This is a genomic window from Achromobacter sp. JD-1 (assembly GCF_038594925.1).
Taxonomy (GTDB): Bacteria; Pseudomonadota; Gammaproteobacteria; order Burkholderiales; family Burkholderiaceae_B; genus Achromobacter; species Achromobacter spanius_C.
Genome location: NZ_JBCGCS010000009.1, coordinates 111,893 through 227,235 on the forward strand (window position 1 = coordinate 111,893; position 115,343 = coordinate 227,235).

General features: G+C 64.5%; 95 protein-coding genes (2 of these 95 running past the window's edge). 62 read left to right on the plus strand and 33 right to left on the minus strand.

The window, feature by feature from the left end:
* Positions 1-948, plus strand: partial view of a glycosyltransferase family 4 protein gene (locus tag WBR68_RS15955; RefSeq protein WP_230694706.1) — the 3' portion only. The gene continues 111 nt to the left of window position 1, outside the view; the window shows 948 of its 1,059 coding nt (coding positions 112-1,059); its start codon lies off the left edge, out of view; it ends in the stop codon at positions 946-948.
* 30 nt (positions 949-978) lie between these two features.
* On the opposite strand, the gene WBR68_RS15960 is transcribed toward WBR68_RS15955, so the two are convergent.
* From WBR68_RS15960 to WBR68_RS15970, 3 genes are all read right to left on the minus strand, one after another.
* Positions 979-1,707 (minus strand): nucleotidyl transferase AbiEii/AbiGii toxin family protein, encoded by a 729-nt coding sequence (locus WBR68_RS15960; RefSeq protein WP_230694707.1) that lies wholly within the window; start codon positions 1,705-1,707, stop codon positions 979-981.
* Positions 1,704-2,018, minus strand: a complete 315-nt coding sequence (locus WBR68_RS15965) for a hypothetical protein (protein ID WP_050448170.1) — start codon at positions 2,016-2,018, stop codon at positions 1,704-1,706. The genes WBR68_RS15960 and WBR68_RS15965 overlap by 4 nt, the downstream gene beginning before the upstream one ends.
* 89 nt (positions 2,019-2,107) lie before the next feature.
* Entirely contained in the window at positions 2,108-2,596 is a 489-nt protein-coding gene (locus WBR68_RS15970; RefSeq protein WP_050448169.1) for an Lrp/AsnC family transcriptional regulator, read from the minus strand.
* A 150-nt stretch (positions 2,597-2,746) separates the two neighbouring features.
* Here WBR68_RS15970 and glmS point away from each other — a divergent pair, with 150 nt between their 5' ends.
* Positions 2,747-4,579 carry a glutamine--fructose-6-phosphate transaminase (isomerizing) gene (gene glmS, locus WBR68_RS15975; protein WP_050448168.1) on the plus strand — a complete coding sequence of 611 codons (1,833 nt, stop codon included), beginning with the start codon at positions 2,747-2,749 and terminating at the stop codon, positions 4,577-4,579.
* A gap of 75 nt (positions 4,580-4,654) precedes the next feature.
* Positions 4,655-4,945 (plus strand): hypothetical protein, encoded by a 291-nt coding sequence (locus tag WBR68_RS15980; protein WP_050448157.1) that lies wholly within the window; start codon positions 4,655-4,657, stop codon positions 4,943-4,945.
* Positions 4,946-5,057: 112 nt separating this feature from the next.
* Here WBR68_RS15980 and WBR68_RS15985 read toward each other — a convergent pair whose 3' ends face one another.
* Both WBR68_RS15985 and argH read right to left on the minus strand, forming a co-directional pair.
* Entirely contained in the window at positions 5,058-6,023 is a 966-nt protein-coding gene (locus WBR68_RS15985; protein WP_230694708.1) for a Bug family tripartite tricarboxylate transporter substrate binding protein, read from the minus strand.
* Between the two features lie 53 nt (positions 6,024-6,076).
* Positions 6,077-7,588, minus strand: coding sequence for an argininosuccinate lyase (gene argH / locus WBR68_RS15990; RefSeq protein WP_230694709.1), 1,512 nt, complete (start codon positions 7,586-7,588; stop codon positions 6,077-6,079).
* Positions 7,589-7,734: 146 nt separating this feature from the next.
* Here argH and WBR68_RS15995 point away from each other — a divergent pair, with 146 nt between their 5' ends.
* Complete coding sequence (locus tag WBR68_RS15995; RefSeq protein ID WP_050448154.1) at positions 7,735-8,601, plus strand: LysR family transcriptional regulator; 867 nt, start codon at positions 7,735-7,737, stop codon at positions 8,599-8,601.
* A gap of 85 nt (positions 8,602-8,686) precedes the next feature.
* Here the strand turns inward: WBR68_RS15995 and WBR68_RS16000 are convergent, their stop codons facing one another.
* The 14 genes from WBR68_RS16000 to WBR68_RS16065 form a co-directional block, all read right to left on the minus strand.
* Positions 8,687-9,178, minus strand: a complete 492-nt coding sequence (locus WBR68_RS16000) for an outer membrane lipoprotein (RefSeq protein WP_050448153.1) — start codon at positions 9,176-9,178, stop codon at positions 8,687-8,689.
* 48 nt (positions 9,179-9,226) lie between these two features.
* Positions 9,227-9,673, minus strand: coding sequence for a hypothetical protein (locus WBR68_RS16005; RefSeq protein WP_050448152.1), 447 nt, complete (start codon positions 9,671-9,673; stop codon positions 9,227-9,229).
* 124 nt (positions 9,674-9,797) lie between these two features.
* A complete protein-coding gene (locus tag WBR68_RS16010; RefSeq protein ID WP_230694710.1) occupies positions 9,798-11,621 on the minus strand; it encodes an SLC13 family permease in 1,824 nt (607 codons plus the stop codon).
* Between the two features lie 17 nt (positions 11,622-11,638).
* Complete coding sequence (locus WBR68_RS16015; RefSeq protein ID WP_050448150.1) at positions 11,639-13,066, minus strand: basic amino acid/polyamine antiporter; 1,428 nt, start codon at positions 13,064-13,066, stop codon at positions 11,639-11,641.
* Between the two features lie 37 nt (positions 13,067-13,103).
* On the minus strand, positions 13,104-14,345 hold the full coding sequence (arcA, locus tag WBR68_RS16020; protein WP_050448149.1) for an arginine deiminase: 1,242 nt from the start codon (positions 14,343-14,345) through the stop codon (positions 13,104-13,106).
* A gap of 18 nt (positions 14,346-14,363) precedes the next feature.
* Positions 14,364-15,785, minus strand: a complete 1,422-nt coding sequence (locus WBR68_RS16025) for a basic amino acid/polyamine antiporter (protein ID WP_127183169.1) — start codon at positions 15,783-15,785, stop codon at positions 14,364-14,366.
* Positions 15,782-16,873 (minus strand): AI-2E family transporter, encoded by a 1,092-nt coding sequence (locus WBR68_RS16030; RefSeq protein WP_230694711.1) that lies wholly within the window; start codon positions 16,871-16,873, stop codon positions 15,782-15,784. Before WBR68_RS16030 ends, WBR68_RS16025 begins: the two co-directional genes overlap by 4 nt.
* Positions 16,870-18,333 (minus strand): alpha/beta hydrolase, encoded by a 1,464-nt coding sequence (locus WBR68_RS16035; RefSeq protein WP_230694712.1) that lies wholly within the window; start codon positions 18,331-18,333, stop codon positions 16,870-16,872. The genes WBR68_RS16030 and WBR68_RS16035 overlap by 4 nt, the downstream gene beginning before the upstream one ends.
* Positions 18,330-19,769, minus strand: a complete 1,440-nt coding sequence (locus WBR68_RS16040; protein ID WP_230694713.1) for an efflux transporter outer membrane subunit — start codon at positions 19,767-19,769, stop codon at positions 18,330-18,332. Before WBR68_RS16040 ends, WBR68_RS16035 begins: the two co-directional genes overlap by 4 nt.
* The gene (locus WBR68_RS16045; protein ID WP_230694714.1) at positions 19,766-22,900 is read right to left on the minus strand and encodes a multidrug efflux RND transporter permease subunit; all 3,135 of its coding nucleotides are present in this window, start codon (positions 22,898-22,900) and stop codon (positions 19,766-19,768) included. The genes WBR68_RS16040 and WBR68_RS16045 overlap by 4 nt, the downstream gene beginning before the upstream one ends.
* Positions 22,897-24,054 carry an efflux RND transporter periplasmic adaptor subunit gene (locus tag WBR68_RS16050; protein ID WP_230694715.1) on the minus strand — a complete coding sequence of 386 codons (1,158 nt, stop codon included), beginning with the start codon at positions 24,052-24,054 and terminating at the stop codon, positions 22,897-22,899. Before WBR68_RS16050 ends, WBR68_RS16045 begins: the two co-directional genes overlap by 4 nt.
* Before the next feature lie 174 nt (positions 24,055-24,228).
* The gene (locus tag WBR68_RS16055; protein ID WP_127183174.1) at positions 24,229-25,776 is read right to left on the minus strand and encodes a hypothetical protein; all 1,548 of its coding nucleotides are present in this window, start codon (positions 25,774-25,776) and stop codon (positions 24,229-24,231) included.
* Positions 25,777-25,913: 137 nt separating this feature from the next.
* The gene (locus WBR68_RS16060) at positions 25,914-27,236 is read right to left on the minus strand and encodes a tetratricopeptide repeat protein (RefSeq protein ID WP_230694716.1); all 1,323 of its coding nucleotides are present in this window, start codon (positions 27,234-27,236) and stop codon (positions 25,914-25,916) included.
* Between the two features lie 221 nt (positions 27,237-27,457).
* On the minus strand, positions 27,458-27,628 hold the full coding sequence (locus WBR68_RS16065; protein WP_164741195.1) for a hypothetical protein: 171 nt from the start codon (positions 27,626-27,628) through the stop codon (positions 27,458-27,460).
* Between the two features lie 209 nt (positions 27,629-27,837).
* Between WBR68_RS16065 and WBR68_RS16070 the strand changes: the two genes are divergently transcribed.
* The gene (locus tag WBR68_RS16070; protein WP_230694717.1) at positions 27,838-29,247 is read left to right on the plus strand and encodes an aminotransferase-like domain-containing protein; all 1,410 of its coding nucleotides are present in this window, start codon (positions 27,838-27,840) and stop codon (positions 29,245-29,247) included.
* A 67-nt stretch (positions 29,248-29,314) separates the two neighbouring features.
* Here WBR68_RS16070 and WBR68_RS16075 read toward each other — a convergent pair whose 3' ends face one another.
* Together WBR68_RS16075 and WBR68_RS16080 are read right to left on the minus strand one after the other, a co-directional pair.
* Positions 29,315-30,223: a response regulator transcription factor gene (locus tag WBR68_RS16075; protein ID WP_230694718.1), complete on the minus strand. Its 909-nt coding sequence runs from the start codon at positions 30,221-30,223 to the stop codon at positions 29,315-29,317.
* Positions 30,192-33,584: a hybrid sensor histidine kinase/response regulator gene (locus WBR68_RS16080; RefSeq protein WP_230694719.1), complete on the minus strand. Its 3,393-nt coding sequence runs from the start codon at positions 33,582-33,584 to the stop codon at positions 30,192-30,194. The genes WBR68_RS16075 and WBR68_RS16080 overlap by 32 nt, the downstream gene beginning before the upstream one ends.
* Positions 33,585-33,779: 195 nt before the next feature.
* On the opposite strand from WBR68_RS16080, the gene urtA reads away from it, so the two are divergent.
* Genes urtA through WBR68_RS16115 form a run of 7 tightly spaced genes read left to right on the plus strand, consistent with a single transcriptional unit; the run spans position 33,780 to position 40,194 of the window.
* The gene (urtA, locus tag WBR68_RS16085) at positions 33,780-35,042 is read left to right on the plus strand and encodes an urea ABC transporter substrate-binding protein (protein WP_127183178.1); all 1,263 of its coding nucleotides are present in this window, start codon (positions 33,780-33,782) and stop codon (positions 35,040-35,042) included.
* Positions 35,043-35,096: 54 nt separating this feature from the next.
* Positions 35,097-36,014: an urea ABC transporter permease subunit UrtB gene (gene urtB, locus WBR68_RS16090; RefSeq protein WP_050448139.1), complete on the plus strand. Its 918-nt coding sequence runs from the start codon at positions 35,097-35,099 to the stop codon at positions 36,012-36,014.
* A 10-nt stretch (positions 36,015-36,024) separates the two neighbouring features.
* Positions 36,025-37,146 (plus strand): urea ABC transporter permease subunit UrtC, encoded by a 1,122-nt coding sequence (urtC, locus tag WBR68_RS16095; protein WP_230694720.1) that lies wholly within the window; start codon positions 36,025-36,027, stop codon positions 37,144-37,146.
* A complete protein-coding gene (gene urtD, locus WBR68_RS16100; protein ID WP_050448137.1) occupies positions 37,143-37,886 on the plus strand; it encodes an urea ABC transporter ATP-binding protein UrtD in 744 nt (247 codons plus the stop codon). Before urtC ends, urtD begins: the two co-directional genes overlap by 4 nt.
* A gap of 14 nt (positions 37,887-37,900) precedes the next feature.
* Positions 37,901-38,593 (plus strand): urea ABC transporter ATP-binding subunit UrtE, encoded by a 693-nt coding sequence (gene urtE, locus WBR68_RS16105; protein WP_230694721.1) that lies wholly within the window; start codon positions 37,901-37,903, stop codon positions 38,591-38,593.
* Positions 38,594-38,622: 29 nt separating this feature from the next.
* The gene (fmdA, locus tag WBR68_RS16110) at positions 38,623-39,852 is read left to right on the plus strand and encodes a formamidase (RefSeq protein WP_105559005.1); all 1,230 of its coding nucleotides are present in this window, start codon (positions 38,623-38,625) and stop codon (positions 39,850-39,852) included.
* 9 nt (positions 39,853-39,861) lie between these two features.
* Positions 39,862-40,194 (plus strand): zinc ribbon domain-containing protein, encoded by a 333-nt coding sequence (locus WBR68_RS16115; RefSeq protein ID WP_083447447.1) that lies wholly within the window; start codon positions 39,862-39,864, stop codon positions 40,192-40,194.
* Here the strand turns inward: WBR68_RS16115 and WBR68_RS16120 are convergent.
* Positions 40,184-41,071, minus strand: coding sequence for an AraC family transcriptional regulator (locus WBR68_RS16120; protein WP_255696099.1), 888 nt, complete (start codon positions 41,069-41,071; stop codon positions 40,184-40,186). The genes WBR68_RS16115 and WBR68_RS16120 overlap by 11 nt on opposite strands.
* 284 nt (positions 41,072-41,355) lie before the next feature.
* On the opposite strand from WBR68_RS16120, the gene WBR68_RS16125 reads away from it, so the two are divergent.
* Positions 41,356-42,096, plus strand: coding sequence for an SDR family oxidoreductase (locus tag WBR68_RS16125; protein WP_230694723.1), 741 nt, complete (start codon positions 41,356-41,358; stop codon positions 42,094-42,096).
* A gap of 38 nt (positions 42,097-42,134) precedes the next feature.
* Positions 42,135-43,004: an SDR family oxidoreductase gene (locus WBR68_RS16130; RefSeq protein ID WP_230694724.1), complete on the plus strand. Its 870-nt coding sequence runs from the start codon at positions 42,135-42,137 to the stop codon at positions 43,002-43,004.
* Between the two features lie 64 nt (positions 43,005-43,068).
* Here the strand turns inward: WBR68_RS16130 and WBR68_RS16135 are convergent, their stop codons facing one another.
* Positions 43,069-43,959 carry a LysR substrate-binding domain-containing protein gene (locus tag WBR68_RS16135; protein ID WP_230694725.1) on the minus strand — a complete coding sequence of 297 codons (891 nt, stop codon included), beginning with the start codon at positions 43,957-43,959 and terminating at the stop codon, positions 43,069-43,071.
* Positions 43,960-44,118: 159 nt separating this feature from the next.
* Between WBR68_RS16135 and WBR68_RS16140 the strand changes: the two genes are divergently transcribed.
* Both WBR68_RS16140 and WBR68_RS16145 read left to right on the plus strand, forming a co-directional pair.
* Complete coding sequence (locus WBR68_RS16140; protein WP_127183183.1) at positions 44,119-44,514, plus strand: RidA family protein; 396 nt, start codon at positions 44,119-44,121, stop codon at positions 44,512-44,514.
* Between the two features lies 1 nt (position 44,515).
* A complete protein-coding gene (locus tag WBR68_RS16145) occupies positions 44,516-45,691 on the plus strand; it encodes an NADH:flavin oxidoreductase (RefSeq protein ID WP_230694726.1) in 1,176 nt (391 codons plus the stop codon).
* Here WBR68_RS16145 and WBR68_RS16150 read toward each other — a convergent pair.
* The 3 genes from WBR68_RS16150 to WBR68_RS16160 all read right to left on the minus strand — a co-directional run bounded on the left by WBR68_RS16150 (position 45,630) and on the right by WBR68_RS16160 (position 47,506).
* Entirely contained in the window at positions 45,630-46,217 is a 588-nt protein-coding gene (locus tag WBR68_RS16150) for a hypothetical protein (RefSeq protein ID WP_230694727.1), read from the minus strand. The two genes, WBR68_RS16145 and WBR68_RS16150, sit on opposite strands and share 62 nt — an antisense overlap.
* A gap of 86 nt (positions 46,218-46,303) precedes the next feature.
* Positions 46,304-46,819, minus strand: coding sequence for a hypothetical protein (locus WBR68_RS16155; RefSeq protein WP_230694728.1), 516 nt, complete (start codon positions 46,817-46,819; stop codon positions 46,304-46,306).
* A 99-nt stretch (positions 46,820-46,918) separates the two neighbouring features.
* A complete protein-coding gene (locus tag WBR68_RS16160) occupies positions 46,919-47,506 on the minus strand; it encodes a TetR/AcrR family transcriptional regulator (RefSeq protein WP_230694729.1) in 588 nt (195 codons plus the stop codon).
* A gap of 644 nt (positions 47,507-48,150) precedes the next feature.
* Between WBR68_RS16160 and WBR68_RS16165 the strand changes: the two genes are divergently transcribed.
* The 18 genes from WBR68_RS16165 to WBR68_RS16250 all read left to right on the plus strand — a co-directional run bounded on the left by WBR68_RS16165 (position 48,151) and on the right by WBR68_RS16250 (position 71,042).
* On the plus strand, positions 48,151-49,410 hold the full coding sequence (locus tag WBR68_RS16165) for a nucleotide sugar dehydrogenase (RefSeq protein ID WP_083447446.1): 1,260 nt from the start codon (positions 48,151-48,153) through the stop codon (positions 49,408-49,410).
* A gap of 39 nt (positions 49,411-49,449) precedes the next feature.
* Positions 49,450-51,939: a hypothetical protein gene (locus WBR68_RS16170; protein ID WP_050448126.1), complete on the plus strand. Its 2,490-nt coding sequence runs from the start codon at positions 49,450-49,452 to the stop codon at positions 51,937-51,939.
* Positions 51,936-54,011, plus strand: coding sequence for a glycosyltransferase (locus tag WBR68_RS16175; RefSeq protein ID WP_127183187.1), 2,076 nt, complete (start codon positions 51,936-51,938; stop codon positions 54,009-54,011). The genes WBR68_RS16170 and WBR68_RS16175 overlap by 4 nt, the downstream gene beginning before the upstream one ends.
* Positions 54,012-54,090: 79 nt before the next feature.
* Positions 54,091-55,248, plus strand: coding sequence for a polysaccharide biosynthesis/export family protein (locus WBR68_RS16180; protein WP_050448124.1), 1,158 nt, complete (start codon positions 54,091-54,093; stop codon positions 55,246-55,248).
* 7 nt (positions 55,249-55,255) lie between these two features.
* A complete protein-coding gene (locus WBR68_RS16185) occupies positions 55,256-56,593 on the plus strand; it encodes an ABC transporter permease (protein ID WP_230694730.1) in 1,338 nt (445 codons plus the stop codon).
* A gap of 9 nt (positions 56,594-56,602) precedes the next feature.
* Positions 56,603-57,319 carry an ATPase gene (locus tag WBR68_RS16190; RefSeq protein WP_050448122.1) on the plus strand — a complete coding sequence of 239 codons (717 nt, stop codon included), beginning with the start codon at positions 56,603-56,605 and terminating at the stop codon, positions 57,317-57,319.
* On the plus strand, positions 57,255-58,472 hold the full coding sequence (locus WBR68_RS16195; RefSeq protein WP_127183189.1) for a sugar ABC transporter: 1,218 nt from the start codon (positions 57,255-57,257) through the stop codon (positions 58,470-58,472). Before WBR68_RS16190 ends, WBR68_RS16195 begins: the two co-directional genes overlap by 65 nt.
* Complete coding sequence (locus WBR68_RS16200; protein WP_230694731.1) at positions 58,465-60,450, plus strand: tetratricopeptide repeat protein; 1,986 nt, start codon at positions 58,465-58,467, stop codon at positions 60,448-60,450. The genes WBR68_RS16195 and WBR68_RS16200 overlap by 8 nt, the downstream gene beginning before the upstream one ends.
* 71 nt (positions 60,451-60,521) lie before the next feature.
* Entirely contained in the window at positions 60,522-61,727 is a 1,206-nt protein-coding gene (locus WBR68_RS16205) for a pectate lyase family protein (RefSeq protein WP_431189317.1), read from the plus strand.
* A 321-nt stretch (positions 61,728-62,048) separates the two neighbouring features.
* Complete coding sequence (locus tag WBR68_RS16210; protein WP_230694733.1) at positions 62,049-63,290, plus strand: urea ABC transporter substrate-binding protein; 1,242 nt, start codon at positions 62,049-62,051, stop codon at positions 63,288-63,290.
* Positions 63,291-63,297: 7 nt separating this feature from the next.
* Positions 63,298-64,167: an ABC transporter permease subunit gene (locus tag WBR68_RS16215; RefSeq protein WP_127183192.1), complete on the plus strand. Its 870-nt coding sequence runs from the start codon at positions 63,298-63,300 to the stop codon at positions 64,165-64,167.
* Positions 64,167-65,183 (plus strand): ABC transporter permease subunit, encoded by a 1,017-nt coding sequence (locus tag WBR68_RS16220; protein WP_050448117.1) that lies wholly within the window; start codon positions 64,167-64,169, stop codon positions 65,181-65,183. Before WBR68_RS16215 ends, WBR68_RS16220 begins: the two co-directional genes overlap by 1 nt.
* On the plus strand, positions 65,180-65,914 hold the full coding sequence (locus tag WBR68_RS16225; protein ID WP_050448116.1) for an ATP-binding cassette domain-containing protein: 735 nt from the start codon (positions 65,180-65,182) through the stop codon (positions 65,912-65,914). The genes WBR68_RS16220 and WBR68_RS16225 overlap by 4 nt, the downstream gene beginning before the upstream one ends.
* Positions 65,898-66,602 carry an ABC transporter ATP-binding protein gene (locus WBR68_RS16230; RefSeq protein WP_230694734.1) on the plus strand — a complete coding sequence of 235 codons (705 nt, stop codon included), beginning with the start codon at positions 65,898-65,900 and terminating at the stop codon, positions 66,600-66,602. Before WBR68_RS16225 ends, WBR68_RS16230 begins: the two co-directional genes overlap by 17 nt.
* A 13-nt stretch (positions 66,603-66,615) precedes the next feature.
* Complete coding sequence (locus tag WBR68_RS16235; RefSeq protein WP_230694735.1) at positions 66,616-68,142, plus strand: amidase; 1,527 nt, start codon at positions 66,616-66,618, stop codon at positions 68,140-68,142.
* The gene (locus WBR68_RS16240; protein ID WP_050449952.1) at positions 68,139-69,278 is read left to right on the plus strand and encodes a transporter substrate-binding domain-containing protein; all 1,140 of its coding nucleotides are present in this window, start codon (positions 68,139-68,141) and stop codon (positions 69,276-69,278) included. Before WBR68_RS16235 ends, WBR68_RS16240 begins: the two co-directional genes overlap by 4 nt.
* Positions 69,275-69,883: an ANTAR domain-containing response regulator gene (locus WBR68_RS16245; RefSeq protein WP_230694736.1), complete on the plus strand. Its 609-nt coding sequence runs from the start codon at positions 69,275-69,277 to the stop codon at positions 69,881-69,883. Before WBR68_RS16240 ends, WBR68_RS16245 begins: the two co-directional genes overlap by 4 nt.
* A gap of 4 nt (positions 69,884-69,887) precedes the next feature.
* Positions 69,888-71,042: an iron-containing alcohol dehydrogenase gene (locus WBR68_RS16250; RefSeq protein ID WP_230694737.1), complete on the plus strand. Its 1,155-nt coding sequence runs from the start codon at positions 69,888-69,890 to the stop codon at positions 71,040-71,042.
* Between the two features lie 15 nt (positions 71,043-71,057).
* Here WBR68_RS16250 and WBR68_RS16255 read toward each other — a convergent pair whose 3' ends face one another.
* Positions 71,058-71,948, minus strand: coding sequence for a LysR family transcriptional regulator (locus tag WBR68_RS16255; RefSeq protein ID WP_050449949.1), 891 nt, complete (start codon positions 71,946-71,948; stop codon positions 71,058-71,060).
* Between the two features lie 85 nt (positions 71,949-72,033).
* Here WBR68_RS16255 and WBR68_RS16260 point away from each other — a divergent pair, with 85 nt between their 5' ends.
* The 10 genes from WBR68_RS16260 (at position 72,034) to WBR68_RS16305 (ending at position 82,814) form a co-directional block, all read left to right on the plus strand.
* Positions 72,034-72,879, plus strand: a complete 846-nt coding sequence (locus WBR68_RS16260) for an HpcH/HpaI aldolase/citrate lyase family protein (RefSeq protein ID WP_050449948.1) — start codon at positions 72,034-72,036, stop codon at positions 72,877-72,879.
* A 44-nt stretch (positions 72,880-72,923) separates the two neighbouring features.
* Complete coding sequence (locus tag WBR68_RS16265; protein WP_127183197.1) at positions 72,924-74,207, plus strand: CaiB/BaiF CoA transferase family protein; 1,284 nt, start codon at positions 72,924-72,926, stop codon at positions 74,205-74,207.
* Positions 74,208-74,262: 55 nt separating this feature from the next.
* The gene (locus WBR68_RS16270) at positions 74,263-75,267 is read left to right on the plus strand and encodes a cyclase family protein (protein ID WP_230694738.1); all 1,005 of its coding nucleotides are present in this window, start codon (positions 74,263-74,265) and stop codon (positions 75,265-75,267) included.
* Positions 75,268-75,340: 73 nt separating this feature from the next.
* Positions 75,341-76,309, plus strand: coding sequence for a tripartite tricarboxylate transporter substrate binding protein (locus WBR68_RS16275; RefSeq protein WP_050449946.1), 969 nt, complete (start codon positions 75,341-75,343; stop codon positions 76,307-76,309).
* A gap of 69 nt (positions 76,310-76,378) precedes the next feature.
* Entirely contained in the window at positions 76,379-76,837 is a 459-nt protein-coding gene (locus WBR68_RS16280) for a carboxymuconolactone decarboxylase family protein (protein WP_127183199.1), read from the plus strand.
* A gap of 100 nt (positions 76,838-76,937) precedes the next feature.
* Complete coding sequence (locus WBR68_RS16285) at positions 76,938-77,855, plus strand: GAF domain-containing DNA-binding protein (RefSeq protein WP_230694739.1); 918 nt, start codon at positions 76,938-76,940, stop codon at positions 77,853-77,855.
* A gap of 159 nt (positions 77,856-78,014) precedes the next feature.
* A complete protein-coding gene (gene ampH / locus WBR68_RS16290; RefSeq protein ID WP_230694740.1) occupies positions 78,015-79,160 on the plus strand; it encodes a D-alanyl-D-alanine-carboxypeptidase/endopeptidase AmpH in 1,146 nt (381 codons plus the stop codon).
* 65 nt (positions 79,161-79,225) lie between these two features.
* The gene (locus WBR68_RS16295) at positions 79,226-80,353 is read left to right on the plus strand and encodes a hypothetical protein (RefSeq protein WP_230694741.1); all 1,128 of its coding nucleotides are present in this window, start codon (positions 79,226-79,228) and stop codon (positions 80,351-80,353) included.
* A gap of 7 nt (positions 80,354-80,360) precedes the next feature.
* Positions 80,361-81,938 (plus strand): serine hydrolase, encoded by a 1,578-nt coding sequence (locus WBR68_RS16300; RefSeq protein ID WP_050449942.1) that lies wholly within the window; start codon positions 80,361-80,363, stop codon positions 81,936-81,938.
* Positions 81,939-82,022: 84 nt separating this feature from the next.
* Entirely contained in the window at positions 82,023-82,814 is a 792-nt protein-coding gene (locus WBR68_RS16305; RefSeq protein ID WP_050449941.1) for a fused MFS/spermidine synthase, read from the plus strand.
* Here the strand turns inward: WBR68_RS16305 and WBR68_RS16310 are convergent, their stop codons facing one another.
* The 3 genes from WBR68_RS16310 to WBR68_RS16320 all read right to left on the minus strand — a co-directional run bounded on the left by WBR68_RS16310 (position 82,815) and on the right by WBR68_RS16320 (position 87,911).
* Positions 82,815-85,118 (minus strand): FdhF/YdeP family oxidoreductase, encoded by a 2,304-nt coding sequence (locus WBR68_RS16310; protein WP_230694742.1) that lies wholly within the window; start codon positions 85,116-85,118, stop codon positions 82,815-82,817.
* A gap of 71 nt (positions 85,119-85,189) precedes the next feature.
* Complete coding sequence (locus WBR68_RS16315) at positions 85,190-86,632, minus strand: M81 family metallopeptidase (protein ID WP_230694743.1); 1,443 nt, start codon at positions 86,630-86,632, stop codon at positions 85,190-85,192.
* Between the two features lie 31 nt (positions 86,633-86,663).
* Positions 86,664-87,911: a D-amino acid dehydrogenase gene (locus WBR68_RS16320; RefSeq protein WP_127183206.1), complete on the minus strand. Its 1,248-nt coding sequence runs from the start codon at positions 87,909-87,911 to the stop codon at positions 86,664-86,666.
* Between the two features lie 415 nt (positions 87,912-88,326).
* Between WBR68_RS16320 and WBR68_RS16325 the strand changes: the two genes are divergently transcribed.
* Genes WBR68_RS16325 through WBR68_RS16355 form a run of 7 tightly spaced genes read left to right on the plus strand, consistent with a single transcriptional unit; the run spans position 88,327 to position 96,846 of the window.
* Positions 88,327-89,766, plus strand: a complete 1,440-nt coding sequence (locus WBR68_RS16325) for a M81 family metallopeptidase (RefSeq protein ID WP_050449937.1) — start codon at positions 88,327-88,329, stop codon at positions 89,764-89,766.
* A gap of 57 nt (positions 89,767-89,823) precedes the next feature.
* Complete coding sequence (locus tag WBR68_RS16330; RefSeq protein ID WP_230694744.1) at positions 89,824-91,410, plus strand: ABC transporter substrate-binding protein; 1,587 nt, start codon at positions 89,824-89,826, stop codon at positions 91,408-91,410.
* 34 nt (positions 91,411-91,444) lie between these two features.
* On the plus strand, positions 91,445-92,380 hold the full coding sequence (locus WBR68_RS16335; RefSeq protein ID WP_050449935.1) for an ABC transporter permease: 936 nt from the start codon (positions 91,445-91,447) through the stop codon (positions 92,378-92,380).
* A 19-nt stretch (positions 92,381-92,399) separates the two neighbouring features.
* The gene (locus tag WBR68_RS16340; protein WP_050449934.1) at positions 92,400-93,302 is read left to right on the plus strand and encodes an ABC transporter permease; all 903 of its coding nucleotides are present in this window, start codon (positions 92,400-92,402) and stop codon (positions 93,300-93,302) included.
* A gap of 9 nt (positions 93,303-93,311) precedes the next feature.
* A complete protein-coding gene (locus WBR68_RS16345) occupies positions 93,312-94,385 on the plus strand; it encodes an ABC transporter ATP-binding protein (protein WP_050449933.1) in 1,074 nt (357 codons plus the stop codon).
* Positions 94,382-95,395, plus strand: coding sequence for an ABC transporter ATP-binding protein (locus WBR68_RS16350; protein WP_050449932.1), 1,014 nt, complete (start codon positions 94,382-94,384; stop codon positions 95,393-95,395). Before WBR68_RS16345 ends, WBR68_RS16350 begins: the two co-directional genes overlap by 4 nt.
* Positions 95,392-96,846 carry an amidase gene (locus tag WBR68_RS16355; RefSeq protein ID WP_230694745.1) on the plus strand — a complete coding sequence of 485 codons (1,455 nt, stop codon included), beginning with the start codon at positions 95,392-95,394 and terminating at the stop codon, positions 96,844-96,846. Before WBR68_RS16350 ends, WBR68_RS16355 begins: the two co-directional genes overlap by 4 nt.
* Here the strand turns inward: WBR68_RS16355 and dkgB are convergent.
* Entirely contained in the window at positions 96,812-97,615 is an 804-nt protein-coding gene (gene dkgB / locus WBR68_RS16360) for a 2,5-didehydrogluconate reductase DkgB (RefSeq protein WP_230694746.1), read from the minus strand. The two genes, WBR68_RS16355 and dkgB, sit on opposite strands and share 35 nt — an antisense overlap.
* Before the next feature lie 124 nt (positions 97,616-97,739).
* On the opposite strand from dkgB, the gene WBR68_RS16365 reads away from it, so the two are divergent.
* Positions 97,740-98,654, plus strand: a complete 915-nt coding sequence (locus tag WBR68_RS16365; protein WP_050449928.1) for a LysR substrate-binding domain-containing protein — start codon at positions 97,740-97,742, stop codon at positions 98,652-98,654.
* 88 nt (positions 98,655-98,742) lie between these two features.
* Positions 98,743-99,636, plus strand: coding sequence for a DUF4261 domain-containing protein (locus WBR68_RS16370; RefSeq protein ID WP_050449927.1), 894 nt, complete (start codon positions 98,743-98,745; stop codon positions 99,634-99,636).
* Here the strand turns inward: WBR68_RS16370 and WBR68_RS16375 are convergent.
* Complete coding sequence (locus tag WBR68_RS16375) at positions 99,620-100,834, minus strand: MFS transporter (RefSeq protein WP_230694747.1); 1,215 nt, start codon at positions 100,832-100,834, stop codon at positions 99,620-99,622. The genes WBR68_RS16370 and WBR68_RS16375 overlap by 17 nt on opposite strands.
* A gap of 98 nt (positions 100,835-100,932) precedes the next feature.
* Here WBR68_RS16375 and WBR68_RS16380 point away from each other — a divergent pair, with 98 nt between their 5' ends.
* On the plus strand, positions 100,933-101,895 hold the full coding sequence (locus WBR68_RS16380; RefSeq protein WP_050446854.1) for a LysR family transcriptional regulator: 963 nt from the start codon (positions 100,933-100,935) through the stop codon (positions 101,893-101,895).
* Between the two features lie 30 nt (positions 101,896-101,925).
* Here the strand turns inward: WBR68_RS16380 and WBR68_RS16385 are convergent, their stop codons facing one another.
* Positions 101,926-103,011 (minus strand): EAL domain-containing protein, encoded by a 1,086-nt coding sequence (locus WBR68_RS16385; RefSeq protein ID WP_198158166.1) that lies wholly within the window; start codon positions 103,009-103,011, stop codon positions 101,926-101,928.
* Between the two features lie 350 nt (positions 103,012-103,361).
* Between WBR68_RS16385 and WBR68_RS16390 the strand changes: the two genes are divergently transcribed.
* The 8 genes from WBR68_RS16390 to WBR68_RS16425 form a co-directional block, all read left to right on the plus strand.
* Complete coding sequence (locus WBR68_RS16390) at positions 103,362-103,931, plus strand: sigma-70 family RNA polymerase sigma factor (RefSeq protein WP_230694748.1); 570 nt, start codon at positions 103,362-103,364, stop codon at positions 103,929-103,931.
* Positions 103,931-104,563 carry a DUF1109 domain-containing protein gene (locus WBR68_RS16395; RefSeq protein ID WP_230694749.1) on the plus strand — a complete coding sequence of 211 codons (633 nt, stop codon included), beginning with the start codon at positions 103,931-103,933 and terminating at the stop codon, positions 104,561-104,563. The genes WBR68_RS16390 and WBR68_RS16395 overlap by 1 nt, the downstream gene beginning before the upstream one ends.
* A 156-nt stretch (positions 104,564-104,719) precedes the next feature.
* Positions 104,720-106,234, plus strand: a complete 1,515-nt coding sequence (locus WBR68_RS16400; protein WP_230694750.1) for an AMP-binding protein — start codon at positions 104,720-104,722, stop codon at positions 106,232-106,234.
* Between the two features lie 403 nt (positions 106,235-106,637).
* Positions 106,638-108,239 carry a TolC family protein gene (locus WBR68_RS16405; protein ID WP_230694751.1) on the plus strand — a complete coding sequence of 534 codons (1,602 nt, stop codon included), beginning with the start codon at positions 106,638-106,640 and terminating at the stop codon, positions 108,237-108,239.
* A gap of 21 nt (positions 108,240-108,260) precedes the next feature.
* The gene (locus WBR68_RS16410; protein ID WP_230694752.1) at positions 108,261-109,289 is read left to right on the plus strand and encodes an efflux RND transporter periplasmic adaptor subunit; all 1,029 of its coding nucleotides are present in this window, start codon (positions 108,261-108,263) and stop codon (positions 109,287-109,289) included.
* Between the two features lie 12 nt (positions 109,290-109,301).
* Positions 109,302-110,756: an efflux RND transporter periplasmic adaptor subunit gene (locus WBR68_RS16415; protein WP_083447364.1), complete on the plus strand. Its 1,455-nt coding sequence runs from the start codon at positions 109,302-109,304 to the stop codon at positions 110,754-110,756.
* Between the two features lie 536 nt (positions 110,757-111,292).
* Positions 111,293-112,927 carry an HlyD family efflux transporter periplasmic adaptor subunit gene (locus WBR68_RS16420; RefSeq protein WP_230694753.1) on the plus strand — a complete coding sequence of 545 codons (1,635 nt, stop codon included), beginning with the start codon at positions 111,293-111,295 and terminating at the stop codon, positions 112,925-112,927.
* A gap of 97 nt (positions 112,928-113,024) precedes the next feature.
* Positions 113,025-115,343: the 5' portion of a DUF4347 domain-containing protein gene (locus WBR68_RS16425; RefSeq protein ID WP_230694754.1), read on the plus strand. Its footprint extends 3,972 nt past the window's final position; the window shows 2,319 of its 6,291 coding nt (coding positions 1-2,319); its start codon is at positions 113,025-113,027; its stop codon lies beyond the right edge, outside the window.

The following is a 115,343-nucleotide window of genomic DNA, read 5'->3' on the forward strand; positions in this document are numbered from 1 at the left end:
CGGGAAGGCGCGCCGCTGGCCGAGCGCGCGCGCCAGGAAGGGTTTGTTGCCCACACCTGCCGCAACGTGCCGGGGCAATTGGCTTTTTTGGCGGGGGCGGGCCGCTACGACATCATCCACGCGCAAACGGCCAACACCATCACCTGGGCCGTGCTGACCAAATGGCTGCATCGCCGGCCGGTGGTGTTCTCGCGCCGCACCTCGTTTGTAGTGAAGCCTGGCGACGAATGGAAGACCGGTTTCAAGTGGCGCCATGCCAACCTGTTCGTGGCCATCAGCGAGATGGCGGCCGGTGAACCGCGCCGCCTGGGCATTGAACCCGTCATCATCCGCAGCGCGGTGGAGCCCCACACCATCGACGTTGAAAACGTCGCCAAGCTGGTGCAGGAATTCGACCTGGCCGGCAAGAAGGTCATGGCCACGTCTGCCGCGTTGATTCGCGACAAAGATCCCGTGACGCTGGTACGCGCCGTGGGCGAACTGGCCAAGACGCGGCGCGATTTCATCTTCCTGCACTTCGGCGCGGCCGGTGACCGCGAGCAGCAAGCCAAGGACGAAGCGCGCCGCCTGGGTATCGAAGACGTCTACCGCTTCGCGGGCTTTCGCAAAGGCGTCGAAGACTTCTACAGCATCCTTGACGTATTTGTGATGAGTTCAGAAGAAGAAGCGCTGGGCAGCAGCGTGCTGGACGCTTTCTTGCAGCATGTGCCCGTGGTCTCCACCGACGCAGGCGGCCTGAAGGAAAGCTTGGCCGATGGCCGAGGCGTGCTGGTGGCCGTGGGCGACCATCAAGCCATGGCAGCCGGCATGGCCCGCTGCCTGGACGACGCGGCATTCCGTAAAGACGTCACCGAACGCGCGTATGAATACGTGAAGAACGAACACGACGTGCAGAAGATGGGGAACCGGTATCTGGCGCAGTTCGAGCGGTTGTTGGGGCGGGCTTAGGCAAGGGCGCGGTCTTTTAGCGCCTGTGGGTTAAGCCGACGGAGGGAGTCTGGGTGGGTGTTCCAGCTGAGACCATTGCGTCAAACGCGCCTTGGCCCATTGCGTAGCCCAGTCAAAATCCGGCAAATGATGCGTACGAATCCGCTCCCAAGCCAGACGCTGCGATTGCCGCTGCGCCATGTGCGACAGCGCGGTATCTATCCCTTCCAGCTTGGCGTTTAGCAACGTCGCCAGCGCTTTTTCAGGGACGGCGCCCGCTGGCCCTTCTGTTTGAAGGATCACCCAATCGAACAAGTCGCGTGCGGTAAGCGCCCATCCACGGAAGAATAGTTTCTTGGCTAGGACTTCCGCGGGAGACTCCATCGGAAAGCTCGTTTCGTCGGCAGGCGGATTCCACGTGTTTGTCGAGGCGGGAAGCAGGGGGGCGGCGACGACAAAGTCGATTTCGCCTTCGGCAAAACGCAATTTCACGTGCGCGTTGTCTTCGTTGTATCCGGCAAGCTCGCTTTCAAACATATCGTTCAGGCGTGGCGAAATGTAGGGAAGCCAAGCGGGCGAATCAACGAAAAGATCGACGTCGTCGCTGATTCGATGGTCTAGCGCCAGCATCAGGCGTGTGCCGCCGCCCAATACGGGCTTAAACGATTCGCCCCCATGATGGCGGGCGTCGTCAACGAGCCTTTGCGCACGCGCTTCAAGTGTTCTCCACGGGCCGGCCTCGCGATGCTTTTGGATATCGGCAAGCGTGGTCTTGGTCACAGGACCCCCTCGAGCGCTTGCTCCCATTGTTCTACCCGGGGTAGTCCGAATTGCTCGCGAGCCCGTTGATAGAGTGCGTGCGCCTCTTCTAGCCGGACGCCAGCTTCAAAGCTGGCCCTGCCAATAAATTCGGGTTCGAGTTCAATGAACATGTTGGCCAGGAGTTCTTGTACAAGTTCGTCGCCCGAGGCCGAGGAGAGATCGCCGCCGCGCAATGCGGCAGCAACGTCGCGGGGTTCCACCACGCGCCCGTATGGGGCGTTGAGGTGAGTCGCGATCATCTCAAGGTACTTGGTGGAATGCGTATACACGGAATGCTCCTGTGCGGGGCGTTTTGGCGCCTGTCGCCGAGTCGTTTCGTATTATCCACTGGCCAGGCGCCCTTTGTGCCATTCTCAATTCACCCCCGCACATCAATCCTGGTTTCGAACTTGGCGCGGTGTACTGAAAAGAACGTGCGCACGTTGCGCACGTTGGCCTGGGCGGTGAACGCGCGGTGCACCAGCGCGTGGTAGGCGGGCATGTCTTTTACCTGGGCGATCACCACGAAATCCGGTCCTGGCGACACGCGGTAGCACTGCAGCACCGCCGGTTCGGTCAGCATGCTTTGTTCGAACGCATCCAGGCTCTCGGCCGCTTGCACGTCCAGCGTGATCTCGACGATCGCCGTCAAGGTGCTGCCCAGTTTTTCAGCGGCAAGTATCGCGACCTGCCTTTCGATGACCCCTTCGTCCACCAGGCGCCGAACGCGGCGCAGGCAGGTGGGGGGCGACGCATGCACGCGTGCCGCCAGATCCTGGTTGGTCAGCGAGTTGTCGGCTTGCAGCTGCTCGAGGATGCGCAGATCCAAATCGTCCAGTTCAGGCGGGGAAATCGACGTGTTGTGCATGATTAATTCAAAAATGACGATTTGAAGAAAGATTATTTAATCACAAATCTGTAAGTGAATTAACTTTCAAATTCGTCAACATTAAGAAATCATATTTCTTTCCGCCTCGCGCACAATGCGTCGGTACACGAACTTAAGCGGAGTCTTCCTATGTGCGGCATTGTTGGCGCCGTCGCCCAGCGCGACATCACCCCTATCCTGGTTGAAGGTCTGAAGCGGCTGGAATATCGCGGCTACGACTCTTGCGGCGTCGCCGTGTACGCCGACGGCAATCTGCGCCGTACGCGCAGCACGCAGCGCGTGGCCGAGTTGGCGGACCAGGTGGCCCAGGACAAGGTCCAGGGTTTCACGGGCATCGCCCACACGCGTTGGGCCACCCACGGCGTGCCCGCCACGCACAACGCCCACCCGCATTTTTCGCACCTGGGCAACGACGAACCGCGCATCGCGCTGGTGCACAACGGCATCATCGAAAACCACGACGAACTGCGCGCTGAGCTGCAGGCCGTGGGTTACGTCTTTGAAAGCCAGACCGACACCGAAGTCATCGCGCACCTGGTGAACCACCTGTACGCGGGCGACCTGTTCGAAGCGGTGCAGAACGCCGTGCGCCGCCTGCATGGCGCGTACGCCATTGCCGTGTTCTGCCGCGACGAGCCGCATCGCGTGGTGGGCGCGCGCCAAGGTTCGCCGCTGGTGGTGGGCGTGGGTCAGAACGAGAACTTCCTGGCGTCCGACGCGCTGGCGCTGGCCGGCACGACCGATCAGATCATCTACCTGGAAGACGGCGACGTCGTCGACCTGCAGCTCTCGCGCGTGTGGATCGTGGACGCCAACGGCAAGAACGTGGACCGTGAAGTGCACACCGTGCACGTGCACACGGGTGCCGCCGAACTCGGCCCGTATCGCCACTACATGCAAAAGGAAATCTTCGAGCAGCCGCGCGCCGTTGGTGACACGCTGCAAGACATCGAATCGATTTCGCCCGAGCTGTTCGGCGACGAGGCCTACAAGATCTTCAAGGACATCGATTCGCTGTTGATCCTGGCCTGCGGCACGAGCTACTACGCCGGCCTGACCGCCAAGTACTGGATTGAATCGCTTGCGAAGATTCCGGTGGCCGTTGAAATCGCCAGCGAATACCGCTACCGCGACAGCGTGCCCAACCCGCGTTCGCTGGTCGTCACGATCTCGCAGTCCGGCGAAACCGCCGACACGCTGGCGGCGCTGAAGCACGCGCGTTCGCTGGGCATGGACAAGACGCTGACCATCTGCAACGTGTCCACCAGCGCCATGGTGCGCGAGTGCAAGCTGTCGTACATCACGCGCGCCGGCGTTGAAATCGGCGTGGCGTCGACCAAGGCTTTCACCACGCAGTTGACCGCGCTGTTCCTGCTGACGCTGGCGTTGGCGCAAGTGCGCGGCCACCTCAACGACGAGCAGGAAGCCGAGCACCTGAAGGCGCTGCGCCACCTGCCCGTGGCCATTGGTTCGGTGCTGGCGCTGGAGCCACAGATCATGGCCTGGGCCGACCGCTTCGCGTCCAAGGAAAACGCCCTGTTCCTGGGCCGTGGCATGCACTACCCGATCGCGCTGGAAGGCGCGCTGAAGCTGAAGGAAATCAGCTACATCCACGCCGAAGCCTACCCGGCCGGCGAACTCAAGCACGGCCCGCTGGCGCTGGTGACGGAACACATGCCCGTCGTGACCATCGCGCCCAAGGACGAGCTGCTGGAAAAGCTGAAGTCCAACATGCAGGAAGTGCGCGCGCGCGGCGGCGAGCTTTATGTGTTCGCCGATGCCGACAGCAAGATCCAAAGCGCCGAAGGCATGCACGTGATCCGCATGCCGGAAAACTACGGCAAGCTGTCGCCGATTCTGCACACGATCCCGCTGCAACTGCTGTCGTATCACACGGCCTGCGCCCGGGGTACGGATGTGGACAAGCCGCGGAATCTGGCGAAGAGCGTGACGGTGGAGTGAGGGAAAGGGGGCTAACGCCTGACTGACGCTAAGCAACGTAAAATGTCAGGCTTCCAGCCTCTACCTGCTTCTCTTATGAATCTTGAACGACTACGTCGCGAATTTCCCGACTTCGACATAACCACCCTGCCGCCCCTTCCCGAAGGGTATTTCGACACGTCGAGCTATATCGATGCGGCTCCTTCATTCGAGAACAAGGAGCGCGGTTTGAAGGTGTATGTCGACTACGCCAACTATGCCGACCGCGAATCGGGCAGGAGCCAGCGCTTCTGTGTTTCGCGCTACGACGAGGAAGCTGGCGACTTCGAGGACGTCGCCCTGTCGACTAACGATTGGGCCGAAGTCACGCGCTTCCTGACCGCCTGAACGGCCTCGTCAGGGGCGATCGGTTTCCGTCCCGATCGTCGATGATTGATCCCGCGCTCCGCGCAGCGGCAAGGTCGGCTAGCGGTCCGCCAGCGCCCACGCCGCTGCGGACTCAATCGATGGTCGCGCCGGACTGCGCCACGATCGGCGCCCATTTTTCGCGCGCGCTACGGATCTGCTGGCCGAACTCGGATGGCGTGGACGTCAAGGGCGTTGCGCCGATATTCAGGATCTTCGCTGTCGTGGCCGGCTCCTGCGAGATTTCGGTGATCGTCTTGGACAGGATCGCAAGCGTCTGCGTGGGCAGGCCTTTGGGCGCCGCCACGCCGAACCACACCTCGACGTCATAACCTGGCACGCCGGCCTCGGCCATGGTCGGCACGTCGGGCAGCAAAGGCGAGCGCCTGGCGCTGGTTACGGCCAGGGCGCGCAGGCCGCCGGCCTTCACCTGCGGCAAGGAACCCGGCAGGTTGTCGAACATCAACTGGATCTGGTTGGCCAGCAGATCAACCATCGCCGGGCCGCTGCCCTTGTAGGGGACGTGCGTGAACGACGTGCCGGTCATTGCCTGGAACAGTTCACCCGAAAGATGGTTGGTTGTGCCGTTGCCGGCCGAGCCCATGTTCAGGCTTGCGGGCTTGCCCTTGGCATAGGCCACCAGTTCCTCCACGCTCTTGGTCTGGACCTTGGGATTGACGACCAGGATGTTGGGTACGCTGGCGAACAGCGCGATGGGGGTGAAGTCCTTGTCCGGGTCGAATGGCAGCCGCTTGTAGAGGGAAGGGTTGATGCCCAAGGTGCCTTCGGTGGCGAACAGCAGCGTGTACCCATCGGCGGGCGCCTTGGCAACGAGGTCCGTGCCGATGTTGCCGCCGGCGCCGGGTCGATTGTCCGCCACGACTTGCTGGCCAAGTTTCTCCGAAAGGCGCGCGGCCAACACCCGGCCCAGGTTGTCGGTGCTGCCTCCCACGGCGAATGGGATGATCAGGCGAATCGGCTTCGTCGGGTAGTTATCCGCGGCCGCGATGGATGAAAATGCCAGCGCCGAGGCGGCGGCAAGCGTGTTGGCAAGCTTCATGAGGGAACCCCTTGTGTCGTTGTGTATTAGGAATGGAGGCGTAGGGATACGCCTTAGTGCAGCGGCGCCGAAGCCAGTGCCGCTATCTCTTGTTTGAGCGTGGCGCGCGCGGCGGCGACGGAAGCGCGGCGCGCCGCCGCCAGCGTCCTGGCCGCCTCCAGGGCGTCACGCAGTTCGGCAATACGTTGGGCCGACAGGATCGGTGCGGGGCCGCCTTGGGCCGAACGGGCCTGCACGCTGGCCAGCGGATCCAGGCATCGCTGCACCGATGCCGCGCCCAGGCGGATGTCGCGTCCGGTCTGTTGCGAGGCGGCGGCGTTGACCATTTCCGCCGTGATTTCGTCAGCCGCCAGGTCGGCATCAAGGGCCTGGCGCACCACCGCGCCCACCACATGATGGGCCTCGCGAAACGACAGACCCGACTCGCGCACCAGGGCGTCGGCCAGGTCGGTCGCGGTCGAGAAATCGGTTCTGGCCTTGCGCAGCATGGTTTGTTCGACAGGTTCCGCGGCATCCAATACCAGGCGGAACAGCGTCAGGCAGCGGATACACTCGTCGGCGCTTTCCCAGAAGCTGCGCATGCTCTCCCTGTTGCCGTCGCCGCTATGCGTGAAGTGGGTGCCTTTCACCGCCGTCATCGAGCCGGTGAACAGCGCGATCAGGTGGCTGGTCTTGCCTTTCAAATACTCGACCACCACGGGGTTCTTCTTCTGCGGCATGATGCTTGACGTCCCCGCGACGCGATCGGGAAAGTGGATGAGCCCGAACTCGGGGGTGGCCCATACATAGAAGTCCTGGGCAATCCTTCCCCAGGTCAAGGACGCGATGGTCATGGCCGACATCAGTTCCCAGGCGAAATCCCGCGACGCCACGGCGTCGAGCGAATTGGCCACGCAATGGCCAAAGCCCAGGAGTCGCGCGGTGTCGTCGCGCCGGATGGGGAAGGTCGTGCCCGCAAGCGCGCCAGCGCCTAGCGGACAGGCATCAATGTGAGTCAGCGCCTGCTCGATGCGGGCGGCATCGCGGGCAATGGCGTCCGCGGCCGCGATCAGGTAATGGCCGTAAGTGATCGGCTGCGCCGATTGCAGGTGCGTGTAGCCCGGCATGACCACATCGGCGTACTGCTGCGCGCGGGATATCGCCACTTCCCGAACGTTGTTCAGCGCGTCGAGCACGTCTAGACCAGCATCGCGCGCCCGCAACCGGTCGTGGGTGGCAAGGATGTCATTGCGGCTGCGCGCCACATGCAGACGGCCCCCTGCCTCCGCGCCCGCAAGGCGCATCAACTGCGCTTCGTAGTTGAAATAGGCGTCTTCACGCTGTGGGTCCAGCGGCACCGCCGCGGGGCCATCCCGTTCCATTTGCTGCAGCGCCTGCGCCAGGCCAATCGCCGATTCCCGAGGCATCAGGCCAGCGTGCGCCAGCATGAGCAAGTGCGCCTGGTTGATGTCGGAAAGATAGACGAAGCCGCTGTTGAACTCGCGGTTCAAGCGCGGCAGGTAGATGTGGTCGCAGACTTCCTGGGCGGTGGCTTGCTGCAAGCGGCGACTGACCTTCGATTCCATGCTTTTTCTGCTCCTTTTGCGCGCGCTGACTGCTCGCTGAGATTGGAATGAAGTATGGAAATCGAACATCATTACGTCAAATGACAGTATTCCGCCTGCGCATGCAATTTTGATATGCTGTGTCGCCCAGGCAGGAGAACCCACGGATGAAGTTCAAGCACATCGAGACCTTTCGCGTTGTGATGCTGACGCGATCCATGACGCTGGCGGCCAGTCAGCTCCACACGTCTCAATCGAACGTCAGCCGCGTCATCGGCCAACTGGAAAGCGCAACGGGATTTCGTCTTTTCGAACGTCGTGCGGGCGGCCTCGTTCCCACCCCTGAAGCCGAGGCGTTCTACCAGGAAGTGCAACGCGCGTTTCTCGGTATGGATGCGCTGTCCGACGCGGCCCGCCTGATCCGCCAGGTCGGGCCCGGCACGTTGCGCATCGGCGCGGTGCCGTCGATTGCCATGTGTGTCATGCCCAAGGTCATGCGGACGTTCCGCCAACGCTACCCGGACGTGCCGGTGTCGATACACACAGGCGACTCACCGATGGTCGCGAAGTGGACCGCGACGCGCTACTGCGACGTGGGCCTGGTGTCCTATCTTGCCGACACGCCAGGCGTTACCGCGAGCCTCTGGGCACAGGAGGAGGGAGTGTGCATCGTGCCGAGCGGGCACCGCCTGTCGCGCAGGCGCAAGGTCAATGCCCGCGACCTGGATGGAGAGCCCTTTGTGTCATTGACGCAGGGCGACGGCACCCGGGCGGCAATCGATGCCGCTTTTGAGCCGGATCGCCGCAAGCTCATCCTGGACACGCCCTACGCAGCGACTATCTGCCGCATGGTGGCGATGGGGTTGGGCGTGAGCGTGATCAATCCCCTGGTGATGCGACATTTGAAGATCCCGGGCGTGGTCAGCCTGCCCTTTGCGCCGACGGTTGTATTCTCCCGCCACATCCTGGCGGCGCAACAGCAGGCCACGTCGAACTTGACCGCCGCATTCCTAGACTGTCTTCGCGGCGAGTAAGGTTGCCCGGGGCCTGCTTCGTGGGTTCAAGTCGCTTTGCCTGTCACCAGGGGCCAGAAGGTAGCGAGATGTCTGCATCAAGCGGTCAAATCACCCCGACACGGCTGGTGCCTCCTTGGGTCACGATTTGCACCCGCTGCCCCACTGAGATGGGCACATCGGCCTCCTGGGCGATGACGCGTACTTCGCCGTTGTCCAACTGCACCGTTATTTCCAGCCCCGCGCGGCGCGCTGAGGCATTCTCGATGGCGTTGCCGGCTGCCGCGCCTCCGATCAAGCCTCCGACCGTGGTCAAGCGTCTGCCGGATCCGCCGCCGATTGCGTTACCGGCCACCGCGCCAAGCGCGCCGCCCGCAATCAATCCCGCGCCGGAACTGCCGGACGACTGGATGGTGATGCCTCGTACGGCGACCACCGTGCCCAACACAACAGTCTGAGCGCGTTGGGCCTGGTCGAAGGTGTAGACGCGCGACGATGCGCTTTGCTGGGCGCAGCCTCCCAGGGCCATCGCCGCCGCGCCGACTAGCAGCGCGAATCGCAGGCGTCGACCGCGCGTCAGATTAATGCATAGGTTCATGATCAGTCCTCGAAAGATACGGAATTGAGACGAGTGTGCGGAAGAGGCTCAGGGCGTCTTGCCTGGGGCCTGCGTCGACGCAGGTGCCGGTGGCGCCGCGCTGTCTGGGAGGGTGGGCGCACGGTGCAGCCGTCCTTGCGCGTCGATCACGCCGATTGGGCGTCCGTTGAAGAACAGCGCGCGGTAAGGCGTCCAGCGCATGGGTTTGCCGTCCACGGCGTCGTAGCCCGATGCTTCAAAATCGTATTCCCAGCCCGCAATCTGCTGGCCATCCGCGTCCGCCACCGAGGTTTGCTTGAGCGACGCCGCATAGCCCGCATCCCGGTAGCTGATATACCGCGTGGGTGGCAGGCTGTCGCGCAGCACGGACAGGTATTGATATAGGTCTTCCTCGCTGGGCGGTGTGCCGTAGCGGGCTTGGTCGCCACGGTCAGTGGGCTGGTTGACGCATCCGGCAAGCATGCCGAACGCGCAGGCAAGCGCAAATCGTTTCATGAACAGTCCTCCTCAAGAACAAAAGGCCATCCCGGCTAACAAGGCCGCCGGAACGCCAGTCACCGCCAACCACGACGTAGCGGTCGCGCGAGTGCGCAGGGATGTGCGGTCGCCACTTGGCGGCTCACATCGAAAACAGAAAAGGAATCATCACGACGCTGACGCATAAGGTCACCAGCATCAGCGGCGTACCCACCTTCAAATAGTCGACAAATCGGAAGCCGCCGGCCACGCTGACCAGCGCGTTGGCGGGCGTGGAGACGGGTGACATGAACGCCGCCGAACAGGCGATCGCAACCGCCATGACATAGGGATGGGGCTCGGCATGAATGGCTTCGGCCAAGCTGATCGCGACCGGTCCCATCAACACCGCCGTGGCGGTTCCCGAGATCACCGTGCCGAGCGCGATCGTTGCGCCGAACAGCAAAGCGATCTGGCCGTGCGCGCCCCAGGTTTGAGACAAGCGCAGCAGGTTCTCGGCGGCCAGATCAACCCCGCCGGTGTGGTCCAGCGCAATCGCGAACGGCAGCATGCCGATGATGAGGATGAGCGCGCGCCAGTTGATGGACCGATAGGCAATGTCCAGTGTGATGCAGCCGAATAGCCCCATCAACAGACAGCCGATCAGGCCGGCAATGACGATAGGCACCCAGCCGGTGAGCATCAGCGCAATCGTAAGCACCATGACCAGTACAGCAGCGGGCGCACGTCCCGGCACGGCCACCACCGCATCGGTTTCCACTGGCAGCGCAAGGCTCACGAGATCATGCTCGACAGACTGCAACGCGAAAATTCCCTTCCACGGCCCGACCACCAACGCCGTGTCGCCCGCGCGCAGGGCGAGTGTGTGTACAGGGGCCTGCGATTGTCCATGGCGCCACACGCCGACCACGAACAGCCCATGTCGGCGCAGCAACGCTGACTTGCGGGCCGAGGCACCCACCAGGCGAGAGTCCGGCGGGATGATCACCTCGACCATGCCCACGTCGCGCGATTGGTCAGAGAAATAGTCGCCGGTCATGGGCAAGATGCGCAGTTCGTGGCGCCGGCAATATTCGCCGATCGGAAATGCCTCGTCGTCGATGTCCAGGAGCAAGACATCCTCGGCCTCCAGCAGCGCGTCATCGGTGGCCTCGAGCACCGCGCGGCCGAACCGGGCGCTACGTTCGATTGCGACCACGCATGCCCGCGCGCCCAGTTCCTCGTGGCAGACCTCAAGCCGCATGCCTACCAAGTCGGAGCGGGGATCAACGTGCAAGCGGTAGGCGCGTTTGCGCAAGGTATATTTCTCGACCCAGCCCGACAGACTTGGGCGCCGCGAATGCGAGCTGCGCGGAGGCTCCGTGGGCAGAAAGCGCCGCGCCACCAATAGATACGGGATCGCCACAGCAAGCACCGCCAGGCCGATCGGCGTGAAAGCGAAGAAGCCGAAACCCGTGTGCCCAGCGTAGACCAGCGCACTGTTGAGCACCAGATTCGGCGTGGTTGCCACCAGCGTCATCATGCCGCTGATGGCCGCCGCCGCGCCCATCGGGAACAGCACCTGGCGGCTCGATACCGCGGTCTGTTGCGCGATCCGCAGGATGATAGGGATGAAGATGGCGACCACTGCCGTCGAACTCATCACCGATCCCATCGTCGCCACGGCGCCCATGATGAGTACGATGAGCCGCTGCTCGCGTGTTCCCCCCTTGTGCAGCAGCCAATCGCCCACGGCCTGGGCCACGCCGGTGCGCACCAGCCCCTCACCGATCACGAACAGGCAGGCGATCAGGATCAGGTTGGGGTTGGCGAAGCCTGCGATCGCCTCTCGATAGCTGATCGTTCCGCTCAACGGCAGCACCACGATCACCATCAGCGCGACCGCGTCCGCACGGGGCCGGCCGATCAGGAAGAGCACGATCGCCACGCCGAGCAGCGCAAGAACGAGAGCGAGATCGGGCGTCATGGTGAAGGCCCCCGGGCTCAGGGCGCGATGGCGCCGGCAGTGAGCGTCCAGACGCCGTAGACGCAGCCGGCCAGCACTGCCGCGAACACCGGCCATTCGCGTGCGGAGAACACGGCGCCAGCCTGCTCTCGCCGCACGCGCAAGAACAGCAGCGTGCCAGGCGCGTACACCAGCGTCGACAAGGCGAAGTATTGCAGCCCACCCGCATACATCATGCCGACGGCGTAGATGCAGGCAATGCCGCCCAGCGCGATCTCATAGCCGCTGCGCCGGCTCCAGCGCGGGCGGGTCTGCCTGTCGCGCCAGGCGGTCAGCAGCCCAAAGCCGGCCACGAACAGGTATGGCATCAGGCTCATCGAACTGGCCATGTGTTTGATGAGCACGAAGGTGTCGTCGGTGAACAAGGTCACGATGAGGAACACCTGCACGAATCCGTTGCTTAACCAGAGTGCCGCGGCCGGCACGCCATGGCGGTTCTGACGGCCCAGGATGGCCGGCATCGTGTCGGCCTTGGCGGCCGCGTGCAACACCTCGGCGGCCAGCAGGACCCACGACAGGTAGGCCCCACCAACCGAGATCATGAGGCCGATGCTGACCATCACACTTCCCCATGGCCCCACCACTTCACGCAGCACGCCCGCCATCGATGGGTTGCGCAGCGCCGCCAGTTCAGCGCGCGGCAAGATGCCATAGGACAGCAGCGTCACCGCCACCAGCAATGTCAATACCAACAGAAAGCCGATGATGGTGGCGGCGGCCACATCTTCGCGCCGCCGCGCGTAGCGCGAATAGACGCTGGCCCCTTCCACGCCCAGAAAGACGAACACCGTCACCAACATCGTGCCCCGGACCTGTTCGAGCAAGCTGCCGCCCACCGACGCGCCCTCTTGGATGTTGGCGAGCAGCACGTCGGTATCCAGCGCGACCGCCACACACGCGACGAAGATCAGGATCGGCACGATCTTGGCGATGGTGACCGCCAGGTTCATGCCGGCCGCCTGACGAATGCCGCGCAGGATGGCGAAGTGCACGCTCCAGAGCAACAGCGACGACACGAGTACCGCGGCGACGGTGTCGCCGTCGCCGAACCCTGGAACCACCGCGCCTAGCGTGGCCTTGAAGACGACGAAGTAGCTGACATTGCCCAGGCACGCCGCCGTCCAATAGCCCAGCGCCGCCAGGAAGCCGATATAGCGGCCAAAACCGGCCTTGGCGTAGGCGAAGATGCCGGCGTCAAGATCGGGGCGCCGGCGTGCCAGGTACTGGAACACCAGCGCGAGCGTCAGCATGCCAGTGCCGGAGATGGCCCAGGCGAGCAGCCCTCCCACCGGCCCCGTATAGCGCGCGAACAGGGCCGGCAGCGAAAAGATGCCGGCGCCGACCATGGAGCCGACCACCATGGCGACCAGCGCCAGCCGTGAGAGTTTTGCCGTCTCGTTGCTCATCCCATGCTCCCCCTGCGGCGTCAGATGACCGGGTGCGTCAGACCGGGTCGCGGATAATCGGGCACGTCATGCAATGCCCGCCGCCCCGGCCGCGTCCAAGCTCGGCGCCCACGATGGACACAACTTCGATGCCGGCTTTGCGCAGCAGCGTGTTGGTGTAGACGTTGCGGTCATAGGCCATCACGACGCCGGGCGACAGGCAAACGAGGTTGGCGCCGCTGTCCCACTGCGTGCGTTCGCGCACGTAGGCATTGCCGCCCGTCTGCACCACCCGCATCTTCTTCACGCCCAGCGCCTCGCCGATCACCTCCACCAGCGAGCCCTTGTCTTTGTGCAGTTCAAGCGTGCCGGGCTTGCTGCCTGGCCGATACGAGAAGGCTTGAATCTTGTCGACGATGTCGGGATACATCAGCAGGCAATCCCGATCGGCGAAGGTCAGTACCGTGTCCAGGTGCATCGCGGCCCGCAGCTTGGGCATGGCGGCGACGATCACCCGGTCGGCGGCGTCCTGTTCGAACAATGCCGCGGCGAGCTGGCTGATCGCCTGGCGCGAGGTCCGCTCGCTCATGCCGATCAGCACGGTGCGGTTGCCGATCGGCATCACGTCGCCACCCTCCAGCGTGGACAGCCCATGGTCGTGCACCGGGTCACCCCACCAGACGTTGACGCGGCCGGCAAAGTCGGGATGGAAGCGATAGATGGCGGTCGTGAGGATGGTTTCCTCATGGCGCGCAGGCCAATACAGGGGGTTGAGCGTGACCCCGCCATAGATCCAGCATGTGGTGTCACGCGTGTAGAGCGTGTTGGGCAATGGCGGCAGCAGGTATTCGGTGACGCCGGCCGCCTCTTTGATGAGCGCCAGCTGTTCACCACCAATGTCTTCGGGAAACTCTTCGGTGGAAAGCCCCCCGATAAGCGTCTCGGCCAGCTTGCGCGGCGGCAGGGATTCCAGATAGCCGCGTATCTCGTCCAGCAGGCCCAAGCCAAGCTGATTGGCCACGATCTGGTTGTCGAGAATCCATGTGCGCGCTTCGGGCAACGCCACCGTCTCGGCCAGCAGATTGTGCATCTCCACGACATCGACGCCACGGTCGCGCATCTTGTTCATGAAATCGAAGTGATCGCGCTTGGCGTTATCGACCCACAGCACGTCGTCAAACAGCAGCGCGTCGCAGTTTGACGGCGTCAGCCGCTCATGCGCGCGGCCTGGTGCGCAAACCATGACTTTACGCAGCACGCCGACTTCAGAGTGCACGCCAAATTGTTGATTTTCCGACATGACCTTCTCCCTTAAAGGTTAAATAACGATCCAGCCGCGGATCAGGCCATCGATGGCCGCTCCACAACCGACCGCAGCGATCACGAAGACCACCAGTTCCACCTGCGTAAAGAGTCGTTGCCCCTGCTCCCGGCGGGCCCAGTAATAAAGAATGGTGCCGGGCGCATACAGCAAGGCGGCCAGCAGCACGTACTTCAGGCCGCCCGCGTAGATCATGAAAGCGCTGTAGAACGCAGCGATGCCTGCCAGCACCAGGTCGCGCGTGCGGGCACTGTCGCCCTCGTATGTCTCGCCTCGATGCGCGAGCATGAAGCCGAACGCCGCCACCAGCAGATAGGGAATCAGCGACATCGCGCTGGTAAGGTTGAGCATCAGCGAGAAGGCGTCGGTGGACCAATACGTGCTGATCACGAACAACTGGATGATGATGTTGGTCAACCACAGCGCGGTTGCCGGAACGCCGTTCTTGTTTTCGCGAGCGAAGATCCGCGGCATGTCTTTGTTCTTTGACGCGGCGAACAACACCTCGGCGCAGATCAGTGACCACGCCAGGTACGCGCCCAACACCGAAATCAACAGACCCACACTCACGAACACGGCGCCCCATGGGCCAACCACGGAGGCAAGCACGCCGGCCATTGACGGCTGACGCAGGCCGGCGATTTCGCCCTGTGGCAGCGCGGCGTACGGCAGCAAGGTCACCAGCACCATCAGGCTCAGGGCGGTGACGAAGCCGATCAGCGTTGCCACGCCTACGTGCGAACGCTTTGTCGCGAAGCGCGAATACACGCTGGCGCCCTCAATGCCCAGAAACACGAACACGGTCACCAGCATGGTGCGCCGCACTTGGTCAAACAGGCTGGCGCCGCTGCCGTCACCCCAGAGGTTGGCGCGAAACAGGTCCAGCTTGAAAGCGATGGCGAGCATCACGATGAAGACCAGGATGGGAATGATCTTGGCTACCGTGACGACCGCGTTGATGATGGCGGCCTGCTGCACGCCGCGCAGGATCACGAAATGGAACGTCCAGATTCCTGCTGATGCCGCCAGGATCGCGATCACCGTGTTGCCGTCACCAAACACCGGAAAGAACGCGCCGAGCGTGGATTTGATCAGCACCCAGTACGACACGTTGCCTATGCAACTGCCGATCCAGTAACCGAAGGCGGAGAGGAACCCGAGGTAGTCGCCGAACCCCGCCTTGGCATAGGCAAACACGCCGGCGTCCAGATCTGGCTTGCGCTCTGCCAGGGTCTGGAACACGCGGGCAAGCGTAAACATCCCGGCCCCCGCGATCAGCCAAGCGATGACCGCGCCGATGATGCCCGTGGCGCCGCCAAAGGTGCGCGGCAGGGAAAAAATGCCCGCGCCGATCATCGACCCCACGACCATACCGGTCAGGGCAAGCAAACCAAGCTTCTTTTCAGCACTGCTGTTCATGGTTCATCTCCGGTAGGCTCCAAGGCCGTTCGTGGGTGGGATGCATGCGGCCGGATCCCAGGTCGGTCTCTGACGGGCGAACCCGTTGACCGGCTTGCGCTCCAGCATGAGGTGGCGGCAATGAGCATGGGCACGCCGATGAACGTGCCCGGGATGCCCCAGACCAGCCCCCAGAAGAACACCGCCAGCATCACCAACAGCGGCGAAAGCGAGAAAGCGTTGCCGGCCAGTCGGGGCTCGAGATAGCAGCCGTAGCCGATCTGGATCACGTTCAGAATCAGGAATACCGCCAGCGCGCCTTGCAGCGATTCAAACTGCACAAACGCGAAGAACGACGGAAAGAGCGTCGCCAGCAGGGGGCCAAGGAAAGGGATGTAGTTCAACAGGAACGCCAGCCCGCCCCATGCCGTGGCCAGCTCCAGCCCCGCGTAGATCGCGAACAGCCAGACCGTCACGCCCGTAAGCACGCTGGCGATCGTTCGGATCAGCATGTAGCGGCGCAGCTTGCGCGCGACGCTGCCCGCCACGGCGATCCAGTGGTCGGCACGCGGCAGCAACTGACGCAGGCGCGCTGGCGCGTCGTGCAGTTCGTACACGCCAAGCGTGATGAACAGGAACGACAGAAAAACCAGCCCGGCCATGCTGTTGAGCCGCGACAGCACTTCCTGGATTGCGCGAAGCAGCAGCGAGGCGTTGAAGTTGTCCAGGAACAGCGTCACCATGATTGCCAGCCGCGGATGCATGTCGGCCGTTTCCATGCTGAACAAGCGCTGAAGCCGCGCCGCGTTGGCGATGATCCACTGCGCCACCAGGGTGAAGCCCCACGCCGCCAACGACAGAAACAGCAGCGCCGCGGCCAGCGTCAGCACAAGCGTCAGGGTCGCGGCAAGCACCGCGCCCATCCGGGGCCGCAGCACAGCCTGCAAAGGCGCCACCAGCGCCAGGATGAAGATGGCGAACGCCAGTGGCACGAACACCGGGCTGGCCAGGTACAAAAGGCCTAGCGTGAGGAGCAGGGCGCTCCAGCGCGCCGCCGCGCTGGATAGCGGTGGGGCAGTGAAACGCGCACGGGCTGGTGGTCTCTTCATCTTGGAATCACCTCGTCCACACGGTGGATCAGATACGCATAAAACGGGTTCGACGTCAGTCGCGCCAGGGAGTCCATGCCTCCGATCAGCGCGCCTACCTCGCCCCGAATCGACAGTGCGCCGAGGCTGATTCCATACTCCTCGATGTTGTCGGGATGCTGCCCGTAGAGGCTGTCGTCGGTGGGAAACGGCAACGCGACATGCGACAGGGAATAGATATCTCGTGGATAGCGCATGCCGATCGGGAGTTCGGTCACGCGGGTCTCGCAGCGTTCGCTGATGCGCTCGACCATCTCGCTGGATTCGGCAGAGGCGTTGGTCACGATGGTGAGGCGATAGTTGCAAGGCTCGCCGGGCAGGCTTCGCGCCAGTGACCAGTCCACCCCACGGCGGAACAAGGGCCCAAGCTTGGTGGCGCGGTTCAGGTCGAACAGCACCAGGTCGCTGCCATTGGGCGGAAGACGGGCATACAGCGCATTGACGAGCGCGCGCGTACTGACCGTGAAATCCAGGACCGAATGGAAGGTCAGTATTGGCGGTAAGGCTGTCAGCGTGCCCTGCCGCTGGCGCAGGGCGATGTTTTCCTGCAAGACGTTCGTTAGTTCATACGACTGCCGCGCCGCGTTCACCGGGAACGAGTTGTACTTGAACGGGTTGAATTCAGGCACGATGTTCAGCCACGCCGCCTTGGCGAAAGCAGGCAGGATCGCCGGCAGCCCCGCAAGGCCGGCGAAGCGGGCGAACTGCGTGATGCCGATCATCGGCGAGATCAGGATCAGCCGGTCGGGACGCGCCAGCGACGGGTCGTCGATCGCTTCCATCGCGGTCATCAGCGCAAGCGCTCCGCCGTTGGAGAACCCGACGATATGCAGGGGCAACGGCGCCGGCACCAGCCGCCGCCCTTCGCGCACGGCCAGGCGCGTGGCGGCCAGCCAATCTTCCCAGCCCGCAGCGGTCAACGCGGCAGGCACGGTTCCATGACCCGGCAACCGGATTGCCACCACGGCATAACCTGCCTGGCGATAATGCACCGCCAGGTGGCGCAGGCTGTACGGCGAGTCGGTCAGCCCGTGCAGCAGCACCGCCACGCCGGCGGGCGTGCCCTCGGGCTTCAGCACATACGAGCGGTTCCAGTCATGGGCGAAATTCGCGGGATGCACGGCGGCGCCGCTGAAGTAACGGTTGCTCTCGACGCGATCCTGCCGCTCTAGCTGCTCGCTCACATGTTCGCGGACCTGCTCGAATATCTTCTGCTCGCGAGCCAGATAATCTTGCCAGGTGCTATGCGCGAGGGTCTCGCGGTCGAGCTCGTCGGGCACGTAGGTGTGCCACACGGCCAGGGGCGGGCTCTGCTGAATGTCATACAGCCGCAGGCCGATCACGGTCACGACGCACACAAGCAGGACCAGCGCCAGGATGCGCAGCGCGCGGCTCAGGCGCGGCCAACGGCGCCCGCTCATTGTCCGCTCCGTGCGGCTTGCGTGACGACAGGGTCGTCGAGCCCCCCGCCCAGCGCCACGTACAACGACACCCCATTCTGCAGGGCGGCCGCGCGCAACATCAGCAATTGCAGTTCGGCGCTGAACAGATTGCGCAGCGCATCCATCACTTCCAGATAAATCGAGATGCCGTTTTCGTAGCGCAATTTCGCGGTCTCAGCCAGCCGGGTCTGGGCCTGGATCGCCGCTTCCTGCACGGCCAGTTGCTCGCGTAACTGCTGGCGTCGGACCAGGCCGGTTGCGACCTCGCTGAAGGCAGTCTGTACCGTCTTCTCGTACAGCGCGACGCGCTCCTCGCGCTGCGCGAGCGATAGGTCGACCGCCGCGCGGCGCTGGCCGAAGTCGAACAGCGGCAAGGCAGCGCCGGCGCCGAAGGTCCACACTTTGTTGGGCCCCTCGAAAAGCCCCGAAAGCTCGCCCGAGGCATAGCCGAACGAGGCGGTCAGCGCGATGCGGGGAAACAACGCTGCCCGCGCGACGCCGATATTGGCGTCGGCGGCGGCCAGCGCGGCTTCTGCCTGGCGCACATCGGGCCGCAACAAGAGCACTTCAGATGGCAGGCCCGGGCTCAGCGCCTCGAACTGACCGGCGTTGGCGATGGGATTGGCCGGCGTTGCGGTCAGGTCGGGCCGCGAGCCCACCAGCACCCAGAGCCGATTCCAGCTTTCGGCCGTGGTGCGGCGCAATTCTGCCAACTGCCCCTCGGCTTGGGTCAGCAAAATGGCCGCCTGATCGAAATCGACGGAAGACGTCACCCCCGCGTCGAGCCGGTCGCGCGCCACCGACAGGGCATAGCGCCTTACCAGCACCGTGCGCAGCGCAAGCGCAATCCCTTCTTCGCCGGCGCGGGCGTCGTAATAGCTTGCCGCCACGTTCGCGATCAAGCTCAGGCGGAAGGCCCGCTGGCCTTCCACCGTGGCGAAGTAGTGTTGCAATGCGGCCGCGCTAAGGTTGCGCATTCTGCCCCAGAGGTCGAGCTCGAACGCGCTCACGCCGATCTGCGCGCCGAACTGACTGAATTCGATAGTGCGCGTACTGCCCGCCAGCGCGGGATCCAGGCTCGAGAGCGGCGCCTGGTTGCGGCTGGCGCTGACCCCGACATCAATGTGCGGCACCTGGTTGGCGCGCTCGATCCGATAAAAGGCGCGCGCCTGTTCGATACGCGCCGCCGCGGCCGCCAGATCACGGTTGTGGACCAGGGCCTCGCCGATCAGCATGCGCAACTGCATATCGCCGAAGAATTGCTGCCAGGCCACGTCTTGCGCGCTCGTGCCGGCCGCGGTGTAGTCGTCCGAGAACCGTTCGGGCAGCGCCACGACGGGGGCCGGCTCACGCGGCGCGAAGTTGCAAGCGCTCAACATCAGGGCAATCGCCAGCAGCAGTGTCAGGCGCGTCATGGCGCCTCCTTGGGCGCTGCGCCGGCCGGGCTGCGGCGGCCGAGCCATTTGCGCGTTGCAACGTAAAACAACGGCGTGAAGAAAACACCGAAGATCGTGGCGGTGAGCATGCTGCCCATCACGCTGGTTCCCACCGCCTGACGGCTGGCGGCGCCAGCGCCGGTGGCGAACACCAGCGGCAGCATGCCCAGCACGAAGGTGACGCTGGTCATGATGATGGGCCGCAGGCGCTGGCGCGCCGCATCCAGCACGGCCTCCTCGCGTGGCCGCCCGGCCTGCTCCTCCTGGAGCGCGAACTCGACGATCAGGATGCCGTTTTTCGCCGCCAGGCCGATGATGGTCACCAGACCGATGTTGAAGTAGATATCGGCCGACATGCCGCGTGCCAGCGTGAACGCGGCTGCGCCCAGCACACCGAAAGGCAGCACCAGCAGCACCGAGATCGGCACCGACCAGCTCTCATACAAAGCGGAAAGCAAGAGGAACACGACAACCAGCGACAGCGCCAGCAGCAGCGCCACCTGGTTGCCGGCTTGCCGTTCCTCGAACGCGGTGCCGGTCCATTCATAGGTCATGCCGGGGGGCAATACGGCGTCGGCGATGGTCTCCATTGCTTGCAGCGCATTGCCGCTGGACTGCCCGGGCGCACCTTGGCCGGATAGGGTGATGGCGGGAAATCCGTTGTAGCGTTCAAGCTGCTGTGGTCCGCTGATCCAGCGGCTGCGGGCAAAGGCAGACATCGGCACCAGCTCGCCACGATCGTTGAGCACCTGCATGTCCATCACGTCCTGCGGACTCATGCGCTGTGCCGCGTCGGCCTGCATGAACACGCGCAGCACGCTGCCGTCATGCAAAAAATCGTTCACATAGTTCGCGCCGAAGGCCAACGCAAGCGCCTGGTTGACCTGCCCAAGTTGCACGCCGAGCGCGCGGGCATGGATACGATCGACCTCAACATAGAGTTGCGGCGCGGGCGGCATGCCATCCAGCCGGATGCCGGCCAGCACCGGACTTTGCGCAGCCGCCGCCATCATGGCGCTGGCCGCCGCGCTCAGGCCCGCGCCGCCCTGGCCCGTGCGGTCCTGCACCTTGAGCGAAAAGCCGGCGGCGTTACCCATCGAGGGAATCGGCGGCGGATTAAGCGCGAAGATCTGCGCCTGCGGGATCGTGAAAAAGGCGGCATTGCTGCGCGACACCAAGGCATCGACCGACCTTTCGCGTTCCGCCCAGGGGTACAGGTCGACGAAGGACAGCGCCGCCGTCTGGCCCTGGCCGAAGAAACTGAAGCCGACGACTGACGCCACGTTACGCACTTCCGGCTGGCGCCTCAGGTACGCCTCGGCTTGCGCGACCGCCACCTCGGTGCGGTCCGCGGTCGCCCCTGGGGCGCCCGTGTACGACACGAAGAAGTAGCCTTGGTCTTCGCTCGGCAGATAGCCACCGGGAATGCGCGAAAACAGCAGGATGGTCAGCCCGCATACTGCAAGGAACGCCAGCAGCCATCGCACGGGATACTTGAGCATGCGCGCCAGCGCCCGCGCATAGCTGGCCGTCAAGCTGTCGAAACCCTGGTTGAACCGGTCGAACACCCAATATTTAGCGCGTGCCAGCCTGCCATGCGTGCGAGGCGGGGCAGGCCGGAACAAGGTCGCGCACAGCGCGCCGCCGAGCGACAGAGCCAGCACGGTCGATATCACGATGGAAACGGCCAGCGTGATCGAAAACTGGCGGTAGATGGCGCCGCTCGAGCCGGGAAACATCGCCATCGGCACGAACACCGCGACCAGCACCAGCGTACTGGCCACCACGGGCCCCCAGACCTGCCCGACCGCCTTACTCGTTGCGGCGCGCGCGTCGAGCTGGTCTTCGTTCATGATGCGCGACACGTTCTCCGACACCACGATCGCGTCATCATTGAGAATGCCGATGGCCACCACCATTCCAAATAGCGACAGCAGGTTGATGGATGCTCCGAACAGGTAGAGCCCGGCGCAGGTGCCGATCAGCGCCACCGGCACAATGACCGTCGGCACCAAGGTCGCACGCCAACTCTGTAGAAAGAGGAACACCATGACGGTCACGAGCAGCAAGGCCTCGACCATCGTGCCCATCACCGAGCGCACCGAGGTCACGATGAAGGGCGTCGTGTCGAAGGGGACGCTCCAGCTCACTCCCTGCGGAAACACCGATTCAAGCTCTGCCATGCGTTCGCGCACTTGCTGCGCCACGGCCAGGGCATTGGCGTCGTTGGCAAGCTGAATCGCGATCCCGGCGGCTGGCTTGCCATTGACGCTAAGTCGGAAGCCATAGTTTTCGTTTCCAAGCTCCACATGCGCTACATCGCCCACCGTGACGGTGGAGCCGTCCGGGTTGACGCGCAGGATGATGCGGCGGAATTCGGCCGGCGTGGAAAGCTGGCTCTGGGTAATGATGGGCGCGTTGAACTCCACGCCATCGGCCAGCGGCTGATCGCCCAGCGCGCCGCTAGCGGTCTGGGCATTCTGTTCCTGCACCGCGCGCATCACGTCGCCGCTACTCAAGCGGAAACTATCGAGCTTGCGCTGATCGACCCAGATGCGCATGGCGTACGACGAACCGAACAACTGCACGTCGCCCACCCCCGGGATGCGGCGCAGTTCATCAAGAACATTATTGGAGATGAAGTTACCCATCGCGACGGCGCTGACCCCGTCGCTATTGGATTGAAGCGCGATCAGCATCAGGAAGCCGCTGGACGCCTTGGTCACGGTTACGCCCAGTTGTCTTACCTCGGCCGGCAGTCGTGGCTCGACCCGGCTCAGGCGGTCCTGCACCTGGCCGCGCGCAACATCGAGATCCGTGCCAGGCAGCAGGGTCACGGTAATCTGCGCCGTGCCGTTGGCCCGGCTGACCGAAGACAGGTAGAGCAAGTCGTCGACCCCATTCATCTCCGACTCGATCACCGACGTGACGGTGCGATCGATGGTCGTCGTGTCCGCGCCGTGATAGTTCGCGTTGACGGTGATCGACGGCGGCGCGATGTTGGGATACTGCTCCACCGGCAACAGCCAAAGCGCAATGCCGCCGAACAGCAGGACGAACAGCGCCACCACCCACGCGAAAACCGGCCGGTCGACAAAGAACGCATTCATCGGGCGCCTCCGGCCCCGGCCGCGGCCGCCTGCTGCACACGCTGCCCCGGCGCAACCTTGTGCCAGCCTTCCACGATGATGCGATCCCCGGCATGCAGCCCTTCGCGTATCTCCCAACGGCCGTTGAGCTGCGCGCCGACCGCGACGCGGCGCAACTGTGCAACGTCGTCGGTCCCCACCACGTACAACGAAGCGCTCTCGGCATTGAGCTGCACGGCGCCCAGCGGCACCCAGATCGTGTTGCCGCGCGCGCCTACCCGCACCCGCCCAGTCACGAACTGACCTGGCAGCAGCACGCGTCCGGCGTTCTCGAAACGCGCGCGGACGGTTTGCGCGCCCGTGCTGGCATCCACCGTCAGGTCGGTGAAGTCGACCCGGCCCACTTCGTCATAGGGCCTGCCGTTGGCGAGTGTCAGGTGCACCGGGAAGCGGTCGCCGTCATCGAGTTGCAGCGCCCCGTGCTGCAACTCGTCAACCAGATCAAGGATCGCGGTGTTGGACTTGGGAAAGGTAGCGCTGATCGGCGAGAGCTGATTCACCTCTGCCAGCAGCGTGGCCGATGCGGCGCTTACCAGGGCGCCCTCGCTGACGAGCCCGCGCCCGACCCGGCCCGCGATCGGAGCGCGCACGACGCAACGCTCCAGCCGCAGCGTAGCGAGCGTGACCGCGGCCTGGGCGTCGGTCACGCCGGCCTGGGCCTGGCCAAGCGCAGCCACGGCGGCCTCGAATTCCTGTGCACTCACGGCCTGGCGCTTTACCAATGGACGGAAGCGGTTCACCACCGATTGCGCATTCTGCTGCACGGCTTCGGCGCGCTGTAGCATGGCCCGCGCCTGCGCCAACTGCGCGCGGTAGTCGCTGTCATCAATCTGGAATAGCGGAGCGCCTTCCTCCACGTCGCTGCCTTCGGTGTACAGCAGCTTCTGCACGATGCCATCAACGCGGGCACGCACCTCGGCGCTTCGGATCGGCACGATACGACCGGGTAACTCGATGTCTACGCTCGCCGACTCGGCCTGCACGGTGGCAAGCGTAACGAATGCGGGTGGCGGCCCACCACCCATGTTTGCGTCGCGGTCGCCACACCCCATCAGTACGACCAGCAGCAGCGGCGCGACACGGCGCACGGACCTAAGCTTGCCCTTCAGACGCATCAGTTCCTACTCCCCACTGGGCAGGTTGATCGACAGTGCTGAATAGCCGGCCCGTCGAGGCGCAGGCCTGGGTCTTACGTCAGAACGACCACTTGCCGAACACGAACAGCACGTTGCCCGTACCCTCCGTGCCCGGTATGCAGGGGCATTCCGCAAGCATTGCGGGGCGCTTTTTTATGTTGCCCTTTCAAAACCGATATCGTCGCCAATAACCGTAGTGGGGCCGATCGGAAGAGGTTCCGGATTGGCGATGTTGAGTTTCTTGAACGTGATCTTGTCCTTCCAGACTTTGCGTAGAAAGTCCTCGAACGCCATGATCGTCAACTGTTCGCCGGGGCAGCGACGATAGCCGAATCCAAATGGGGCAAAGCCCGCGTAATCGCAGACGGGAAGCGCCTTGCCGTCGGCCTCGCCAAAGACGGTACCGAAGCCGCTGTTGCGCAGCGACGCCTTGCGCCCGTCCTTGACCTCAAACGAAGTCAGGTCGAACGGACACTTGGCGAAGCCTATCTGTTTGGCCTTGGCCTCGTCGATATCGGCGCTTGTCGGTACCGCTGCGTATCGTGATGGATCGAACTTGTCGGGGTTGGTCCAATGCACGGGGTCGAGGCTCGTCGAGGTGTGTGGGCTGACGATATAGCCGTGGCGGTCGAACCGAGGTGTCTGCGTTTCGCCCAGTGCGGAAATGCTGCCGCCGTTCGGTGAAATCAGCCGGAAAAGCTCCATGACGTACGCTTCCAGCGGCGTATAAGGCGCACCCCGCGCGTTATCGGGTTCGCTTTCCATCGTTTGTTTGAAAGCGCTTCTGATCGTTGGGTCTCCGACGTCAGAGGCCAACCGGCGCATGATGTTGTAGATGGTGTTGCCCCATTGGCTGAAGGCAACGAAGTTGTGGAAGCACTCGAACACCACATCCTTGTGATTGAAGTACGCGCTGTCTTCGCCATTCTTCATCCAATACCAGGCGAAGGTCTTTTCGGGGGCCTTCGTCTTTCCGGATGCGATGTCGGCAAGTCTTTCATCGATCCATGACTTCAGGAAGTCCAGGTGGGATCGAACGATCATGTAGTTTTCGTACACGATGCGCTGCGTGGGGTCACGATAGGCCAGAACCGTATTGAAGCTCTCGCCGATCTGGCGAACGCGCTTGGGGATCTGGTCAGGTGACACGCCCAGGTGCAGGTCCCAGTACAGGTCCCAGAATGAATCCAGGTATTTGCGCATCAATGGCTGCCCGGCATTGGCGTCGGACAGGAAGCCGTCGAAGAATTTCATCACCTTCCCACCGTATTGTTCACGGTAGAGATCCGGCGTTACGGCCGACATGTAGATGCGCTTGCGGCGGTTGTCCGGGCCTCGCTTTTCCAGCCCCTGAAGGAAGACCGTCACGCCATCGGCCGGGTCGGGCCGCCAGGTTTCGCTAAGCAGACCCCATAGATCATTGGGCAGCGCATTCTCTTTGGTCAGCGCAAGGTCAATCATCGGAAGAAACGACCGTTCGCCCTCGAAAACGCTGACCAGAAAATGCGGGAGGATCACGTTTTCCACGTAGGCGGGTTCGAAGTCCTTCATGAATTGCGCACGCAGGCGAGCGGCGGTCGCCGCCAATTCGCCGGGCGCTGGCGGCGCATTGAGCGGGGGCTCGTAATGCGCCAGGACCGGCTGTGCCGATAACGCGGCAATTGAAGTGGCGCTGCCAGAGAGGAAAGTTCTACGTTTCACCGCACTTCTCCTTGTTGGAGGCAGTCGTCATTTGGTTGTTGTTTCGCCGTGCCGATCAAGTGCGAGCGTGGTCTTCATCTCCGTTGCCAGCCATACTCAAAAGTGAGTATGGCGCAGTCGCGAGGTTTGCCCTCCCGCTACAGCGCCGCCGCTCGCGAGGCCAGCTTGCGGTTGCCTTCGCTGGCGGGTTTCAAGGCCATGCGTTCTGCTGTCAGCACCTTGGCCAGGCTGCGAGCGCCATCGCGCAAGGCGGCCTCCACCAGGGTCAGCGCCAGCACATCACGCTGGGCGTGGCTGCCGCCAAAGCGGTGCGCGATCAGGCGCACGTCCCGCAGCAGGTCGGCGCTTAGCGCATAGTCCTGGCGGGCGAAGGCCACCAGCGCATGCGCCACGGGCAGGCCGACGTCACGGGTCATCATGGCATTGGTGCCGCTGCCTTGCGCCGCGGTCTCCATGGCCGCGATCAATTGCTGCGCGGCCGCACCATCGCCCGCGCCCAGGTAGGCCATCAAGGCATGCACGTCATTGAACGCGTAATAGCCCGTGCCCCCGCGCTCCTGCCATACGTCGGCCAACTGTCGCCAGCGCGGTCCTACGTCCACGTTGCGCAGCAGCAGGCGCCACAGCATGGCGGACGCATCGATCAGATCCAGGACCTGCCCGGTGGACGATTCGCGCAGCCGCTTGTCGTACAGGGCCAGCACCTCGTCGATCTCGTCGCGGTCCAGATGAAACAGCGCCAGATGCCACCAGTTGTGGATGGACAGCATGTTGTCGGTGGACCAGTCTTCGCGGCGTCCGTCCAACCATGCGATGCCTTCTTCCACCCGCCCCTGCATCTCCAGCACATGGGCCACCGCGTGCACGGCCCAGGGATCGCGGGGATTCAACTCCAGCGCTCGCCGGCCCTGGGCCTCGGCCTGGGTGTACAAGTTGGTTTCTTCCAGGCCGAAGGCATGCATGCCCAGCACGTAGCCATAGTGCGGCATCTGGCTGTTCCAGTCCGGAAGAATGCCGGCCACGCGGTCGCGCAGCATGGCCGAACGGCCAAGCAGGAAGTCGCCGATATGGCCCACCTGAAGGGCCAGCGTGTCGTGTGGGTAGTCGATGAGAATGTCGGCGTAGCGCCGCAAGGCATTGGAGAATTCGCCATTCAGCCAAGCGCGCGCGGCGGCGGTGTGGCGCCGTTCGCGCGTGTTGGCGATGTCGTGCAGGCCCTCGGCGGCCTCCACGCTTTCGCGCAACAGCGGCTCCACGCACTGGTCGCTGGCCGTGATCATCATCCCGGCGCGCAGCAAATGACCCATGACGAACACGGGGTTGTCGGCCAATGCCCGGTCAATAATCCCTACCGGATCGCCGTAATAGCCAAGAAACAGGGATTGCGCCTGTTCGTAGGTGGCCAGGGATGTTTGATCATCCGTGGAAACGGGATTGCCCCGCTCATCGGTCTGCGCCATGGTGGTCTCCTCGGATACCGCCCCGCGACGGGTTCCGACGATGTAAGCACGGATGCCGCGCGACGGCAAAGCGCAACTGCTTTAGTGCACCTGTACCGCTTGCCGTCCGGTTGACCGGTATCGAGACGCCGCGAAAACCATCCGCGCCAGCGCGGTGCGTCAACCTCGGCAAGATGACAACGCACTTCCGAGCATCACCGCAGGCATGCCTTGCCCAGCCACTAGGGGCGTTCCATCTCCTTCTTTTTCTCCTTGTCCTTTTTTTCTCCGTCGTAATGAGACTTGATGGCGAGAAACATGCCCGTGCCCAACACGAGAAGCTTGAACGTACCGAAGACTACAGGGACCCAAAAATTCATCATTTCCTCTGGACGCTGCTTCAGCAGCTTCATTTACTAGATCACGCTGCTCGATTCCAACTTGCGTTCTGGCTGGAAGAGCATGGACTCCCCGCATCCGGACAAACTCCGTGCGGCCAGCGCTATACTCCGTACAAACCTCAAAATTCTACCGCTAAAATCCATACAAACTGTTGAATTCCTCAGCTTGTATGTTTTTTGTCTCTGCGGAAGTGGCAAAAATCCATACATAAAGATAAGACATGGCTCTTTCACGTCGCCTTAAAAAAGCAAACATGTCTTGGGTGCGTCCCCTCACCGCAGGGTCCGGCTCTCGGTACCAGCAGATCGCCACGCAAATCCTGACCGCGGTGGAAGACGGTGTGCTTCGCCCGGGCGACCGCCTGCCCCCGCAGCGTGAACTCGCCCAGACATTAGGCGTTGATCTCACGACCGTCACGCGTGCGTACACGGAAGTTCGAAACAAAGGGATTTTGGAAGCTCAGGGAGCGGGTGGGACCTATGTGGCCTATTCCGGGTTGGACGCCGGAGGGACGATCGATCTGGGGATGAATATCCCGCCTTTGCTCAGCAGTGCCGAGTTTTCGCACATGCTCACGCAGGCCAGTGGCACCACGCAGGTGACGGCAAGCTCGATGGATCTGATGAGCTATCACGTGGGTGCAGGGGCCAATCGGCATCGTGCCGCAGCGGCGAAATGGCTGCAGCCGATGATTGGCAACCCGGACATTGAGCGCATCGTGATTTGCCCTGGCGCTCAAACCGCTATCGCGGCATTGCTTCTGGCCAGAAGCCAGTCCGGAGATGTCATAGCTTGCGATGCGTTGACGTACCCAGGCTTCTTGGCCGCGGCCCGCTTGCTTCAGCGCTTGGCCGTAGGGGTGAAGTCAGATGAGTTCGGCATGGATCCCGCGGACCTCGAGCGCGTGTGCGAACAACATCGTCCCGCCATGCTGTACTTGAATCCGACGATTCAGAACCCAACCGCGCTGACGCTATCCGCCGAGCGACGAATGGAGCTGCTGCGTGTCGCAGAGAAATACGCGCTGCCGGTGATTGAAGATGACCCCTACTGGCTGTTGGCCGAGCGTCCGCCAAGCACAATGTTTTCAATGGCCGCCAACACGTCTTCGACGCCGGTTTACTACGTCTCGACGCTCTCCAAATGCCTGGCGCCAGGCCTGCGAACCGCCTATTTGGTCGTGCCTTTGGGTGAGCCGTTAAGCCCGATTCTTGATGCCCTGCGTTCGCTGGCGCTGATGCCCATTCCCTGGATGACGGAAATGGCGTCGGCCTGGATAGAATCGGGCGCTGCCGTTCAATGGCTGGCACAGGTCAAGAGCGAGCTGCGGCATCGACAAGCCATCGCGGCATCGATCCTTCCGGGAAATATTCAGGCCGACCCGAATGGGCTGCACCTCTGGCTACAGTTGCCGCGTCATATCGACTTCTACCGCCTTACACAAACGGCGCTACAACAAGGCGTGAGCGTCACTGACTCGGGCTCGTTTTCCACGGGGGCCTTCAGCCCCGCAGCGCTTCGTGTGTCATTGGGCGGCGCGATCGATCGGCATCGCCTGGCGCACGGTCTGACCCGGTTGGCGGAGTTGCTTCAGGGCGATCTGGCCCAACGGGTTTCAAGCGTGGTCTGATTTGCCAAGGCGTACGGTCTTACCGCTTGGCTTCGAGTCGCCAAGCGATGCAGTGGCGCGAAGCGCTTTAAAAGGATTCCCCCTGCCGCACCGCCAGCGCCGCCGCCGCCGCGCGTGTTTCCACGCCCAGTTTGATGTAGATGTGTTCCAGGTGCTTGTTTACCGTGCGCGGCGCCATGCCCAGGATCTCGGCGATATCCCGATTGGTTTTTCCCTTGGCCAGCCAGCGCAGCACATCGGCCTCACGTGGAGTCAGACCGTAGACCGGCGCCAACGTCGCCGCCTCTTGCAACAGCAGCAAGGTCTCGCCGCTACGCCGTGATGCCGACAGACTCAAGGTCAAACGCCCTCGCGCACCGACGATCACCAAGGGTTCCGCCGCAGGTCCCGCCGCCAGATTGCCCGCCACCCAATCCGCCAAGGGCGCCGGCAGTTCCGCCGCATCTTCCGCGCAACCAAAATACGCCGCCAACCAGATCCGCGCCTTGCCCGTCTTCCAGATCGGCTGCCCGCGCGCATCCAGCGCCACCACGGCTCGCGCGGCCGCATCGATCGCATCAAAAGCCGCCGACAGGCTGCGCGCATTGCGCAAATGCGTACGCAGCCGGGCCACCACCACATCCGGGTCCAGCGGCTTGGTCACATAATCCACGCCGCCCACCCGAAACCCCTTCAACACGTGCTCGGGCTCGGTCAGGCCCGTCATGAACACCACCGGCACATTTCCCGCCGCCGGATGCGCTTTCAGGCGCGCGCAGGTTTCGAAGCCATCCATTCCCGGCATCACCGCATCGAGCAGCACGATATCCGGCACCACGAAATCCACCCGCTCTATCGCCGATTGGCCATCAATTGCCACCAGCACCTGATAGCCCGCTGCGTCCAATGCCGTGGAGAGCATTTTCAAGTTGTCTGGCGCGTCATCGACCAGCATGACGAGGTTTTTATCGGGCGTGGGCATGGTGACGCTGTACATGGTGTTTAAGCACTTGGTTGAATTCATGCAGTTGAAACTCGCCCGCCAGCGCCCGCAGATGCGTCGTCAATTCGCGCGCTTCGGCCCGGCGGCCCTGTATTTCTTCCAGCTTGGCCTGTATGCCCTTGATATAGCCCATGGCCCCCAGTTCCAGCAGCGCCTCGGCATCCTCGCGCTCCAGCGCCACCTGATGCAGATCCCCCGCCGGCAGCGCCGCTTCCACCTGCGCCACCTGCCAGTCCAGCTTGAGCAGACGGCCAAGTTGACTCAGCAAATCTTCAACCATCACGGGCTTGGCAATGAACGCGTCATGCCCGCTCTGCGCCGGGTCTTTCGGATCCAGGCCCAGGATATTGGCCGACAGCATCACGATGGGCACGGCCACGCCGTCATCACGCAAGCGCCGCAAGACTTCCCATCCCGTCATGTCGGGCATCGAGACGTCCATCAATATCAGGGCCGGCCGCAGCGTATGCACGCAGGCCAGGCAAGCCGCGCCATGCGGCGCTTCGTGTACTTCGAAGCCCAGCGGCTCCAGCAGGTCGCGAACCAGGCGGCGTTGCGAAGGCTGGTCATCCACCGTCAGGATCCGCAGCCGCTCGCCGCGATAGCCCACCACCAGTCCCGACGGCCGGGCATCGCTGCGCGGCGAGCGCACCTCCGGCAAGAACAGCTTCAGCGTGAACACGCTGCCACGGCCGACGGCGCTGCGCACCGTTAATTCGCCGCCCATGATGCCGGTCAGCATCTGGCAGATGGTCAGGCCCAGGCCCGTGCCGGAATCGGCCTGCTCGAGCGCCGCCCAACTGCGTTCAAAGGGCAGAAAGATGCGTTCCAGATCTTCGGCCGGTATGCCTCGGCCGCTATCCTCCACTTCGAACAACACCATATCCGCCGCCGACTTCACGCGCATCGACACTTGCCCTTCCGAGGTGAACTTCAGCGCATTGCTCAACAGGTTGATCAGGATCTGCCGCAGCCGCTTTTCGTCGATATGCACGATGGACGGCAGCTCCGCCGCTTCATAGCAAAAGCGCAGCCCTTTCAGCGTGCTCTGCGGCCGGAACATCTGCACGATCTGCTCCAGAAACTCCGGCAAGCGCAGTTCGCTGTTCTCCAACCTGAGCCTGCCCGCCTCGATGCGCGCGATGTCCAACAGGCCGTCGATCAGGCCTATCAAGTGCTTGCCGCTGCGATGAATCACATCAATGGCCTCGCGCCGCGCCGGTGGCAGGCTCGGGTCGCGCTGCAGAATCTGCGCGTAACCCAGAATGCTGTTCAAGGGGGCGCGCAACTCATGGCTCATGCCGCCCATGAAGCGGCTCTTGGCCAGATTGGCGCTTTCGGCCGCTTCCTTGGCCTGTTGCAACTGTGCGTCGGTCTGTTTGTGCGCCTCGATTTCACGCAGCAGCAAATGGGTCTGACGATCCGATTCCTCTTGCGCCACGCGCCGGCTTTCATGGGCCAGCACCAGCCACCAGGCCAGCACGCCGCCAATCAGCAACAGGGCGGCATACAGCTTCAGGAAGGTGGGCCGTAAACCGGAAGGGTCCAGGCCGGCCCGCATGTGACTGGCGTACTCCTGGTAGTAGATCAAGCCCAGGATGCCGCCCAGCAGCGACCCCATCCCCGCCACGATCAAGAGGTAGTGGCCCAGGCGGCTATGCAGCAGCGGGGTGACCCGCGCCGGCAACAGCCAGCCCAGGACCGCCTGCACCTGATCCTTCAAGCGTCCCTGCTGTTTGCAGCGATCCTGGCAGCGCGCATCCAGCGTGCAGCACAAGGAACAGATGGCGCCGTTATAGGCCGGGCAATGCGCCATGTCCGGCTGTTCGAAACGGTTGGCGCAGATCACACAGACATGGTCCGAACCCGCAACATCAACCGGCGTGCGCGCCAGGTTGTAGCGACCACGCGTGCGCCAGGCGATGACAGGCGCGCAGACAAAAGCCGCCAGCAAGGCCACAAAGGGCGACAAGGCCTGCGCCAGCGCGCCCGCCGTGCCCGGAAACACGCCGGCAAAGGCCAGCAGGCCCAGCGTCATGGCGACCAGCATGCTGCCCACACCGACCGGGTTGATGTCATACAGATAGGCGCGGCGAAACTCGATCCGTTTCGGCGACAGACCCAGCGGCTTGTTGATCACCAGGTCCGCCACCAGCGCCCCGATCCAGGCCAGCGCAACGTGCGAGAACACCGCCAGCACATGCTCCAACGCGCCAAACACGCCCATCTCCATCAGCACCACGGCGATCAGCACGTTGAACACCAGCCACACCACCCGGCCTGGATGGCTGTGCGTGATGCGGGCAAAGAAGTTGGACCAGGCCAGCGAGCCGGCATACGCATTGGTCACATTGATCTTGACCTGCGAGACCACCACGAAGGCCGTGACCAGCGCCAGCGCCAGGCCGGGATCGCTGACCACATAGGTATAGGCCGCCAGATACATATGGGTGGGGTCGCCTGCTTTATCGGCAGGCGCGCCCAGGGACAGGGCCAGCCACGCCAGAAAGGCGCCGCCCAGAATCTTGGCCGCGCCCGGCAAGATCCAGCCGGGGCCCGCGCAGATCAGGGCAAGCCACCAGCGCCTGCGGTTGGCCGCGGTGCGTTCGGGCAGAAAGCGCAGGAAGTCGACCTGTTCGCCGATCTGCGTCACCAGCGAGGCGGCCACCGCCACCGCCGAGCCGAACATCAGCAAGTTGAAATTGCCGCCCCGGCCGTCATAGCCCGGAAACCGCAGAAACTCCTGCAAGGTCCCGGGGTCCCGGAAGGCGATGAAGGCATAGGGCAAGAGCAGCAGCACCAGCCATATCGGCTGCGTCCATGACTGCAACCGGCTGATGAAGGTTATGCCATACGCCACCATGGGCAGGATGACCACGGCGCACAAGAGATAGCCGATAGACAGCGGCAAGCCGGTGGCCAGCTCGATGGCCAGCGCCATGATGGCCGCTTCCAGCGCAAAAAAGATGAAGGTGAACGAGGCGTAGATCAGCGAGGTAATGGTCGAGCCGATATAGCCAAAGCCGGCCCCGCGCGTCAGCAGATCCATGTCCAGGCCATGGCGCGCCGCGTAATAGGCAATCGGCAAGCCGGTCAGAAAGGTGACCAGGGCCACGGCGATGATGGCCCAGAAGGCATTGATGAAGCCGTAGTTCAGCGCCAGCGCACCGCCAATGGCTTCCAGCGCCAGGAAAGACACGGCGCCCAGGGCGGTATTGGCGACGCGGAACTCCGACCATTTGCGAAACGACACGGGCGTGAAACGCAGCGCATAGTCTTCCAGCGTCTCATTGGCGACCCAGGTGTTGTAGTCGCGACGGATCTTGACGATGCGTTGAGGCGCGCTGGCAGACAAATCGAGCTCCGAGGGAGTAGGGGATACGTCATTGAACGTAGTTGCCGTTGTAACGCCCCGGGGCGGGCCTGCCTGTACGTCAATCAACGTATGTTGCACTGCGTCATAGGCTCCTAGTATGCCCTCACCCCCCGGGCCGTGGCATGTGCCGCGCATGCTCGGTTTCCCTGGTCGTGATCCATTGAGGAGTCATCGATGTCTGGCAAAACCCCTTTTGATACTGCCCCGGAACTGCCCTCGCGCCGGCGCTTGGCCCTGGCCTTTGCCTCCCTGCCGCTGTTGGCCATACCGGCTCTGTCTCGCGCGGCCGCCCCGGCCACCTCCGCCATCAACACCACCGGCCTGGCCATTACCGACACCGAAGTCACCGTAGGCCAGTTGCACTCGGCGACCGGCACCATGGCCATCAGCGAAACGGGGTCGATTCAATCCGAGCGCCTGGCCATCGAGCAGATCAATGCCATGGGCGGCATTCTGGGCCGCAAGATCAAGATCATCCAGGAAGACGGCGCGTCCGACTGGCCGACGTTTGCCGAAAAGGCCCGCAAGCTTTTGGTCAGCGACAAGGTCGCCACCGTGTTCGGCTGCTGGACCTCGGCCTCGCGCAAGGCGGTCTTGCCGGTGTTCGAGAAAGAAAACGGCCTGCTCTACTACCCGACCTTTTATGAAGGCCTGGAGCAATCCAAGAACGTCTTCTATACCGGCCAGGAGGCCACGCAGCAGATTCTGTCCAGCCTGGACTGGCTGTCGCGCGAGAAGAAAGCGCGCTCGTTCTACCTGATCGGCTCTGACTACATCTGGCCGCGCACCTCGAACAAGATTGCCCGCAAGCATATCGAGAACGTGCTCAAGGGCGAGGTGGTTGGCGAGGAATACTACCCGCTGGGCCACACGCAATTCGGTTCGCTGATCAACAAGATCAAGCTGAAAAAGCCCGATGTGGTGTTCGCCGTGGTGGTGGGCGGCAGCAACGTGTCTTTCTACAAACAGCTCAAGGCGGCTGGCGTCACCAGCGGCAAGCAAAAGCTGTTGACCATCTCGGTGACCGAAGATGAATTGCTGGGCATCGGCGGCGAAAACGCCGAGGGCTTCTGGTCGTGCATGAAGTATTTCCAGAGTCTGGACAACGCCAACAACAAGAAATTCGTTGAAGCCTTCAAGGCCAGGTACGGCGCCACTGCCGTGATTGGTGACGTGACCCAGGCGGCCTATCTGGGCCCCTGGCTGTGGAAGATGGCGGTGGAAAAGGCCGGCAGCTTCGACGTCGACAAAGTGGTCGCCGCGTCGGCCGGGCTGGAATTCAAGGAAGCGCCCGAAGGCTACGTCAAGATCGACCCCAACCACCACTTGTGGAGCAAGACCCGCATCGGCCAGATTCGCAAGGACGGCCAGTTTGACGTGATCTTCGAAACCCCGGAGCTGATCAAGCCTGATCCCTTCCCCAAGGGCTATCAGTAAACACCTCGATCCGGGCGCCGCGCGCGGCGCCCTTTCCACTGCCGGGAGCCATCCATGGAATCCTTCTCCGATCTCGGGGCCATCCTGCTGATGCAGGGCTTCAACGGTTTATCGGTCTTCAGCGTGCTGTTGCTGATGGCCTTGGGCCTGGCGATCATCTTTGGCCAGATGGGCGTCATCAACATGGCCCATGGCGAGTTCCTGGCGGTGGGCGCCTATTGCACCTATCTCTGTTCCGAACTGGTCCAGCAGTACGCGCCCGGGCTGATGCCGGCCTACTTCTTCATCGCCATCCTGTTGGCCTTTGCCGTGACTTTCGGGCTGGGCTGGCTGGTCGAGTGGCTGATGATCCGTCATCTCTACCGCCGGCCACTGGACACGCTGCTGGCAACCTGGGGCCTGTCGCTGGTGCTGCAGCAGACGCTGCGATCGCTGTTCGGCCCGCGTGAAGTCAGCCCCACGCTGCCCGACTGGCTGATGGGTTCCTGGCAACCGCTGGACGGCGTGGACATCCCCATCAACGGTCTGTTCGTCATGTCCATCAGCATCCTGTTGACCGGCGGGCTGCTCTTGGCCTTGTTCCGCTCAACCTGGGGCCTGCATGTGCGCGCCACGGTGCAAAACCGCGCCATGAGCGGCGCGGTCGGCATCGATACGAAGCGCGTGGACCGCGTGACGTTCTCGCTGGGTTGCGGTATCGCCGGCATTGCCGGCGCGGCCTTCACAACCATCGGTTCCACCGGCCCGACCAGCGGCTCGCTCTACATCGTCGACACCTTCCTGACGGTGGTGTTTGGCGGCGCGGCCAGTCTTTTCGGCACCATCGCATCGGCCTTCGTCATCGCGCAGACGCAATCGATCTCGGAATTCTTCCTGACGGGTTCGATGGCAAAAGTGCTGACGCTGTCGGCCATCGTGATCATTTTGATGCTGCGCCCGCAAGGCCTGTTCAGCATCAAGGTACGCAAGTAGGGGGCGGATCATGCAGAAATTCTTTCGCAATGTCGTGGGTGGACGTGAAGGGCTGGCTGGGCTGGCGATTCTGGCGCTGCTGCTCTTTGTGGTGTTTCCGCTAAGCCTGGACGTCTTCCGGCTCAACCTCATTGGCAAATACCTGTCCTATGCCTTTGTCGCGCTCGGCCTGGTGCTGTGCTGGGGCTATGGCGGCATTCTGAGCCTGGGCCAGGGGGTGTTTTTTGGCTTGGGCGGTTATTGCATGGCCATGTTCCTGAAGCTGGAAGCCTCGACGCTGGAGGCTACCAAGATTCAGTCCACGCCTGGCATCCCGGACTTCATGGACTGGAACCAACTGACCTCGCTGCCCTGGCTCTGGGTGCCCTTCAAAAGCTTCTGGTTCACCTTGATGGCGGTACCGGTGCTGCCCTGCCTGCTGGCCTTGATTCTGGGCGCGGCCATGTTCAAGCGCCGCGTGGGCGACACCTATTTCGCCATCGTGACGCAGGCCGTGGCCCTGATCCTGTCGGTGCTCATCATCGGCCAGCAAGGCTGGACCGGCGGCGTCAATGGCATCACCGATCTGAAGACGCTGCTGGGCTGGGATATCCGCACCGACAGCGCGCGGCTGGTGCTGTATTTCATCAACGGCGCGCTGCTGTTTGTCTGCATTCTGTTCGGCCGCTACCTGCTCTCGTCCAAGCTGGGCAAGCTCTTGATGGCCATGCGCGACAAAGAAGAGCGCGTGCGCTTCTCGGGCTATGACGTCGCCAGCTTCAAGGTCTTTGTCTTCTGCGTGGCCGCCGTGTTCTCGGCCATAGGGGGGGCCATGTTCACCTTGCAGGTCGGCTTCATGTCGCCGTCCTTCGTGGGCATCGTGCCCTCTATTGAAATGGTCATCTTCGCCGCGGTTGGCGGCCGCCTGTCGCTGCTGGGCGCGGTCTACGGCACGCTGCTGGTCAACTTCGGAAAAAGCTATTTCTCGGAGGCTTTCCCGCAGCTCTGGCTGTTCCTGATGGGCGGTCTGTTCATTGCCGTCGTGATGGCCTTTCCCAACGGGCTGGCTGGTCTGTATCAGCAATACGCCCAAAAACGCCTGGCGCGCAAAGCACCGCGCCGCCAGGCGGATGGCGCCACGGAGGCCGCATGAACCCGTCCGAGTTCGCCTTGTACGTCGAAGGCCTGACCGTCTCGTTCAACGGCTTTGTCGCCGTCAACGACCTCAACCTGTATGTGGATCAGGGAGAGCTGCGCGTGATCATCGGCCCCAATGGCGCCGGCAAGACCACGCTGCTGGATCTGATCTGCGGCCGCACCAAGGCCACCGCCGGTTCCATCCGCTTCAAGGACACGGAACTCACCGGCCTGGCCGAGTATGAAATCGTGCGCGCCGGGGTGGGCCGAAAATTCCAGACCCCTTCCATCTACGAAACCCTGTCCGTGCGCGAAAACCTGGAAGTGTCGTTCCCGGCGGGGCGCAGCGTGTTTGGCGCGCTGACCTTCCGGCGTAGTGCGGCCGTGATCGAACGGGTCGAGCAGGTGGCCGAAGAGATTTTTCTTGCCGATCATCTGGACCGATCAGCGGAGCTGCTCTCGCACGGCCAGAAGCAATGGCTGGAAATCGGCATGCTGCTGATGCAGGAGCCCGAGCTGATGATGCTGGACGAACCGGTGGCCGGCATGAGCGTGTCCGAGCGCGAGCGCACGGCCGAATTGCTCAATCGAATCAGCCGCAATCGATCGCTCATCGTGATCGAGCATGACATGGAATTCGTGAAGAACATCGCGCACAAGGTCACGGTGCTGCACCAGGGCCGTGTGCTGGCCGAGGGCAGCATGGACAAGGTGCAGTCCGATCCGCGCGTGGTTGAAGTCTATCTCGGCCACTGAGGCCAGGAGGCAATATGTTCAATATCGCTGGCCTGGTTTCAGGCTATGGGCAAAGCAAAGTCATCCACGGTGTCGACCTGGCCGTGGCGTCCGGTGAAATCGTCGCCGTGATGGGGCGCAACGGCATGGGCAAGACCACGCTGTTCAAAACCATGATGGGCATGTTGCCCATCATGCAGGGCTCGATCTTGCTGGACGGCAAGCCGCTCGAACGCCTGGAGAGCCATCAGCGCGTGCGCAGCGGAGTGGCTTACGTGCCACAGGGCCGCATGATCTTTCCGACGCTGACCGTTGAAGAGAACATCCGTACCGGCATGCGCGGGCGGGCGCTGCGCGACACCATTCCGGAAGACATCTACGCCCTGTTTCCGGTGTTGCACGACATGCGCGGCCGGCGTGGCGGCGATCTGTCGGGTGGGCAGCAACAGCAGCTTGCCATCGCCCGCGCCCTGGTCACCAACCCGCGCGTGCTGCTGCTGGACGAGCCCACCGAGGGCATACAGCCGTCCATCATCAAGGACATTGCCCGCAGCCTGCTGGAGATCCGCAAGCTGCGCAATCTGGCCATTGTGGTGTCCGAACAAGTCTTGAGTTTCACCATGCAGATCGCCGACCGGCTCATCGTGATCGACAAGGGCCGCTTCGTGCACGAAGACCCGCGCGAGCGCGTGGACGAGAAGACGATCAGCAAATACCTGTCTGTCTGAAGTCGTTGTCCATCTCAAAGGAGCATGACATGCCTGAAACCCTGATCAAGGTCGACCTGGCCCAATCCCCCTACGAAAACGAAGGCGTGCACAATCGCTGGCACCCCGATATTCCCATGGCCACGTGGGTCAAGCCGGGCGATGACTTCGTGCTTGAAACCTACGACTGGACGGGCGGCGCGATCAAGAACGATGACGATGCCTCTGACGTGCGCGATGTGGATCTGTCCACGGTGCACTTCCTGTCCGGCCCGGTCGGCGTCGAAGGCGCCGAGCCCGGTGACCTGCTGGTGGTGGACCTGCTGGATATCGGCGCCAAGCAGGAAAGCCTGTGGGGCTTCAATGGCTTTTTCAGCAAGAACAATGGCGGCGGCTTTCTGACCGAACACTTCCCCTCGGCGCAAAAGTCGATCTGGGATTTTGAAGGCATGTTCACGACCTCGCGCCATATCCCCGGTGTGCGCTTCGCCGGCCTAATTCACCCGGGCTTGATCGGCTGCCTGCCGGATCAGGCATTGCTGGACACGTGGAATGAGCGTGAACAGAAGCTGATAGACAGCGACCCCGAACGCGTGCCGCCCCTGGCCAATCCGCCCGCACCCAAGACGGCGCATATGGGCAAGCTGAAGGGAGCCGAGCGGGATCGCGCCGCCGCCACCGGCGCACGCACCGTGCCGCCGCGCGAGCATGGCGGCAACTGCGACATCAAGGATCTGTCGCGCGGTTCCCGGGTGTTCTTTCCGGTCTACGTCAACGGTGGCGGCCTGTCGGTCGGCGACCTGCACTTCTCGCAAGGCGATGGCGAGATCACCTTTTGCGGCGCCATCGAAATGGCGGGTTGGGTGCATATGCGCGTGTCGCTCATCAAGGGCGGCATGGCCAAGTACGGCATTCGCAATCCCATCTTCAAGCCCAGCCCCATCACGCCCAACTACAAAGACTATCTGATCTTCGAAGGCATTTCGGTCGATGAAGGCGGCAAGCAGCACTATCTGGACGTACACATCGCCTATCGCCAGGCCTGCCTGAACGCCATTGAATACCTGAAGAAGTTTGGCTATTCGGGCGCGCAGGCGTATTCGATATTGGGCACCGCGCCGGTGCAGGGCCACATCAGCGGGGTGGTGGACATCCCCAATGCCTGCGCAACCTTGTGGCTGCCGACCGAGATCTTCGACATCGACATCCAGCCCAATGCGCTGGGCGACGTACCGCAGATAACGCGCGGCATGGACATGCCCATCGCCAAAGACCTTTAAGGAGGCGCCATGCCGCTCTATGACTATCGCTGCCAGGACTGCGGCGAGTTCTCGGTGCTAAGGCCCTTGTCGCAATGGCGTGACCCCGCGCCTTGCCCCGATTGCGGCGGCGCCTGCGAGCGCTTTGTGAGCGGCGCGCCGGCGGTCTCGGCGCTGTCATCGGCAATGCACCGCGCCCGCGCCGTCAACGAACGCGCCGCCCATGAACCCCGCAGCACCCGCAGCGGTCACGGCATGGGTTGCGCCTGCTGCTCAGGCGCCAAGGCTACTGGTCGAACACGCCAGACAGCCGACGGAGGCAAAACCTTCGCCGGCGCCCGGCCCTGGATGATCAGTCACTGAAGGCGGGCGGCGACAGCGTAAAAGACTCACGCATGTCGCGCGCCTCTTCAACCGGAGTTCGCCCAAACAGACGCTTGAATTCACGGCTGAACTGCGAGGTGCTTTCATACCCCACGCGGCCGGCTGCCGCCGCCGCAGTGAGGCCGTCGCGGATCATCATCAGGCGTGCCTGGTGCAGGCGGGTGGACTTGATGTACTGGATGGGCGACGTCTGCGTCACCGTGCGGAAGTTTGCGTGAAACGCCGGCACGCTCATGCCGGCTTCTTCAGCAAGGTGCGTCACATTCAGCGGCGCGGCATAGTCAATGTGGATGCGCCTGAGCGCTTTCGCGACGCGGCCGAATCGGCCGTGGTGGGCTAGCGCCGCGCGCATCGCGCCGCCCTGTCCACCCGTCAATACGCGATAGCAGATCTCGCGCACCAGACTGGGCCCCAGAATCTTGGCGTCCCTGGGCACCGTCAGCGCTTCCAGCAGCCGCACCGTCGCGCTGGCCAGGTTGTCGCCAAGCTTGGTCGACACCATGCCATTGGGTGGTTCGTCGGCCAGGCCCGTGGCGCCGATCTGTGTGATCAGGTCGCTGAGCTCCAGCAAATCCAAACGGATGGATACCGCAAGCATCGGTTCCTCTGGCGAGGCCTGCGTTTCCGTTGAGAACGGCAACGGTACCGACAGCACCAGGTAGTGCTGTGCGTCGTAGATATAGACCTCGCTGCCCAAAAAGCCCAGTTTGCGGCCCTGGCAAACGATCACGATGCTTGGTTCATAGAGCACCGGCGTACGACCTAGCGGGCGATCAGAGCGCATCAGCCGAACGCTTTCCAGCGTGGTCTGGGTGTAGCCCTCGTTAGGCGCCAGCTTTTGAATAAGGCTGACCATCTTGATCGAGGCGGGGGAACGGGCTGTCGACACCGCGGTCTCCTGGTGGTTCGCGATAGCCGGAATTCTAACTGCATGCTGCGCAGGGTATCCGCGCGAACGATAGGAATAGGCAATAACCGCATTGCTCCGTGTATTCGCCGGAGAGCTAGCCATCCCTATCATTCATTTAGCGGCACATAAGAAATGTCGCTTCATTCAGGGCCGTAACCCGGCAACGGCGGTATCAGGGATCAGCGTGGGCGTCGTCAGCCAGAGTCGAACCAACGATAGGAGTATGCAATATGGCACGAAATTCGAACGAGTCCAAAGTCATTCTGATCACGGGCGCCAGCAGCGGTATTGGCGAGGGCGCCGCCCGCTTGCTCGCGGCACAGGGCCACCGCCTTGTCATTGGCGCACGCCGCACCGACAGGCTTGCCGAACTGGCTCGATCGATTGAAGCGACCGGCGGCGTCGTTCGCTATCGCGAACTTGACGTGACCTTGGCCGATGACACGGCGGCGTTTGCACGCTTCGCGCTTGATGCGTTTGGCCGCATTGATGTGCTGGTCAACAACGCGGGCGTGATGCCGCTCTCGCCGCTTAACGCGCTGAAGGTCGACGAGTGGAACCGCATGATCGACGTGAATGTGCGTGGCGTGCTGCATGGCATCGCCGCCGTGCTGCCGACGATGGAAGCGCAAGAACAGGGCCAGATCATCAACATTTCGTCGATCGGCGGCCTGTCGGTGTCGCCCACCGCGGCGGTGTACTGCGCGACCAAGTTTGCGGTGCGCGCCATCTCAGACGGGCTGCGCCAGGAAACGGACAAGATCCGCGTCACGGTGATCTGCCCAGGGGTTGTGGAGTCCGAGCTTGCGGACACCATCTCCGACGACACCGCGCGCACGGCCATGCGGGAATTCCGCCGCATCGCCATCACGCCGGATGCCATCGCCCGCGCCATCGCCTACGCGGTTGAGCAGCCCGCTGACGTCGACGTCAGCGAGATCGTGGTGCGGCCTACTGCCAGCCCTTACTGAACGCCGATACCCATGGCCCCATCAATCAAGGAGTTTTTATGACACCCAAACCCGCATCCCCTGTCTGGTTCATCACCGGCGCGTCGAAAGGCGTCGGCCATCAACTCGTGACGCATCTGCTGAAGCAAGGCTGCCGCGTGGCCGCTACCTCCCGCGCAGCTGCTGCGCTGACCGAGGCGTTCGGCGCGGCGTCGGATTGCTTTCTTCCGCTTGAGGTCGATCTGACCCGTGACCGCAGCGTGCAGGCGGCCATCGACAAGACGGTGCAAACCTTCGGCGCGATTGATGTCGTGGTGAATAATGCCGGCTACGCCCAGCAAGGGTCGGTCGAGGCCTTGTCGGAGGACGAGCTGCGCCGCAATTTCGAGGTGAATTTCTTTGCGCCGATGGCCGTGCTGCGTCACGCATTGCCGCAACTGCGTCGCCAGCGCAGCGGACACATCATCAATATTTCGTCCATCGTTGGCTACCAGGGCGGCTACGCGGGTTGGGGCAGCTACGTCGCCAGCAAGTTCGCCCTGTCAGGGCTGACGGAAGCGCTGGCTGCGGAAGTGGCCGAGCTGGGCATCCGCGCCACGGTGGTGTATCCCGGCCCGGTGCGTACCGACTTCCTGAGCAGCGGCGCCTTGGCGGTGGCCAAGCGGCAAATCGACGATTACGCAGAGGCCAAGGCGTCGCTGGACCTGCATCTGGACACGCTGCATGGCCACCAGGCCGGGGATCCTGACAAGCTTGCCCTGCTGATCATCCAGGCCGCGGCCGTTGAATCGGCCCCGCTACATCTGTTTGCGGGCAAGATTGCCAATGAACTCGCGGCAGTCAAGGCAAGCGCGGTCGCAAAGGATCTTGATGCGTGGAGAGGGGCGTCTGAAGCGACTGACTTCGCGGAGGATAAGTCGATGATTTAAAAGCGTTTTGGATGGTTTTTCGGCTTTTCGTTCAAACCATCCAAAACCCAATGAAAACATGGGCTTAGCTGTTTTCAGCCGCCTGCCCACGCAACCACGCCGCCACCGTCTGAACCGGCGCCGAACTCGGCCGATCGGCATACATCGCCAGGTGATAAGTGTGCCCGTCGATCTCGGGCCCGAAGGGCTGCACCAAATGGCCGGCTTCCAACTCGTCGGCAATCAACGCCAGGCTGACCAACGCAATCCCATGCCCGGCCACGGCCGCTTGTATCGCATGCCCCTCATCTGAAAAGCGCAACTGGCTTGCTTGTTGCGGCAGCGGCAATTGCGCGACGGCGAACCAGCGTTCCCAAGTGGGGTTTTCGGGATGCGCCTGCTTCCAGTCGAAACGGATCAAGGGCAAGCGCGCCAGATCGTCCGGCGAGGTGACGCCCAGGCGGGGATTCGCCACGGGGGCGAAGCGGTCGGTGAACAAGGGTTGCGTGACCAGGCCGGGATACGGCCCACGGCCATAGCGGATGGCGATGTCGACCGCCGTGGATCTCAGGTCGGCAAGCTCGTCGCTGGCTTGCAACTGCAAGTCGATGCCGGGATGCTGGCCGCGGAAATGGCTCATGCGCGGCACCAACCACTTCACGGTGAACGCATTGGTGGCCGAGATGCTGACTTGAATCCGCGTGCGCTGTTGCGTCAATCGGGCGAGCGTCGCCTCGAAGGCATCGAAGCCGTCACGCAGCACCGGGAATAACTGCGCGCCCGCTTCGGTCAGCGCCACCTTGCGCACCTGGCGGTCGAACAGCGCCAGACCGGTCTGCGCTTCCAGGGCGCGAATCTGGTGGCTGACGGCGGTTGGCGTTACCGCCAGTTCGGTGGCGGCGGCCTTGAAGCTGCCCAGGCGGGCGGCGGCCTCGAAGGCGCGCAGTGCAGATAGCGGAAGGGTGCGGCGGTGCATGGCGGAATGAGGGCTGGGGTAGCTTATAGATGAATTTATCTCGTCTTATAGCTGACAAATGAACCTTTGTCAGCGCAGCGGCGCATTCCTACAGTAGAGGCATGGATCAGTCATCTACGGTTGATCCATCCACCATCTACAAATGAGGAAATATTCATCATGCTGAAACGTGTCACGACCCAACCCGACAACTACGCGCCCTTCCTGCTGTCGCAGGGCATCCAGTTCGGCAATCTGCTGTTCATCTCGGGGCAAGCGGGCGCCGCCGATGACGGCAAGATTGTGGAAGGCGGCTTCATGGCGCAAGGCGAGCAGGCTTTCTCCAACCTGCGCCGCGCGCTGGAAGCGGGCGGCTCCAGCCTGGACGACGTCATCAAGGTCACCATCTTCGTGACCGACATGGGGCACTTCAAGGACGTCGTGGCCCTGCGCCGCCGCTTCTTCTCGGCGCCCTATCCGGCCGACACCATCGCCGAGATCAAGGCCTTGTACGACCCCGCCGCCATGATCGAAATCGAGGCCATTGCGGCCGTGCGCCACCAAGAGGGCGACTGACATGAACACGCCTGTCGATCGTTCCGTCAGCAACACGCCGACCGCGCACGCCGGGCTGTTCGCGCCGCTGCGGGTAGGCACAGCGCTAAGCCTGCCGAACCGTCTTGTCGTCGCGCCCATGACCCGAGTCAGCGCCACGGCGGATGGCCACGCCACGGCGTTGATGGCCGATTACTACGAGGCCTTCGCGGCAGGCGGCTTTGGCCTGGTGATTACCGAGGGCATCTATACGGACAAGGCCTACGCGCAGGGCTATCTCTTTCAGCCGGGGCTGGCCGACGACGCGCAGCGCGATGCGTGGCGCGCCGTGGTGGACCGCGTGCACGGCCAAGGCGGCCGCATCGTGGCGCAGCTGATGCATGCGGGCGCGCTGTCGCAGGGCAACCCCTATCGCGATACGGCAAAGGGGCCTTCGGCGGTGTTGCCGAAGGGGCAGCAGATGGCTTTCTATCGTGGCGAAGGGCCATATCGCCTACCCGAAGCGATGTCGGCCGATGACATCGTCGAGGCGATCGATGGGTTTGCGCAAGCCGCGCGCCGGGCGCAAGAGGCCGGGTTCGATGGCGTGGAAATCCACGGCGCCAATGGCTATCTGCTGGACCAGTTTCTGACGGCCCATACCAACGTGCGCAATGACGGTTACGGCGGCAGCCTGGACAAGCGGCTGCGCCTGACGGTGGACGTCATCCAGGCGGTTCGGCAGGCCACGTCTGCGCCATTCGTGGTGGGGGTGCGCTGCTCACAAGGCAAGGTCAACGACTTCACGCACAAGTGGGAAGGCGGCGAGGCCGAAGCGGCGCACATCTTCCGCACGCTGGGGGCGCAGCCCATCGATTACCTGCACACGACGGAATTCGAAGCCTGGCGGCCTGCTTTCGGTGAGCATGGTGCAAGCCTGGCGGCGCTGGCGCGCCAGCACGTTTCCGTGCCGGTGCTGGCCAACGGTTCCTTGCATGACGCCACGCAGGCCGAAGGCATGCTTGCCCGGCAAGAGGCGGACTTCGTGTCGCTGGGCCGGGGGGCGCTGACGCATGCCGATTGGCCCGCTAGGCTGCGCGCGGGTGCGGCGCGCGAGACCTTTGATCGTGGTCTTCTTGCGCCAATTGCTGACCTGGTCAACGCGATTCGGCATCGGGCGCAGCGCCAGCCTTCTGTTGCGGACGCGGCGGCGGGTTAGACGCCTCGCCTTCGGTGCCACTGCGCAGCTTCTCCGCCTGGGTCACCGGGGCAACCGTGGCGGACGTGGGCTGCGCTGCCGCGCTCAAGGGCAGCGGCAGCATTGGCGGCACGCCCACCACGAAGCGATACGGCAACTGCGGCAACAGGCCCTGGATGGTGCCCAGGTCATTGGCCGCTTCGGCGCGCACCTGCAAGGCGGTCTGTTCGTCGCGCAGGGTCCGGTTGACGGCGATGGCATGCGCGTCCAGCCTGGCTTGCTGATCGTGAAACGCCTGGATGGCCAGCTTCAAACAGTGGGCCGTGTACGCATCGCGCAGCGGGTTCAAGGACGCGCCCGCCTCATCGCGTCCCGTCTTGTTTGCTTGCCGGCTGGGCGTCGCGGCTGCTGCCGGCACAGCCTGCCGCGCTGCGTGGATGCGCGCAAACTGCTGCGCCTGCGGGCGCGCCGCGTGTTGGGCGCGGTAAGGGTCCGGGATCGTGTCGATACGGGTGTGCCCAATCGGGTCGATGGCTCTGGAACTCATGACAACTCCTTGCGTGGCCGTGGCGATTCACGGCACATGGCGCGATGGCATACCGTTGCGGCATGGCGGCTCAGCATGGCGAGCGGCTACCGCAGCCCGCCGCTTGCTTTCTGGGCGCGTCGTTGCTGGCGTAGCCAAATCAGTTGCACGGCCGAACCCACCAGGAACACCGCGAACCATGTGGCAAGCGCGCCGCGCACCAAGGGGGCTTGCGGGCCGTCAGCAAGTGGATGGCTAACGGGCAGCCGCGTCAGCGTTTCCGCGATTCCCGGCACGCACATCAGGAAAAAGCTGAAAGAAAATCCAAGCTGGGACAGATAAGGATGCACGCGCGACAGCAGCGGCATTCGCGGCACGAGCAATGCGCCTGCCACCGACAGCAGCGCCAGGATACCCAGCGCGTGCCCGACATTGAATCCGCCGGAACTGGATAGCCCGAACGACGTCAGCACCGCCACCAGCAAGCCGCCCAGGTAGATCTTTCCGGCGCGCGTTGCGCTGTCGATGCCGCGATAGCGCACAAAGCTGTACGCGCCAGCCGCAAGAGGCACCAGGCTGATGAGGGTGTGTGCGGCCCCCAGGGTGGAAATAGGATGTGGCATGGGGATGTCTCCGAAAGAAAATCAACCGACTAGTTGGTTGGTGTGGAAGTTAAAAAAAGCGCACCCGTTTGTGACTTGCGGGTGCGCGTTCTGCGGTGATCAGGCCGAGACGGCCAGTTGCTTGATGGCCGCGTTTGAAATCGTGGCGAATACCTTGGGGTCTTCCAACGCGCGCGCGGTCAGCATCGCGCCGTGCAGGGTCGACATGAACGCTTGCGCGTCCGCCTCGGCGCTGTCGCGCAACTGGAACTGCCCCTGCGACACACCGCTTTCCAGCACCGCCTTGATCCACGCCGTGAGTTCGCCGAAATAGGCGCGCACCTCGTCTGCGATGGGCTGCGGAATCATCGGCATTTCGGCGGCCAGCATCGCGCAGATGCACATGGGCATCGTGCCCTCGCGGATGCAGGTGGCCCAGTAGTCGGCATAGGCGGTCAAGCGCGCACGCGGGTCGGGCACATGTTGGTCCAGCGCCGCCAGGCCCTGCCGGGCTTGCGCGCGGTGATGCGACACCACGGTCAGCACCAGGTCCGCCTTGGTGGGGAAATGATGATGGATGCTGGGCTTGCCGATATGCACTCGTTCGGACACATCGGCGTAGCTGAACCCGTGATAGCCGCCGGCAGCCAGCAGCAGTCGGGTCTGCTCAACGATTTCAAGGGCGCGGGGGGAAAGCTCCAAGCTCATGGGTAACAACTCTGGTCTGCTGAAAAAAAACGAAGCGCCGGTGGGCGCAATGGCGCAGCGCCGATGGTTGGCTACGCATGGCAGCCAATCTACTAGTTGGTCGGTTACGTTGTCAAGCGACGCCGCAACCGGAATGCTTGCGTGCAGGAGGGGCGCATGGCTAGCACGGCTCGGTTACCTGAATTGGAAACTGATAATATTTTTTTCAGTTATTAATTAATAACCGTTGCCTGAGTCGATATTATGGCGCTGTGTTATCGGTTTTCAATTTCGTGAATTAACAATAAAAAACACGAATTTCAATATTCGCTAACAACTCTGCGACATCGCTATGTTGCAGTTTGTGTAATGAATGTAATTATTTGAGGGAATCTCCGGGGTTTATTGCGGAGTTCCAGACTTATTTGCACAGCAAAATAAATCTTTAGAAAGAAAATTGCTGTTCATGGCCTCTACGATTCGTCTGCTCGCCGCCCAGCAGCTGTATTTGGGTATCGGGTTGTAACACTCCCCCTAGCAATAAGTCCGCCCAAGCGAGGCAAAAGTAAATCGATTTCGCGTCGATTTTTTGTCTTTTGGGCGTCGATTTCTAGTGTCCCAGACACGACGAAAACAGTGAGGCCCCCGTGGTAAAGAGAATCGCAGTGTGTGGCCTTGGTTATGTCGGCCTGCCCGTGGCAGTCGCATTTTCCAAGCGCTTTGATGTCATCGGCTTTGATGTGGATAAGCGGCGAATCGCGACACTGAAAGAGGGACATGACTGGACTGGCGAGATCGAACGTGACGCATTGCTGGCGTCCCCCATGACCTTCACCGACCAGATCTCCGAACTGGAAGGTTGCGACTTCTTCGTGGTGGCCGTCCCGACTCCGGTGGACGAAAAAAACAACCCCGACTTTTCCCTGCTGGTGCGGGCGTGCCGGTCCATCGGCCCCGTGCTGCGTCCGGGTTGCATCGTTGTCTTTGAATCCACCGTGCACCCCGGCGCCACCGAGGAAATCTGCGGACCCGAGCTTGAAAAGGTGTCGGGCTTGCGCTGCGGTGTCGACTTCAAGCTGGGCTACAGCCCCGAACGCATCAACCCGGGCGACCGTGAGCACCCGCTGGAAAAGATCGTCAAGATCGTGTCCGGCCAGGACGAAGCGTCGCTGGAAATCATTGCGGGCGTCTACGAAAAAATCATTGATGCGGGCGTGCACCGCGCCTCGTCCATCAAGGTGGCCGAGGCCGCCAAGGTGCTGGAAAACACCCAGCGCGACATCAACATCGCGTTGATGAACGAGATGTCGAAGATCTGCGACCTGGTCGGCATCCGCACGTCGGAAGTCTTGAACGCCGCGGGCACCAAGTGGAACTTCCTGAAGTTCTCGCCGGGCCTGGTGGGCGGCCACTGCATTGGTGTCGACCCGTACTACCTGACGTCCAAAGCGCAGGAACTGGGCTATCACCCCGAAGTGATTCTGTCGGGCCGTCGCATCAATGACGGCATGGCCACTCATGTGGCGTCGCGCGTGGTCCAGACCCTGGCCCGCAATGGCCGCCTGAATGCGTCGATCCGCGTCGGCATCCTGGGCATGACCTTCAAGGAAAACGTGCCCGACATCCGCAACTCCAAGGTCGTCGATCTGTACAAGGCGCTTGGTGACTACGGCATTACCCCGGTGGCGTGCGACCCGATGGTCGATCCTGACCAGATGGAGCACGAATACGGCATCAAGCTCGTCAAGCGCGACGAATTCCGCGACATGGACGTGCTGATTCTTGCGGTTCCGCACCGCGAAACCATGGAGACCATCTGGGAAGACTTGCCCAGCCTGGTCAAGGCCGGAGGCATGGTGTGCGACTTGAAGTCCGTGCTTGATAGCAAGCGGCTCGCCTCCGACCTCTTGTACTGGACTCTTTAAGTTCAGGTTCGCCGTCCATCACTGCAGGAGAGACCCTGAATGACTGCATTTACCATCGCTCCGATCGGCACCTGCCGCATCCACACCCCGCTGCGCGATGCCGTGGGCCGCTACCCCATCAAGCTGCAGCTTGGTCGCAACTACGGCTTCGTGCACACCAGCGCCGAGGCGCTGCAGCAAGCGCGCTTCATGTTCGGCCAGACCGATATTCCGGCCGACGTGCAACGCCTGATCTTCCGACCGTCCAACGGCGAGCAGGCCCGCCGTGGCACACACAAGCCAGCCGACCTGTACATGGTTGAGCTGTCTTCGCGCAAGCTGCTGACCATTGATGGCCACCCCATCCAGTCCAACTACCTGGTCCGCTACTTCAGCGAATTCTTCGCCGACCGCACGCGCACCCGGATGTTCTGGTCCCTGGCTCACGCCGACCGTCTGGCTGAACGCCGCGCGCTGCTGGACCAGGATCCGGTCTTCAAGGGGCTTTCCCAGGACGACCGCGAGCTGCTGGCCCGCATCGTCAAGCGCGACCAGACGGACGAAGAGATCGACGGCGAGATGCGTCAGTTGGTGGACCTGCTGGGCCACGACAAAGTGGTGTTCGTCACGCACGTGAACGCCTTGACGCCGGACAACCTGCCGATTGAACAGCGCGCGCAATTGATTGCAGCGGTAGCCGCCGGCGCGCAGCGCATCGGTGTGCCTTGCTACGACCCGACGCCGCTGATGAACAAGATCGGCCAGGCCGATGCCATGGAAGACGGCGGGCTGGACCTGACGCACTACACGCAGACGTTCGCCGAGCGGCTGTACGCCGAGTGGTTCAAGAACTACATGCGTCCGCGCATGAGCACCGCCACGACGCAGCCCGTTGTGCCCAAGCTTGGCGCGGACGAAAGCGCCGAGCGCATTGAAAAGATCTGGGAATCGGGCGACTTGCGCGAGGCATCGCGCCGTGTGCGCGACGTGCTGCGCCGCCATCCCGGCCTGCCCGAGCACACGCTGCTGTTCGCCCGCATTCAAGAAGAGCTGGGCGACTACGAAGGCTCGCTGGCGCTGCTGGGTAGCGCGGACGGCGCAGACGGTGCGTTGGCCACCGGCAGCAAGGCCGAGCAGGTGCTGATGCGCAACCATTTCAAGCTGGGTCACCACGACGTGGCGTACTCGCTGGCGGCCGGCCTGCTGGGCGACGAAATCGAGACCCCGGAAATCGTGCGTATCGCAGCGGTGTCGGCGGGGCAGTTGGGCTATGTGGACGAAGCGCTGGGCAACTGGAAGCAGTTGTTCCGCATTTCCTCGCCGGACGAGGCCAGCGCGCTGGAAGCGGCCGACACGGTGCTGTCACTGCTGCAGACCAGCGGCGATATGGAAGCCGTGCTTCGCTGGGTTCAGGAAGTGCGCGCGGTCATTCCGTCGCATGGCCGAGGCTTTGCGGTGCTGTGGCGTGACAGGCTGTTGAATGGTGACCGCGCGGCGCTGCGCGTCCTGGCGTCCGAGTCAGCGGCGCTGGAAGACGTGGTGGCGCTGGAACTGGTCAAAGAGGCTTCCTGGCGCGGCTTCATTCTGGCCGCCGCCGCGTTGGCAGTGTCTTGCCAACTGGCCCAGAGCGAGCAGGAAGACATTCGCGCCTGGCTGCAATCGCAGTCGTCGGCGTGGGCCGAAGAAGGCACCCGCGCCCTGGAAGAAGGGCGGCTGCGCGATGCGGCCGAACGCATCTGCGCGCACCGCCTGCTCAACCCCGACGCCTTGACCGCCCTGCGCTCGCAACGCGCCTTCGAACGCGCCATGCGCCTGGGCGTGCGCGCCGCGCTCTTGGCGGGCAACCACAAGGAAGTGATCGACCTGACGGACATCGCCCTGGACAGCCAGGTTGACTTCCCCGAGCTCGACACGATGCGCGGCCGCGCGGCCGACGCCCTGGGCGACAAGCAAACCGCCATGCGCCACCTTGAGCAGGCCGCGGCGGAAGAAGCCGCCCCGCTCAGCACGCAGTTGTACTTTGCGCGCGTGGCCTTCAATGGCGGCTGGTTCGGCGAAGCGATCGACGCCTACAAGATGGTGCTGGCGCATGCATCGGCCGACCAAAGCGCCAAGGACGAAGCCGAACGCCAGCTTGGCCGCCTGGGTCCGCGCGCCATTCGCGCCGCCCGCGAAATCCTGGCCGCCGGCGACCATCGCGGCGCCTGGAACCTGCTGGAGCGCGTGGCGCAGTCGTGGCCGGACATGACCGAGGTCGAACACGAAAAGCGTCGCATCATCGCGGTCTTGTATGCCGAAGCGCGCGCGCTGGACCCGGCCAGCACCACCGAGCGCCTGGCGCTGGGCGAACGCATCCTGCAACTGGTGCCCAACGATGTGATCGGCCTGCGTCTGGCTGCCGTGGGCGCCATGCGCCTGCATCGCTTCGAGCACGCCCTGCCTTACTGGCGGCGCCTGAAAGAGCAGTCCGACAAGCCGGCGCAGTTCGATCATTACATCGACCGCTGCCTGGTATGGATTGAAAAGGCCAACCGCAGGAAGGCCGCATGAACCCGCCGCTGACAGCCGAGCGGACTGGCGTAATGTCCGACCTGCAATGGGTGCATGCCCAGTTGGAGGAGATCGTTGCGGCGTCGGTGCGGGTTCAGGTCGCCCAGGAAAACCTGCCGCGCGCCGAGGCCTTGGCGCGCGACCACCTGGAAGACTCCAAAGTGCGCTTCCTGCTCCTACGCCTGAAGGAGCAGGCGGGCTTGAATGAAGGCATGGCCGAGCAGTGGGCCACGCTGTTGAAAGAATGGCCGGACGATCTTCAGATCGTTCGCTATTGCGCGACTCGCCTCGTGAAAGAACGGCATGTCGACGAGGCCATGGCCTTGGTCGACCGCCACCTGCCCGAGTCGTCGGAGAACCCTTCGCGCTTGTTCGCCCGGGCCAAGTTGCTGAGCGACATCCGCGCGCATGCGCAGTCGGATGCCTTGTTTCGGCGCTTGATCCTGCAACATACGGATCGCAATATCCGCGTTGAATTCGCCAAGCGTTTGCGCAAGCGCGGCTTGCTGCTTGAAGCCTATGAGGCGATCCGGCCCGTGGCGAGCCATCTGGCGCCGGGCAGCAAGGCGGCGGAATTGGCCGAGGGCCTGGCCCGCGACTACGCCTTCTATCGCGGCCTGGAACCTGAAGCGGCCTTGGCGGGCAAGGACATCAGGATCGTGTCGATGAAGCACGCGATCCTGCATTTTCGCAATCGGCAGATTGCCGAGCAGCCGCCCGAAAAGCCGATATCGGTGGCGCTGGTGACCGGCAGCCTGGGGCCGGGCGGCGCCGAACGGCAACTGACGCGCTTGGCTGGCGAATTGACGCGCATGGCCGAATTGCCGGATCAGATTTTGCCGGGCAATGGCACGGCGCCCGTGCCGATGCGGCCGGAGAAGGTGGAGGTGATGGTCAAGCAGCACACCGAGCCGACCGGGTCGTCCAAGAAGCAGGGGCTGGATTTCTTTTTGCCCGTGCTGGTCAAGGCGCAGATTCCGGTCACCGAAATCAACCGCCTGCCCGCCGTGTCGGTCGCGCATCAAGCCGTGCCCGACGGTCGTCTGGGCCGTCTGCTGGAACAGTTGCCGCCGCCCGTGCACTATGGCGTCACGCGGCTGGCGCCGGTCTTGCGCGCCAACCCTTTCGACGTGGTCAGCCTGTGGCAGGACGGCACCTGCCTGTTCGGCGCATTGGCCGCATTGCTTGCGGGCGCGCCGACCATCCATCTGGTGTTTCGTGGGTTGCCGCCCAACATCCGCAAGGATAGATTCCGCGAGGAATACCCCGAGCTGTTCCAGGCGCTGGCGCAAGTGCCTGGGGTGTATTTCGTCAGCAACAGCCGCACGGCCGCCGAAGCCTATGCGGACTGGCTCGGCATCCCCATCGTGCGCTTTCACGTCTTGTACAACGGCGTGCCGGACTTGGCGGTCAATGCCTCGCCCGCGGACGAAGCCAAGTGGGAGGCCTTCAAGGAAAGCACCCCTGACGCGACCGAAACCATCGGCGGCGTATTTCGCCTGGAACCCGACAAGCGCCCGCAACTGTGGATCAAGCTTGCCGCGCTTTATCTGAAGCGACGACCGCAGGCGCGCTTTGTCATCGTGGGCGATGGACGCCTGCACGACAACATCGTGGCGCTGGCCGAAGAGCTGCGCGTGCAAGACCGGCTGCTGCTGGTCGGGCTGTCGAACCACGTGGGCTACTGGTATTCGCAGATGGATGCCAGCGTGCTGCTGTCGCGCTACGAGGGCTTGCCCAACGTGCTGATCGAGGCGCAGCTTCTGGGCGTGCCGGTGATCTCCACACCGGCCGGCGGCGCGGGCGAGTGCTTTGTCGAGAACGAGACGGGGCATCTGCTTTCGGATGTCGAACACCCGGACATGCACGAGGCCTGCGACAAGGTGGAGTCGATGGTCGACCTGGCGCGCACCAACCAGGAATTGAAGACGCAAAGCCGGCAGCGGGCGCAGAACCTGTTTTCGCTGGACGCGATGTTGTCCATGTTCCTGAGTCTGTGCGTACCCGTCATGCCCGTCTCCGAGAACGATGAACGCATCGACTTCGTGCCGATGCAACGGATGCTGGCCTGATAGGCAGCCATGGGTGGCTGATCAGCGCTTGCGCTGATCAGCCGCTCATTCTTCCGAGGTCTTAAAGGTTAAGGTTTTTATGCAAATGAACGTCCCGGCTCCGAGCCTGCGGCGCAACGCGGCAATCACCCTGATGGTGCTTGCCGCACTGTCACTGACGGGCTGCCAACTGCCGCGTTCCGGTCCCATGTTGAGCGAGATGACGGGGGCACACGACGACAAGGATGTCATCGTGATGCCCGCCTCGCGCGAGCTTGTGCAGGCAAGCAGGGTGCCTGACGTGGCGGACTTTCCGGTCCGCTACCGTGACCTGACCGAGGCGGGGTTCGACCGCCTGGTGCCGGGCGACGGCATCAACGTAAAAGTGTGGGAGCGCGGTGGCCTGGGCGTGTTCGCCGCGGATCCGTCCGGCGTCAGCGACCTGGGCAACCAGCAGATCGACCGGGCGGGCAACGTCTATTTCCCCATCATCGGAAAATTCCAGGCCGGCGGCCTGACGCTGGCCCAGTTGCATGACGCCATCGTGAAGCGCCTGGCCAAACTGGTGGTGGGCGCCGACGTCAGCGTGACGCGCGCCGCCGCCGAGCGTGGCCAGATGGTGACCGTGCAGGGCAACCTGACCAAGCCCGGCATGTATCCCATCACGCAGACCTCGCAACGGCTGAGCAGCGCGCTGGCGCAAGCCGCGCCCGTACAGACGAACCCCGAGCAGTTGGTCATCAGCCTGCGCCGCAACAACCAGGTGGCGTCCGTGCGGCTGTCGGACATCTACCGCAACCAGAACAACGACATCCTGCTGCGGCCGGGTGACGTCATCACCGCCTACGATTCGCGCGAGTACCTGACGGTGCTGGGTGCGGCCGGCACGCAAGGCCGCGTGGCGATCAGCAAGCGCAACTACAGCGTGCTGGACGCGCTGGCCGATTCGCGCGGCCTGGACGACAAGTTGGCCGACCCGCGTTCGGTGTTCCTGTTCACGCCCGCCAAGGCGGGTGTGGAAGGCAAGCCGGACATGCTGCCGGTGGTTTATCAGTTTGACCTGACCCGTCCGGAACAGGTGGCGCTGGCGCGTGAGTTCACCGTGCACGAAGGCCAGGCCATCTACATTTCGGATGCGCCGTTTACCCAGGTTCAGAAGGTCTTGTCGGCATTCCGCGTCACCATGAGCGCCGGCTTCAGCGCCACGCGGGCAATCGACAGCGATTCGGGCGGCAGCTCTACCGGCGTGTCTCAATAGCGTGTCGATGAGCAACGAGGACCGGATCAAGGGTTGGCGTTCGCGCCGCAAGGACAGTAGTTACGCCGTAGGGTCCGGGGTCGCCGCGTGGCGGCTGGACCCGGCCGTGCTGTTTGAAGCCAAGGCGCCGCCTGCCGTCTTGTTCAAGCCTTTGCTGGCGCGACTGCAGGGCGAGCCGCACGATTCCGTGGCCGCCCGCCGGGCGGTGTACGAGGCCGTGCAGGCGGAACTGGACGCGGAGATCGCGCGCGGCAAAGTCGATGAGACCGTCGCTGATTTTTCGCGGCGCAGGCTGCGCATCATCGTGCGTCTGCTTGAGCAGGACATCCGCGCGGGCGTCGAGGTGTTTGCGCCGGGCTATATGCCGGCCAAGCTGGTGGCGGAAGACCAACGCCTGGCCGATGCGCACGCGCGGCGCGTGGAGCGGCGCAAACAGGACGAGGCGCGGGATGCGCGCCGCCATGCGTCGCGCAACGACATCGCGCTGGAAGTCGAGCTGCCGCGTGACGAGGCCGCTGATCTGGCGATCCTGCGGCAACACCTGCGGACGCTGCATGACGGGCATCACCCGCGCATGGCCGAACACCGGCCCGTGGGGCGCACCCTGCTGGCGCTGTTCGTGTTTCAGTTGCGCGTGATCCACGGCGAAAGCCGCATCGCGCTGCTGTGGGCCCTGGTGGGCCCCGTGGTGCTGCTGACGCTGATTTCGTCGCTGTACATCCTGATGGGCACGCACTACATCCTGGGCATGGATGTGCAGACGTTTTCGCTGCTGGGCGCGACCACCTGGATCATGTTCCGGCAGATCATTTTCAGAAGCAGCGCGGCCTATATCTCGGCGCGCGGCATCTTGAATTTTCAGGGGGTGACGCCGCTGATGTGCGCGCTGGTGCAGTCGCTTATCTACCTGTCGGTATACCTGGTGGTGTTCGCGATATTGATCAGTGCCGGCCACGCGCTGGGGTTCATCACGCTGCCGATAAGCTGGGGCGGGTTTGTGCTGTATGTGGTGCTGATGGGATGTTGCGGCTCGGCCATGGGCTTGCTGTTCGGGTCGATTGCCACCTACTGGCATTTCTTCCTGCGGCTGGCGCCCGTGATCGAACGCTTTTTGCAGATCTTCTCAGGCGTGTTCTTCGTGTCGGAACAGCTGCCCGAGCATCTGCGCCCGTGGATCCTGTGGTCGCCGTTCGCGCATGGCATGCAGCTGTTGCGCTCCGCCTATTTCGAGGCCTACGAATCGACCGACGCCAGCGTGGGCTACTTCCTGACGTCCTTGGTGTTCCTGATGGTGGTCGCCTTGGCGGCCGAGCGTCTGGCCCGCCCCAATATCCAGCCAATGTGAGGCACGAAGATGATTCATCTGAACGGCGTCACCGACGAGCCCTTTGCCTTTGGCGCCAGGCAGGCGCTGCTGGCCAACGTCACCCTGGACATACCGGTGGGGCGCTATGCCTTGCTGTCGCCCGCGCCGGAAATGCATCGCCAGATTATCGACGTGCTGTGCAACCTGCGCCCGCCGCGCCAGGGCTTCGTGAAGCACGACGGCAACGTGTCGTGGGCCATCGGCCGGCAAGGCTTCATTCGCGGCAAGGCAAACGGCCTGAGCATGATCGACTTCGTCAGCGAGATGTACGAGATCGACGCGGATGCCACCTACGAACTGGTGGCCGACCTGGTCAGCGACCCCAAGACCCTGGCCAAACCCATGGAGCATTGGCCGCTCTACGCACGGCAGGAATTTTCGTTCGCGCTGGCGCTGGCGCCGGCGTTCGACGTGTATGTGATCGAAGGGTCCATCCCTTTCGAACCCTGCCGTTTCACCCGTCTCTGGCTGGCGCTGTTCGAAGAGCGGCTGATTGGCCGGACATTGATTTTTTCCAGTTATCGCCAGAATCAGTTGGCGGACTATTGCCTGAAAGGCTTGATTTATGAACGAAGCGACCTCCGGATCGAAGACGACCTCGACCAATGCATCAGCCGGTTCCCCCCAAGACGATCAAGGAATGAATCCGGCAGCGCAGGCGACGACGTCTTCGGAGGCTTCGAAGACAGCCAGCTTGGCATCTGAGGGCGGGTCCGAGATCGAACGCCGCCGTTTGGAACGGCAGGCGTCGATACGCCAGCGCCGCCGTCACCGCTGGATCAACGCGTTGATTGTCATCGCGCCGGTGGCGATTGCCCTGGTGTACGCGCTGATCATCGCCACGCCGCGCTACGAAGCGGAATCGCGCTTCTTCGTGCAGGCGGGTTCCGGCCAGCAAGGCGGTGGCGGTGGACCGGCAAGCCTGCTTACCACCGGCAACATGGGCGGCATGCTGGGCGGCTTTGTGGACGGCTGGGCGGTGGCCGACTTCCTGAAATCGCGCGACGCCATGCAGCAGCTGGATCAACGCGTCGGCCTGCGCCAATACCTGGTGCATGCGGGCGTGGACCCGCTGAACCATCTTTCCGAAGACTCAAGCAATGATGATCTTTACCGTGCCTATCAACGGGCGGTGCACGTGTCGTTCAATGCGCTTGAGCAGATCGACGTCTTGCGCGTCAGTGCGTATTCACCCGACGACGCCGCCACCTTGTCCCGCGCGCTGATCGGGCTGGCCGAGGAATTCGTCAGTTCGATGAACAAGAAAGGCGTGGCCGACAAGCTCAAGGTCAGCGAGGAATCGGTCCGGCTTGCCGAGCAAAAGGCGCTTGCCGCTCGCGAGGCCCTGACGGCGTGGCGCACCACGCACGGCAATATCGACCCGACCGCCACGGTGTCGATGCTGCTGAACCTGTCCAGCCAGCTTGAGACCGAGTTGAGCAGCGCGCAGATCAATCTGGACAAGATCCGCGCGCTGGGCAACAAAGACCATTTCATGCTGAAGCCCGCCCAGATGCAGGTGGTGGCCTTGAAGAAGCGGATCGAGTCGGTGCGCCGTCGCCTGAGCGGCCAGGGCAACACCGAAGCCAAGCAGCTCAAGTCCTACGAGGCGCTGAGAAATACCCAGGCCTTCGCCGATTCGAACCTGACCTTGGCGCAGCAGTCGTATCAGCAGGCCATGACGGACGCGCTGCGCTTGCAGCGGTACCTGTCGATCATTGCGCAACCGGTGCCGACCGACCGGCCGAGCAGCCCGCGTACCGCCATCTTGTTGCTGCAAGCGCTGGCGTTGGGATTCGTATTGATGTTCATCACCCGTGTGGGGATGGCGTTGTTGAGGGGGCTGCGACATGGTTGAAAATTCGGTTGAAAACCCGGTTGCAAACCCGGTTCAAAATTCAGTTCAAAAAACGGTTGATCCCGTTGTTGCTTCGGCGCCCGATCCTGCTGTCGCGGCTCGCCGCGCGCAGGCCGACGCCACCACGCGGCTGCGCGAAGTCATCCAGGAAATCCTGGACGCCGACGACCCCGCGCGCGACATGGCCAAGCTTGCGCCGGTGCTGGCGGGCGCAAGCGATGGCTGGCGCGATGTGCGCCGCTTGCTGGTTTCGCCGTACATGCGGGAAGGACGGCTTGCGCTTGCCATTGCCGCGCTTGAGGCGCTGATTGCCGCCTACCCCTTGCGCGCCGATGAACGCCGCACGCTGGCCAGCCTGCTGGGGCGCACCGAGCAATGGGAACGCGCCATCGCCGAGGCCGACGCGGCTGGCGCGCTGGCGCCGGAATCCGCAGCCATGCATGCCGCGCGGATTCAGTTGCGAATGCAGGCCGGCCGTGTTGCCGAGGCCGCCGACGTCGCCCGGGCCACGCTAAACATCGCGCACGCGGACCCCGGCGAAGCGCACTTCTGGATGCTGGCCTTTTCGCGCAATGGCGACGCGGCCGACGCGGCGGGCATTGCGGCGATGCTGGATCCGGCCAAGCTGCCGAACGAGCGCGTGGCGACCGTTGCCGTGCGCGCCTTGCTGGACGATGAACGCGCCGAGGCCGCCATCCAGCTTGGCAATGCGGCGCTGGGCGCGGGCCACGATAGTGCCGCATTGCGCTCGTCGCTGGGCCTGTCGCACCTTCGACGCAGCACCGAAGACGACCGCAAGGTGCATGCGCTGACGCACTTCGAGGCGGGCTTGCGCGCGTCGCCGGCCGACGTCAGGCTGCTGACGCTTTATGGTGAAACCCTGCTGCGCGCTGGCCGCTACAAGGACGCCGTGGCGCCGCTTGCGCAAGCCATCGAACTGGCGCCTGACCTGGAGCAGACGCGTGCGTTGTATGCGCGCGCGCTGCGCTACACCTTGCAGTACGACGAAGCCGCCGAGCAGATGCTGATACTGCTGGAGAAATCGCCCGAGAAGCGGCTGTGGCAGCGCGCGGCCATTGGCGCCTTGTCACAGGCGGGCCGCAAGCAAGAGGCCGAAGCGCTGTACGACAAGTATGTCGCGGCGCGTAGCGAGCAACTGCCCGCGACCTTTCAGGAAGCCGTGCGCCAGATGGAAGCGCGCCTGGACACCGCGCCCATTCCGCAGGCGCGCCTGGACTGGGCGTGGTCGCTGCGCGGTGACAAGGAGATTGATCGCGAGCAATGGGAACGTCGGGTGCGCTGGGGCCACATGATGGACCACCTGCTGTTCGACTGGCTGGAATGCCGCGAGGACAGCGTCGAAGAGGCCATGCAGGTGCTGGGCGAACTGGACACCGGCGAACGCTTCTTTGCGCCGCTCTTGGCGGCTGGGCGGGGAGTGGTGGTTGCCACGGCGCACGTCGGCCCCATGTATGCCGGGCTGATGGCGTTGGAATTGCTGGGCATCCCGTCGCGGTGGTTGGCGACAGCGCCCAGCGTTGCTCAGAGCAGCTACGCCACGGCCTTGATTTCCACCGCTGACCAGACCGAGGCGCAGGTGGCCAAGGCCTGCATGCGAGCACTGAACTCGGGCTATGTGCTGTGCCTGGCCATCGATGGCGCGGCGAACCCGGCCGCGCCGCGAACCACCTTCGAAGGGCAGGAGGTCACGTATTCCAGCTTTGCGTCGCACCTGGCGCATCGGCTGGGCGTGCCGTCGGTGTTCTACGTGCCGCGCTGGGAAAACGGCCAAGTGGCCTACACGCTGGAAATGCTGCCCGCCGCCAATCCCGGCGAAGACGCCGATGCGTATGCGGAGCGCTGGAAGGCCGCCTACTTCGAACGGCTGCGCGAACACCTGGCCGGCCCGCCGGAAGACCTGCGCGCAAGCGGCGGAATCTGGCGCCACGTAACGCCTGCGGATCGCTCCGCGCAGTAACAAGGAGGGCGCGTATGCAGCCTGGAAAGAAGCCAGAAACGAAGACCCGAACGAAGCCTGGAATGAAGGCGATGCGTCGCTTGCTGGCCTGGGCTATTGCGGCCTTCGCCATGTTGGCGGGCGGCACCGCGGCGGCCAGTGAATCGTGCGCCAAGCCGGACGAAAGTTGCGCCTGGGTTTCGTCGCTGCTGCAACAGCGCGAAGGCTACGGCGCCCGGGCCACGGGCGGCTTGGGCGGCAGGCTGATCGAGGTCACCTCCGACCAGGACGCGGGGCCGGGCACGCTGCGCGCCGCGCTGGCGCAAGCCAAGAAGGGACCCACCTGGATCCGCTTCGCGTCCGACATGACGATCGTGCTGAAGAAGCAACTGCGCGTGCCGTCCAACACCACGATCGACGGGCGTGGCAAGCGTGTCGCCTTGATCGACGACGGCCTGGGCGTGTATGGCAGCCAGAACGTGATCCTGACGCATCTGACGATTGACGGACGCCTGAACCGACTGACGCAGGCGGTGAACGTGGCCAATGGCAGCCGCGACGTGTGGGTCGACCACATGGATCTTTCACGCATGTCAGACCGGCTGCTCAACGTGAAGAACGGCTCGACCGACGTCACGATCTCTTGGACCAAGTTCCATAACTCGAACAAGGTCATGCTGCTGAACAACATTACGTCCAAAGACCTGTTCCACAACTACGAGCGCGATTCCATCGCGCGCGTGACGCTGCATCACAACTATTTTTTCAATACCGTGCAGCGCAATCCGCGCGGGCAATTCGGCACTTTCCACCTGTTCAACAACCTGCTTGAAAACTGGGATTTCTACGGCATGAGCTTCAGCCTGGAAGCTAAGGCGCTGGTGGAAGGAAACATCTTCAACAACGACACGAAACGCAAATGTGTCGAGCCGGAATTCTTCCCCACGGTGGAAGGCATCAATGTGAATTACTGCCGCTACATCCCCATTGCGTCGGGGCGCAGCGCGCTGGACAACGGTGAATCGGATCGCGGCGCCTACGAAAAATTGAAGGCCGTGCATGGCTACACCCGCGACTACAAAGCCTTCCTGCGCTTGAAAGACAACCTGTACCTGGGCGATGCCAAGCCCGTGCTCAAGGACTACCGCCCCGAGTCTGCTCCCACGCCGCCATACTGCTACAGCTACGAACGGCCAACGCCGGAACTGGCCGAGAAGATTCGCAAGTTTGCCGGCAACACGTCCGGCGATACGCCCTTGGCGGCGTCACGCACCGGGTCGGGATGCCCGACGCGGTAGTGCGGAAAAGCCCCTGTGCCGTGGCGTAGCGCGGCCGGCCCTAGGGAAACCACGGGGTTATGCCGCGTTACGCCGTTCTCCTAAAATAATTCCTGTCTCCTTTCGCAGGGAGGCCGACCCGGTAAGTTCCAAAGGCGCAACTGCCGCAGCGGTCGTTCAGCAATTCTCCAGTCGACAACGACGTCGACATTCTGCCGGTCTCTCGGCATATCCCAACACCTACTCACGTCTACGCAACTTCGGCGTCGGCCTCTGCTCGTCCGTGCGTTTCGCGCCGGGGGCAAGTGCTGCGCGCCGCCTGCGCACAAGGGGCTTACCAACATGAGCATGAACCGCCGCCAGTTCCTGTCTTCCACCGCCGTCACCGCCGCGTCCGCCACGCTGGCGGGCCTGACGGGCACACGCGCCTTCGCCGCCGGCGAAGAAAAAATCAATGTTGCCGCCATCTATGACCTGTCGGGCGGGCTGGACATCTATGGCAAGCCGGTCATGGACGCGCTGCGCTTCGCGGCGGAAGAAATCAATGCCAACGGCGGCCTGCTGGGCCGGCAACTGAACTTCATCGCCTATGACGCGCAATCCAACATGCAGCTCTATGCGCAGTTCGCGCAACAGGCGGCCTTGCGCGACAGGGCCGCCGTGGTGCATGCGGGAATCACGTCGGCCTCGCGCGAGGTGGTGCGCCCCGTGCTGAATCGTTACCGCACGCTGTACTTCTACGACAACCAATATGAAGGCGGCGTGTGCGACCGGAACTACTTCGCCGCGGGCGTGACGCCGGCGCAAACCGTGCAGAAGCTGGCGCCGCATGCGGTGAAGCAATGGGGCAAGAAGGTCTACATCGTGGCGGCCGACTACAACTACGGCCAGATCGTTTCCAACTGGGTGCGCAAGTACGCGGCCGACGTCGGCGGCAAGACCGTCGCCACTGAATTCTTTCCGTTGGATGTGACCGACTTTGGCGCGGCCATTTCGAAGATTCAGGCGGCATCGCCGGACTTCATCTGGTCCGCCCTGGTGGGCGGCGCGCATATGTCGTTCTATCGCCAATGGAAGGCGACCGGCATGACCGGCAAGATTCCGCTTGCCTCGACCACGTTCGCGGGCGGCAATGAACACATCGTGCTGTCGCCGGAAGAATGCAACGGCTTCCTGGTTTGCCAGAACTACCTGCAAGAGCTGCCGGGCGCGGCCAACGCCGACTTCGTTAAGCGCTTCCACGCGCGTTATGGCGCCGATTACCCCTACATCACCGAGCTGGCCATGGGCGCCTACCAAGGCTTCATGCTGTGGGCCGAAGGCGTGCGCAAGGCCGGGTCGATCGACCGCATGAAGGTTATCGAAGCGCTGGAATCGGGCGTGGCCATCGACGCGCCCAGCGGCCGCGTAACGCTGGACCCCGCCACGCACCATTGCACGCTGGACGTGCATATTGCCGAAGTGCGCGACCGCAAGCTCAACCTGGTGGAAAGCTTCCCGCAGCAACAGCCGGGCGATACCGCGGCGGTGTGCGACCTGATCAAGAACCCGGCGGACAACCGCCAGTACGCCATCAAGTTCTGAGCACCCCATGGATCTCGTTGCCATCTATGCCATCGATATCCTGGGGGCAATCGCCATCCTCGCGCTCTTGAGCGTGGGGCTGGCGGTTGTGTTCGGGATGATGAAGATCATCAATCTCGCGCATGGCGAATTCATGATGCTGGGTGGGTATGTCGCCATCCTGGCCACCAACCAATGGGGCGTGCCGATCTGGATTTCCATGCTGGTGCTGGCGCCCTTGGCCGTGGGCCTCTTCGGCGTGCTGGTCGAACATCTGCTGGTGCGTCACCTCTATGGCCGCATGATCGACACCATGCTTGCCACCTGGGGCTTGTCGCTGGCCGTCATCGGCATGGCCACCATGGTGTTCGGCAATACCACCGTGGGTATCTCGTCGCCCTTGGGCGGCATTGCCATCGGCGCGCGCCAGGCCAGCGGTTATACGCTGTTCCTGATCGGTCTGGCGGCCATGGTGATGTTGGCGCTGTGGTGCCTGCTGCGCTTCACCGACTTTGGCTTGCGGGCACGTGCCTGCATGCAGAACGCCGCCATGGCCAACGCGCTGGGCATGAATCCCAACGGGGTCTACAAGCTGACGTTCGGCCTGGGCGCGGCGCTGTCGGGCCTTGCGGGCGCGGTGCTGGCGCCGTTGACCGGCGTCATCCCGACGATAGGCGCGGCGTATATCGCCAAGGCCTTCATCACGGTCATCAGCGGCGGCTCGGCCGTCATCGCGGGCACCGTGAGCGCCTCGGGCATCTTCGGCGCCATCAGCCAGGGCGTGACGTTTCTTGCCACGCCGGTCTATGGGCAGGTGGCCTTGCTGCTGGCCGCCATCGTGCTGATCCGCTTGCTGCCGCAAGGCATCACCGGTCGATTCTTCAAGCGAGCAATCTGATGCGTGTACCTGTCTTTTCCCTGGCGCTGGGCGCGGTGGCGGTTGCGGCCGCCGTGGCGCTGCCCTTTGTGGTGGATATGTTCAGCCTGCTGTCCATGACGGTCTATCTGATCATGGCGCTGCTGGCCCTTAGCCTGGCTTTTGTCTGGGGCCACGGCGGCATTCTGTGCTTTGGCCAGGCGGCCTTCTTCGGCTTGGGCGCCTATGCCTGGGCCGTCGGCGCGTTCAACTTCGGGCCGGGTCTGGGCGCGCTGGCGTTGGCGGTCGCGGTGCCGGCGGCGTTCGCCGCGTTGCTGGGCTACTTCATGTTCTACGGCAAGATCAGCGACGTCTATCTGGGCGTCATCACGCTGGCCGTCACGCTGATTCTGTTCAACCTGATGAACTCCACCTCGGGTGACAGCTATCGCATTGGCGAGGCCCTGTTGGGTGGATTCAATGGCATCCCCTCGATTCCGCCGCTGACCTTGCCTGGCGCCGCCGAACCGCTGTCGCCAGAAGGCACCTTCACGCTGGCGGCGCTGGTGCTCATCGCCGCCTATTTTGGTTTGCGCGCCGTGATGGCGTCGCGCTTCGGCCGCGTGGTGGCTGCCGTGCGCGAGAACGAGCAACGCGCCATGCTGCTGGGCTACAACGCCAGTTTCTACAAGCTGGCCGCCTTCACGCTGGGCGGCGCGCTGGCGGGCCTGGCCGGCATGCTCTACGCCAACTGGGGCGCGTTCGTCAGCCCCGGTGTGTTTGGGCTGGCGCAGTCGGCGCAGATCATCATCTGGGTCATTGTGGGCGGGCGCGGCACGCTGATCGGCCCCATCGTCGCCTGCGTTGCGCTGCAAGCCATGGTCACGCGGCTGGGTGCGCAACATACGGTGGACACAGGCTTGGTGCTGGGCGTGATCCTGATCCTGTTCGTGCTGCTGATTCCGCGCGGGCTGGCGCCCACCATCGCGGATGCCGCGCGCCGCCTGTGGCGGTCGTCATCGCGCTCGGCCACGCCTGCCGTCAAGGAGCAAGCATGAACGACATGCTGTTGGAAACGCAGGGCTTGAGCGTCAGCTTTGGCGGCGTGCACGCCGTGCGCGATGTGGACTTCCGCTTGCAGCGCGGCGAGGTGCGCTGCCTGATCGGCCCCAACGGGGCAGGCAAGAGCACCTTCTTCAAGATGCTGTCGGGCCAGCTGCGACCCAGCCGGGGCGAAATTCGCTTCAAGGGTAAACCGCTGCGCGGCCTGGCCACGCACGAAGTTGCCCGGCTGGGCATAGGCATCAAGACGCAGGTGCCCAGCGTCTTTGAAGGGCTGGATGTGCTTGAAGGCTTGCGGCTGGCCGCGGGCCGTCGCAGCGACGGCAATCCCGCCGACATCGCCGCGCGGGTACTGCAGGAAATCGGCCTGCAATCCGTGGCGCATCAAGCAGTCAATGCGTTGGCGCACGGCCAACGCCAATGGGTGGAGCTGGGCATGATCCTGGCCTCGCGTCCCGAACTGGTGTTGCTGGACGAACCCGCCGCCGGCATGACCCAGCAAGAAGTACGCAAGACCGCGGACCTGATCGCCGCCATCAACCGCCACAGCACCGTGGTGGTGGTTGAACACGACATGGCCTTCATCCGCCTGATTGCCGGCCGCATCACGGTCTTCAACCAGGGCGAGGTGCTGGCCGAAGGCAGCTTTGACGACATCATGGCGCACGCCGAAGTGCGTGCCGCCTATCTGGGCAAGCAAGGAGAGCCGCATGCTCAAAGCGCATGAACTGAAGGCCGGCTATGGCCGCATTCCCGTGCTGCACGGCGTGGGGTTCGAGATGGCCCCGGGTGAATTCACCGGTGTGCTGGGGCGCAACGGCATGGGCAAGACCACGCTGCTGCGCACGCTGATGGGCGAACTTCCGCTGACCGGGGGCTCTCTGTCCATGGATGGCCGGGACCTGGGCGCGTTGGCGCCGTATGCGCGCGCCCGCCATGGGCTGGGTTTCGTGCCGCAGGGCCGGCAGATCTTCCCGGCGTTGACCGTGGCCGAAAACCTGCGCATGGGCTGCGTGAAGCAATTGAGCCAGGCCGACGCCAAGATCGCGTCGGTGCTGAAGGTGTTCCCGCGTTTGCAGCGCCTGCTGGACCGGCCGGGCGGCAGCCTGTCGGGCGGCGAGCAGCAATTGCTGGCGCTGGCCCGCTGCCTGTGCGGCGACCCCAAGCTGATGTTGCTGGACGAACCCACCGAAGGCATCCAGCCTTCGATTTGCGACGAGATCGTGGAGGCCTTGCAGAACCTGCGGGCGTCCCTTGGCATCGCCATTTTGCTGGTCGAGCAAGACATCGACTTCCTGTGCGCCTTGTCCGACCGGATTCTGGTGCTGGAGAAAGGCGAACTGATCGCCGATGTGCCGACCGCTTCCACCACACCCCAAGAGATCGCCCGGCGTTACGGCGGTCTGCAATCCTGATACGGAATCCGAGATGTCCCTTCCCCGTCCCACTCTGGAAGCGCTGGACCAGGCCGCGCGTCGCATCGGCCTGAATCTGGACGACGCCACGCTGCGCGCCTACGACAGCATTCTGGAAGCCACCTTTGCCGAGTATGACCAGGTCGACGCCATGATCGACCAGCCCCCGGTGGTGCGTTACCCGCGCACCCCGGGCGTGCAGCCCGAAGACAACCCGCTCAACGCCTGGTACGTTCGCACCGAGATCGACGGCCGCCCGGACGGCCCGCTGGCGGGCAAGCGCGTGGTCTTGAAGGACAACATCTGCCTGGCTGGCGTGCCCATGATGAATGGCGCGGCCACGCTGCGCGGCTATGTGCCCGACCAGGACGCCACGGTGGCCACGCGCATCCTGGATGCCGGCGGCCGCATCGTGGGCAAGGCCCATTGCGAATACTTCTGCGTGTCGGGCAGCAGCCACACCGGCGCGGCCGGCCCGGTGCGCAATCCGCGCAACCCGGCGCATGCGGCGGGCGGTTCCTCGTCCGGCGCGGCGGCGCTGGTGGGCGCCGGCGAAGCGGACATCGCCATTGGCACCGACCAGGGCGGTTCCGTTCGCATACCGGCCGCCTATTCCGGCATCTACGGCATGAAGCCCACCCACGGCCTGATTCCGTACACCGGCATCATGCCCATCGAAATGACGCTGGACCATGCCGGCATCATGAGCGCCAACGTGGCCGACAACGCCCGCTTGCTGGATGCCGTGGCCGGCCCCGACGGCCTGGACCCGCGCCAGCAGAACCTGCCCGCCGAACGCCCCGCCTACGCCGATGCGCTTGACCTGCCGGCGCAGGGCCAGCCCTTGAAAGGCCTGCGCGTGGGCGTGGTGCCGGAAGGGTTTGGATGGAGCAACAGCGATCCCGAGGTCGATCGCGCCGTGCGCCAGGCCGCCGGCCACTTGGCCGCGCTGGGCGCCGAGGTGAGCGAGGTGTCGGTCCCCCTGCATCGCAAAGGCCACGCGATCTGGACCCCGATTGCCGTGGAAGGCACGACGCAGCAAATGAAGGGGTATAACTACGGCACCAACTGGAAAGGGCTTTATGTGACCGGATTGATGCAGGCGCAGCGCCACTGGCGCGATCACGCCGACGAGTTCCCGCATGACGTCAAAACCTGCCTGCTGGCGGGTGAATACTTCCATGCGCGCTACGGCGGCCAGTACTACGGCAAGGCCCAGAACCTGGCGCGCCGTTTGCGTCTGGCCTACGACCAGGCGCTTGGCCAAGTGGACATGCTGCTGATGCCCACGGTGCCGATGCGCGCGCCCCGGCTGATCGACGCCACCGCCGCGCCGGACGTCTTCGTGACCCGCGCCTTGGAAATGAACGCCAACACCGCCCCGTTCGACGTCACCGGCCATCCGGCCATCTCTGTGCCCTGCGCGCTGCGCGACGGGCTGCCGGTGGGCATGATGCTGGTGGGCCGCCACTTCGACGAATCCACGCTGTACCGCGCGGCCCACGCTTTTGAGCGCGACCTTGATTGGACGGCACTGTGAGCGCGCGCGACGGTCACCGGGTCGGTCTGCTGTTCTCGCACGAGAGCCTGACGGCCGCCACCGAGATCACCCAGGAAAACGCCACGCTGATGGCCATCGACGAGGTCAACGCGGCGGGCGGTATCGATGGCGTTCCGCTGGTGCCGGTGAGCGCGCGCGTGGGTGCGCAGCCGCCCGATTACCGCCAGGCGGCCGAATGGCTGTGCGACAGCCAGCGCGTGCCGCTGATCTTCGGCACGCATATGTCCAGCACGCGCAAGGCCGTGCTGCCGGTGGTGGAAAGCCGCCGCGCGCTGCTCTTTTACGCCACGCTGTACGAAGGCTTTGAGTATTCGCCGTATTGCTTCTACACCGGCTCGGTGCCCAACCAGAATTCGGTGCAGCTTGCCAGCTATGTGATCCGTCATTTCGGCAACCGGGTGCTGTTCATCGGCGGGCAGTACGTATACCCGCGCGAATCCAACCGCATCATGCGCGAGCTCTACGAACAGGCCGGCGGGGAAGTGGTCGACGAGGTCTATCTGCCGCTCAACGCACCGCAGGAAGATTTGGCCGAGGTGCTCAAGCGCGCCGTGGCGCTACGCCCGGACGCCATCTACTCGACCATGGTCGGGCGCGACATCGTCAAGCTCTATCGGGCCTACCGCGAGCTGGGCCTGGACCCCGCGCGCATGCCGATTGTCAGCCTGGCCACCAACGAAACCGATGTGGCGGCGTTGACGGCCGAGCAGGCCGAGGGCCACATCACCGCCGCACCCTACTTCGCCACGCTGGACACCGAACCCAGCCGGCGCTTCTCGCGGGCCTACCAGGCCCGCTTTGGCGAAGACAGCCCCATCACGGCGGGGGCCGAAGCCGCCTACTTTCAGGTGCATCTGGTGGCCGACGCCGCCCGTCGCGCGGGCGGCCTGGCCTTGCCGGCCCTGGTCAACGCGCTGGACGGGGCCAGCTTCGAAGCGCCGCAGGGCCTGGTCACCATCGATGGCGACACCCAGCACACCTCGCTCTGGCCGCGCATTGCCCGCGTGAACGCGCGCCGCCAGTTCGAAATCGTCTACGCGGCGCGCGCCGCGGTACGGCCGGTGCCGTACCTGGTGGACCACGCGCTGGACCCCGAGGCCCTGGCCCTATCGTGACGGCGCCTCGTAACCGGCCCGCGCGCAGCAGCACCGCGCTGCGCGAACTCAACGGCCTGCGCGTGATGGTCCTGCTGCCGCAGGACGCCGAATCACGCTTGCTGATGTCGCACCTGAAGCGCATCGGCTGTGTGCCGACGCAGCAATGGCCCTTGCCCGAACGGCTGGGCGCGGATGCCGACGTGGTGGTGCTGCCCATTGAAGAAGACCAGCGCGACGCCATCCAGTGTCTGGCGGACAGTCTTACCGAGCTGAGCCCGCCCTTGGTCGGCATCGTGGAATACGAAAACCCCGCCACCCTGCAACTGGTGCTGCAAAGCGGTTGTACCGGCGTCATCGAACGCCCCATCCGGCCCTTCGGCCTGCTGACGCAGCTGTTGCTGGCGCGTACCGCGTGGCGCCAGCAGGCCGCCACGCTGGCCCATGTGCGCAAGCTGGAAGGCCGCTATGCGGCCGCCAGCAAGGTGGCTACGGCCAAGACCTTGCTGATCGCTCGCGAGGGCATTACCGAACAGGAAGCGCATCGCCGCATCCAAAGCCGCGCCATGGCCACGCGCTCGTCGCTTGAAGACGTTGCCCAATCCCTTATCAACGAACTGTCCTGATCCCATGACCGCCTTCTCATTCCAGACTGTTGCCCATCTTGTCGTCGAACCCGGACTGGCCCGCCGCCTGGGCGCGTTGCTGCGCGAACGATACGCGGGCGAGCGTGCCGTGCTGGTGACCGACAGCTTCCTGCATCGCAGCGGCGCATTGCAGCCCGCGCTGGACAGCCTGGCGGCCACCGGCTGGCAGACGCTGGTGATCGACGATGTGGTGGCTGACCCGCCTGAAGCCGTGGTCGAGGCCGCGGCCGCGCGCGCACGCGCCTTCAATGCCGACATGGTCATTGGATTTGGCGGCGGCTCGTCCATGGACGTAGCCAAGCTCGTGGCGGTGTTGTGCCAGGGCGAGCAGCCCTTGTCGGCCATGTATGGCATCGATCAGGTGCGCGGCAAGCGCCTGCCGCTGGTACAGGTGCCGACCACGGCCGGCACCGGCTCGGAAGTCACGCCCATTTCCATCGTCACCACGGGGGCAACGACCAAGAGCGGCGTGGTCGCGCCGCAGCTCTATGCCGATGCCGCCTATCTGGATGCCGAGCTTACCGTCGGCTTGCCGCCGGCCGCCACGGCCGCCACCGGCGTGGACGCGATGGTTCACGCCATCGAGGCCTACACCAGCAAGCGCCTGAAGAATCCCCTGTCGGACCACCTGGCGGTGCTGGCCCTGAAGCTGCTTAGCGCCAATCTGCTGACCGTGTGCCGCGACGGCACGAATTTGCAGGCGCGTTCCGACATGCTGTTGGGCGCCATGCTGGCCGGGCAGGCGTTTGCCAACGCGCCCGTCGGTGGCGTCCACGCCTTGGCGTATCCGGTGGGCGGCATCTTCCATGTGCCCCACGGGCTGTCCAACGCCTTGGTGCTGCCCGCCGTGCTGCACTTCAATGCCCAGGCCGCCGCGCCGCTCTATGCCGAACTGGGTGCGGCGGTGGGCTTGCCGGCAAGCACGGACGCCGCGGCCGGGGCCGCCGCCTTCATCGCCTTCCTGGAAGATCTGATCCGCCAGGCGCAGTTGCCTCAAGGCCTGCGGGCGGTGGGCATTACCGAGGCCGACCTGCCCGCGTTGGCCAGTTCGGCCATGCTGCAGCAACGCCTGTTGATGAACAATCCGCTGCCCATCGACGAGGCGCAGGCGCTGGCCATCTATCGCGCGGCGTACTGAGGCGCGGCATAGCCCTTACTGGCTGCCGCCTTGCACCTGGGCGTACTCCACCACCGCGATGTCGCGAAACGCCCGGATCAGCGCCAGCCGGGGCGACACCCGTGACCAGATCAGGCCGAAGCGGCGCGGTTCGCAGTGTTCGGGCAACGGCAAAGCCAACAAGCCCAGCCGTTCGATCGCGCCGTTGGTGGATTGCGGCAGGATGGCCACGCCCAGGTCGCGGCTGACCATCACCGCAATCGATTCAATGGCGTTCAGTTCGAAACGTTCGCGCGGCGTAATGCCCACGCGCCGCAGATAGTCGTCAACATGGCGGCCTCCCCAGTCGCTGCGCTGATAGCGGATGAACGGCTCGGTGGTCAGCAGGCTGTGCGGATGCCGCCCGGCATGGCGGGGCGCCGCCGCTAGCACATAAGGTTCTTCGCGCAGCAACTGCCAGCCCAGGCTTTTTGATAAGGGGTAAGGCGCCTCCAGGGCGATGGCGGCGTCCAGCTCGCCGCTTTCGATGGCGGGATAGAAGCGCACCGAATGCCCCGGCTGAATCTCAACGTTGATCAGTGGATGGCGGCTGACCAGGTGTTCCAGAATGGCCGGCACCATGGAATTCAAGGCCGTGTTGCCCGCGCCCAGCCTGAGCTCGCCCATCATTTCGTCGGACCGCGCCAGGTAGCGGATCTTCTCGATACGCTCCAGAACCTCGCGCATGGGGCCGATCAGTTCAATCGCCTTGGCCGTCAGGTGCACGGTGCGACCGGCGCGCGCCACCAGCGCCACGCCCAATTCCTGTTCCAGTTTGCGCACTTGCTGCGCCACGGCGCCGTGGGTCAGCCCCAGGCGGCGAGCGGCCTCGGCCATGGATCCATGCTGGCCCACGGCGGCCAGCGTATGTAGGAAGTCGGTGTTCATAACGATAGATATTCTATCTTCTTATCGTAATTTGGCTGTCCCCTGGCGGCGTGGCCCAGCGCCACAATGCCACCAGGAGACTCCAATGAGAAGCAAGCTATTCGTGCCGGGTTCGCGCCCGGACCTCTTCGATAAAGCCATGGCCAGTCAGGCGGATGCGCTGTCTTTCGACCTGGAGGACGCCGTTGCGCCCACCCGCAAGCAAGAGGCGCGCAACACCCTGGCCTACTGGTTGGCGTCGCCCGGTTTCGCGGCGGCACAGGCCTTACATCCCAAGAAAATTATCGTCCGCGTGAACGCGGCCGACACCCCGTACTTTGCCGCCGACCTGGACGCGCTGGGCGGCTTGCCGATTGACCTCTTGAACCTGCCCAAGGTGGAAAGCGCCACCGCGCTGTGCGAGGCTGCCGCCCAAGCCATTGCCGCCGGTTTCCAGAATGAATTCCTCATCACCGTGGAAACCCCGCGCGCCTTGGCCTGCGCGGCCGAATTGGCCGCCGCGCATCCGCGTGTGGCCGGTTTGCAATTGGGCCTGGCCGACCTGTTCGAGCCGCTGGGCATAGACCGATATCAACCCGAAACGCTGCGCGCCGTGATGCTGTCCTTGCGCTTGGGCGCGGGTTGCGCGGGCAAGTACGCCATGGACGCGGCCTATGCGCGCGTGCGCGATGCCGACGGCTTTCGGGCCGAAGCGCAACTGGCCCGTTCGCTGGGTTTTCTGGGCAAGTCCTGCGTGCATCCCAGCCAGATCGCCATTGCCAACGAGGTGTTCGGCTTCAGCGCCGAAGAGGTCGCCGAGGCCGAGCGCATCGTGTCGGCCAGCCGCGAGCAAGACGGCGTGGGCGCCTTCCTGCTGGACGGAAAGATGATCGACGCGCCCTTCGTGCAGCGCGCCCGCGACGTGCTGCTGGCTGCCGGCCGCGCGGCCTGAATCGGGCCTAGGACCTGGCCCCTGGATATTGAGTGAATCGCAACATGGAATTTGAATCCCCCGCCAATCTGCCGCTGGCAGGCATCAAGGTGCTGGACCTTAGCGCCTATATTGCCGGCCCCTACGGCTGCGCCCTGCTGGGCGACATGGGCGCCGACGTGATCAAGGTGGAGCCGCCCGAAGGCGACAACCTGCGCAAGTACCCGTCCACCTTGGCGTCTGAAAGCCGCGCCTTTCTGGGCATCAACCGCAACAAGCGCGGCCTGTGCCTGAACCTGAAAGACGCGGCCGGCCACGACGTGCTGCTTCGGCTGGTGCGCGAGGCCGACGTGCTGGTCCACAACTTCCGGCCGGGTGTGCCGGAACGCCTGCGGATCGACTTCGCCACCCTGTCGGCCGTCAACCCCCGCCTGATCTACTGCGCCATGACGGGCTACGGCGCGGTGGGCCCCATGGCGCGCCACGCGGGTTACGACCAGGTGCTGCAGTCCATGACGGGCATGTGCGCGGCGCAGGCCAAGGCCGACGGCCCGCCCGAAGTGCTGTACGGATCGGTCGTTGACTATTACGGCGCCGCCTTGATCTCGAACAGCGTGTCGGCGGCGCTCTACCAGCGCGAGAAGACGGGGCGGGGCCAGGCTATCGAGGTTTCCTTGCTGGGCAGTGCGCTGGCCATGCAATCGGCCCGCCTGGTATGGGCCGAGGGCGAACCGCGACACATCGAACGCGACATGCGCTCGGGCGGTATCACGGGCATTCATCCCACGCGCGAAGGCCATCTGTATTTGTCGGCCAACACGCCGCATTTCTGGCGTGCGCTGTGCGGCCACCTGGATCTGCCCGAGCTGGCGGACCACCCCGACTACGACACCGTCAAGAAGCGCGCGGCGCAGGCGGCCGTGCTGGTGCCGCTGGTGCGTCAGGCTTTGTCGCGCGCATCGGCCCGTGAATGGGCGGAGCGCTTTGGCCAGAGCGTGCCCTGCGCCGAGGTGCGGCCGGTGGAAGACATGTTCGACCACCCGCAAGTTGAAGCCATGGGGCTGATGCGCCCGTATCACAGCAAGCAGGCGGGCAATTATCTGGGCCTGGCGCAATGGGCGCATTTCGATGCGTCCGGCGACGCCCGCGCCAGCGTAGGCAAGACCACCGTAGAGGTCACCGAGAACCCCACGGGGAGTGTCGCGGGGCCCGCCACGGGAAGCGCCAACGACAACGCCATCGGCCGCGCCGCGCCGAGTCTGGGGGAACACAGCAAAAAAATACTGTCCACCCTGGGATACACCGCGCAGGAAATTGAGCAATTAATGCAGTCCGCCGTGGTGCAATAAGCCGTAACAAAACGATAGCAAAATTCGTCTGTCACAGGACGAGGAGACCGCAGCCATGAATCAAGCACGCCGCTACCAGCATCGGCCGGAAGGATCGAATTGGGGGGACTTCGGGCACGACGACCAGCTCGGCACCCTGAATCATCTGGACAGCCAGGCGCGCTTGGCCGCGATTGCTGAAATTCAGACCGGCCTGTCGTTTTCCTTGAGCCTGCCGCTGAACGTACCGCGCGCGCCCGTGCTCAACCCGCGCCGCAAAGGCCCGGTGATCCAGCCCGCGGAAAAGAATGGCGTGCCGGTTTACCGCTACCCCTTGGCGCGCGACGTGCCCGGCGCCACCGACGTCGTCAGCGACGACCGCGTCACCCTGTCGCCGCAGTACTCCACGCAATGGGATGCGCTGGGCCATGTGGGGTCGATGTACGACGCCCATGGCACCGGTGAGGCGCAGCCCACCGGCTACAACGGCTTTGCCGTCAGCGAACCTCAAACCGACAACTTCACCGGCACCCAGGACCTGTCCATTGCGCCGATGGCGCGGCACGGCATTCAGGGCCGTGGCGTGATGGTGGACTTGCGCGCCCGCTTTGGCGACGCGCACCGCAAGGTGTCCTATCGCGACCTGATGGACGTGATGCAGGCCGATGGCGTGCAGGTCAGGCCGGGCGACGTGCTGTGCCTGCACACGGGCCTGGCCGATCTGGCGCTGACCCTGGGCGACGACGAACAAGACCGGCTCAAGACCAGTTGCTGCGTGCTGGATGGCGCGGATGCGCAACTGCTGGCCTGGATCAAGGACAGCCGTATCGCGGCCATCGCCGCCGACAACCACGCGGTGGAATTGCGCAACCATCATCTGGATTCGGGCACGGGGCCGTTGCTGCCCCTGCACGAACAATGCCTTTTCAAGCTGGGCCTGCCGCTGGGCGAGCTTTGGCACCTGACCCCGCTGGCGCAATGGTTGCGCCAGCATGGCCGACACGCTTTTTTCCTGACCGCCGCACCCATGTACGTGCCCGGCCTGGTGGGCGCGCCGGTCAACCCCATCGCGACTGTCTGACTTTGCCGGGCGGATCGCGCCACGATTCCATGATCCATTTGACATCCCCGTAGGGGGGATTTGAGGAGCACACATGAAGAAGACCTACATCGCGGCCCTGGCCGCCACCATTGGCCTGACCAGCGCGTTGGGCACGGCCCACGCCGCCGGTTACCCCGACCAGCCCATCACCCTGGTGGTGCCGTATTCCGCGGGCGGCGGCGCCGACAACGCCGCGCGCATCATCGCGCAAGGCATGAGCGAAGTGGCCGGCCAAAGCGTGGTCATTGAAAACAAGGGCGGCGCCAGCGGCGCGATCGGCGCGTCTTACGTGGCGCGTGCGAAGCCGGACGGCTACACGGTGCTGTACGACGCATCCGCCTTCGCGATCAACCCGGCGCTGCGCAAGCTGCCCTACGACGTGAAGAAGGACTTCATCCCGGTCTCGCAGGCCATCAGCGTGCCGAACATCCTGGTGGCGGCGCCCGGCTCGGCCTTCAACAACCTGCCTGACTTCATCAGCGCCGCGCGCGCCAACCCGGGTCGCTACACCTTCGCGTCCTACGGCCCCGGCAGCCTGGCGCAGATGGCCGCCGAACTGCTCAAGAAAGACGCGGGCATCGACGTGGTGCACGTGCCCTACAAGGGCGGCGCGCCGGCCATCGTCGACGTCATGGGCGGTCAGGTCGACGTCTATTTCGCCAACGCCGCGTCCAGCCTGAACTACGTCAGCGGCGGCAAGCTGAAGGCGCTGGCGGTGTCGTCGGCCAAGCGCATGCCCGAACTGCCGAAGGTGGCGACCGTTGGCGAAGCCGGCATCAAGGACTTTGACGTGTCGGAGTGGAACGGCTTCTTCCTGCCGGCCGGTTCCGACCCCGCCGTGGTGGCCAAGCTGCAAGACCTGGTGCAAAAGGCGCTGGCGCGCCCCGACACCCGCGAAAAGCTCGGCAAGCTGGGCCTGACCGCGGTGGGCAGCAGCGCGGCTGACTTCGCCAAGTTCGTCGACGCCGAACAAGTGCGTTGGGCCGAGGTCGTGAAAGCCAATAACATCTCGGTGAATTGATCGACATGGGCGCGGGCGGATTTTCTGCCCGTGCCCCTGTCCTCAGGCATTCACGCAAAGAGGGATCACATGAGCCGGGAAGACGATTTCGAGCGGGGCTTGGCCAACCGCCGCGCTGTGCTGGGCGATGAATGGGTGCAGCGTTCGCTGGACCGCGCCACCACGTTCACGGCCGACTACCAGAACATGATCACGCGCTATGCGTGGCACGACATCTGGAGCCGGCCTGGCCTGCCGCACAAGGCCCGTCGCATGATGGTGCTGGCGGTGACGCTGTCGCTGGGCCGCTGGGAAGAATTCGAGCTGCATGTGCGCGCCGCGTTGACGGCGTCGGATGACTCTCGCCTGACGCCGGATGAGCTCAAGGAAGTGTTGCTGCAGAACGCGATCTACGCGGGCGTGCCCGCCGCCAACACCGCGTTCAACCTGGCGCAGGCCATCCTGCGCGAGGTCGCCGAGCAGATCGGCTACGAGCTGACCGCCGCCGACCCGCGCCAGGCGGATCTGTTCAGCGGCGCGTCATCCTGATCCAAGCTTGTCTTTACCCCGGGCCGGAGTGAAAATCGCCGCTTGGCGTGCTGCACGGCAGCACATGGACGATGTCAGATCCGGCCGCCAGGGGAACGCAGTGAAGGATGCAGTCCAATACCAGACGCACACCGTAGCCGAACTCGTACCTGACTCGTCGTCGAAGTGGCTGTATCGCTGCGCGATGAGCTTGCTCAAGCATCCGGTGGACGACGCCATCGCCGAGCAGTTGTCTTTCATGGGCGAAACATCGGATGTCGACCGCGCCTGGTTCATTGAATACCGGCCCGACATGCTGCGCTTTCGCAACACCCATGAATGGTGCCGGGGCCAGACGCAGCCCTTCGTGGCCGAGCTTCAGGATGTGCCCACGACCTTGATCGCGTGGCTGCACAAGTTCATGGTGCAAGGCTATGCCGTGGCCATTCACGATGTGCACGACCTGCCGCGCACCGCGCGCATCATCCAGGCCGAATTCGTGCGCCAGGGCAACAAGAGCGTGCTGAGCGTGCCGGTATTCCACGACAAGAAGCTATGCGGGATCATCGGCTTCGACACCACGGTCCATCATCGGACCTGGTCCGCCGCCGAGATCAACGCCCTGTATCAATGCGCCAACCTGATCGGGCAGGCCAAGTATGCGCAAAGCCTGCGGCAAAGCCGCACGGCGATGCATGAAAGCGCCACGTCCGTGGTCTATCTGAACATGCGCGGCGTGGTGCGAGGCGTACAGCCCGAGGCCATCGTGGGCGTGCGATCGGCCGGCAACTACAGCGAGATCTGGCTGGAAGACGGTTCGATGGTGCTGGATTCCCGCGCCTTGGGAATGTGGTCGACCTTGCTGCCCGACAAGCTCTTCTTCCGCGTGCACCGCACCGCCATTGCCAATGCCTTGCATGTCATGGACGTGGACCGCCGACGCGTCGACAAGTGGCTGATCCGGATGCGATCAGTGGAGAACGCCTGGCCGGTGTCGCGCTCGTACCGCCGCCCGTTGCGCGAACGCATGGGGATTTGACTCCGGGGTTTTGACCCCCGGATTTGACTCACCCCGCCATGCCGTTCGTCATGCCGGAATGTTGTTTCGTCCTTGCAATGTGGCCAATGCCGGAGTTTTTGGGATCATCTCGCTTGGCGGGACTTCCCGCTTCCCCAAGGCACTCTTGAGAGAATCGGCATGCTGGCGTCTCGCGTCCTATCGCGCTTTACCTTCCTGGCCGTGGCCGCCGCTTGCGTGTTGGGCACGACCCCGGCCCGCGCCACGGACCTGGCCTTGCAAGACGCCGTGTCCATGGCCGGCATGCAGCTCTATCTGAACGCTGGCGCACCCGCCGTCCTCATCGCCGTGGTGCGCGGCGATGATGTGGTTATTCAGGGCTATGGAGAAACGGCGCCTGGCAATGGCGTGGAACCCGACGAGCATTCCATTTTTCGGATCGCTTCGGTATCCAAGGTCTTTGCTGGCGACGTGCTGGCGTCGCTGGCGGCCCAGGGCAAGCTCAAGCTGACCGACCCCTTGTCCCAGTACGCGCCCGCCAACGCCAGCGTGCAGACCCAGGGCCGCCCCATCACCCTGCTGGACCTGGCCACGCATTCGGCGGGCCTGCCGCGCGAACTGCCGGACCCGAACGCCAAGCCGTCCGACAACCCCTTCGCCGCCTTCGACCGCGCGTACTACTGGAAGTGGATCGGCGCCAACCCGCCCGCCTATCGGCCCGGCACCACTACGCTGTATTCGAACCTGGGCTTTGGCCTGCTGGGCGATGCGCTGGCGCGGGCGGGGGGCGCCGACTATTCCACGGTGCTGACCAACGAAGTCATCAAGCCCGCCGGGCTGGTCGACACGACCAACGTGCTGAACGACGCGCAGAAAAAGCGCTTGATGACGGGCCTGGATCCCTTCGACAAACCGGACCCGAACGCGCCGGTTCCTGACGTGATGTACGCCAGCGCCGGCATCTATTCCACGGCCGGCGACATGGCGCGTTGGATGCGCTGGCATCTGGACGGCGCCAGGCAGGGCAAGGAAGCGTTCACCCTGGCCCACACGATGTGGCTGCCGTATGACGGCTTGAAGTCGGTGGTGGGCACGGAAGTGACCGATGCCGATGGCATGGGCCTGGGCTGGGTCGTCAGCCTGCCCCGCGATGGCGCGCCCTTGTTGCTGGGCAAAAGCGGCGGCTTGGGCGGCTTCATGAGCTACGCGGTGTTGTCGCCCAATCGTGATCTGGGCATATTCGTCGTGGCCAGCCGGGTCAACTTCGCCATGTTCGGGAACATCCATTCCCAGGTGCGCGAACTGGCGGCCGAGCTGGCGCGGTGATCGGGTTTGGCCGGTGTCCAGCAATGGGCGCGTGTATTGCAAAATCGCTTTGCCAGGCCAGTGCCTTGTTCGCCCTGGCGGCCGGCGCGGTGTCCGCGCAAGAGGGGCCCGACCCCTTCAAGACCGAGATCTTCCTGACGCCCTACAGCCAGCTGGGAGACGGCGCGGACGCCTATCCGCATGTGAACGGCCGCTTCTTGCTGATGACCGGCTACACCGGCTTCTTTGGCATCCAGGACGATAACGGACAGATTCCGCGTTCGCATTGGAGCAGCGTGCAGCCCACGGCGGAAGCCGCGCTGGTCTTGCAACTGACGCAGCGCTTTTCGATCCGGACCAAGGCCACGCTCAACTCGTCAAACAACGAAACGAAGGACAACGCCTTTTCGGATCTGGGGGTGGACCTGGACAACCTGTTCGCCGCCTACACCGCGGTCCGCTACGCGCTGTACGGCGGCAAGATGGACCTGGGCTTTGGCGACGCCTGGCACGTCATCGACGGCCTGTACAGCGGCTTCAACGAGAACTCGGAATTTCGCGGATCCATCGGCCTGGGCGGTCGCTACACCCTCGACGCCGGCGGCCATGGCACGCACTCGGTGGCGGCGGTGCTGTTCAAGCGCGACGACACGGCCCTGAACCATCGGCTTAGCGTGGACGACGGATTCATCCGGCCCGACCAGCCGCCGCCATTCAGCGACCAACTGAAATCGTTCATCGTGTCTTATGACTTTCGTGGCTTGCCGGGCTGGGACGGGCTGTCCGGCGGGGTGGACGCCGGCCGCTTGCATGTGGACCCGGGCCAGGGCGAAAGCGCCAACACGGTTTCCGCCCGGCTTCGTTACGACGCGCCGCTTGCCAACGCCTGGAACCTGAGCTGGTTCAACGAAGCCACCTACGCCAGCGGGTTCCGGGGCGCGCCGGTAGGCAACGGCAATGGGGTGACGTCGGTATCGCTGTCGCGGGAACGCTGGCAATTCACCGCCACGGCCGCCGCGCGCAAATTGTCCGGCAGCGACGGCAAGCTGGCGCAGTACGGCTTGCAAGACGATTGGGACTGGGCGTTATCGGGCGCGGTCACCTACGTGACGCCGATGGGCTTCATCATTCAGGCCGGCATCACGCATCAGCGCGATCAGGCCATCCGCATCAACCAGGGCGTGTTCCGCATCGCCTATCAAGCGGGGTTCTAAGGTCATCATGATGAACAAAAAATCCATCATCGCCAGCGCGGTCGTGCTGGCATTGGGCGCGTCGATGGCGGCGCGGGCGCAGCCGATTTCCATTGAAAGCCACACCAGCCCGCCCGCCGACGCCATCGCGATCCCGGCGGGCAGCAAGGACCTGGCGGTGAAGAACTTGCCGGGCATTGTTCAGGACATCATGGCGCGCAGCCAGGTGCCCGGCATGGCGGTGGCGGTGGTCATCGATGGCAAGACGGTGCTGGCCCAAGGCTGGGGCACGCGCGAGGCTGGCAAGAACGCGCCCGTGGATGCGCGCACGGTGTTCCAGATTGCGTCCATCTCGAAGTCGCTGTCGGCCACCGTGGCGGCCATCGAGGTTTCCCAGGGCAAGGTGTCGTGGGACGACCCGGTTGCGCGGTATCTGCCGGACTTCGCGCTCAGCAACGCCTACGTTTCCACGCACGGCACCATCGGCGATTTCTTCGCGCACCGCTCGGGGCTGCCAGGCACGGCGGGCGACGACCTGGAAGACCTGGGCTATACGCGCAACGACGTCATTGCGCGGCTGCGGCTGCAACCCCTGGACGCGTTTCGCACGTCGTATCACTACGCGAACTTCAGCACGACGATAGGCGCCGAGGCGGTCGCGAAAGCGGCGGGCCGGCCTTGGGAAAGCCTGGCGCAAGACCTGCTGTTCAAGCCGTTGGGGATGACGTCCACCAGTTATCGCTACGACGACTTCATGGCGCACGCCAATCGCGCCGTGCTGCACGGCTATCAGAAGGGCAAGTTCGTGCCGCTGGGGCAGCGCAATGCCGATCAGCAGGCGCCGGCGGGCGGCGTGTCGTCCACGGTGGTCGATCTGGCGCAATGGCTGAAGCTGTTGCTGGCCAACGGCCAATACCAGGGCAAGCCCATGATTGCCGCCAGCGCGCTGCTGCCCGCCTTGTCGCCGCAATCATTCAGCGCGCGCGCCCACGACATCGACGCGCGTTCCGGCTTCTATGGCTATGGTTTCAACGTCAACACGGAGCTGGGCGGACGCCCGTCGATGGGGCATTCCGGCGCGTTCCTGATGGGCACGGGCACCACGTTCAAGGTCGTCCCGTCCGCCGGCATCGGCATCGTGGTGCTGACCAATGGGGCGCCCGTGGGCGCCGCCGAATCCGTAGCGGCCACCTTCATCGATACGGCGCTGTACGGCAAGCCCACGCGCGACTGGTACGCCGCTTATCACGGCGCCATGCTGGGCTTCTTTGAGCCGCAGGCCGATCTTTCCGGCGCCGCCAAACCCGCGACGCCCACCCCCGCCAAGCCGCTGCGCCAGTACGTGGGCCGCTATGACAACGCCTACTACGGCCCTGCCGAGATTCAAGAGGCCGGCGGCGCGCTGACGCTGGTGCTTGGGCCCAAGGGCATGCGGTTTCCGATGAGGCACTGGGACGGCGACACGTTTGCCTTCGCGCCCGCCGGGGAAGCGGATCTGGTCGACTCGCAGGCTTCTGTCGTGTTCAAGATGGGCCAGGGCCAGGCCAGCGGCCTGGACATCAAGTTCTACGACGAGACCGGCCTGGGGCGCTGGGTCCGCAAGTAGGGGCAAGCCGTCGCAAGACGGCGGTGTGATGGGGGCCTGATCGCAGGTGGTATCTTGTGCCTGTTTTCACCACCCGCCCTACCCATGTCCGACCCCCATCTTCCCGCCGACGCGGCGCCTTCCGACGCCGCATCTTCCGACGCGCCCGCCGCCATCCATCGGCCTTTCGTCCAGAACGCCGGCACGCGCCGCACGCTGCATTTCACGCAGAAGGAAATCCAGAGCAGCATGTCGGTGCTCAACCCCGATGCGCTGGAAATCGAATACACGCGAATGATGATGGGCTTCGTGCTGTTCAAGCCGGAGCCCGCCCGCATGCTGATGGTGGGCCTGGGCGGCGGCTCACTGCCCAAGTTCTGCTATCGCTACCTGGCCGGCACCCGGATTGACGTGGTCGAGATCGACCCCGCCGTCATTGCGCTGCGCGACACCTTCATGGTGCCGCGCGACGATGAGCGCTTCCAGGTCATCCAGGCCGACGCCGCCGACCACCTGCGCGGCCTGTCTGACCACGCCGACGTGATTTTCCTGGACGGTTACGGCGTGGGCGGCATCCCCGACGCCCTGTGCTCGGAAGCGTTCTACGCCGACTGCTTCCGCGCGCTGCGCGACGACGGCATCCTGGTCATCAACTACCACGTGAACCACCCCATGCACCACGACTACCTGGCCCGCGTGCGCGCCTCGTTCGGGCCGGCAATGTTCGAAGTGGTGGACGACGACATGACCAACAGCATCGTCTTTGCCTGCAAGGGCGACCTGTTGAACGACCCCGCCGCCGCGGAACTGAAGCGGCCAGCGTCGATACCCCGCGACGCCTGGCGCCAGTTGATGCCGACGATGCGGGTGATCGGGGCGACGCTGGAGCTTCGCTAGCTACGCCACCTTTCGAATCAGCACCGGAATCGACTTGTAGCTGGGCGTGCCGCTTTGCTTGTCCTGGTAGTCCAGCGGGCAAAGGTCATTGGCTTCGGGGTAGTACGCGCCGACCGAGCCGGCCGCGATGTCGTAGGCAATCGCCGTCAACCGCAGGCGCCGATGCGACTGGCCGGGCAGGTCGGTCTGAAGCTCGACGTCGTCGCCGGGTTCCAGGCCGTGGCGCGTCAGGTCGGATGCATTCATGAACAGCACGTCGCGCCGGCCGAACACGCCACGGTAGCGATCGTCCAGGCCGTAGATGGTGGTGTTGTATTGGTCGTGGCTGCGCAGCGTGGTCAGCGTCAGGCTGCCGGGCGATCCGGCGGGGTCTTCCTGCAAGCCACCATCTTGTATTCCCTTGAACGGCAGAAACTCAGCGCGGCCCGAGCGCGTTTTCCAGATGCGCTCGGTGGGCGGCAGCGGCAGGCGGAAGCCGCCCGGCTTCAGGATGCGTTCGTTGTAGCCATGAAAGTCCGGATACACCTGTTCGATCAGGTCGCGGATGCGGCCGTAGTCCTCCACCAGTTGTCGCCACGGGACGCGGCTGGCGGGCAGCGTGGCGGCGGCCATGGCGGCGATGATGGCGGGTTCCGAGCGCAGGTGCTCGGACGCCGGCGCCAGCTTGCCGCGCGAGGCATGCACCATCGACATCGAGTCTTCTACGGTGATGGACTGCGCGCCGCTGGCCTGCACATCGCTTTCCGTGCGGCCCAGCACCGGCAGGATGATCGCGTCGCGGCCAATCAGCAACTGCGAGCGGTTCAGCTTGGTGTTCATGTGCACGGCAAGGTCCAGGCGGCGCATACCGGCCTCGCACTGGCTGGTGTCGGACAAGGCCATGGCAAGGTTGCCGCCCAGGCAGATCAGCGCGCGCGCCTCACCGTTCACCATCGCCTTCATGGCGTCGACGGCGTCGTGTCCATGGCGTTCGGGCGGGCGGAAGCCGAACGTCTTTTCAAAGTTGTCGAACATCACTGGGTCGATCTTTTCGGTGATGCCGACGCTGCGGTTGCCTTGCACATTCGAATGCCCGCGCAGCGGGCAGATACCGGCGCCGGGCTTGCCGAAGTTGCCCCGCATCAGCAGCAGCGCGGCGATCTGCTGCACGTTCTGCGTGCCGCGCGCATGCTGGGTGATACCCATGCCGTAAGTGACGATGGTGGCCTTGGACCTGGCGTAGGCGGCGGCCACCTGTTCCAGTTCCGCGCGCGCCAGGCCGCTGGCTTGTTCGATGTCGGCCCAGGCGGTGTCGTCCAGGTCTTGCACGTAGGCATCAAACCCGTTCGTGTGCTCCGCGATGAACGCGTGATCCAGAACGCCAGACGCCTTGCGGTCCGCCTCCACCAGCGCCTTCATGATGCCCTTGAGCGCCGCCGCGTCGCCGCCAACCTTCACCTGGTAATACGTGGACGCGATGCGGGTCGAGCCGAACGTACCCATTTCGATGGGGTCTTGCGGGTCGGCGAAGCGTTCCAGCGCGCGTTCGCGCAAGGGGTTGAACACGATGATCGGCACGCCGCGCCGGGCGCATTCATGCAAGGTGCCCATCATGCGCGGGTGATTGGTGCCGGGGTTGTGGCCCATCGAGATGATCAGGTCGCAGGCGTCGAAATCATCCAGCGACACCGTGCCCTTGCCGATGCCGATGGCTTGCGGCAACCCGACGCTGGTGGCCTCGTGGCACATGTTCGAGCAGTCGGGAAAGTTGTTGGTGCCGAACTCGCGCGCAAACACGCTTAACAGAAAGGCGGCCTCGTTGGAGGCGCGGCCAGACGTGTAGAACTCCACCATGTCGGGGGCCGGCAGGCTGGACAGCGTGCGCCCGATGTGGGCAAAGGCCGCGTCCCACGAGATGGGCTGATAGGTGTCGCTGGTGGCGTCGTAGCGCAACGGATGCGTCAGGCGGCCGGCGTCTTCCAGCTGGTGATCGCTCCAGGTCAGCAATTCGGTGACGGTGTGCGCGGCGAAGAATTCAGGCGTGACCCGCTTCTTGGTGGCTTCCCAGGTGACCGCCTTGGCGCCGTTTTCGCAGAACTGGAAGGTGGACGTATGGGCCTTGTCGGGCCAGGCGCAGCCCGGGCAGTCAAAGCCGTCCGGCTTGTTGGTGCGCAGCAGAAGCACGGGCGCTTCGGCGATCCGCATCTGGTCGGCCACGGCCTGGGCCGTGGCCTTGAGCGCGCCCCAGCCGCCGGCGGGGGCGTCGTAGCGTTGAATGCCGGTCAGGCGGTTTGGTTTCTTGGGCGGGTTCTTGCTTGGCTTCATAAAAATCTCTGGTTCAAGATGCTATGAAGCACTGTATGCCAAGCGCCGTCAATAAATTGTGACGGACGGGCCTAGCCGATCGGCCACTTCGGCAAACGGATCTTGCGGTATGGCAGGCTGCGCCAATCCGGGCTGGCGGAACCGGGCGCGGCAACGTACAGCACGGCGTGGGCCAGCGGCGCGTAGCGGGCGTAGAAGTGATGGGCCGACTTCACCACGATGAGGCGTTGCGCCTTCAGATCGCAGCCCAACTGCGTGAAGAGGTCCGTGTGATAGGCCTGCGTGCGCAGCGACACCAGCGCGATCAGAATGCCGTCCGCATCGACCAGCGCGCAGTCGCCCAGTGCGATGCGGGTGTCGGCGTTGCCGGTCATCATCATGTTGGCGTGCGTGCCGACCACGCGGCAGCGCGCGTCCACGGGCGAGCCCGACAGCGGGCCGATCTTGCCACCAATGCGCAGGTCCAGTTCCGCGCCCACCCCCGCGTCGAAGGCGATGCGCGCGGCCACGGGGTCCCACATCGGCCCCAGCGCGGCACCGCGAACGCCGCGTTCGCGCAGGCGCGCCAGGATGTACGTCGAGTCGCCGGCCGCGCCGCTGCCGGGGTTGTCGGACCGGTCGGCCAGCACAATCGGACCCTGGCCGAACGCCAGGGCTTCGTCCAGCGCGTCATCCACGCCGCGGTAGGGCACCATCAATTGCTCGCGCATGCCGATCAGTTCGTCGGCCAGGGTTCGCGCCAGCGCTTGCGCGGCGGTAGCGTCGCCATCGGTGTAGACCAGCACCTTGGTGCCCATCTCCGGTACGTCGCCGGTGGCGAAACCCTGCGCCACCGAAATCGACAAGATGCCATCGCGGTTTTCCAGCGCCTTGATGCGGCTGACAAAGGCGCGCGCGGGGTCGCGCGTGGTGTGCATGGGCACCACCATGTCGCAATCCACCAGCGCCGGCGTGGGATGCTGCCGGCCCTGATGCGCCGCGCGGCACAGGTCGACGAGTTCGCAGGCGCGCTCGTACACATCAATGTGGGGATACTCCTTGAACAGCACCAGCACCGTGGCCTGCTCCACCATCAGTGGCGTCAGGTGCGCATGCGGGTCCAGTTCTGCGCCCACGGTCACATCGGGGCCGACCAGCTCGCGCACGCGGCGCAGGATGTCGCCTTCGCAATCGTCATAGCCATCGGCGACCATGGCGCCGTGCAGGCCCAGCAGCACCATGTCCACCGGCAGCGCGGCGCGCAGGTCCGCCAGCAGTTCATCACGCAGGGTTTCGTAGGCGGCGCGCGTGGTGATGCCGCCCGGTTGCGCCGACGCGACCAGCCCTTCCACCACCGTCCAGCCGTATTCTTGGGCACGCTCGCGCGCCACCCATAACGGCCCGCCGTAGAACGTCATGTGGTCAGGGTGCGTACCCGCCGGCAGGTATTCGCGCGACGTGAAGGCCGCCAGGCCCGTGGGCAAGGGCGAAAACGTGTTGGTTTCTGTGGCGAGTGCGCCGGTGAAGATACGCATGGGACGGCTCCAAAAGGCGCGCGGCGCCCGGTCAAGGTTGGAAGGGGGCGGCGTCGATGGGCAAGGCGCCGCCCGTCATCTGCGCGGTCAGCAAGGCGGCGCTGCCGCAGGCCAGCGTGAAGCCCAGCGCGCCCTGGCCCAGGTTCAGCCACAGGTTGTCGGCGGCGCGGCTTTTGCCGATCAGCGGCTTGCTGGTGGGCGTGGCGGGCCGCACGCCCGCCCAGGCCTGCGCGCGGGACAAGTCCAGGCGGGGAAATGCTTCGACCACCTGGCGCCGCAGCGTGTCCAGCCGCGTGGCGTCCACTTCGTCATGCTTGGCGCCGATGTCGACCATGGCGGCAATGCGCAGCACCTTGCCCAGGCGCGCGTAGACGATGCGCCGCTCGTAGTCGGTGACGCTGATGGTCGGCACGTCGGTGGTGTCCGCCGTGATCGGCACGCTCAGGCTGTAGCCCTTGAGCGGATAGAGCGGTACGCGCTGGCCCAGCGCCGCCAGCAGCGGCCGGCTGCCGATACCCGAGGCGACAACAAAGGCGTCGGCCTGAATATCGCCCGCCGCCGTCTGCGCGGCGACGATGCGGCCGCGTTCGCGGCGCAGGCGCTTGACGCGGGTGTCCATGTGCACCGTCACGTTGCCGGCCTGACGCAGCCGTTGGAACAGGGAATCCGTAAAGCGATGGCAGTCGGCGGTTTCCTCGCCGGGCGTGTAGACCGCGCCCGCGATGCGCGCACCCATGCCCGCCAGCGCGGGTTCGGCCGCCAGCGTTTCGTCGCGCGAGAGCACGCGTTGATCCGTGCCATGCGCCGCTTGATACCGCACCAGCGCGGCAGCCTTGTCCAGCTGCGCGGCATCGCGATACACAATCAGCTTGCCGGTGCGCGACAGGCCGAAATCCATGGGCGCATCCGCCAGCATCGCGTGCAGTGTGTCGCGGCTGAGGTAGGACAAGGACAACAGCTCGGCGGTGGATGCGCGCGATACCGATGCGCGGCAAGCTCGCAGAAACCCCGCCAGCCACAGCCATTGCGACGGATCGAATCGATAGCGCAAACGCAGCGGCGAATCGCGCCGGAACATCCAGCCCGGCATGTCGGCCAAGGCGCCGGGGCCGGCCAGCGGCGCCACGTAGCTGTAGCTGAGTTGCCCGCCGTTGGCAAAGCTGCTGCCCATGGCCGGCTGCGCCCGTTCGTCCACCAACGCCACGTCGTGCCCCGCCCGCGACAACAGGTGCGCCGTCGTCACGCCGACCACGCCCGCCCCAATTACGCATACCCGCATGACTCGCCTCGTAGGTTCAGGTTGGGCACGATTCTGGGCCGCGCAATGAGGCCGGGCAAATTCCAAATCACATGCCATCCATAACCTTGCGATATGTGTGCGGCGCGCGTGTGTCACCCCGTCGCTCGCTGATTGCCGCCCTATCGTTTTCCCTAAAGCGCGAACGTCGTAACGCGGCTTTCAACCGCTTTTACCGGGAAAAACACGCACACCATAACCTTGGGTTATCCATAGGCGCACGTTAGCTATTTGTGCCGCGAGTGTGCCCCGCCGATGATCCGCTTACGGAACGCAGCGCCGCCTTGAACAGGATGGCGATGACGGATAACCGGCCTATACAAGGGGAAATGATGACGTCTTACCGGAACGCCGCGTGTGCCGCGGCGCTTGCGCCAGCCTGTCCGGGAGCGCAGCCATGAAGGTCTTCAGCGCTGGTCTGGGCACCGAGACCAACACCTTCGCGCCCATGCCCACCAGCCTTGCGGCATTTCAAGAGCGCGACTACTACCCGGCGGGCACGCATCCCGATTCGGTCACCTTCGCAGGCGCGCCGCTCTACGTGGCGCGCCTGCAAGGTCGCGAGGCGGGGTGGACGCTGGCCGAAGGGCTGGTGACATCCGCGCAGCCGGGTGGCATCACCACGCGCGCCGCCTACGAGACCTTGCGCGACGAACTGCTGGCGGACCTGCGCGCCGCGCTACCGGTCGACATGGTGTTGCTGGGCCTGCATGGCGCGATGGTCGCCGATGGCTATGACGATTGCGAAGGCGACCTGCTGCGCCGCGTGCGCGAGCTGGTCGGCCCCAACGTGACCGTGGGCGCCGAACTGGATCCGCATGCGCACCTGACGCCACTGATGGTCGAGCAGGCCACCGTGCTGGTGCTGTTCAAGGAATATCCCCACACCGATATACGCGAACGCGCGGAAGACCTGCTGGCCTTGTGCCTGGATGCGCAGGCCGGCCGCACGCGCCCCGTCGCCGCGTTGGTGGATTGCGAGATGATCGTGCCCATGCACACCACGCGCGAACCGGCGCGCGGCTTTGTCAGCCGCATGAAAGCGCTGGAAGGCCGCGACGGCATTCTGTCGGTGTCCGCCGCGCAGGGCTTTGCAACCGGTGACGTACCCGAGATGGGCACCAAGGTGCTGGTCTACGCCGATGGCGACGCGGCTTCCGCGCAAGCCCTGGCGCGCACGCTGGCTGATGAATTGATCGGCATGCGCGAGCAGTTGATGGTGCCTTACCGCAGCGTGGACGAGGCGCTGGATGAAGCGTTGGCCTTCGACGGCGGCCCCGTGGTGCTGGCCGACCGGCCCGACAACCCGGGCAGCGGTGCACCGGGCGACGCGACCTTCGTCTTGCGCCGCATGCTGGAACGCGGCGTGAGCAACGCGGCGCTTGGGCCGATGTGGGACCCAGTCGCCGCGCGCATCGCGTTCGACGCGGGCGTGGGCGCCGAACTTGACTTGCGTATCGGCGGCAAGGTTGGCCCGCTGTCCGGCGACCCTGTTGATCTGCGCTGCACCGTCCTCGCGGTGCAGGCGGAACTCGTCATGACGGGGCTATCCGGCGCGCCCGCGCCGATGGGCGACTGTGCGCTGGTTGAAGCGCAAGGCATCCAGATCGTGCTGACATCCGTGCGCAACCAGGCCATCAACATGGACCTGTTCACGCAGTTGGGATGCGATCTCTCGGCCAGGAAGATTGTCGTGGTCAAGTCCGCTCAGCATTTCCATGCCTCGTTCTCGCAGGTGGCGCGCCACATCATCTATGTGGGCGGCCGGGGCGTTGCCACGCCCGATTGGAAGACCCTGACGTATCGCAACATCCGGCTGCCGAAGTGGCCGCTTTAAGATCCTGCCGGCGTAAATGCGCCGGCAAATCCACCAATTTGATGGGAGCCTAGTGCGATGAAAAACCGCCTGCTTTGCCTGTTCTCGATGGCCACGCTTGGCCTTGCCTGCACCTTGGGCGCCGCGCCCGCGCAGGCACAAACGCAAGCCAAGACGCTGCGTATCGTTCCGCACGCCGACCTGAAGGTGCTGGACCCGACGTTCACCACCGCCTACATCACGCGCAATTTTGGCTATATGGTTTACGACACGCTGTTCGCGATGGATACGCACAGCAAGCCGCAGCCGCAGATGGTCGAAAAGTACGAGGCCAGCGCCGACAAGAAGACCTGGACCTTCACGCTGCGGCCCGGCCTGAAGTTCAGCGATGGCCAGGCGCTGACCACGGCGGACGTGATTGCGTCGCTGGAGCGCTGGTCAGCCCGCGACAACATCGGGCAGGCCATCACGCGCGCGGGCGGCAAGTGGGAAGCGCAAGACGACAGCCGCTTCACGCTGACGCTGACGCAACCGTTCGACCTGGTGCTGGATGGTCTGGCCAAGGTGTCGAGCTACCCTGCTTTCATCTTGCCAAAACGCCTGGCGTCGCAACCCGCCACCCGCCCGCTGACCGAAGTGGTCGGCTCGGGCCCCTACGTGTTCAAGCGCGACGAGTGGGTGCCCGGCAGCAAGATCGTGTTCGAGAAGAACCCGAACTACATCGGCCCCAAGGCACCCGCCGATGGCCTGGCGGGCGACAAGACGCCGCACATCGCCCGCGTGGAATGGCGCGTGCTGCCGGACTCCAACAGCGCAACCGCCGCCCTGACCAATGGCGAAGTCGACATGATCGAGCAGGCGCCCGCCGACTACATCGATGCGTTGCGCGCCAACAAGAACGTCAAGATCGGCGTGCTGGAGCGCGCGCAAGGCTACATCGTCCTGAACCAGTCCATGCCGCCGTTTGACAACCCGAAGGCGCGCCAGGCCATTGCGCACCTGATCGATCAGGACAAGTTCACCGCCGCCATGGGCTACCCGGATGACCTGCGCATGAAATACTGCGCCACGGTCTTCATCTGCGGCGGCCCCAACGACAGCACGGCGGGCGCGGCGCCCTATGCCAAGCCCGATCCGGCGCTGGCCAAGAAGCTGCTGGCCGAAGCGGGCTACAAGGGCGAGAAGCTGGCCATCCTGTTGCCCACCGATCTGGCTTACCTGAATTCCGCCACCCTGGTCGCCATCCAGGCCTTGCAGGATATTGGCGTCAACCTGGACATCCAGTCGATGGACTGGGCCACGCTGACGGCGCGTCGCGCGCGCAAAGCCCCCTTGGACAAGGGCGGCTGGAACATCTTCCTGTCGGCCGCCTCTGAATTCAACGTCGACTCGCCGCTCAGCAACACCTATCTGGGCGCGGTGTGCGGCAACAGCCTGCCGGGCTGGCCGTGCGACAAGAAGCTGGACGAATTGCGCCAGCAGTGGATCTCCGCGACCACCTCCGACGAACGCAAGCGGGTGCTGGACCTGTTCCAGGAGCGCGTCTACGAAGTCTTCCCCGTGATCTCGATTGGGCAATATTCGCGAGCCTTCGCCGCGCACAACAGCCTGAAGAACACGGACAAGATCTGGAGCCTGCCCAACCTTTGGGTGTTGGACAAGTAGTCCGCGCCCGCCGCTACCGATACGCGAGACAACTATGGGTTACATCATTCGGCGCGTGCTGGCCATCGTGCCAGTCATGGCGGTGGTGGCAGTGATCGTGTTCCTGCTGATCCACCTGTCGCCCGGCGACCCGGCGGCATTGATCGCCGGGGACTTCGCCACCGCGGAAGACATCGCCACGCTGCACACGGCGCTGGGCCTGGACGAGCCGCTGTGGCGGCAGTTCGGGCTGTGGGCCGGCAAGTTGCTGCAGGGCGATCTGGGCACGTCGATCTTCACGCAGGTTCCCGTGACGCAACTGCTGTCGCAGCGCGTGGAACCGACCTTGTCGATCGCCGCCATCACGATGCTGGTATCCATTCTGGTGGCGGTGCCGCTGGGCGTGTTGGCGGCCTATCGCGCCGGCACCTGGATCGACCGTCTGGTCATGCTGTTCGCGGTGCTGGCGTTTTCCTTGCCGGTGTTCCTGGTGGGTTATCTGCTGATCTATGGCTTTGCCGTCAAGCTGCAATGGCTGCCGGTGCAGGGCTACGTCAGCCTGTCCAATGGCGTCGGGCCGTGGTTGCGCAACCTGACCCTGCCCTGCATCAACCTGGCGCTGGTGTACATCGCGCTGATCACGCGGATGACGCGAGCCACCGTGGTCGAAGTGCTGCACGAAGACTACATCCGCACCGCGCGCGCCAAGGGCCTGGCCGTATTGCCGGTGCTGGAGCACGCGCTGCGCAACGCCGCCATTCCCATTGCCACGACGGTGGGCGTGGGCATTGCGTTGTTGATTGGCGGCGTGGTCGTGACCGAGACGGTGTTCGCCATACCGGGCATTGGCCGCCTGGTCATCGACGCCGTTCAGCACCACGACTACCCCGTGATCCAGAGCGTGCTGCTGATCTCGGCCGGCGCCTACGTGCTGATCAACCTGTTGATCGATCTCAGCTACCGGCTGTTCGATCCGCGTATCCGTTATTGAGCCGTCGCGGGAAAGATTCATGTCAGAAAATTCGATTTCCACTCAAGCGCCCGCCGCGCCCATCCTGCTGCATGAGGCGCTGACGACCGGGGGCCGGCGCTGGCGCTGGATACGCAAACACCCCACGCTGATCATTGGGCTGGTGCTGCTGCTGATCGTGGCGGCCCTGGCGATTGCCGCGCCCTGGATCGCCACGCACAACCCCATCACGATCAACCCCCTGCAGCGCTTGAAGCCGCCGTCGGCGGAACACTATTTCGGCACCGATGCGATGGGCCGCGATGTGTTCAGCCGGGTGGTGTGGGGCGGCCGGGTGTCGCTGGTGGTCGCGATCGTCGTGGCGCTGGTGGCCAGCCTGCTGGGCGTGGTGCTGGGCCTGCTGGCCGGGTTTGTGCGCTGGGCCGACGCCATCATCATGCGCATCATGGACGGCATGATGGCCATCCCGGACATCTTGCTGGCCATTGCGCTGATGGCGGTGATACGCGCCAGCCTCACGACCGTGATCATCGCCATCGCCATTCCACAGGTGCCGCGCGTGGTGCGGCTGGTGCGTTCGCTGGCCTTGACGCTGCGCGAACAACTCTATGTGGAAGCGGCGCATGCCATTGGCACGCGCCTGCCGGTGATACTGCGCCGGCATGTGCTGCCCAACATGGTGACGCCGCTGGTCGTGCAGGCGACTTTCATCGCCGCCACCGCCGTGCTGACCGAAGCGGTGCTGTCGTTCCTGGGCGTCGGCGTGCCGGCCCAGGTACCCAGTTGGGGAAACATGATGGCCGATGCGCGCAACTACGTGGCCGTGGCCTTCTACACCATTCTGTACCCGGGTATCTTGCTGGCCATCACCGTGCTGGCGATCAACCTGATGGGCGACGGCCTGCGCGATGCGCTGGACCCGCGCCTGGCCAACCAACGCTAGGAGGACGCCATGGCTCTATCCCCCGCCAACGCCGTCGCCCCTGGCGACGTGCTGCTGGAAGTCGACAACCTGCGCACGTACTTCGATACCGTTTCCGGCACGGTCCGGTCGGTGGACGGCGTGTCGTATCAAGTGCGGGCCGGTCGCACGCTGGGCGTGGTCGGCGAGTCCGGTTGCGGCAAGAGCGTGACGGCGCTGTCCATTCTGCGTCTGGTGCCGACGCCGCCCGGACGCTTTGCCGGCGGCCAGATCCGGTATCGCGGCACCGACCTGCTCAGCCTGACTGAAAAGCAGATGCGCCAGATTCGCGGCAACCGCATCTCGATGATTTTTCAGGAACCGATGACCTCGCTGAATCCGGTGCTGACCGTGGGGCGCCAGATTGCCGAGACGGTGATGGTGCACCAGAAACTGAGCCGTCGCGACGCCTACCGCCGCGCCGAGGAAATGCTGCGGCTGGTGCAGATTGCCGAGCCCGAACGCCGGGTACACGAGTATCCATACCAGTTGTCGGGCGGCATGCGGCAGCGCGTGATGATTGCGCTGGCGCTGGCCTGCAACCCCGAGGTGCTGATTGCGGATGAACCCACCACGGCGCTGGACGTCACCATCCAGGCGCAGATCGTGGACCTGCTGCGCAACCTGCAAAAGACCTTGGGCATGGGCATCGTGCTGATCACCCACGACCTGGGCGTGGTGGCCGAATGCTGCGACCGCGTGGCGGTCATGTACGCGGGCCGCAAGGTCGAGGAAGCGCCGGTGGCCGAATTGTTCGACCGCCCTTTGCATCCGTACACGCGGGCACTGATGGGCTCGATGCCGTCGATGAATGCGGCCACGCAACGCCTGGCCGAGATTCCCGGCATGGTGCCCGCGCCCAGCGAACTGGGCAAAGGCTGTAGTTTTGCGCCGCGCTGCACCTATGCCACCGAGCGTTGCCGCGTCGAGGCCCCGGAGCTGACCACGCACGGCGACGATCATGTGGTGGCTTGCCATGAGGTGGCGCGCGTGGCGGCGCAGCCAGCTCCGCAAGCCGCCTCCATTCCGGCGTCCAGCGCCGACCTGACCGGAGTTCAAGCATGAGCGCCCCTATGCAGCAGCCGGCATCGGCATCCACCGCGCCTTTGCTGGAAGTGCGCGACCTGAAGATGCACTACCCCGGCGCGGGCGGCTGGTTTCAGCCGCGCCGCAAGGTCATCCAGGCGGTGGACGGCGTGTCGTTCAATGTGGCGCGCGGAGAAACGTTGGCGCTTGTCGGCGAGTCGGGTTGCGGCAAGACGACGACGGGCAAATCCGTGCTGCGCCTGATCCAGCCGACGGCCGGATCGGTGAAGCTGGAAGGCGAAGAGATCCTGTCGTTGCGGCCGGAACAAATGCGCGACCGGCGGCGCGACATGCAGATCATCTTCCAGGACCCCTATGCGTCCTTGAATCCGCGTATGACGGCGGGCGACATCGTCGGCGAACCGCTGCGCAACTACCCGATGCCTGGCGCCCGTGCCCGGGTGGACGAACTGGCCTGGCTGTTCAGCAAGGTCGGCCTGCGCCCGGAATCCATGAAGAAGTTTCCGCACGAGTTCTCGGGCGGGCAGCGGCAGCGCATTGGTATTGCGCGGGCTTTGGCGCTGCGGCCCAAGCTGATCGTATGCGATGAGCCCGTGTCGGCGCTGGACGTGTCCGTGCAGGCGCAGGTGATCAACCTGCTGATGGATTTGCAGCAAGAGATGGGCATCGCGTACTTGTTCGTGGCGCACGACCTGGCCGTGGTGCGGCACATCAGCCATCGCGTCGCGGTGATGTACCTGGGCCGCATCGTCGAAGTGGCAGACCGCGACACCTTGTTTTCGCAACCCAGGCACCCGTACACCGAGATCCTGCTGTCGGCCGTGCCGGTGCCCAACCCGCACAAGCCGGCGCAACGCAAACTGCTGCAAGGCGATCCGCCCAGTCCCGCGAATCCGCCCAGTGGCTGTCGTTTCCATACGCGCTGTCCGCTGGCGCAACCGATCTGCCGTGAAACGCAACCGGCGCTGACCGAACGGCCCGTGGCATCGGGCGCTGGGCAGCAATGGGTGGCGTGCCACTTCCGATGAACGCGCCTGCATTGTTGGCGGGGCCCCTGTCGTCGTCGTCGACGGATATCGATCCGGTATTCGGCCAATCGATCGGGGCATTGCAGGCGGCGATGGCGGCGGGGAAACTCAGCGCCGTCGACCTGGTGCGTGCGTATCTGGCGCGCATTGCTGCCTACGACCAGCACGGTCCCGTGTTGAACGCGGTGCTGGCATTGAATCCGCGGGCCGAGGACGAGGCCCAAGTCTGCGATGCGCAGCGACGGCACGGCGCGCCGTTGGGTTTGCTGCATGGCGTTCCGATTCTTATCAAGGACAACATCGACGCTGTCGGCATGCCGGCCACGGCCGGATCGCGCGCGCTGGCGCAACGGCGGCCGGCGCAGGACGCCGACGTCGTGCGGCGCCTGCGCCAGGCGGGCGCCATCGTGTTGGGCAAGACCACGCTGCATGAACTGGCGTGCGGCATCACCAACGTGTCTTCCTTGTCCGGCCGTACCCGCAATGCCTATGACGCCGCGCGTGTGCCGGGCGGTTCCAGCGGCGGCAGCGCGGTGGCGGTGGCGGCAAGCTTCGCGGCGGCCGCGATCGGCAGCGACACCAGCGGTTCAATCCGCATTCCGGCGGCGTTCAACCAGGTGCTGGGCCTGCGCCCGACAGCCGGGCGCTGCAGCACGGCCGGTGTCGTGCCCTTGTCCCCCACGCTGGACACCGTGGGCCCGATGGCACGCTGCGCGGACGATCTGGCGCGGTTGTGGTCGGTGATGGCGGGCACGGACCGGGCAACGCCGGCCGCGCCGCGAGCGGGCACTGACTGGCGCGTCGGCACGCTGGATTCGCTCTTTGGAGACGATCCTGGCGAACGCGAAGTTTCAGCGCACGCGCGAACCGTCTTGACGCGTTGGCAGACGCAAGGGGTGCGGATTCAATCCGTGAATCTTCCCGTGGACGATGCGCGCTTGATGGTGGCCAACGTCACGGGCTACGAATTTCGCGATGCGCTCGCGGGCTGCCTGCATGACGCCGGCCTGCCTGTCCGCAGCCTGTCCGATATTCTGGACGGCGCCTACCCCCATCCGGAAGTGATGACCCTGCTGCGCGAGCGCGAGGCGCTGCGCGACCCAGACGGCAGCGTGCGCCAGGCTGTACTAGGGCGCGCGGCGGCGATCCGTGCCGAGGTGCTGGCGGCATTGGCATCCGGCTCGCTGGACCTGCTGGCCTATCCCAGCGTGCGCGGCGCGCCGGTGTTGCTGGGCGAACCGCAGCGCGGCGGCAATGGGCTGCTGGCGGCGGTGACCGGTTTGCCGGCCTTGAGCCTGCCCATCGGCTTCACGCAGAGCGGCATCCCGGTCGGGCTGGACTTGCTGGGTCCGGCGGGTAGCGAGCCGATGCTGTTGGACGCGGCCAGCGCGCTGGCGCGGTTATCTCAGCAGCCGCTCAGTCCCACTTCGCCGCCAATCCTTCGGGACTGACTTCGCGCCCATTGCGTTCCAACGCGGCAATCCGCGTCATATCCTCGTCGCTCAAGCGCAGTTGCTGGGCAAGCAAATTGCTGGCCAGGTTGTCGCGCTTTGTCGATGAAGGAATCACGGAATAGCCCAGTTGCAGCGCCCAGGCCAGCGCCACTTGCGCGGGCGTGGCGTTGTGGCGTTGGGCGATCTGCTGGATGACCGGGTCTTTCAGCACCTTGCCGTAGGCCAGCGTCATGTAAGACGTGACGTGGATGCCCTGTTCCTTCAGGAAGGCGGTCAGCGCGGTGTTTTGCAGATAGGGGCTGAGCTCGATCTGGTTGGTGGCGATGGCGTCGGCGCCCACGGCGGCGATGGCTGCACGGGTTTCGGCGATGGGGAAGTTCGAGATACCGATCTGGCGCGTCAGGCCTTGCGACTTGGCCTCGGCCAGCGCGCCCATGCATTCCGCGATCGACACGCCGTTGCCGGGTGCGGGCCAGTGGATCAGGGTCAGGTCGACGTAGTCGGTGCGCAGCTTGGCCAGGCTGTCTTTCAAGCTGGGTACAAGCTTGGCCTGCGCCATGTTGGGCACCCAGATCTTCGTGGTGATGAACAGGTCTGCGCGCGCCACGCCGGATTCGGCGATGGCCTGCCCCACGTCGGCTTCGTTTTCGTAGATCTGCGCGGTGTCGATGGCGCGGTAGCCGACGTCCAGCGCGTTGCGCACCGAATCAATGACGACCTGACCTTGCAGGCGGAAGGTGCCGACGCCAAAAGCGGGAATGCTCATGTAAAACTCCGAATGGGGGGTGAAGATCCAGGCGGCAATGGCCTGGGAATGCATGCAGTGTGCCCGCCTGATCCTTGCTGAAAAAGCCCTGTATTGGCGAAAGACTTTTGATATAACGTCAAACATGAAAACCACACTCGACGAAATGCAGGTCTTTATCGCGGTGGTGGACAGCGGGTCCATCACCGCTGCCGCCGACGTGCTGGGCCAGACCATTTCCGCCACCAGCCGCACGATGAGCCGGCTGGAAGAGAAGCTGCAAACCACGCTGATGCGGCGCACCACGCGCCGGCTGGAGCTGACCGAAGAAGGCCGCGCCTATCTGGAACAGGTGCGGCGCATCGTGGCGGCGGTCGAAGAAACCGAAGACCTGATGAATGTGCGGCGCAATCAGCCGGCCGGCCTGTTGCGCGTGGATGCCGCGTCGCCGTTCATGCTGCATGTGATTGCGCCGCTGGTGCCGGGCTACCGCAAGCGTTATCCGCAAGTGGAACTGGAGCTCAACAGCAACGAAGGCAATATCGATCTGTTGGAACGCCGCACCGACCTGGCCATCCGCATCGGGCGCCTGAAGGACTCGTCGTTGCACGCGGTGTTGCTGGGCCATAGCCGTGTGCGCGTGTTGGCCAGCCCGGCCTATCTGGCGCAACACGGAACGCCCAAGCGCGTGGCCGACTTGGCCACGCACACGCTGCTGGGCTTCAGCCAGCTGGACGCGCTGAACGAATGGCCGTTGCTGGATACCGACGGCCAAGCCTTGCACGTCAAGCCGGGCGTGCGCGCCCATAGCGGCGAGACACTGCGGCAGTTGGCGCTGAATGCCGGGGGCATCGTCTGCCTGTCCGATTTCATGACGCGAGCCGACCGTGAATCGGGCGCCTTGCAGCAAGTGCTGCCGCGCCACACGCAAGATGTCAGGCAGCCGATCAATGCGGTGTACTACCGCAACACCGCGATCTCATCACGCATCAAATCGTTCATCGACTATGTGGTTGAAATGGTGGGGCCCAATGGATTCTCGGAGCCGGCCGGACGGTGAGAGATGTGTCTAATCGAGACATGGCAGCGGGCGCGACCAGGGGCAAACGTATACTGCCCCCGTTTTAATTCTGGATAGCCCCAAAACCATGAGCATCTTCTCCCGCTTCTTTGGCCGCAAGGAAGAATCCGCCGACGCTCGCGCGCTGGCCGCCAACCCCGCCATTGAAAACCCGCTGAGCTTGCAGGTGCTGTTCGCCGCGCCACTGGCGCTGAATGAGGACACCCTCAAGGCTGCGTTGAGCGCGTATCACCCGTCAATGAGCGAGGCCCGCGTCGAAATCGCGCCCGACATGCCGGAAGTGCTGGGCCTGGCGGGCTGGGGCGAGCACGTGGTGCGGCTGGTGGGTTTTGATGCGCCGTATCCCAAGGATTCATTGGAAGCCTGCGTGGCGCCGGCCCATTACCCTGGCACGGTCAAGGACGAAGTCCGCGCGCATGCCAGCCACATCATCCTGTACTACGCAGGGTTTGAAAAAGATCCGCTGGAGCAGTACGTGGCGCTGGCCGCCGTGGCCGGTGCGCTAACGGGATTCGGCGCCGTGGCGGTGTTGAATGAACACGCGCACACCTCGCTGCCGGCCGGCGTGTTCGATGCCGAGTCGCTGGGTGAAGAAAGCCTGGATCTGTTGCGCACGCTGCCGCTCACCATGCTGTATTGCGGCTTTGTGAAATATGAAGTGGAAGGCGTGGCGGGCGTGTGGATGCGCACGTATGGCGCCGACTGCTTCGGCCTGCCCGATTTTGCGGCGCTGGCCCGTGGCCATGATGAAGGCGAGTACTACTCGAACATGTTCAACAACATCATGGGCTACATGCTGGAAAGCGGTGCGGAACTGGCCGCCGGGCACACCATGCAGATCGGCGAAAACGCCTATATGAAACTGCGTGAGCCCGCCCAGGAAGAGTATTTCCTGGACGGTCCCGCGCAGGTGTTGGTTGCCGAGATCATTACGGCGGACGAGATCAACGCACCGCAATAATCGCACCGCCGCGAGCGGCCGGCCACACGCGCAGGCCCAACGCCAGGGCTGCCGCGCCGGCTGCCACCACCGTCACGCCGGTCCAGCCCCAATGCGCCAGCGCCAGGCTGCCCAGGGCGCCGCCAGCGGCCATGCCGATGAACACACCAGTCATCAGGATGGCGTTCAGGCGGCTGCGGGCGGCCGGGTCAATGCCATAGACGATGCTTTGATGCGCGATCAGCGAGGTCTGGATGCCCAGGTCGAAGCCGATGGCGGCGCCGCCGATCAGCCACAGCGCGGCGTGCGGCGACAGGAACGGCAGGAAGATCATGGCGGCAAACGACACCATGGTCAGGCCCGCACCCAGGCTGGCCACGGCCTTCGGGCCACGGGTGTCGGCCACGCGGCCGGCCAGCGGCGCGGCCAAGGCGCCAGCGGCCCCCGCCAGGCCGAACGCACCCGCCGCACCGGCGCCCAGGTGAAACGGCGCGCCGTGCAGCATGACCGCCAGCGTCGACCAGAACGCGCTGAACCCCAGCGACAGCAAGCCCTGCGCGGTAGCCGCGCGGCGCAGACCCGGGTGTTGGCGCCACAGCGTGGCCAGCGAACCCAGCAACGCCGCGTACGACAACTGAGCCGTCGGCACGAAGCGCGGCAGGCCGCGCCACAGCGCCGCGCCCAAGGCCACGATGGCGACGGCGGCGGCCACGAACATGGCGCGCCAGCCGAATTGCTCGGCCACGAAACCGCTGACCACGCGTGACAGCAGAATGCCCAGCAGCAGGCCGGTCATGACGGTGCCGACGATCTTGCCGCGTTGCTCGGCGGGCGCCAGATGCGCGGCGGCGGGCACGATGTCTTGCGCCAAGGTGGCGGACACCCCCACCACGAAACTTGCCGCCAGCAGCACGCCGATGGATGGCGCCAGGGCGGCCGCCAGCAACGCCAGGCTGAGCACGGCGGCTTTGATCAGGATGATGCGCTTGCGGTCGTGACGGTCGCCCAGCGGCGCCAGCATCAAGATGCCGAAGGCATAGCCTAGTTGGGTCAGGGTGGGTATCCAGCCCAGTGTTTCGGCATTGGCGTGGATCTCGGCGCCCAGCACGCCCAGCATGGGTTGGCTGTAATACAGGGACGCAACCGACAGGCCGGCGCCGATCGCGAGAAGGAAGACCAGGCCACGAGACAGCGTGGCGGAGGCGGGGTGGGATGACATGATGAGGTGTCCGTAGGTTCGTGTACGAGGCAGATTCTGGGCGTCTGGACCATGTTTTGGTAGCCGGCGCGGCGGTACATCGGTTATACGGTTGGCGTATGAGCACCTCTGCCAAGACTGTCACATCCGCCGCCAATACCACGGCCGCCACCGCCGGCACCGACCGCCTGCTGCTGATTGAAACGTTCGTGCGTATCGTCGAAGCCGGCAGTTTGTCGGCCGCCGCCGCGCAATTGGGTGGTACGCAGCCCACCGTCAGCCGCCGCCTGCAATTGCTGGAACGATCAATGGGCGTGCGACTGTTGCAGCGGTCCACCCACGCCATCCGGCTGACCGAGGATGGGCAACGCTGTTATGAACGCGCCAAGGAACTGCTGGCTACCTGGCAGTCGTTTGAAAGCGATGTGCGCGGCGCGGGCGATGAACCCATCGGCACCTTGCGCGTGGTGGCCCCGCATGCCTTCGGCCAGGACCAGTTCGTGGAGCCGCTGGCGCGCTACTTGCAGCAGTACCCGGCGATGCGCGTGGAATGGCTGCTGCATGACCGCATGCCTGACCTGATCGCCGAGAACGTGGATTGCGCCATTCGCGTGGGCGCCGTGACGGACCCGTCGGTGATCGCCGTGAAGCTGGGTGAAGTGCCGCGCATCGTTGTCGCATCGCCCGAACTGTTGCGCGGGGCGCCCGTGCCGCAACATCCGGACGCGCTGGCCTGCCTGCCCTGGCTGGCGCTGCGCACGTTCTATCGCACCGAGGTCAGCCTGACGCATTGCGAAACGGGCGCCACAGAACGCTTCGGCATTCATGCCCGCCTGTCCACCGACGGGCTGTACGCGTTGCGCAAGGCCGCCGTGCTGGGACTGGGCGTGGCGCTGGGGTCGGCATGGGTCATGCAGGACGATCTGGCCGCCGGCCGCTTGGTGCATGTGGCGCCGCAGTGGCGCGCTGACCCGCTGCCGGTGTCCCTGGTGTATGCGCCGTCGCGGTTTCAGCCGGCGCGGCTGCGCCGCTTTGTCGAGATCATGCGCGAGCACCTGCCGCTGGGGCTGGCGGGCGGCTGATGTGTCGCTGATGCGTCGCGGGCGGTGTTCTCATCCGGCGGCCTGGCGGGTGGGTCGCCGATACGCCGCCGCGGCCCGCGCGGCCGGACAGAAGGCGGCGCTTGTTTGCGCGGCGGCTGCCGCGTCAACGGCAAGGGGCGCATTGGCGCGCAGCAGTTCGGCCCGGCAGGGGCGGCCGTACAGCCAGCCTTGGCCGGTGGCTTCAGGCGCGCGTTCCAACACGTAGCGCGCCTGCTCTTCGGTTTCGATACCTTCGACAAGCACATAGATATTCAAACGGCGTGTCATCTCGAACACCGTGTCCAACACCGTGGCCGCCCAATCATTCGCGCTGACCCAGCGGATCAGCGTGCGGTCCAGCTTCAGGCCGTTGACGCGCCACGTGAGCAGATTGTTCAGGTTGGCATAGCCCGCGCCGAAGTCGTCGATGACCACGCGGAATCCCGCTTGCAGATACTGGGCGATCAGCGTGCGCGGGTCCTCCACCACGAAGGCCAGCGACTCGGTGATCTCAAGCACGATCCTGTCGACCGGAATGTCGAACTCGCGCGCGGTATTCACCATGAACGTCACAAAGGAAGCGTCTTCGATATCGCGGGGCGTGACGTTGATGCTGCCATAGATACCGTCGGCTTCGCGCAGCCTGCCGCGCAGCTCGCTCAAGGCGGTGCGCACGACATGCCGCGTCAACTCGCGCCCCAGGCCGCTTGATTCCGCCCAGGCGAAAAACGTTTCGGGAGGGATGGGCCCCAGGGTTTCGTGCGTCCAGCGCGCCAAGGCCTCGACGCCGACCATGCGGCCCGAGGACATCTGCACCAGCGGCTGATACACCACATGAATATGGCCGCGCCGCATTGCACGCTTCAATCGACGGCGTACCCCGGGCGGCCCGATCGACCAGCGGTAGATCAGCAGACAGAGCAGCACCCCGCTGAAGACGCCACCCAGCGCGGGCAGCCACAGGTCCCACACCTGCCGCGCCGCGGCGTTGTCGCTGTCCGTGTCGGACGCGGGCGTGACCGCGCCCGCCGCCACGCCCAAAACGGCGCAGGTCAGGATAAGCAAGGAAAAGTACGGCAGGAAGGGCCGCAGGAACTGCTGAGAGATTGTCGTCATGGATGCGAACCAGGCGAAAAGATGTCCGGGATTTCGCGGCAAAAAAAACGGATGCCGCGCTTGAATGAAAGCTCGCATCGTGACCATCCGGACACCGTTGCAAGGCCGTGCCGACATGCGCCGACACGCCTTAACTAATTCGCGCTGAAGCGTTGGCTTGTTGCATCGTTAACGTTAATTTGCATTTGAATTAAGGCGAATTCTGCGAACATCGCATCGCAAGCAATGATCGGTAATAGGCCGCCGAATCATTTGTGTATCCATCTGTTTGCCGCGCGTATACTCCGCAGCATGGCTCAGACTAGCCGCACGCTCGTGCGACTGGCCCGTTGACCAAAATGGCGAACGACATGCCAAGAGAATTCTCCGCCCGCTTAGGGACTGTGGAATCCGAACTTAGAGCGCTTTGGCTACAAGCTCAGGCCGGAGACGAAGCAGCGTATCGCGATGTGCTGGGCCGCATCGCACGTTTATTGCGAGCCTATTTGCGCAGACGCATGGCGGGCTGGCAGGATGATGTGGAAGACTTGGTGCAGGAATGCTTGTTGGCGCTGCATTTGCAGCGCGCCAGCTACGACCCGGCACAGCCGTTGTCGGCATGGGTATATGCAATCTCTCGTCACAAGCTGATTGACTTCTGGCGCCGCAATAGACGCTATGGTGCCCTTAACGATTCTATTGATGACGTAGATGAATTGCTGCTGGCTGGCGAGGCAATAGAACCGATGTCTCACGTGGATCTTGCCCGCTTGCTGAGCTTGTTGCCCGAGGCGCAGCGACGCGCCATCGAGCTGACGAAACTGGAAGGATTGAGCGTGGCGGAAGCGGCGGCACGAATCGGAATGACAGAGGGCGCCATTCGGGTTCAGGTGCACCGCGGGCTAAAGCGATTGAGCTTACTCGTCAAGGTGGTCATATAGTGAAAACCAAGGACTTCATCGATTTTCTGGCCACCGACGCCGGGCCCGCGCCAGCGTTCAATGTGTCTTTGAAGTTTCGTACCGCCTTGCTTGCCGGGCTGGCCGCCAGCCTGGGTATAGGAATGATGGCGAACGGCAACGCATCCCCCGCTATTTTGTGGGTGGTCCGTTGGTACAAGGTGGCGTACGCCTTGTCGATTCTTGCCTGCGGCTGGTTCATGGTCACGCAATTGGCCCGGCCGATATCGCGCATTGCCAAGCCGCTGTGGGCCTTGGCGCTGGTGGTGCTGGTGATGGCCGGCTTCGGTGTGTCGACCTGGGTGGCTGCGCCCTCTGATCAGGTTTCCCCGTTGTTCCTGGGGCAGACGTGGCAAGTCTGCTCATTGTTGATCCTGGCGTTTTCCTTGCCCGCATTGGCGGCGGCGCTATGGGCCTTGCGCACCTTGGCGCCCACGCGCTTGCGCCTGGCCGGCTTTGCCGCCGGCATCTTCGCGGGGGCGCAGGGAGCCTTGGGCTACGCGGTCATATGCCCCGAGGAATCATTCTTGTTCGTGGCGGTCTGGTATACGCTGGGCATCGCCTTGAGCGCTTTGCTTGGCATGCTGCTTGGACCGAAAGTGCTGCGCTGGTAGACACGTGTGGTGCGCGCAGCCTGGCGCACGCGCTCAAGGATGAATGCACGCATATCTTCACGGACCCTGTCGGGTCCGTTTTGTTTTCAGCGGGCTCGGTAACGAAACGGCGTGCCGCGTCGAATAAGAAGACATGCCGACGCACACGGGCCAGCCATGAATACCCAAGAATTCTTCAATGTGTTGACTCAGCATGCGGCAAGCACGTATCGGCCCGCATCGATCGGGGCGCGCGCATCGCTGACCTACAGCGCGTTCTGCGCCGCAGTGAAAGAACGCGCGGCCTGGTACGAAAAATTGTCGGTTCGGGTGTTGTTGACCCTGCAAGACAATGCGCCATGGGCCATCGTCGATGACGTGGCGGCCTTGATGGCGAACGTGGCGCATGTTCCGCTGCCACCGCTTGCCACGGACAGTTTGTTGATACGCGCCCTGGAACGCTGCGGCGTGGACACGGTGATTGCGCCGGCCGCCATGACCGCAAGGCTAGTCCGCTTGGGGCTGCGGCAGTCGGTCACGCTGTCCGGCGGCGATGGCCTGTTTGTGCGGCACGCCCCGGTGCCGCCACGCGAACTGCCGCCAGGCACCGCGAAGATCGTGTTCAACACCGACACCGACGACATGGGCAAGGGCATCTGCCTGGGCGCGACCGCGCTGCTGTCAACGGCGGCTGCGGTAGCGGCTGCCTTGACTGATCGAGGAATCAAACGGCATTTGATGACCCGCCCCTTGGCAACGCTGCAAGAGTGTGTGATTGGGGTCTATGCAAGCTTGATCTCGGGCGCAACCTGCGTGGCCCTGCCGGGCAGCCATCTTGGGCTGGACGCGATGGGCGTGGACCCCTTGGCCTTGCATGAAGAACTTGAACACCATGGCGCGCAGAGCTTTCTGGCCACGCCACAGGCCCTGGTCGATTACGCGCTCTTTCTACAGGACCGGCGCGCGCGTGCGCCAGTGACGCTGCGCTGTGCGTTGATCGATGGCGCGGCGAACGAACTCGGCATGCGCCGGCTGTTCGAGGCGGCCGGCCTGCCTGTCGTGCCGACCTTCGCGGTGGCGCAAGCGGCGTCGGTGGTGACGATGCACATCGACGGCATGCGCCACGCGGGCTCGGCGGGCAAAGCCCTGCCGCACTTGCAGGTGCGCGCGTCCGAAAGTGGCGAACTTGAAGTCAAGGGTTCGGGGTTCCTGGGCTATGTCGACGAACCGCCCTTTGTTGGTGAATGGCTGGCCACCGACAAGCACGGAGAGATTGACGACGACGGCCACGTGTACCTGCTGGATCGCGCGGGCCCCGCCATCGTCGCCACGTCGCGCATCGGTCCCGCGCAGGCTAATGCCGAACGCGCCTTGATGGATACCGCGCTGTTCATGCAGGCCGCCGTGTTCGTCAAGCCACGCGTCGGATGCTGCGCGGTGCTGTGGCCCATCGGGCCAACCCTGTCCGACGACGAAATACAGGCCGCCGTCGATCGCTGCAATGCGCGATTGGATGCGCGTTCGCATGTGGTGCGCTGGACCCGCGCGAAGGCGCCGTTCTCATTCGTGTCAGGCTTGGCGACCTCGCGTGGTCGGCCTCGCCGCACGATGATCCTGCGTCTGCATGATCATGAGTTCAACGAGGCCATCGCCGAAGACGCCCGTCACGAAGTAGCGCGAGCCGGCATGTGACGGCATCGCCGGTCGCGCGCGTGCCACCACGCGCGTTGCCATTTCCCCTTGATGCAATTGCCCGACCCTTCGCAAGACTGTTGCGCAGGCGTGGCGCGGCTGGCGTTCGCACGCGCGATTTCAAACAGCGTCCAATCGCGAACTCGCGAACACTTGTGTCGATATCCCTAAACTCATTTCCTTAATTTACCGTTCTTAACTATTGACGCCGTAACTGGATGATCCGCGCGGTCGTACTTACAGCTATGGGCCATTTGAACGAGTCTTTCGAGCTGACTCCATACGAATGACCTTCAGGGTTTGGGTAGTTCAACCAGGCGATTGGGTGCGGCGGCCACGTCGTGGCGGCGCAGGCGGATTCAGTCAGGGACGCACGCGAGCGTGCGCGACAAGGGTAAAGAACATGAGCACCATCGTAAGCCTCTGCATCGGCGGCACGCGCCGGCCCAAGATAGAAAAGAAGGCCAGCTTGCACGCCCTGGCCGCTTCCATGGCGGCGGTATTGCTGGCCGGCTGCTCGGTGCAGCCCAAGCAATTCGAAGCCGCCGAAAACCGCGATCGCGCCATCGATCTGATCGCGCGTTCCACCGCCAACCAAGAACCCATCCTGGGCGCGGTGGACCTGTATGAAGCGATGGCGCGCGCCATCAAATACAACCTGGACGTGCGCGTCGAGATGATGGGCGTGGCCCTGGCGCAGCGTGAGCTGGACCTGAAGCACTACGACATGCTGCCGAAGTTTGTCGCGTCGCTTGACTACTCCGGGCGCGACAATTATTCGGGCGGCGCGAGCCAGTCCTTGCTGACCGGGCGGACCTCGCTTGAACCGTCCACCTCGTCTGAAAAGAACGTGCTGCAAAGCAATCTGCAACTGAGCTGGGACGTGCTGGACTTCGGCCTGTCGTATGTGCGCGCCAAACAAGCGGCCGATCGGGTCAACATGGCCGAAGAGCGCAAGCGCAAGGTCATGAACCGCTTGATTGAAGACGTGCGCACCGCCTACTGGCGCGCCGTCAGCGCGGAACGTCTGCTGGGCAAGATCCGCGAATTGGAAACGGCCACGCAGACCGCGCTGGACCTGGCCGCCGAGCAAGACCGGCTGGGCCTGACCGCGCCGCTGGCTCCCTTGAGCTACCAGCGCGAAATGCTGGGTATTCGGCGCGACGTGCAGGCGCTGGGCAGGGAACTCGGCGTGGCCAAGCAGCAACTGGCCGCCTTGATGAATCTGCCGCCCAATACGCAATACACCATTGCGATGCCGCCACCCATGGAAAGCAAGCGGTCGCTGGTGTTGCCCGGCATCGCCGATGACTCGGCCGCCTGGCTGCAAGTGGCGATCGAGAACCGGCCCGAGCTGCGTGAAGTGGCGTATCAATTGCGCGTCAACGATCAGGAAGACACCGCCGCCTTGCTGCGTTCGCTGCCCAGCCTGAAGCTCTTTGGCGGCGTGAACGCCAGCACCAACGACCTGCTCTACAACAGCAACTGGATCGGCTGGGGCGCGGTGGCCAGTTGGAATCTGCTGAACATCTTCCGCCTGCCCGCCGAGAAAGCGCAGATCAAGGCGGAAGGAGATCTGCTGGACCAGCGGCAACTGGCGCTGACCACCGCGGTGGCGACGCAGGTGGAAGTGAGCCGCGCGCGTTACGCACTGCGCCAGGACGAGCTGGACACGGCGCGACGCTTCTACGACGTGCAGGCGCGCATCGAAGGCCAGATCGATTCGGGCTTCAAGGCGGAAAAACTCAGCCGGCAATCCTTGATCCGCGAGCAGATGAATACCTTGGTCGCGCGGGTGCGTTATGACCTGGCGCTGGCGGATCTTCAAAACGCCTACGCCAACGTGTTCGCCTCGCTCGGTATCGACCCTGTTGACACAAACATGAGCACGTCTGACGCGGTGCCCACGCTGGCGGGCAAGCTGCGCGACATGTGGACAGCGCGCGACAACTTCGCCATCAACGAGCAGGAAGCCCGCGTGGCGGTCGTTGCACCGACACGCTAACCCCTTTAGGCGGGATCCATCATGAATAAGCAAAGAAGTCTTGCGCCCTTGGCGGGCAGGGCCCGCCGTGTCTGGTTGACGCCCTTGTTGCTGGCTTGCGCCACGGCCTGGGCCGCCGAGCCCGACGTTGGCAGCGGTTCGGCGCGCGGAGTGCTGCGCGCCAGCGCCGAGGCCTCGCTGTCGTCATCGATCTCTGAAAAGATCCTCAGCATGCCGCTGCGCGAAGGCGAACGGTTCAAGCAGGGCGACGTGCTGGTCAGTTTCGATTGCCGTCGCCTGGAGGCCGAGTTGCGCGCCGCGCGCGCGGGCGCGGCGGTGGAAGCGCGCAACGCGAAAGTGCAATCCGAATTGCTGCGCATGGCGGCCACCGGCCGCGCCGACGCCGACATCGCGCGCTTCAAGCACCAGGAGCGCCAGGCGCAGGCCGATGTCATTCAGCAGCGCATGGTCGACTGCAAGGTCGTGGCGCCGTATGCGGGCAGCGTGGTGGAAACGCTGGCGCGGCTGGATGAAACGCCGCCGGCCAATGAAAAGCTGATCTCCATCGTGAGCGATGGCCCGATGGAACTGCATATGGTCGTGCCGTCCAAATGGCTGGTGTGGCTGAAGGAAGGTTCGGACCTGGACTTCATTGTTGATGAGACCGGCGACGTGTTGCCGGCAAAGGTGACGCGCGTGTCGGCGGCGGTGGACGCCGTCAGCCAGACCATCAAGGTGGTGGCGCGCGTGGAGGGGGCGCCCGCGAGCGTGCTGCCCGGCATGAGCGGACGCGCCACCTTGGAAGGCGCCACGGCCGCGCCGGGCACCCCGATGGCGTCGACACCCGGGCCTGGACATGGAGTTGGACCGGGACCTGCAGCGGGCGCGGGTGCTCGCCCCGGGCCGGGCTCCGCCAGCAAGCTGCCCGTGCAGGCCGTCTACCACGTGCCGCCGGGCAGTGAAGGCCTGCCGCTTGCGATCACGCCCATCCCCGCGGCGACAAGCCAGGCCGTGCCCGGCGGATCGGTGCGCGTCGGCGCGCCGCCTTCCCGCAACGGCAGTGCCCGCTAAGGAGAGGCTTCCATGGCCCTTCATGTGGCGAGTTCCCGTAGTGGGCCGGCTGCCCCCGTGGCGTCAGGCGAGCCCGCGCGGCCCCGGCCCGCCGCGAATGCGCCGTCGGTGTCGCAGGCCGACCCGCAGAACAGCACGGGCGCGCAGCTGATCCGCCTGGAAGGCGAGTTGCGCCGCTGCGCCACGCGCGAGGCCTTGTGGCAGCACCTGGCCAATGAACCCATCGCGCTGCTGCCCTTTGGCCAGGCGCTGGTGTTTGACGGCACGCCCGGCGGCCGCTGGCGCGTGGCGGCCATTTCGGGCCTGGCAAGCGTGAACCGCGATGCGCCGCTGGTGCGCTGGTACGAGAACATGGTGACGGCCCTGTGCCGGCCTGGCGCGGATGCGCCCGATCCGCGCGCGCTGCGCACCTTCGATGCGCACGCCTATGCGGATCCCACGGATCCTTGCTCGGCGGACGCCGTGCTGACCTCGTTGCTGTGGGTGCCTTTGGCCGATGTGGGGCAGGCGCCTCGCGCCGGCTGGTTGCTGGCGCGCGACCAACCCTGGGAAGAAGCGCATCTGCGCCTGGCGGGCCGCTTGGGCGGCGCCTATGCCCACGGCCTGTCCGCCATCGCGGGCCGTGCGCGCCCCGTGGCCGGCTTACGTCGCCATCGTCCCAAGCTGGTTGGGGGGCTGGCGGTATTGGCGGCGGCGCTCGCCTTCGTCCATGTGCCGCTCACGACCTTGGCGCCGGTAGAGGTCACGCCGCAGGATCCCTTTGTGGTGACGGCGGCGCTGCCCGCCGTCGTGGAACGCATTCTGGTGCCGCCGGGTGCGCAGGTTGCGGCGGGCACGCCGCTGGTGCAGTTGGTGGATACGCAATTGCGTAGCGACTACGAGGTCGCCATCCAACGGGGTGAAGTGGCCCGCGCCAAGGTGTTCCGGCTGCAACAGGCCGCCGTGTCCGACCCCACCGCCAAGCGTGAGCTGGCCGTGGCGCAAAGCGAGGAATCGGTGGCGACGGCGGAACGCGACTATGCGCGCGCCATGTTGGCCAAGGCGGTGCTGCGCGCGCCGCAGGATGGCGTGGCGCTGTATGGCGACCCGCGCGACTGGCTGGGCCGACCGGTGGCCGTGGGTGAAGCCATCATGCGCGTGGCCGACCCCGGTCGGGTGCAATATCAACTGAAGGTGCCGGTGGCCGACTCGGTCAACTTGCAGGAGGGCGCGTCGGTGCGCGTGTTCCTGGATGCGGCTCCACTGGACCCGCTGGACGCGAAGATCGTGCGCGTGGCGTACCGCGCCGAAGCCGATGCGGCCGGCGTGTCCAGCTACACCGTGCTGGCGCGCGTCAACGACCCCACGGCCCCACCCGAACGCCTGGGCCTGCGCGGCACGGCACGGGTCTATGGCGAGCCGGTGTCCTTGTTCTATTACCTGTTGCGGCGGCCGATAACGGCGTTGCGTCAATGGACGGGAGTCTGACGCCATGGACGCCACCGCCCTGCTTGGCGACGACCCCGATGCCAGTGATGTCAGCCTGGACGCGCGCATCCTGCCGCCCCTGCGTCAGGACCTGCGCCTGATCCCGGATCAAGGCGGCGCGCGCGCGGGCGAATGGAGCGGCAACTGGCGTATTCATGACCCGGCCGCGCACCGCTTCTTCGCCATCGACCAGGATACGGTCGGCATGCTGGCCCAATGGCACCAGGGCACGGTGGGCGCGCTGCGGTTGGCGGTGGCGCGAAGCAGCGGCCGCACGCCCGACGAGCAGAAGATCCTGGGCCTGATCGAATTCCTGCAACGCCATGACCTGCTGGCGCCCGCCCCGGGCGAAACCTATGCGCGCCTGCGCCAGCAACGGGCGGCGCAAAAGCGATCGTTGGCGACACGCCTGCTGCACGGCTATCTGTTCTTCAAGGTGCCGCTGGCGCGCCCTGATGTCTTTCTGCGGCGCACCTTGCCGTGGGTGACACCGTTCTTCTCGCGCCTCTTTCTGGATCCTGGCTGGGTTGCTGGGCGTGTTGAGCCTGTACCTGGTGTCGCGCCAATGGGACACGTTCCTGAGCACCTTCCCCGACATGATCTCGGCCACGGGCCTGATCGCCTTCGGCCTCAGCCTGGTCCTGGTGAAGACCTTGCACGAACTGGGCCACGGCTATACCGCCGTGCGGCTGGGATCGCGCGTTACCACCATGGGCGTGGCGTTCGTGGTGATGACGCCCATCCTCTACACCGACACGACCGACGCCTGGCGCTTGCCCCGGCGCCAGCGCGTCCTGATCGACAGCGCCGGCATGGCGGTGGAACTGCTGGTGGCGGTGCTGGCGACGCTGGCCTGGGTGTTCCTGCCCGACGGCGCCTGGCGCAACGTGGCCTTCGCGCTGGCCACCACCAGCTGGGTGCTTAGCCTGGCGGTCAACCTCAACCCGCTGATGCGCTTTGACGGCTACTACCTCTTCAGCGACCTGATCGGCATACCCAGCCTGCAAGACCGATCATTTGCGATGGCGCGCTGGTGGATGCGCGAGCGGCTCTTCGGCTACGGCGACGAGCAGCCCGAGCCCACCTACGGCTCGACGCGCACCTTGTTCATCGTCTTTGCCTACGCCACCTGGATCTATCGCTTCTTCCTGTTCCTGGCCATCGCCCTGCTGATCTATCACTACTTCTTCAAGATCCTGGGCATCTTCCTGTTCGTGGTCGAGATCGGCTGGTTCATCGCGCTGCCGATCTGGCGCGAAATGAAAGTGTGGGTACGCCGCCGCCACGAAGTGGGGCGGCAGGCGTTCGTGACGATGATGGTCGTGGCGATACTCGCGGCCGTGTTGCTGGTGCCCTTGCCCTACACCGTGCGCATCCCCGCCGTGCTGACCGCAACGGAGCAGGCGCCGGCGTTTGCGCCGCGCCCCGCGCGCCTGGAAGCCGTGCGCGTGCGCCAGGGCGAGACCGTGCGTGCCGGACAGATCCTGATGGCGCTGAGCGCGTCAGAGATCGAACAACAGTTGGACGCCGCGCGCGAGCGTGAACGGCTGCTGAACGAACGGCTGGACCGTCGCAGCGCCGACCGCAAGGATCTGTCCGAATCGCTGACGCTGACGCGCGAAGTCCAGTTGGAGCGCGACCGCATTGCGGGGTTGGAACGCGAGCGTGCCCGCCTGGCGGTGCGCGCGCCCATCGACGGCGTGGTGGTCGAGCTGGCGCTGGAACTGTCGCCCGGACGCTGGGTGGACGAGAAGACGCGCCTGGCCCTGATTGCCGCGCCCGACAGCCTGGAGGCGCGCGGCTACATCGATGCGGACGACTTGCACCGCATCCGTGAAGGCGACGCGGGCGAGTTCGTGGACGAGCAGCGCCTGATGCCCGCGCGCGCCATCCAGGTCTCGCGCGTGGGCGCGGCAGCCAACGACACATTGGACAACTGGGTGCTGACGTCCGCGCATGGCGGCGACGTGCCGGCGCGCCAGTTCGAAGGCCGGCTGCGCGCCGAACAGGCCGTGTTCGAAGTGGCCGGCGACGTAACCGACTTGTCCCGCCACACCCTGCCCTTGACCGAACTGCGCGGCGAAATGCAGATACGTGGTGAACCGATCAGCTTGGCCAGCCGCCTGGTGCGGCGCGTTGCAAGCGTGCTGTTGCGCGAGGCCGGCGCATGAGCACGAAGAAACATGAACGACGCGCCGTAAGCGTGTTGCATGAGTATTGGGGCGTTGCCACCGGCAGCGTCCAAGCGATCTCTGTGAGAGGTGTGCAGTGAAAAACAATTCCGCTTCGCGTTTCGGCAAGAAGACCCCGCAAGCCCTCGGCCCTCGCACGCTGAGCTCGCGCCTCTTCCTCCAGGCCCTTGAACCCCGCGTCTTGCTGGATGCCGCCATGGCCCAGACTGCGCAGGACGTGGCGCAGGCGGTACCCGACGCGCCGCCCGCGGCCGAGACCCAGGCGCATGCCGAGCTGATCGCCGCCTTGGGCGCCGTGGAGCAGCACAAGGCGGCCGCCGGTGAACCGACGGAGCCGCGCAGCGAGGTCTATTTCATCGACCGCACCGTTGAGGAAGCGGATGCGCTGGCGCAGTCGCTGCCGCCCGGGGCCGAGCTGCACTACATCGAGCCAGGGGTGGACGGCCTGCGCTTCATTGCCGACACACTCAATGGCCGCCAGGATGTGGACGCCATCCACATCCTGAGCCACGGCGAAGCGGGCATGCTGCAACTGGGCACGGCCACCTTGACGCTGGAATCCATGCAAGGCGAATATCGCGACGAGCTGATGCAGATCGGGTCGGCCCTGAGCGCCGACGCCGACGTGCTGCTTTATGGCTGCGACTTCGGCCAGGGCGAGGCCGGCGAAGCGGCGGTGCACACGCTGGCCGTGATCACCGGCGCCGACGTGGCCGCGTCCACGGACACCACCGGCGCGTTGGCGCTGGGTGGCGACTGGACGCTGGAACGCCAGAGCGGATCCGTCGAGGCCGTGGCCGTCTCGGCCCAGGATTGGAACTATGCGCTGGCGCCGCCTGTGCTGAACACGCTGTTGAATCTGAGCTACACCGGCGTCGAAGACGCGCCCGCGCCGGTTGGCGCGGTGGGGACAACGATTTCAGCGTATACGGCAGGCCTGAGCGACGTTGATCCGGGTGCGCTCAAGGGCATTGCGCTGACCGCCGCGAATGCCACCAACGGCACGTGGTGGTACACGTTGGACGGCGGCACCAACTGGACCGCGGTGGGCACCGTCAGCGGCACCAGCGCGCTGTTGTTGTCCGACACGCCGGATTCGCGCATCTACTTTCAGTCCAACACCAACTTCAACGGCAGCGCGGGCAATGCGCTGACGCTGCGCGGTTGGGACCAGAGCGCCGGCACGGCCGGCACCAAGGTCAATCCCACCACGATTACCGGCGCGGTATCGATCGCGTCGGACACGGTCGCGGTAACGGTCACGGCGGTCAATGACGCGCCGGTGCTCAACGTCGACACCCGCAACCTGTCGACCATCAACGAAGACTTGAACGCCAGCGTGCCCGCGCCCGCACCCACCGGCGGGGTGGGCACGTCGGTCAACAATTTCATCGAGTCGGTCTCCGACATCGACAGCGGATCGTTGACCGGCGTCGCCATCGTGGGCGCGGACACGGCCAATGGCATGTGGTGGTATTCGATCAACAACGGAACCACCTGGGCAGAGATGGGCACCTTGTCCGACAGCAACGCGCTGTTGCTCGTCAACAGTGGTGACTCGCACGTCTACTTCCGCCCCAACGCCGACTACAACGGCACGGCCAGCCTGACCATCCGCGCCTGGGACCAGACCAGTGGCACGAACGGCGGCACGGCGGACGCCAGCGTCAACGGCGGCACCACGGCCTATTCCAGCGCCACGGGCGCCGTCAACATCATCGTCAATCCCATCGTGGACATCGTGGCCAACACCTCCACCACCGCCGAAGAGACGACGGTGATCATCAACGTGCTGGCCAACGACACCTTCGAGAACAGCGGGCGCGCGGTCACGGCCATCAACGGCACCGCGATCACCGTGGGCGGCCCGGCCGTCAGCGTCGCCAATGGCTCGGTCGTGTTGAACGCCGACGGCACCATCACCTTCACCCCGGGGCTGGACTTCCCGGGCGCGGCCGCGTCCGCCAACACCGTCTTCACCTACACGGCAACCTCGGCCGGTGTCTCCGAGACCGCCAACGTCACGGTTACCGTGACGCAGGTGCAGGACGCCCCGCGCATTGATCTTGACGGTTTGGCCCTGGGCACCGGCTACAGCAACACCCTCGACGAAGGCACCGCCGCCATCGGCCGCCAGGTGTCCGTCACCGACCCCGAGAACAACAACTTGGCATCGATGACGATCAGCTTGTCGGGCGCCATGGCGGGCGACCTGCTGACGTTGGGCGGCACCGTCACCGGCATCACGGCCAGCTACAACAGCGGCACAGGCGTGCTGACGCTCAGCGGCAACACCACGCTGGCCAACTACCAGACCGCACTCGGCTTGGTCAATTTCAGCACCACGTCCGGCTCCACCGCCGCGCGCACCATTTCGGTACAGGCCACGTCGGCC

Bases quoted from the DNA above. Each gene is read 5' to 3' on its own strand.
- WBR68_RS15970 (WP_050448169.1), bottom strand. From the start codon at position 2,596: ATGCACAACACGTCGATTTCCCCGCCTGAACTGGACGATTTGGATCTG.
- glmS (WP_050448168.1), top strand. From the start codon at position 2,747: ATGTGCGGCATTGTTGGCGCCGTCGCCCAGCGCGACATCACCCCTATC.
- WBR68_RS15980 (WP_050448157.1), top strand. From the start codon at position 4,655: ATGAATCTTGAACGACTACGTCGCGAATTTCCCGACTTCGACATAACC.
- WBR68_RS15985 (WP_230694708.1), bottom strand. From the start codon at position 6,023: ATGAAGCTTGCCAACACGCTTGCCGCCGCCTCGGCGCTGGCATTTTCA.
- argH (WP_230694709.1), bottom strand. From the start codon at position 7,588: ATGGAATCGAAGGTCAGTCGCCGCTTGCAGCAAGCCACCGCCCAGGAA.
- WBR68_RS15995 (WP_050448154.1), top strand. From the start codon at position 7,735: ATGAAGTTCAAGCACATCGAGACCTTTCGCGTTGTGATGCTGACGCGA.
- WBR68_RS16000 (WP_050448153.1), bottom strand. From the start codon at position 9,178: ATGAACCTATGCATTAATCTGACGCGCGGTCGACGCCTGCGATTCGCG.
- WBR68_RS16005 (WP_050448152.1), bottom strand. From the start codon at position 9,673: ATGAAACGATTTGCGCTTGCCTGCGCGTTCGGCATGCTTGCCGGATGC.
- WBR68_RS16010 (WP_230694710.1), bottom strand. From the start codon at position 11,621: ATGACGCCCGATCTCGCTCTCGTTCTTGCGCTGCTCGGCGTGGCGATC.
- WBR68_RS16015 (WP_050448150.1), bottom strand. From the start codon at position 13,066: ATGAGCAACGAGACGGCAAAACTCTCACGGCTGGCGCTGGTCGCCATG.
- arcA (WP_050448149.1), bottom strand. From the start codon at position 14,345: ATGTCGGAAAATCAACAATTTGGCGTGCACTCTGAAGTCGGCGTGCTG.
- WBR68_RS16025 (WP_127183169.1), bottom strand. From the start codon at position 15,785: ATGAACAGCAGTGCTGAAAAGAAGCTTGGTTTGCTTGCCCTGACCGGT.
- WBR68_RS16030 (WP_230694711.1), bottom strand. From the start codon at position 16,873: ATGAAGAGACCACCAGCCCGTGCGCGTTTCACTGCCCCACCGCTATCC.
- WBR68_RS16035 (WP_230694712.1), bottom strand. From the start codon at position 18,333: ATGAGCGGGCGCCGTTGGCCGCGCCTGAGCCGCGCGCTGCGCATCCTG.
- WBR68_RS16040 (WP_230694713.1), bottom strand. From the start codon at position 19,769: ATGACGCGCCTGACACTGCTGCTGGCGATTGCCCTGATGTTGAGCGCT.
- WBR68_RS16045 (WP_230694714.1), bottom strand. From the start codon at position 22,900: ATGAATGCGTTCTTTGTCGACCGGCCGGTTTTCGCGTGGGTGGTGGCG.
- WBR68_RS16050 (WP_230694715.1), bottom strand. From the start codon at position 24,054: ATGCGTCTGAAGGGCAAGCTTAGGTCCGTGCGCCGTGTCGCGCCGCTG.
- WBR68_RS16060 (WP_230694716.1), bottom strand. From the start codon at position 27,236: ATGGCGCAGACCGATGAGCGGGGCAATCCCGTTTCCACGGATGATCAA.
- WBR68_RS16065 (WP_164741195.1), bottom strand. From the start codon at position 27,628: ATGAAGCTGCTGAAGCAGCGTCCAGAGGAAATGATGAATTTTTGGGTC.
- WBR68_RS16070 (WP_230694717.1), top strand. From the start codon at position 27,838: ATGGCTCTTTCACGTCGCCTTAAAAAAGCAAACATGTCTTGGGTGCGT.
- WBR68_RS16075 (WP_230694718.1), bottom strand. From the start codon at position 30,223: ATGTACAGCGTCACCATGCCCACGCCCGATAAAAACCTCGTCATGCTG.
- urtA (WP_127183178.1), top strand. From the start codon at position 33,780: ATGTCTGGCAAAACCCCTTTTGATACTGCCCCGGAACTGCCCTCGCGC.
- urtB (WP_050448139.1), top strand. From the start codon at position 35,097: ATGGAATCCTTCTCCGATCTCGGGGCCATCCTGCTGATGCAGGGCTTC.
- urtC (WP_230694720.1), top strand. From the start codon at position 36,025: ATGCAGAAATTCTTTCGCAATGTCGTGGGTGGACGTGAAGGGCTGGCT.
- urtD (WP_050448137.1), top strand. From the start codon at position 37,143: ATGAACCCGTCCGAGTTCGCCTTGTACGTCGAAGGCCTGACCGTCTCG.
- urtE (WP_230694721.1), top strand. From the start codon at position 37,901: ATGTTCAATATCGCTGGCCTGGTTTCAGGCTATGGGCAAAGCAAAGTC.
- fmdA (WP_105559005.1), top strand. From the start codon at position 38,623: ATGCCTGAAACCCTGATCAAGGTCGACCTGGCCCAATCCCCCTACGAA.
- WBR68_RS16115 (WP_083447447.1), top strand. From the start codon at position 39,862: ATGCCGCTCTATGACTATCGCTGCCAGGACTGCGGCGAGTTCTCGGTG.
- WBR68_RS16120 (WP_255696099.1), bottom strand. From the start codon at position 41,071: ATGGTCAGCCTTATTCAAAAGCTGGCGCCTAACGAGGGCTACACCCAG.
- WBR68_RS16125 (WP_230694723.1), top strand. From the start codon at position 41,356: ATGGCACGAAATTCGAACGAGTCCAAAGTCATTCTGATCACGGGCGCC.
- WBR68_RS16130 (WP_230694724.1), top strand. From the start codon at position 42,135: ATGACACCCAAACCCGCATCCCCTGTCTGGTTCATCACCGGCGCGTCG.
- WBR68_RS16135 (WP_230694725.1), bottom strand. From the start codon at position 43,959: ATGCACCGCCGCACCCTTCCGCTATCTGCACTGCGCGCCTTCGAGGCC.
- WBR68_RS16140 (WP_127183183.1), top strand. From the start codon at position 44,119: ATGCTGAAACGTGTCACGACCCAACCCGACAACTACGCGCCCTTCCTG.
- WBR68_RS16145 (WP_230694726.1), top strand. From the start codon at position 44,516: ATGAACACGCCTGTCGATCGTTCCGTCAGCAACACGCCGACCGCGCAC.
- WBR68_RS16150 (WP_230694727.1), bottom strand. From the start codon at position 46,217: ATGAGTTCCAGAGCCATCGACCCGATTGGGCACACCCGTATCGACACG.
- WBR68_RS16155 (WP_230694728.1), bottom strand. From the start codon at position 46,819: ATGCCACATCCTATTTCCACCCTGGGGGCCGCACACACCCTCATCAGC.
- WBR68_RS16160 (WP_230694729.1), bottom strand. From the start codon at position 47,506: ATGAGCTTGGAGCTTTCCCCCCGCGCCCTTGAAATCGTTGAGCAGACC.
- WBR68_RS16170 (WP_050448126.1), top strand. From the start codon at position 49,450: ATGACTGCATTTACCATCGCTCCGATCGGCACCTGCCGCATCCACACC.
- WBR68_RS16175 (WP_127183187.1), top strand. From the start codon at position 51,936: ATGAACCCGCCGCTGACAGCCGAGCGGACTGGCGTAATGTCCGACCTG.
- WBR68_RS16180 (WP_050448124.1), top strand. From the start codon at position 54,091: ATGCAAATGAACGTCCCGGCTCCGAGCCTGCGGCGCAACGCGGCAATC.
- WBR68_RS16185 (WP_230694730.1), top strand. From the start codon at position 55,256: ATGAGCAACGAGGACCGGATCAAGGGTTGGCGTTCGCGCCGCAAGGAC.
- WBR68_RS16190 (WP_050448122.1), top strand. From the start codon at position 56,603: ATGATTCATCTGAACGGCGTCACCGACGAGCCCTTTGCCTTTGGCGCC.
- WBR68_RS16195 (WP_127183189.1), top strand. From the start codon at position 57,255: ATGAATCCGGCAGCGCAGGCGACGACGTCTTCGGAGGCTTCGAAGACA.
- WBR68_RS16200 (WP_230694731.1), top strand. From the start codon at position 58,465: ATGGTTGAAAATTCGGTTGAAAACCCGGTTGCAAACCCGGTTCAAAAT.
- WBR68_RS16205 (WP_431189317.1), top strand. From the start codon at position 60,522: ATGCGTCGCTTGCTGGCCTGGGCTATTGCGGCCTTCGCCATGTTGGCG.
- WBR68_RS16210 (WP_230694733.1), top strand. From the start codon at position 62,049: ATGAGCATGAACCGCCGCCAGTTCCTGTCTTCCACCGCCGTCACCGCC.
- WBR68_RS16215 (WP_127183192.1), top strand. From the start codon at position 63,298: ATGGATCTCGTTGCCATCTATGCCATCGATATCCTGGGGGCAATCGCC.
- WBR68_RS16220 (WP_050448117.1), top strand. From the start codon at position 64,167: ATGCGTGTACCTGTCTTTTCCCTGGCGCTGGGCGCGGTGGCGGTTGCG.
- WBR68_RS16225 (WP_050448116.1), top strand. From the start codon at position 65,180: ATGAACGACATGCTGTTGGAAACGCAGGGCTTGAGCGTCAGCTTTGGC.
- WBR68_RS16230 (WP_230694734.1), top strand. From the start codon at position 65,898: ATGCTCAAAGCGCATGAACTGAAGGCCGGCTATGGCCGCATTCCCGTG.
- WBR68_RS16235 (WP_230694735.1), top strand. From the start codon at position 66,616: ATGTCCCTTCCCCGTCCCACTCTGGAAGCGCTGGACCAGGCCGCGCGT.
- WBR68_RS16250 (WP_230694737.1), top strand. From the start codon at position 69,888: ATGACCGCCTTCTCATTCCAGACTGTTGCCCATCTTGTCGTCGAACCC.
- WBR68_RS16255 (WP_050449949.1), bottom strand. From the start codon at position 71,948: ATGAACACCGACTTCCTACATACGCTGGCCGCCGTGGGCCAGCATGGA.
- WBR68_RS16260 (WP_050449948.1), top strand. From the start codon at position 72,034: ATGAGAAGCAAGCTATTCGTGCCGGGTTCGCGCCCGGACCTCTTCGAT.
- WBR68_RS16265 (WP_127183197.1), top strand. From the start codon at position 72,924: ATGGAATTTGAATCCCCCGCCAATCTGCCGCTGGCAGGCATCAAGGTG.
- WBR68_RS16270 (WP_230694738.1), top strand. From the start codon at position 74,263: ATGAATCAAGCACGCCGCTACCAGCATCGGCCGGAAGGATCGAATTGG.
- WBR68_RS16275 (WP_050449946.1), top strand. From the start codon at position 75,341: ATGAAGAAGACCTACATCGCGGCCCTGGCCGCCACCATTGGCCTGACC.
- WBR68_RS16280 (WP_127183199.1), top strand. From the start codon at position 76,379: ATGAGCCGGGAAGACGATTTCGAGCGGGGCTTGGCCAACCGCCGCGCT.
- ampH (WP_230694740.1), top strand. From the start codon at position 78,015: ATGCTGGCGTCTCGCGTCCTATCGCGCTTTACCTTCCTGGCCGTGGCC.
- WBR68_RS16300 (WP_050449942.1), top strand. From the start codon at position 80,361: ATGATGAACAAAAAATCCATCATCGCCAGCGCGGTCGTGCTGGCATTG.
- WBR68_RS16305 (WP_050449941.1), top strand. From the start codon at position 82,023: ATGTCCGACCCCCATCTTCCCGCCGACGCGGCGCCTTCCGACGCCGCA.
- WBR68_RS16310 (WP_230694742.1), bottom strand. From the start codon at position 85,118: ATGAAGCCAAGCAAGAACCCGCCCAAGAAACCAAACCGCCTGACCGGC.
- WBR68_RS16315 (WP_230694743.1), bottom strand. From the start codon at position 86,632: ATGCGTATCTTCACCGGCGCACTCGCCACAGAAACCAACACGTTTTCG.
- WBR68_RS16320 (WP_127183206.1), bottom strand. From the start codon at position 87,911: ATGCGGGTATGCGTAATTGGGGCGGGCGTGGTCGGCGTGACGACGGCG.
- WBR68_RS16325 (WP_050449937.1), top strand. From the start codon at position 88,327: ATGAAGGTCTTCAGCGCTGGTCTGGGCACCGAGACCAACACCTTCGCG.
- WBR68_RS16330 (WP_230694744.1), top strand. From the start codon at position 89,824: ATGAAAAACCGCCTGCTTTGCCTGTTCTCGATGGCCACGCTTGGCCTT.
- WBR68_RS16335 (WP_050449935.1), top strand. From the start codon at position 91,445: ATGGGTTACATCATTCGGCGCGTGCTGGCCATCGTGCCAGTCATGGCG.
- WBR68_RS16340 (WP_050449934.1), top strand. From the start codon at position 92,400: ATGTCAGAAAATTCGATTTCCACTCAAGCGCCCGCCGCGCCCATCCTG.
- WBR68_RS16345 (WP_050449933.1), top strand. From the start codon at position 93,312: ATGGCTCTATCCCCCGCCAACGCCGTCGCCCCTGGCGACGTGCTGCTG.
- WBR68_RS16350 (WP_050449932.1), top strand. From the start codon at position 94,382: ATGAGCGCCCCTATGCAGCAGCCGGCATCGGCATCCACCGCGCCTTTG.
- WBR68_RS16355 (WP_230694745.1), top strand. From the start codon at position 95,392: ATGAACGCGCCTGCATTGTTGGCGGGGCCCCTGTCGTCGTCGTCGACG.
- dkgB (WP_230694746.1), bottom strand. From the start codon at position 97,615: ATGAGCATTCCCGCTTTTGGCGTCGGCACCTTCCGCCTGCAAGGTCAG.
- WBR68_RS16365 (WP_050449928.1), top strand. From the start codon at position 97,740: ATGAAAACCACACTCGACGAAATGCAGGTCTTTATCGCGGTGGTGGAC.
- WBR68_RS16370 (WP_050449927.1), top strand. From the start codon at position 98,743: ATGAGCATCTTCTCCCGCTTCTTTGGCCGCAAGGAAGAATCCGCCGAC.
- WBR68_RS16375 (WP_230694747.1), bottom strand. From the start codon at position 100,834: ATGTCATCCCACCCCGCCTCCGCCACGCTGTCTCGTGGCCTGGTCTTC.
- WBR68_RS16380 (WP_050446854.1), top strand. From the start codon at position 100,933: ATGAGCACCTCTGCCAAGACTGTCACATCCGCCGCCAATACCACGGCC.
- WBR68_RS16385 (WP_198158166.1), bottom strand. From the start codon at position 103,011: ATGACGACAATCTCTCAGCAGTTCCTGCGGCCCTTCCTGCCGTACTTT.
- WBR68_RS16390 (WP_230694748.1), top strand. From the start codon at position 103,362: ATGCCAAGAGAATTCTCCGCCCGCTTAGGGACTGTGGAATCCGAACTT.
- WBR68_RS16400 (WP_230694750.1), top strand. From the start codon at position 104,720: ATGAATACCCAAGAATTCTTCAATGTGTTGACTCAGCATGCGGCAAGC.
- WBR68_RS16405 (WP_230694751.1), top strand. From the start codon at position 106,638: ATGAGCACCATCGTAAGCCTCTGCATCGGCGGCACGCGCCGGCCCAAG.
- WBR68_RS16410 (WP_230694752.1), top strand. From the start codon at position 108,261: ATGAATAAGCAAAGAAGTCTTGCGCCCTTGGCGGGCAGGGCCCGCCGT.
- WBR68_RS16415 (WP_083447364.1), top strand. From the start codon at position 109,302: ATGGCCCTTCATGTGGCGAGTTCCCGTAGTGGGCCGGCTGCCCCCGTG.